Source organism: Kutzneria sp. 744 (assembly GCF_000568255.1).
GTDB lineage: Bacteria > Actinomycetota > Actinomycetes > Mycobacteriales > Pseudonocardiaceae > Kutzneria.
The window spans coordinates 8,873,506-8,956,739 of the sequence record NZ_KK037166.1 but is presented as its reverse complement, the minus strand read 5'-3'; the positions used below and the strand labels follow the sequence as shown (position 1 = coordinate 8,956,739).

Annotated in this window: 79 protein-coding genes; 38 read left to right on the top strand and 41 right to left on the bottom strand. The window is 69.0% G+C overall.

The window, feature by feature from the left end:
• The first annotated feature begins 91 nt into the window (after positions 1-91).
• The 3 genes from shc to hpnH are packed head-to-tail and all read left to right on the top strand — an operon-like array spanning position 92 to position 3,463.
• On the top strand, positions 92-1,927 hold the full coding sequence (shc, locus tag KUTG_RS41115) for a squalene--hopene cyclase (protein ID WP_232241229.1): 1,836 nt from the start codon (positions 92-94) through the stop codon (positions 1,925-1,927).
• On the top strand, positions 1,920-2,456 hold the full coding sequence (locus KUTG_RS41110; RefSeq protein WP_043724792.1) for a nucleoside phosphorylase-I family protein: 537 nt from the start codon (positions 1,920-1,922) through the stop codon (positions 2,454-2,456). Before shc ends, KUTG_RS41110 begins: the two co-directional genes overlap by 8 nt.
• Positions 2,453-3,463, top strand: a complete 1,011-nt coding sequence (gene hpnH, locus KUTG_RS41105) for an adenosyl-hopene transferase HpnH (RefSeq protein ID WP_043724790.1) — start codon at positions 2,453-2,455, stop codon at positions 3,461-3,463. Before KUTG_RS41110 ends, hpnH begins: the two co-directional genes overlap by 4 nt.
• 48 nt (positions 3,464-3,511) lie before the next feature.
• On the opposite strand, the gene KUTG_RS41100 is transcribed toward hpnH, so the two are convergent.
• From KUTG_RS41100 to KUTG_RS41035, 16 genes are all read right to left on the bottom strand, one after another.
• Complete coding sequence (locus KUTG_RS41100) at positions 3,512-3,928, bottom strand: type II toxin-antitoxin system VapC family toxin (RefSeq protein ID WP_232241228.1); 417 nt, start codon at positions 3,926-3,928, stop codon at positions 3,512-3,514.
• Positions 3,925-4,119 (bottom strand): hypothetical protein, encoded by a 195-nt coding sequence (locus tag KUTG_RS41095; protein WP_043724789.1) that lies wholly within the window; start codon positions 4,117-4,119, stop codon positions 3,925-3,927. Before KUTG_RS41095 ends, KUTG_RS41100 begins: the two co-directional genes overlap by 4 nt.
• A gap of 118 nt (positions 4,120-4,237) precedes the next feature.
• The gene (locus KUTG_RS54580; RefSeq protein ID WP_052396005.1) at positions 4,238-5,245 is read right to left on the bottom strand and encodes a tetratricopeptide repeat protein; all 1,008 of its coding nucleotides are present in this window, start codon (positions 5,243-5,245) and stop codon (positions 4,238-4,240) included.
• Positions 5,246-5,250: 5 nt separating this feature from the next.
• Positions 5,251-6,870 (bottom strand): tetratricopeptide repeat protein, encoded by a 1,620-nt coding sequence (locus KUTG_RS57185; RefSeq protein ID WP_043724788.1) that lies wholly within the window; start codon positions 6,868-6,870, stop codon positions 5,251-5,253.
• Positions 6,871-7,470: 600 nt separating this feature from the next.
• On the bottom strand, positions 7,471-7,959 hold the full coding sequence (locus tag KUTG_RS59595; protein WP_157495148.1) for a hypothetical protein: 489 nt from the start codon (positions 7,957-7,959) through the stop codon (positions 7,471-7,473).
• Between the two features lie 90 nt (positions 7,960-8,049).
• Positions 8,050-9,900: an RHS repeat-associated core domain-containing protein gene (locus KUTG_RS64520; RefSeq protein WP_084580393.1), complete on the bottom strand. Its 1,851-nt coding sequence runs from the start codon at positions 9,898-9,900 to the stop codon at positions 8,050-8,052.
• A 342-nt stretch (positions 9,901-10,242) separates the two neighbouring features.
• Complete coding sequence (locus KUTG_RS59590) at positions 10,243-10,770, bottom strand: hypothetical protein (RefSeq protein WP_157495146.1); 528 nt, start codon at positions 10,768-10,770, stop codon at positions 10,243-10,245.
• Positions 10,771-10,779: 9 nt separating this feature from the next.
• A complete protein-coding gene (locus KUTG_RS65750; protein WP_052396004.1) occupies positions 10,780-17,586 on the bottom strand; it encodes an RHS repeat-associated core domain-containing protein in 6,807 nt (2,268 codons plus the stop codon).
• Between the two features lie 84 nt (positions 17,587-17,670).
• The gene (locus KUTG_RS41070) at positions 17,671-20,352 is read right to left on the bottom strand and encodes a LamG domain-containing protein (RefSeq protein WP_052396003.1); all 2,682 of its coding nucleotides are present in this window, start codon (positions 20,350-20,352) and stop codon (positions 17,671-17,673) included.
• Between the two features lie 16 nt (positions 20,353-20,368).
• A complete protein-coding gene (locus tag KUTG_RS41065; RefSeq protein WP_043724064.1) occupies positions 20,369-21,376 on the bottom strand; it encodes a DDE-type integrase/transposase/recombinase in 1,008 nt (335 codons plus the stop codon).
• Positions 21,373-21,804 carry a transposase gene (locus tag KUTG_RS66670; RefSeq protein WP_043718767.1) on the bottom strand — a complete coding sequence of 144 codons (432 nt, stop codon included), beginning with the start codon at positions 21,802-21,804 and terminating at the stop codon, positions 21,373-21,375. Before KUTG_RS66670 ends, KUTG_RS41065 begins: the two co-directional genes overlap by 4 nt.
• A 61-nt stretch (positions 21,805-21,865) precedes the next feature.
• Positions 21,866-23,533, bottom strand: a complete 1,668-nt coding sequence (locus tag KUTG_RS41055) for a hypothetical protein (RefSeq protein WP_052396002.1) — start codon at positions 23,531-23,533, stop codon at positions 21,866-21,868.
• A 245-nt stretch (positions 23,534-23,778) separates the two neighbouring features.
• Positions 23,779-24,177 carry a hypothetical protein gene (locus KUTG_RS41050; RefSeq protein WP_043724784.1) on the bottom strand — a complete coding sequence of 133 codons (399 nt, stop codon included), beginning with the start codon at positions 24,175-24,177 and terminating at the stop codon, positions 23,779-23,781.
• Positions 24,178-24,305: 128 nt separating this feature from the next.
• Complete coding sequence (locus KUTG_RS41045) at positions 24,306-24,992, bottom strand: SDR family NAD(P)-dependent oxidoreductase (RefSeq protein ID WP_043724783.1); 687 nt, start codon at positions 24,990-24,992, stop codon at positions 24,306-24,308.
• A gap of 75 nt (positions 24,993-25,067) precedes the next feature.
• Entirely contained in the window at positions 25,068-25,931 is an 864-nt protein-coding gene (locus KUTG_RS41040) for a DMT family transporter (protein WP_043724780.1), read from the bottom strand.
• A complete protein-coding gene (locus KUTG_RS41035) occupies positions 25,928-28,243 on the bottom strand; it encodes a WS/DGAT domain-containing protein (RefSeq protein ID WP_052396001.1) in 2,316 nt (771 codons plus the stop codon). Before KUTG_RS41035 ends, KUTG_RS41040 begins: the two co-directional genes overlap by 4 nt.
• Before the next feature lie 79 nt (positions 28,244-28,322).
• Between KUTG_RS41035 and mdlC the strand changes: the two genes are divergently transcribed.
• The 5 genes from mdlC (at position 28,323) to KUTG_RS41010 (ending at position 32,232) form a co-directional block, all read left to right on the top strand.
• Positions 28,323-29,903 (top strand): benzoylformate decarboxylase, encoded by a 1,581-nt coding sequence (gene mdlC / locus KUTG_RS41030; protein WP_043724778.1) that lies wholly within the window; start codon positions 28,323-28,325, stop codon positions 29,901-29,903.
• A 79-nt stretch (positions 29,904-29,982) separates the two neighbouring features.
• Positions 29,983-31,323, top strand: coding sequence for a glycosyltransferase 87 family protein (locus tag KUTG_RS41025; RefSeq protein ID WP_052396000.1), 1,341 nt, complete (start codon positions 29,983-29,985; stop codon positions 31,321-31,323).
• Between the two features lie 122 nt (positions 31,324-31,445).
• On the top strand, positions 31,446-31,823 hold the full coding sequence (locus tag KUTG_RS41020) for a hypothetical protein (protein WP_043724777.1): 378 nt from the start codon (positions 31,446-31,448) through the stop codon (positions 31,821-31,823).
• Positions 31,814-32,017, top strand: coding sequence for a type II toxin-antitoxin system HicA family toxin (locus KUTG_RS41015; RefSeq protein ID WP_043724773.1), 204 nt, complete (start codon positions 31,814-31,816; stop codon positions 32,015-32,017). The genes KUTG_RS41020 and KUTG_RS41015 overlap by 10 nt, the downstream gene beginning before the upstream one ends.
• Positions 32,014-32,232 carry a type II toxin-antitoxin system HicB family antitoxin gene (locus KUTG_RS41010; RefSeq protein ID WP_043724772.1) on the top strand — a complete coding sequence of 73 codons (219 nt, stop codon included), beginning with the start codon at positions 32,014-32,016 and terminating at the stop codon, positions 32,230-32,232. Before KUTG_RS41015 ends, KUTG_RS41010 begins: the two co-directional genes overlap by 4 nt.
• A gap of 11 nt (positions 32,233-32,243) precedes the next feature.
• Here KUTG_RS41010 and KUTG_RS41005 read toward each other — a convergent pair whose 3' ends face one another.
• Positions 32,244-32,846 carry a hypothetical protein gene (locus KUTG_RS41005; RefSeq protein WP_043724769.1) on the bottom strand — a complete coding sequence of 201 codons (603 nt, stop codon included), beginning with the start codon at positions 32,844-32,846 and terminating at the stop codon, positions 32,244-32,246.
• A 105-nt stretch (positions 32,847-32,951) separates the two neighbouring features.
• On the opposite strand from KUTG_RS41005, the gene KUTG_RS41000 reads away from it, so the two are divergent.
• Both KUTG_RS41000 and KUTG_RS40995 read left to right on the top strand, forming a co-directional pair.
• On the top strand, positions 32,952-33,710 hold the full coding sequence (locus KUTG_RS41000; RefSeq protein WP_043724767.1) for an NYN domain-containing protein: 759 nt from the start codon (positions 32,952-32,954) through the stop codon (positions 33,708-33,710).
• Between the two features lie 80 nt (positions 33,711-33,790).
• Entirely contained in the window at positions 33,791-34,363 is a 573-nt protein-coding gene (locus KUTG_RS40995) for a dihydrofolate reductase family protein (RefSeq protein ID WP_043724765.1), read from the top strand.
• On the opposite strand, the gene KUTG_RS40990 is transcribed toward KUTG_RS40995, so the two are convergent.
• Positions 34,360-34,899: a dihydrofolate reductase family protein gene (locus KUTG_RS40990; protein WP_043724760.1), complete on the bottom strand. Its 540-nt coding sequence runs from the start codon at positions 34,897-34,899 to the stop codon at positions 34,360-34,362. The genes KUTG_RS40995 and KUTG_RS40990 overlap by 4 nt on opposite strands.
• 107 nt (positions 34,900-35,006) lie before the next feature.
• On the opposite strand from KUTG_RS40990, the gene KUTG_RS40985 reads away from it, so the two are divergent.
• From KUTG_RS40985 to KUTG_RS40965, 5 genes are all read left to right on the top strand, one after another.
• Positions 35,007-35,591: a TetR/AcrR family transcriptional regulator gene (locus KUTG_RS40985; protein WP_043724759.1), complete on the top strand. Its 585-nt coding sequence runs from the start codon at positions 35,007-35,009 to the stop codon at positions 35,589-35,591.
• 100 nt (positions 35,592-35,691) lie between these two features.
• Entirely contained in the window at positions 35,692-36,597 is a 906-nt protein-coding gene (locus KUTG_RS40980; RefSeq protein ID WP_052395999.1) for a GNAT family N-acetyltransferase, read from the top strand.
• Positions 36,576-36,851, top strand: coding sequence for a hypothetical protein (locus tag KUTG_RS40975; protein ID WP_043724758.1), 276 nt, complete (start codon positions 36,576-36,578; stop codon positions 36,849-36,851). Before KUTG_RS40980 ends, KUTG_RS40975 begins: the two co-directional genes overlap by 22 nt.
• A 60-nt stretch (positions 36,852-36,911) precedes the next feature.
• Positions 36,912-37,703 carry a hypothetical protein gene (locus KUTG_RS40970; RefSeq protein WP_043724756.1) on the top strand — a complete coding sequence of 264 codons (792 nt, stop codon included), beginning with the start codon at positions 36,912-36,914 and terminating at the stop codon, positions 37,701-37,703.
• Between the two features lie 655 nt (positions 37,704-38,358).
• A complete protein-coding gene (locus tag KUTG_RS40965; protein WP_043724751.1) occupies positions 38,359-38,784 on the top strand; it encodes a hypothetical protein in 426 nt (141 codons plus the stop codon).
• Positions 38,785-39,589: 805 nt separating this feature from the next.
• On the opposite strand, the gene KUTG_RS40960 is transcribed toward KUTG_RS40965, so the two are convergent.
• Complete coding sequence (locus KUTG_RS40960; RefSeq protein ID WP_043724750.1) at positions 39,590-40,702, bottom strand: Glu/Leu/Phe/Val family dehydrogenase; 1,113 nt, start codon at positions 40,700-40,702, stop codon at positions 39,590-39,592.
• A gap of 134 nt (positions 40,703-40,836) precedes the next feature.
• On the opposite strand from KUTG_RS40960, the gene KUTG_RS40955 reads away from it, so the two are divergent.
• The 7 genes from KUTG_RS40955 to KUTG_RS40930 all read left to right on the top strand — a co-directional run bounded on the left by KUTG_RS40955 (position 40,837) and on the right by KUTG_RS40930 (position 48,532).
• Complete coding sequence (locus tag KUTG_RS40955) at positions 40,837-42,405, top strand: aldehyde dehydrogenase family protein (RefSeq protein WP_043724749.1); 1,569 nt, start codon at positions 40,837-40,839, stop codon at positions 42,403-42,405.
• A 1-nt stretch (position 42,406) separates the two neighbouring features.
• Complete coding sequence (locus KUTG_RS40950) at positions 42,407-43,564, top strand: acyl-CoA dehydrogenase family protein (protein ID WP_043724748.1); 1,158 nt, start codon at positions 42,407-42,409, stop codon at positions 43,562-43,564.
• Positions 43,561-44,487: a thiamine pyrophosphate-dependent enzyme gene (locus KUTG_RS64505; RefSeq protein WP_232241227.1), complete on the top strand. Its 927-nt coding sequence runs from the start codon at positions 43,561-43,563 to the stop codon at positions 44,485-44,487. Before KUTG_RS40950 ends, KUTG_RS64505 begins: the two co-directional genes overlap by 4 nt.
• 29 nt (positions 44,488-44,516) lie before the next feature.
• A complete protein-coding gene (locus KUTG_RS64500) occupies positions 44,517-45,695 on the top strand; it encodes an alpha-ketoacid dehydrogenase subunit beta (RefSeq protein ID WP_232241226.1) in 1,179 nt (392 codons plus the stop codon).
• 275 nt (positions 45,696-45,970) lie between these two features.
• Positions 45,971-47,167 (top strand): type III PLP-dependent enzyme, encoded by a 1,197-nt coding sequence (locus tag KUTG_RS40940; protein ID WP_043732375.1) that lies wholly within the window; start codon positions 45,971-45,973, stop codon positions 47,165-47,167.
• A gap of 73 nt (positions 47,168-47,240) precedes the next feature.
• Positions 47,241-47,624 (top strand): adenosylmethionine decarboxylase, encoded by a 384-nt coding sequence (gene speD, locus KUTG_RS40935; protein WP_043724746.1) that lies wholly within the window; start codon positions 47,241-47,243, stop codon positions 47,622-47,624.
• A gap of 35 nt (positions 47,625-47,659) precedes the next feature.
• Complete coding sequence (locus KUTG_RS40930) at positions 47,660-48,532, top strand: spermidine synthase (RefSeq protein ID WP_043724744.1); 873 nt, start codon at positions 47,660-47,662, stop codon at positions 48,530-48,532.
• 194 nt (positions 48,533-48,726) lie between these two features.
• Here KUTG_RS40930 and KUTG_RS40925 read toward each other — a convergent pair whose 3' ends face one another.
• Positions 48,727-49,995, bottom strand: a complete 1,269-nt coding sequence (locus KUTG_RS40925; RefSeq protein ID WP_052395998.1) for an MFS transporter — start codon at positions 49,993-49,995, stop codon at positions 48,727-48,729.
• Positions 49,996-50,066: 71 nt separating this feature from the next.
• Between KUTG_RS40925 and KUTG_RS40920 the strand changes: the two genes are divergently transcribed.
• Positions 50,067-51,026 carry a GlxA family transcriptional regulator gene (locus tag KUTG_RS40920; RefSeq protein WP_232241225.1) on the top strand — a complete coding sequence of 320 codons (960 nt, stop codon included), beginning with the start codon at positions 50,067-50,069 and terminating at the stop codon, positions 51,024-51,026.
• Between the two features lies 1 nt (position 51,027).
• Here the strand turns inward: KUTG_RS40920 and KUTG_RS40915 are convergent, their stop codons facing one another.
• Entirely contained in the window at positions 51,028-51,735 is a 708-nt protein-coding gene (locus KUTG_RS40915) for an SDR family oxidoreductase (protein ID WP_043732371.1), read from the bottom strand.
• A gap of 22 nt (positions 51,736-51,757) precedes the next feature.
• A complete protein-coding gene (locus KUTG_RS40910) occupies positions 51,758-53,173 on the bottom strand; it encodes an NF041680 family putative transposase (RefSeq protein ID WP_043724738.1) in 1,416 nt (471 codons plus the stop codon).
• 160 nt (positions 53,174-53,333) lie between these two features.
• Here KUTG_RS40910 and KUTG_RS40905 point away from each other — a divergent pair, with 160 nt between their 5' ends.
• Entirely contained in the window at positions 53,334-54,485 is a 1,152-nt protein-coding gene (locus tag KUTG_RS40905; RefSeq protein ID WP_043724736.1) for a permease, read from the top strand.
• Here the strand turns inward: KUTG_RS40905 and KUTG_RS40900 are convergent.
• On the bottom strand, positions 54,482-55,738 hold the full coding sequence (locus KUTG_RS40900; RefSeq protein WP_043724734.1) for an erythromycin esterase family protein: 1,257 nt from the start codon (positions 55,736-55,738) through the stop codon (positions 54,482-54,484). The two genes, KUTG_RS40905 and KUTG_RS40900, sit on opposite strands and share 4 nt — an antisense overlap.
• Before the next feature lie 65 nt (positions 55,739-55,803).
• On the opposite strand from KUTG_RS40900, the gene KUTG_RS40895 reads away from it, so the two are divergent.
• Genes KUTG_RS40895 through KUTG_RS54575 form a run of 6 tightly spaced genes read left to right on the top strand, consistent with a single transcriptional unit; the run spans position 55,804 to position 61,379 of the window.
• Positions 55,804-56,340, top strand: a complete 537-nt coding sequence (locus tag KUTG_RS40895; RefSeq protein ID WP_043724731.1) for a helix-turn-helix domain-containing protein — start codon at positions 55,804-55,806, stop codon at positions 56,338-56,340.
• Between the two features lie 60 nt (positions 56,341-56,400).
• Positions 56,401-57,408 (top strand): LLM class flavin-dependent oxidoreductase, encoded by a 1,008-nt coding sequence (locus KUTG_RS40890; protein WP_043724729.1) that lies wholly within the window; start codon positions 56,401-56,403, stop codon positions 57,406-57,408.
• Between the two features lie 59 nt (positions 57,409-57,467).
• Positions 57,468-57,968 carry a DoxX family protein gene (locus tag KUTG_RS40885; RefSeq protein ID WP_232241224.1) on the top strand — a complete coding sequence of 167 codons (501 nt, stop codon included), beginning with the start codon at positions 57,468-57,470 and terminating at the stop codon, positions 57,966-57,968.
• A gap of 38 nt (positions 57,969-58,006) precedes the next feature.
• Positions 58,007-58,357 (top strand): Rv1678 family membrane protein, encoded by a 351-nt coding sequence (locus KUTG_RS40880; protein WP_043724727.1) that lies wholly within the window; start codon positions 58,007-58,009, stop codon positions 58,355-58,357.
• Complete coding sequence (locus tag KUTG_RS40875) at positions 58,357-60,003, top strand: NAD(P)/FAD-dependent oxidoreductase (RefSeq protein ID WP_052395997.1); 1,647 nt, start codon at positions 58,357-58,359, stop codon at positions 60,001-60,003. The genes KUTG_RS40880 and KUTG_RS40875 overlap by 1 nt, the downstream gene beginning before the upstream one ends.
• Entirely contained in the window at positions 60,000-61,379 is a 1,380-nt protein-coding gene (locus KUTG_RS54575) for a hypothetical protein (protein ID WP_052395996.1), read from the top strand. Before KUTG_RS40875 ends, KUTG_RS54575 begins: the two co-directional genes overlap by 4 nt.
• Positions 61,380-61,442: 63 nt before the next feature.
• On the opposite strand, the gene KUTG_RS40865 is transcribed toward KUTG_RS54575, so the two are convergent.
• From KUTG_RS40865 to KUTG_RS57170, 4 genes are read right to left on the bottom strand one after another with little or no spacing between them, the layout of a single operon-like run.
• Positions 61,443-63,584, bottom strand: a complete 2,142-nt coding sequence (locus tag KUTG_RS40865; RefSeq protein WP_052395995.1) for a serine/threonine-protein kinase — start codon at positions 63,582-63,584, stop codon at positions 61,443-61,445.
• A gap of 2 nt (positions 63,585-63,586) precedes the next feature.
• Entirely contained in the window at positions 63,587-64,564 is a 978-nt protein-coding gene (locus KUTG_RS40860) for a glutamate ABC transporter substrate-binding protein (RefSeq protein WP_232241223.1), read from the bottom strand.
• On the bottom strand, positions 64,561-65,271 hold the full coding sequence (locus KUTG_RS57175) for a hypothetical protein (protein WP_052395994.1): 711 nt from the start codon (positions 65,269-65,271) through the stop codon (positions 64,561-64,563). The genes KUTG_RS40860 and KUTG_RS57175 overlap by 4 nt, the downstream gene beginning before the upstream one ends.
• Positions 65,259-65,885: a hypothetical protein gene (locus KUTG_RS57170; protein WP_052395993.1), complete on the bottom strand. Its 627-nt coding sequence runs from the start codon at positions 65,883-65,885 to the stop codon at positions 65,259-65,261. Before KUTG_RS57170 ends, KUTG_RS57175 begins: the two co-directional genes overlap by 13 nt.
• Before the next feature lie 186 nt (positions 65,886-66,071).
• On the opposite strand from KUTG_RS57170, the gene KUTG_RS40850 reads away from it, so the two are divergent.
• Complete coding sequence (locus tag KUTG_RS40850; protein ID WP_198047484.1) at positions 66,072-66,932, top strand: PhzF family phenazine biosynthesis protein; 861 nt, start codon at positions 66,072-66,074, stop codon at positions 66,930-66,932.
• Positions 66,933-67,021: 89 nt separating this feature from the next.
• On the top strand, positions 67,022-67,183 hold the full coding sequence (locus KUTG_RS59575; RefSeq protein ID WP_157495141.1) for a hypothetical protein: 162 nt from the start codon (positions 67,022-67,024) through the stop codon (positions 67,181-67,183).
• Between the two features lies 1 nt (position 67,184).
• Here KUTG_RS59575 and KUTG_RS40845 read toward each other — a convergent pair whose 3' ends face one another.
• The 4 genes from KUTG_RS40845 to KUTG_RS40835 form a co-directional block, all read right to left on the bottom strand.
• Positions 67,185-68,843, bottom strand: coding sequence for an SIR2 family protein (locus KUTG_RS40845; RefSeq protein ID WP_198047483.1), 1,659 nt, complete (start codon positions 68,841-68,843; stop codon positions 67,185-67,187).
• A 213-nt stretch (positions 68,844-69,056) separates the two neighbouring features.
• Complete coding sequence (locus KUTG_RS40840; RefSeq protein ID WP_043724721.1) at positions 69,057-69,836, bottom strand: glucosamine-6-phosphate deaminase; 780 nt, start codon at positions 69,834-69,836, stop codon at positions 69,057-69,059.
• Between the two features lie 41 nt (positions 69,837-69,877).
• The gene (locus tag KUTG_RS59570; RefSeq protein ID WP_157495140.1) at positions 69,878-70,027 is read right to left on the bottom strand and encodes a hypothetical protein; all 150 of its coding nucleotides are present in this window, start codon (positions 70,025-70,027) and stop codon (positions 69,878-69,880) included.
• A gap of 54 nt (positions 70,028-70,081) precedes the next feature.
• Entirely contained in the window at positions 70,082-70,510 is a 429-nt protein-coding gene (locus KUTG_RS40835; RefSeq protein ID WP_052395992.1) for a DUF4386 domain-containing protein, read from the bottom strand.
• Positions 70,511-70,605: 95 nt separating this feature from the next.
• Between KUTG_RS40835 and KUTG_RS40830 the strand changes: the two genes are divergently transcribed.
• On the top strand, positions 70,606-71,268 hold the full coding sequence (locus KUTG_RS40830) for a TetR/AcrR family transcriptional regulator (RefSeq protein WP_043724719.1): 663 nt from the start codon (positions 70,606-70,608) through the stop codon (positions 71,266-71,268).
• A 44-nt stretch (positions 71,269-71,312) separates the two neighbouring features.
• Positions 71,313-72,446 (top strand): methyltransferase domain-containing protein, encoded by a 1,134-nt coding sequence (locus KUTG_RS54560; RefSeq protein WP_052395991.1) that lies wholly within the window; start codon positions 71,313-71,315, stop codon positions 72,444-72,446.
• Here KUTG_RS54560 and KUTG_RS40820 read toward each other — a convergent pair.
• Positions 72,443-72,865, bottom strand: coding sequence for a GNAT family N-acetyltransferase (locus KUTG_RS40820; RefSeq protein ID WP_043732354.1), 423 nt, complete (start codon positions 72,863-72,865; stop codon positions 72,443-72,445). The genes KUTG_RS54560 and KUTG_RS40820 overlap by 4 nt on opposite strands.
• Before the next feature lie 10 nt (positions 72,866-72,875).
• Positions 72,876-73,727, bottom strand: coding sequence for an LLM class flavin-dependent oxidoreductase (locus tag KUTG_RS40815; RefSeq protein WP_043724716.1), 852 nt, complete (start codon positions 73,725-73,727; stop codon positions 72,876-72,878).
• A gap of 87 nt (positions 73,728-73,814) precedes the next feature.
• On the opposite strand from KUTG_RS40815, the gene KUTG_RS40810 reads away from it, so the two are divergent.
• Positions 73,815-74,366, top strand: a complete 552-nt coding sequence (locus KUTG_RS40810) for a TetR/AcrR family transcriptional regulator (protein ID WP_043724714.1) — start codon at positions 73,815-73,817, stop codon at positions 74,364-74,366.
• Here the strand turns inward: KUTG_RS40810 and KUTG_RS40805 are convergent.
• From KUTG_RS40805 to KUTG_RS40790, 4 genes are all read right to left on the bottom strand, one after another.
• A complete protein-coding gene (locus tag KUTG_RS40805; protein WP_043724709.1) occupies positions 74,329-75,276 on the bottom strand; it encodes an ABC transporter substrate-binding protein in 948 nt (315 codons plus the stop codon). The genes KUTG_RS40810 and KUTG_RS40805 overlap by 38 nt on opposite strands.
• A gap of 3 nt (positions 75,277-75,279) precedes the next feature.
• Positions 75,280-75,990 (bottom strand): class I SAM-dependent methyltransferase, encoded by a 711-nt coding sequence (locus KUTG_RS40800; protein ID WP_043724707.1) that lies wholly within the window; start codon positions 75,988-75,990, stop codon positions 75,280-75,282.
• Positions 75,991-76,129: 139 nt separating this feature from the next.
• Positions 76,130-77,029 carry a homocysteine S-methyltransferase gene (gene mmuM, locus KUTG_RS40795; protein WP_043724705.1) on the bottom strand — a complete coding sequence of 300 codons (900 nt, stop codon included), beginning with the start codon at positions 77,027-77,029 and terminating at the stop codon, positions 76,130-76,132.
• A 2-nt stretch (positions 77,030-77,031) separates the two neighbouring features.
• A complete protein-coding gene (locus tag KUTG_RS40790; protein WP_198047482.1) occupies positions 77,032-78,258 on the bottom strand; it encodes a S1C family serine protease in 1,227 nt (408 codons plus the stop codon).
• A gap of 108 nt (positions 78,259-78,366) precedes the next feature.
• Here KUTG_RS40790 and KUTG_RS40785 point away from each other — a divergent pair, with 108 nt between their 5' ends.
• Together KUTG_RS40785 and KUTG_RS40780 are read left to right on the top strand one after the other, a co-directional pair.
• Entirely contained in the window at positions 78,367-78,591 is a 225-nt protein-coding gene (locus KUTG_RS40785) for a DUF2630 family protein (RefSeq protein WP_043732349.1), read from the top strand.
• Positions 78,592-79,116: 525 nt separating this feature from the next.
• Complete coding sequence (locus KUTG_RS40780; protein WP_157494705.1) at positions 79,117-80,340, top strand: integrase catalytic domain-containing protein; 1,224 nt, start codon at positions 79,117-79,119, stop codon at positions 80,338-80,340.
• Positions 80,341-80,494: 154 nt separating this feature from the next.
• Here the strand turns inward: KUTG_RS40780 and KUTG_RS59565 are convergent, their stop codons facing one another.
• On the bottom strand, positions 80,495-80,659 hold the full coding sequence (locus KUTG_RS59565) for a hypothetical protein (protein ID WP_157495138.1): 165 nt from the start codon (positions 80,657-80,659) through the stop codon (positions 80,495-80,497).
• A gap of 223 nt (positions 80,660-80,882) precedes the next feature.
• Between KUTG_RS59565 and KUTG_RS59560 the strand changes: the two genes are divergently transcribed.
• On the top strand, positions 80,883-81,059 hold the full coding sequence (locus KUTG_RS59560) for a hypothetical protein (RefSeq protein ID WP_157495136.1): 177 nt from the start codon (positions 80,883-80,885) through the stop codon (positions 81,057-81,059).
• A gap of 4 nt (positions 81,060-81,063) precedes the next feature.
• Here KUTG_RS59560 and KUTG_RS40775 read toward each other — a convergent pair whose 3' ends face one another.
• The 3 genes from KUTG_RS40775 to KUTG_RS40765 all read right to left on the bottom strand — a co-directional run.
• On the bottom strand, positions 81,064-81,900 hold the full coding sequence (locus tag KUTG_RS40775; protein WP_043724703.1) for an ABC transporter permease subunit: 837 nt from the start codon (positions 81,898-81,900) through the stop codon (positions 81,064-81,066).
• A complete protein-coding gene (locus KUTG_RS40770; protein ID WP_043724700.1) occupies positions 81,897-82,799 on the bottom strand; it encodes an ABC transporter ATP-binding protein in 903 nt (300 codons plus the stop codon). The genes KUTG_RS40775 and KUTG_RS40770 overlap by 4 nt, the downstream gene beginning before the upstream one ends.
• Positions 82,800-82,834: 35 nt before the next feature.
• A partial coding sequence (locus KUTG_RS40765) for a helix-turn-helix transcriptional regulator (RefSeq protein ID WP_198047481.1) occupies positions 82,835-83,234 on the bottom strand: 400 nt, incomplete at its 5' end.

Here is an 83,234-nt window from a genome sequence, read left to right as displayed (position 1 = left end):
CGGCCGGCGAGGATCTCGACGCCGTCGGCGCCCCTGCGGAGATTCGGGAGGCTCTGTGGCAGATCACGCACTTCGTGACGGAGCGCGATCGGTGAGCGATGTCGACCTGGCCCGGCGCAGGGCCATCGACCACCTTGTGTCGCTGCAGGACGGCGACGGCTGGTGGAAGGGCGAGCTGCAGACCAACGTCACGATGGACGCCGAGGACCTGCTCATGCGGCAGTTCCTCGGCATCCGGGAGCCCGCCGGCACCGCGGAGACCGCGGGCTGGATTCGTTCGCAGCAAAGGGCGGACGGCACCTGGGCCACCTTCTACGGCGGCCCCGGCGAGCTGTCCACCACCGTTGAGGCCTACACCGCGCTGAAGCTGGCCGGCGACCCGGCCGACGCCGACCACATGGTGCGGGCCCGGCAGTTCGTGCTGGACAACGGCGGCATCGAGAAGAGCCGGGTGTTCACCCGGATCTGGCTGGCGCTGTTCGGGGAATGGTCGTGGGACCGGCTGCCGGTGCTGCCGCCGGAGATGATCCTGCTGCCCAAGTGGTTCCCGCTCAACATCTACGACTGGGGCTGCTGGGCCCGGCAGACCGTGGTGCCGCTGACCATCGTCGGCTCGATGCGACCGGTGCGTCCGCTCGGGATCTCGGTGGCCGAGCTGAAGACCGGCCAGCCCGACGAGCCCTTCGAGCCCGCGCTGAGCTGGGGCGGGTTCTTCCAGCGTCTGGACAGGGTGCTGCACCTGCACGCCAAGTTGCCGGTGAAACCGTTGCGGGAGTTCGCCATCCGCAAGGGTCTCAAGTGGATCCTCGCACGCCAGGAGGCCGACGGCGGGTGGGGCGGGATCCAGCCGCCGTGGGTGTACTCCATCCTGGCCCTGCACCTGCGGGGCTATCCGCTGGACCACCCAGTGATCAAGAAGGCCCTCCACGGGCTCGACGAGTTCACCATCAAGGAGGACGGGATCCGTCGCCTGGAGGCGTGCCAGTCTCCGGTGTGGGACACCGCCCTGGCGGTCACGGCGCTGCTGGACGCCGGCATGCCGGCGGACGATCCCGTGTTGAAGAGCGCCGGAAACTGGTTGCTGGACGAGGAAGTCACCGTCCGCGGCGACTGGGCCGTGCGCCGGCCCTCGCTGCCGCCGGGCGGGTGGGCCTTCGAGTTCGAGAACGACAACTACCCCGACGTCGACGACACCGCCGAGATCGTGTTGGCGTTGCGGCGAATGCTGCCGGCCGACGAGCCCGCGGTGCGGCGGGCCGTCGAATGGACCATCGGCATGCAGTCCCGGGACGGCGGCTGGGGAGCCTTCGACGCCGACAACACCCGCCGGCTGGCCGAGAAGCTGCCGTTCTGCGACTTCGGCGCGGTGATCGACCCGCCGTCCGCCGACGTCACCGCGCACGTGCTGGAAATGCTGGCCCACGAAGGGCTTTCCGGCCTCCAGCCGGCCCGTCGTGGTCTGAAGTGGTTGCTGGACAACCAGGAGGCCGACGGCTCGTGGTTCGGCCGGTGGGGCGCGAACCACATCTACGGCACCGGCGCCGTCGTGCCGGCGTTGATCGCCGCCGGTGTGCCGACCGTGCACCCGTCGGTCCGGCGGGCCGTGAAGTGGCTGGAGCAGCACCAGAACGCCGACGGCGGCTGGGGCGAGGACCTTCGGTCCTATCGGGACAAATCGTGGGTCGGGCGGGGCGACTCGACCGCGTCGCAGACCGCGTGGGCGCTGCTCGCGCTGCTGTCGGCCGGCGAGCGCGGCACCGCGACCGAACGGGGCATCCGCTGGCTCGTCGCCACGCAGCGTTCCGACGGGACCTGGGACGAGCCGCAGTTCACCGGCACCGGCTTCCCCGGCGACTTCTACATCAACTACCACCTTTACCGCCTGGTCTTCCCGTTGACCGCGCTCGGACGGTACCTCGATGGCTGATCTCGTCGTCGCCACCGCGCTGCGGATCGAGCAGTTCGCGTTGCGACGCGGGCTGCGTGGCGTGCCGGTGATCGCCGTCGGGATGGGTGTACGGCACCCCTCCCGGCTCTCGCCCGCGCCCGGCGTGCCCTTGGTCGTCGCCGGGCTCGCCGGGGCCCTCGTCGACGGCATCACCCCCGGCGACCTCGTCGTCGACGACCTCTCGTTGGCGTTGTCGTTGCGTGGCAACGGCTTCGTCGTGCACCACGGGCCGATCGCCTTCAGCGACCACGTGGTGCACTCGTTCGAACGCTCCGAACTCGCTGGCAGCACCGGCGCGCTGGCCGTGGACATGGAGTCCGCCCGCGTGCTCACACTCGCCGGCGATCGCCCGCACGCCGTGGTGCGGGCCATCGTCGACACGCCGTCCCGGCCGCTACTGGGACCGGCAACCCTCGGCGGCGGCGTCGTGGCGCTGCGCCGCCTCGCCGCTATCGGCCCGGTGCTGCGGCACTGGGCGGAGTCGCAAGTGAAAGAGGTCCACCAGTGAACATGCCGTTGCACCAGAGCCTGCGGATCGCCGGCTATCTGCTCGGGCAGAAGCTGCGCCGGCGCGAGAAGTTCCCGCTCATCGTCGAGCTGGAGCCCCTGTTCGCCTGCAACCTCAAATGCGCGGGCTGCGGCAAGATCCAGCAGCCCCACGACCTGCTGCGCCAGCGCATGCCGGTCGAGCGCGCGATCAACGCCATCGAGGAGTGCGGCGCCCCGATGGTCTCCATCGCCGGCGGCGAGCCGCTCATGCACCCCCAGATCGACGAGATCGTCAACGAGCTGGTGCGGCGCAAGAAGTACGTGTTCCTGTGCACCAACGCCGTGCTGCTGCGCAAGCGCATCGACAAGTTCGACTTCAAGCCCTCCAAGTACTTCGCCTTCGCCGTGCACATCGACGGCCTGAAGGAGCGGCACGACCTGTCCGTGGACAAGGACGGCGTGTTCGACGAGGCCGTCGCCGCGGTGAAGGAGTTGCAGCAGCGCGGGTTCCGGGTCACCACCAACACCACGTTCTTCAACACCGACACCCCGCAGACCGTCATCGAGGTGCTCGACTACCTCAACGACGACCTCAAGGTCAGCGAGATGATGATCTCGCCCGCCTACGCCTACGAGAAGGCGCCCGACCAGGAGCACTTCCTGGGCGTGCAGGAGACGCGGGAGCTGTTCCGCAAGGCCTTCGCCGACGGCCGGCGCAAGCGGTGGCGTCTCAACCACTCCCCGCTGTTCCTGGACTTCCTCGAGGGCAAGGTCGACTTCTCCTGCACCGCGTGGGGCATTCCGTCGTATTCCCTGCTGGGGTGGCAGAAGCCGTGCTACCTGATGTCCGACGGCTACGCCAAGACCTACCGGGAGCTCATCGACGACACCGACTGGGACGCCTACGGCCGGGGCAAGGATCCCCGCTGCGCCAACTGCATGGCGCATTGCGGGTACGAGCCCACCGCCGTGTTGGCCACGCTCGGCTCGCTCAAGCAGTCCTTGCGCGCCGCAGTCGGTCGGTGACGAACGGGGCCGCGGCGCCAGCCTCGGCCCCACCAACACGGTGGTCGGTCAGTCGACACCGAGCAGGCGAAGGCCGTGGTACTCCTTGAAGTCCGCGTAGTCCTTGACATTCAACGTCGCCAGCGGCAGGTCATAGGTCAGCGCGCAAGCGGCGATCCACATGTCATTGACCGGGCGCGGACGGCCGCGCAACGTGCCAGCCGCCGAGAGTCGGCCCCAGGTGGCGGCTACGGGCTCGTCGCCCGGAAGAATCGGGATGCCGGAAAGCCAGTCCGCCAGTTCCTGCCGACTACGGGTGCCCCAATGCCTGATCTCGGTCCACTTGGTGAGTTCACCGAAGGTCACGAAGGTGATGAGCGGACGCCTGCCGATCAGGCGAGCGGCCAGCGGCCCGGTCAGCTTGCGCTTGTGGCTTAGGGAGGCGACGTCGGTGTCGAGGATGACCGGTTGCATCACCACACTCACGCGATGTCTCGATGACGTTCCGAGTAGTTGAAGGCGAGAAACTCGTCCAACTCCTCGTCCGATTCGAAAGTGTCGGCCGCCAGGTCGTCGAGGGACTGGATCGGCTGGGTGTGTTTCGCGGCCAGCAATTCCTCCACCGAGAGCAGCGGACGGGCGGGCAGCCTGGTGTAGTCCGCGTCAGACGTGCTCATGAGGCCTCCACCAGACCGGGTACGGACGGACAGGTCCCAGCATACCGAGGGGCCTCCACACCGAAACAGGCTACCCACTGTCACCACAAACTACGGTAAGCTATATTACGCGGCTCGCTCAAGCAGTCCTTGCGCGCCGCAGTCGGTCGGTGACGAAGTAGACGACGGTGGCCAGGATGCCGGCCGTCAGCACGGAGACCGGCATCCAGGCGGCCGCCAGCGCGGCCGCGATGAAGGCCACTGTGGACAGCACCGTCGGCGTGTGGCGGCGGTCGTTGCGTATCAACCGGCCCAGGTGGCTTCGCACCGGTTTGGCCAGGCGTCCCACCAGCTTGGCCACCATCACCAGCCACATGATCGCCAGCAGCGCCGCCACCACCGTCGGGAACAGCGGGCCGCCGTCGTACGTGATCGTCACGAAGCCCGTGCCGATGAACACCGTCTGCGCCGCCAGGCGGGCGCCCCTGAGGACCCTGCGACACACCAGGTCGATGTTGTCCCTCGCCACCTGGAGTCTCGGGTTCTCCGCCAGCGCCGCCGCGAAACCCGCCGTCGCCGCTTCGAGGTTGTTGCTCCTCAGCTCGATCGTCGCCAGGTTGTTCCGGGCCGCCGCGTTCTCCGGGTCCAGCCTCAGCGCCTCGCGGTAGTTCCGCTCCGCCTCCGGCAGATTCCCTTTGGCCCCGTTGAGGACGCCCCTCGTCAGGTGCGTCTCCGCTTGCAGCGGCGCCAGCTGCACCGCCTGGTCCGCCGCCTCCGTCGCTTCGACATAGTGCTTGTCCAGCAACGGGATCAGCGCCGTCACCAGCACCACGTACTGTTGCCACTGATGTGGGGCCAGCCTCGTCGCTTCCCTCGCCGCCGCGATCGCCTCTTCGTGCCTGCGCAGCTTGTGCAGGGCCAGCGACTGCAGCCGGTGCGCCCATTCACTGTCCGGGTTGGACGCCAGCGCCTGCCTCGCCGCGTGCAGCATCGCCTGCGGGTCGCCCGCCTTCTGTTCGCACTGGGCCATCAGGCACCAGGCTTCCGTCGAGGCCGGGTCGTCCGCCAGGGCCTTCGCCAGCTCCGCCCGGGCCTGCTCGTGGCGCCCCAGGTCGATCAGCGTTCTCGCCCGGCCGATGCTGTCCATTTCGCTCAGGCCAGCCGGTGCTTCTTCATATAGGCCAGCAGCTCGTCGTACTGTCCGCCTTCGTTGGCGAACATCGCCACGTTCCTCGCCGCCGCGAACCAGGGCCCCGTCGACGGCCGCACTTCCTTCAGCGCCTCTTCCAGGTCCTTCGCCCCGATCATCCTCGTCCGTCCACTCCGGACCGAGTCCAGCAGCGCCTTCTCCGCCGCCACATCACAGGCGTGCGCCAGATCCGCCCCCGAGTAGCCCTCCGTGCGCTTCGCCAGCTTCGCGATGTCGATCCCTTCCGCGTGCCTCCCTTTCAGGTGGTACCTCAGGATCGCCTGCCTCGCCTCTCCGTCCGGCGGCAGCACCAGCAGCGTCCGGTCGAACCGCCCTGGCCTCCTCAGCGCCGTGTCCACGTCCCAGGGATGGTTCGTCGCCGCCAGCACGAAGACACCTTCGTTGCTGTCCCTCACGTCGTCCAGCTCCACCAGCAGCTGGTTCACCGTGCCCCGCATCGCCGAGGACCTCAGTTGGCTCCTCTTCTGCCCCAGCGCGTCCACCTCGTCCAGGAACAGCACGCACGGCGCGTTCCTCCGGGCCGTCTCGAACATCTCGTGCAGGTTCCGCTCCGACTGGCCGATGTACATGTCCAGCACATCCGACAGCGTCACCGAGATGAACTTCGCCCCCAACTCCCCCGCCACCGCCCGGGCCATGAACGTCTTCCCACACCCCGGCGGGCCGTACAACATCAGGCCGCCCCTCGTGTTCTTCCCGTACAGCCTGCGGAGCTCCGGGTTCCTCATCGGCGCCAGAAAGGCCGCTTCCAGCCTCTCCTTCACCGCCTTCAGGCCTCCCACGTCGTTCAGCGTGATCCGGCCTTCTTCGACGTCCAGGAATCCCAGCTCTTCTTCGGCGGCCGCCCAGTCGAACACCACTTCCCCCACCGGCACAGGCTCTTGGGCTTCCGGCTCTTGGGGTTCTCGGGGTTCTTGGGCGTCTTTGGGTTCCGCCTTCGCCCGCGCTCGCTCCGCCGGCTTCGCCTCTTGCTCCGCTCCCGCGTGCTTCGGCTCTCGGGGCTTCGCCTTTTCTTGCTCCGGCTCCACCTTCGCCAGTTCAGGCTCTGTCGGCTTCGCCTTTTGCTCCGCTTTCGCTGGTTCCGGCTCCGCCTTCACCTGCTCTTGCTCCGCAGGTTCCGCCTCCGCGCGCTCCAGCTCCGCCGGCTTCGCCTCCCGCTCCGCTTCCGCGTGCTCCGGCTTCACCGTCCATTCAGGCTCCGGCCGTCGCTGCGCTTCCGCTCGCTCCGGCTCCGCCAGCTGCTCCTCCGGCTCCGCCGTCGTCCGCAGCCGCTCCGCGTTCGCTTCAGACTCCCCTAAGTCCGCTTCCGGCTCCGCTACGGCCCGCGCCACTTCCGCCGGCCTGCCCCCGCGCTCCCCTGGGATCCCCAGCGCCCTCCCGAGCACAGCCCTCGCCGCCCCCGACATCGGATCATGTTGCAGCGCCGTCGCCGCCTGCTCCGCCGCCCCTTCGCCGTCCCCCACCGCCAGCAGCTGCTCCGCCAGGTGCAGCCTCAGCGTCACGTCCCCCGGCACCGCCTCCACCGCCGCGCGCAGACTCCGGATCAACGGCGTATCCGACACTCGGGCCCTCCCCTACACCAGGTCCGGCCAGTCTATCCCGCCGAACACCGCAAGGGTCTGCTCCGATCACAACCGCCCGAACCCCCCATTTCGCCGTTTCCTCTCTATACCGCCCACCTTCATCAACGCGATTGCGAGCGGCAAGAGTCCGGCTTTCGACAGGCGCCTATATCAAAGGAAACCGGCCAGCCCTCCGATTTACACTCTTCAAATAATCGGTCATCAATAGAATCAATCCGGCATTCCGAAATCTTAAAATCATTGGACAAGTGTGAACTCGGGTTGGACTATCACCCAATCGGACAGCCAACCTTCTTACCCTCAACCAAAGTTGCAGCAAGATCGAAACTTCCCACTCAACCTGAGTGTGAAATTTCCCCAAGCCTAACTTTCCGCCCGAAATCCACCGGCCGATCGGCGCCTAAAGATGTGGACATCCAACAGCTCGCAGTGTACAGAAATCCTATGTCAACCCAACCATCAACTCCTTCGAGAATCAGCCGAACTGCAGCCTCGACGCATTCATTCGGGATCATCCGCCAGGATCGACCATGACCTCCCAAGCCAAGACTCTTCCATAAGCAGAACGGGCTCGGCGAGTTAAAACAACGAGCCCTGGTCAGGATCCATCACGCGGACATCACCAACAACCGGTGCCGCCAATTCCCCAGAAGGCCAGACTGAGCGCTCGTATCGATCCCCATAGCCAGGCCTAGCCATCAGCAGGGATTCAAAATATCGCCCGTTATCGTCCAACCCGTCAGCCAAAGTGTCTCGAACAAAGGACATATACAAATCGGGCGCGACAACGAAGAGCCCATCGTCTTCAATATCAAGCCGTCCCTCCGCAGCCAGAATTCGCATTAGATCGTCAGCGGGCGTCTCAAACAGGGACACGCCTCTATACAGAACACGCACGCCTTCAGATGGTCTATAAATCTGGACAGAACGCAGCCTACCGATGTCATCAGGTTCAACTTGAATAGACATGCCGGACAGAAAGTGAACAAATCCAGGGTTGCGACGGCCATCAGATCCGGGAGTTACAGCACCCTCGATACGGTAGAGCATCTGCTCCGCTTCAAGCACGGGCATACCGAGAGTAAGCGGTCCTACACTTACCGAGGGCTCCACAGTTAGATCCATTTTAACCTCTAATCGAAAGGGCTCCCAATCACCTTACCACAATGCTAGCTGAACCGAAACTTCACTCCGAATTCCCCGCAACGCCTGATATGCGCTATTACTTGAAAGTGAGCCGATCAACTCGCCGATAGCGTTGTTGTACTTGCCGGGAAATCTCGAAACGACATCATTAATGTCGTTCATCAGCGCGCGGTCGATCCGACCTGAGCCGACCAAGTCCTTCTGCATGGCAAGCCAGGCTCGAGATTGCATATAGCCGCCCGTAGAGTAAAGCGCTCGATGGTCTTCACGTAGCATTCGAATCGCAGGGCCACTGTACTGGGAAATCGGAGTAGAAGCGTTCTGCGGCATATGATTAATCTCATTGCCCGACCCGGCTGGCTGCACCTGACCATACTTTCCCCTGTCAGGACAGTTATGCACCAGCACCGAACTAAGGCCAACAATTACATAGTAGTCATGGACTGCATCAACGGTCAGATTGAAAGTCCGACGCCCCCCTTGGTGCGGTCGAACTTCACCAACCGTAGCCGTGTATCCGCCAGGCGTATCCAGTCGGTCGCCGAGCCTCAGGCTATCCGCGGCCACCCACTGTTGTGTCGTCACGTTCCAGAACAAATGATGGGCCGTGACGGTGATGCCGCTGGTACCAGATGGTGTCTGTACGGTCAGGTCGACAAAGTCGGTGTCGTCGTCGGTGAGATGCGTGGCCATTACAGCGTGGATCTGAACCTGACCGGTGTCGGGATCCTTATTGGCGATTTGGTCACCGACGTGAACGTCCTGAATGGGCTTGCTGGAGCCATCAGCCATCAGGACCGCGGTGCCGGCAACGAAGCTGTCGCAGGTCTCTGACGGCCTCGCTGCGGGATCGCTCTCGGCCGCTGGCTTGGATACGGGAGGCTCAGTGGCTCCAGGCTTCGTCGTGGGAGGCTTCAGGACCGGGGGCTCTTCGCCAGGGGGTTTGAGGGCAGGACTACCGCCACCCTTCGCAAGGGCGCCGTCCAGGGCGCCTTGGTCGTCTGCGACGTCCTCGGCGATCTTCACGGCGACAGCACCGGCACCTGCCGTGAGGGCAACTGCGGTACCGACGGCCCCCACCGCTTCCACAGTGGCAGCCACAGCCCCGGAGATAAGCATCGCGGAGCCGCCGAACATCGAACCCTCAAGCGCAGCAACGCCGATGGGAACCAGACAAGCACCTGCTGTCAGGATGGCACAGGTGATCGTGGCGGCTACGGCGACCACGGTTACGACGGCCACGAAAAACGTCGCCTGTTGGGCGATCTCGCAGACGAGGGACCACCAGCTGCAGCTGGAACGTGCGGGCTGGGGTGGGGCCGGCGCGGGCTGGTTCTGCTTCGGGGCCGGCTGGGGGTCGGGCTGGTTGCCGTGGCCGGGGATGCCGGGGCCGTTGATGCCGCAGGCCGGGCGAGCACCGGCGGTGTTGGGGCACGGGGCCGGGGCCATGCCGGAGGGGTCGGCGGAGCTGATCGGCGATCCGTTGGCGTAGGAATAGCCGTTCATCTGCTGCGGATCGCCGGTGTCGACGACGGGATCGGCCTGGGCGAAGCGGCCAGTGGCGGAGTCGTAGCCACGGGCGCCGAGCTGGGTGAGACCGGTGGAGTCCTGAAGACCGCCGACGAAGCCGTGGCGGTCAGGCCACAAGGTGGCGGGGCCACGGGAATTGCCGAACGGATCCTGACGCCGCTGAGTGACGGCCAAGGTGTCCGCGTTCACGGACGCGTACGCGGTGCCCTGATGATCGCTGAGCGTCCAGGAGAGCCCGGTGACCGAGCCGCGCTGGGCAACCTTCTGCCCGTTGAAGTCGTAGTAGCGGTTGCCGGTCGGGAAGCGGGAGCCAGGGGCGAGGTACACCTCCATGTCGCCGATGGACAGGGTGGTGCCGGAGGAGTCGCGCGTGATGAGGCGGTTGCCGCTGGCGTCGTTGATGTAGGTGCTGGTGGCGCCGGAAGAGTCCTGCGCGGTCGCCAGGCTGCCCTCGTCGTCGTAGGTGAGGGTCTGAGTCGAGCCGGCAAGGTTGCGGGTCTTGGTGCTGCCCAGCTAAATAGTTACATCTGAAGAACTGGAAGATCTTCGCCACCGGGTATCTCGGTCGCCTCGCAGAGCTCCCGACTACCCTCCGGTAGTTGTGATGCTTGGATTCTATCGACTCGGCCGATAACTACTCGTAAATAACACTAAGAGTTTCAGCGAGGAGGAAAATTAGTCAAGATGGTATACAATCCAGTCCGTAGCCCCCATTAGAATCACCCCGGATTCGGCGAGCCGCCTCGCCTCGCCGGTGTAGTAATGATTAGCCACACGCGAACGCGCGCCGGACATCACATTCTCCACCCACACACCTTTGCCCATCGACTTTGTCGCCAGACTTCGAACTTTTTTCCACTCATTTGCGATCTTCAAATCATCAGCCACGCCGGCGAGAAATGACTCCCTCAAAACCTCATCGGACTGCTTGCCAAGGTCGATCGACAACGAGTTTGGATTCAGCTTTATGTAGTCGAGAGGCGAAGAGGCGTCTACATCGACAGGTGCCGGACTTAAGGAGATTCGATTAATACTCCCATCACATCTCGCCAACCCGATTAGTTCATCTCGACCCACAAGTCTCGCCTCATAGGCAGGAAAAAAACGCTCCACGACCAGGCTCGTCTTCAATTCATTAGCCCACCACCAGGCCAATTCGCACACCTCTTGCCGGTCACCGTGGAACCGAAGTGTCAACTTCATCGAAACTCGCTAATTGTAGGCAACGAAGTACATAGGAAGTCCGATCGATTCAAGATCCTGCAGCGCTTCAGCCTCTCGCTTAATAGGTGCACCAGATCGTAGCGACTGTTTTCCAACATTGATGCCATACATACTACCATCAGGCCTTTCAACAAGGATGTCGGGGCGGCGTGAACTACGAAACCCTCCAGGCGTGGCAAACTCCCTTTCAGGAACCAATCCACCTCCACGCACCACTGCGCCATCCGTCACCTGATCGGCAACCTCAGAGATCTTCAGGTTGTGCGGGCCGGTACCTGCAGGCTTAGGGCCGCGCTTCAGCGCCGGCTTACCGTCATTAGCGCAATCGCATGTAGAACTATGAGCCGGGTCGGATCCGCCACAGTTATGAACGAGGACAGGAGTTCCACGCGCCAGCACATAGTACGAATGCACGCCGTCAACCGTGATGTTATATGTGCGCATGGAGCCGACATAGCGGTGAACAGTCGCAACGAAGGCGACCCTTGATCCCTCGGCATCAAGTTGGTCCCCGACGTGCAGATCGGCAGCTTCAACCCATGTATGGGTGGTGACGTCCCAGAACAGGTGGTGGGCGGTAACCGTGATGCTACTGGTACCAGTCGCCGTCTGCACGGTCAGGTCGATAAAGTCGGTGTCGTCGTCGGTGATGTGCGTGGCCATCACAGTGTGGGTCTGGACCTGACCGGTGGCGGGATCCTTGTTGGCGATCTGGTCACCGACGTGAACGTCCTGAATGGGCTCGGAAGTACCATCAGCCATCAGGACGGTGGTGCCTGCGACGAAGCTGTCACAGGTGTCCGACAACCTGGACGGGGACGCCGCCGGTGGGGGCTCCTCGTCAGCAACCTGCCTGGCAGCGGAACCGGCCTCCGCAGCGACGGTATCGGTTTCCGCGGCTAAGCCACCGGCGGCGGCGTCGGTTTCCGCGGTCACCGAACCGACACCCTCCAGGGACTTGGCCTCGCCGCTGGCCGCATCCGCTATTTCGGTCGCGGCGACCCCGGCACCACCTGCTAGTGCGAGGCCGCCGAGCAGCTCGGCGCTGGAGGAGACGGCGGCACCGATCAACATGCCGGTGCCGCCCCACATCGCGCCCTCAGTCGCGCCGGCGGCGACGAATATGAGGCAAGTGCCGAACGTCGAAAGGGTGCAAGCGATCGTGGCAGCGACGGCTACGACGGCCACCACCGCGATAAACAAGTTCGCATGCGCCTCTACCTGGCAACCGAGGTTCCACCGGCTGCAGCTGGACCGCGAAGGCTGGGGCGGGGCCGGCGCGGGCTGGTTCTGCTTCGGGGCCGGCTGGGGGTCGGGCTGGTTGCCGTGGCCGGGGATGCCGGGGCCGTTGATGCCGCAGGCCGGGCGAGCACCGGCGGTGTTGGGGCACGGGGCCGGGGCCATGCCGGAGGGGTCGGCGGAGCTGATCGGCGATCCGTTGGCGTAGGAATAGCCGTTCATCTGCTGCGGATCGCCGGTGTCGACGACGGGATCGGCCTGGGCGAAGCGGCCAGTGGCGGAGTCGTAGCCACGGGCGCCGAGCTGGGTGAGACCGGTGGAGTCCTGAAGACCGCCGACGAAGCCGTGGCGGTCAGGCCACAAGGTGGCGGGGCCACGGGAATTGCCGAACGGATCCTGACGCCGCTGAGTGACGGCCAAGGTGTCCGCGTTCACGGACGCGTACGCGGTGCCCTGATGATCGCTGAGCGTCCAGGAGAGCCCGGTGACCGAGCCGCGCTGGGCAACCTTCTGCCCGTTGAAGTCGTAGTAGCGGTTGCCGGTCGGGAAGCGGGAGCCAGGGGCGAGGTACACCTCCATGTCGCCGATGGACAGGGTGGTGCCGGAGGAGTCGCGCGTGATGAGGCGGTTGCCGCTGGCGTCGTTGATGTAGGTGCTGGTGGCGCCGGAAGAGTCCTGCGCGGTCGCCAGGCTGCCCTCGTCGTCGTAGGTGAGGGTCTGAGTCGAGCCGGCAAGGTTGCGGGTCTTGGTGCTGCCGGCGGAGTCGTAGGTGTAGGTGTTCTGGCTGCTCCCGGCGGGCCCGCTGGTCTGGACGTTGAGCAGCGTGTGCGGTTGCGGCGAGCCGGCGGCGGGATAGGTGTAGTTGCTGACGGTGTCGCCGGTGACGGCGTGCTGGGTCTGCTGAAGGCGGTTGCCGGTCTGGTCGTAGGTCCACGACAGCCAGTACGGCGCAGCGCCGCCGATCGCGGACGATGACGGGGTGTCGGCGCATTTGCCGGAGGTGGGTGTCCACGCCTGGGTCAGGCGCTGGAGGTAGTCGGTGGTGAAGCACTGGACGTCGGCGGCCGAGCCCTGGGGGGTGTCCGCGATGGACGTGATGTGGCCGGCGTTGTCGTAGCCGTACGCCCGGTTGGTGATCATGTAGTTCGACGCGGCCGACCGCTCGGCGAGGGTGCTCTGCAGGCGTCCGGTGCCGGCGTCGAAGACATTGGTGACGGCGACCTGGTTGGGCTGGTTCGGATCGGCGAACAAGGTGCGCAACACCTGGCCGTACGCGCTGTAGTCGGTCTCCGACACCAGCGGCGTGTCCGCGTCGTTGGACACCTCGTCCAGGGTCGTGGGATCGCCGAACGAGTCGTAGTGGCGCTCGATGCTCACGCCGTCCAGACCGCCGGCGGCGGGGCTGGACTGGCTGGTGACCGCGCCCGTGTACTTGTCGTAGAAGACCTGGAACAGGTAGTTCCCGGCGAGCAGGCCCTCGGAGCTCGGGATGGTGTATTTCACGCCGAGCGGCCGGCCAGCGTCGTCGTATTTGTACACCGAGGTGGTGTAGGCGTTGCCGTTGTAGTACCGGGTTGAACTCGACGGCAGGCCCTTGAGGAGGGTGTCGTAGGCCCAGCCGGCCAGCTGCGGCCCGGACGTCGATCCCGCGAACTCCCCGGTCTTACGGCCGATGCCGTCGTAGGCATACGCGAGGGTCTTGCCACGGCTGTCGGTGGTGGTGAGCACCTGCCCCATCGCGTCGTAGGTGGTCGACGACGTCCCGGCATCCGGGTCCGTGGAGCTCGTCTTGCGGCCGTGCAGGTCGTACGTGGTCGTCCAGGTGTTCTTGCCGGTGGGATCCGTGACCGTGGCGGGAAGTCCGGCCGCGGTGTAGGTGTAGCTGGTCACGTCGGCGGCGTCGCTCGGACCGGTCCTGGTCGGATCCTTGTACTGCAACAGCTTCGTCTTCTGCCCGAGGCCGTTGGAGATGACGGTCGAAGCAGTGCCGCCGTTGGGCGGCACGGTGGTCACGCGGTCACCGTCGTAGCTGGACGTCGTTCGCCACTGCTCGGTGCCGTTGAGCTCGAAGATCGAGGCGACGGACCGGCCGGCACTGTCGAAATTGGACACAGTGGTGCTGGCGACCGAACTGTCCTGCACGACAAGCAGATCACCGCCGGGCGCCGCCGCGTTGTTCCAGTACGCGGCGTGCGACTTCCAGGCCCGGTCCTGTGAGTCGAAGTACGTGTCGGACACCAGCCGACCGCCCAGGGGAGTCGGGGACTGGGTCTGCACGGTGTTGCCGAGCCCGTCGACCAGCGCGTAGGACGTCGCGTACTGGCCGTTGGACAGCAAGGAGTTGGTGACCACGGTGCTTGGTTTGCCGACGTTGTCGTTATAGCTGTAGGTGACGTTCGCGGGCTGGCTCGCGGCCTTGCTCTCCCCCGGCTTCCACACCGCGGTCAGTCGGCCCAACGCGTCGTAGGCCCCGTCGGTGCGCAGACCGCTGCCGTCGATCGCGGTGAGGAGCACGCTGGACACGGGGTCGAAGATCCTCGTCGTGACCATGCCGGGCGTTGACCCGTTGACGGGCGGCGATGTGGTGGCGATCTGGGTGACCGGCCCGCCGCTGTCCGGCGTGAACTTGATCGTTGTCCTGCGCCCCAACGCATCGGTTGTCGCGGTTGCCCGGCCGTAGACGTCGTAGGCGCTGGTGGAGGTGGGAGCCTGGAACGTCTCCGCCCCGCCGGACGGCCAGGTGTCGAGGCCGTCGACCTCGGTCACCTCGCCCTTGGCCGGGCTGGCGCCGAAGCCCTGCCCGTCGAAGCGGGTGCGCACGTCGGTGATGATGTTGCCGCTGCCGGCCGGGTTGTCCGCCGAGCACTTGCCCGAGATCTTCTGCGTCTCCTGCGGGTAGCTCATCATCCACGCGCCCGAGTTCTGCGCATAGGTGAACCTCGTGCACGTCGCCTGGCTCGGATCGCTGACGTCGCCGTCGTTCTCGCTCGACGTGACCTGGCCGAGGCTGTCGAACGTGCTCGACGTCCTGCTGGTGCGCCAGGCATTGCTCGCCGCCAACCAGGTCAGCCCGCTCGCGGTCGCGGTGCCGATGATGAACGACTGGGTGCCGTCGTTGTCGTCGGTGCCGGTGGCGGGAGAGCTCCACGGGTCGCTGATGGTCGCGCTGATCGCTTTGCCGTTGTAGTAGCCGACGGTCTCGCGTGGGTAGCCGGCGAACTGCTTGCTGTCGACGATCGACGGCCCGGGGATGTCGCCTTGCGTCGCCGGCACTGCGAAGCCGTCCATGCCGCGCATGTAGACGGCCTTGGTCACCGTCTGTGGGCCGGCCGGATCGTTGGCCTGGCCCTTGGTGGTGGTCACCTGGTCGTAGCCGCGCCACTCCGAGAACGTGCGGTACTTGTTGTCGCTCAACACGTTCTCGTCGAAGTGCCAGGCGCCGCTGTCCGGCCCCTCGCCGTAGTCGTACCTGGTCAGCATCGGCTGCGACAGCGCGGTGGCGCCATCATCGGTGATGGACGTGACGACGTACTTGTTGAACCAGTCCATCACCGGTTCGGTCGCGCCGCCCGGCGTCCAGTAGATCGGGTAACAGCGTCGGCCGTTGCTCGACGGTGTCGGCAGGTTCGTCGGTGAGCAGTCCGGGTCCGAGTAGGTGACGGTCGTCTTGCCGCCCAACTCGTTGACGATGGTCTCGATACGGCTGTGGTTGAACGCCGTGTAGTTGTGGGTCAGGTCGACCCGGTTGGCCATCAGCTTGTGGCCGAAGGTGGTCGGCGGCATGGTGATGTCACGGCCGCCGGCCTTGCCGGTGTGGATGACGCTGTCCAACCAGAGCGCCGGACTGTTGCCGTCGTCCGTGAAGGGCAGGGACTGGCTCAGCGCCCACTGGTTGATCGGGGTCTCGCCGCCCTTGCCGTCGCTGACCTGAGTGGTGATGGTCGTCAGCTTCTTGGTGCTGAAGAACGCAGGTGAAATGCCTTCACAGTGCGCGTTCTGGGCGCATATGAGGTCGTTGGGGATATCGCAGTTGCCCGTCGCGTCCGACGCGCACCGCTGCGCGGTGTCGAACTTGACCCGAGCAGGCGGAGCACTGGTGAACAGGCTGCCGACGTTGGTGTTCAGGCCGTAGTCGATGTGGTCGAGGTAGCCGTCGCGGTCGTAGCGGACGCCGGCCGTGCCGAGGTTCTTGTTGTAGTAGTTGGTTTCCTTGTCATAGAAGTACACGATCGCGTTGCCGTGGGGGTCGACGACGTAGTCGAGGTTCCAGCGCCAGGCCTGGTCGCACGCTGAGTCCGCGAAGGCGGTCTGGTGACAGGGCTCCAGGTTGTTGTTGCCGAAGACCGGCTCGGTCAGCGTCGAGTTGGTCTCCGGGTTGCCGCCCTGCCAGCCGGGCAGGTGGTTGAGGCCGAAGAACGCCTGCGTGCCGTCCTTGGTCGTGACCTTCCAGTACTCGCCGTTGTTGTCGCCGTTGGACGCGCCCGTCAGCCGCTCGACCTTGGACCCGTCGTCGTCCCTCGGATGCCACGTGTCGCCGGCCTTGACCAGTTGGCCGCTGATCGAGCCGAAGGAGATCGTCGCGTTGTCCGTGGCCCAGCAGGCGTCGCCGGTCTTGCGCTGTCCGTTGTTGCCGCCGAGATCCTGAGCGCACGGCTTGTAGCTGCGCGCCACGAATCCACCGGCAGCCAGGTTCCAACCCTCGCCGACGAACGAAGCCTGGTCGTTGCTGGCCGCGGTGAGGCCGTCCACGCTGCCCGACGAATAGGACAGCGCGACGCTCGGGGCCTGCCCGCCGATGGCTGCCGGCGCACCGATGGGATAGGTGTACGCGAAGTCGCCGCCGGCGCCGCCCGATGTCCAGGAGCCCGAGGACGACAGGCTCGCCGCGGCGAAGTCGCCGCTGTCCGAGCTCGTGCCGGCGACCGCCGCGACGACAACGCCTTCTGTCGCCGACGGCATCGTCACGTCGGTGGAGACCGCCTTGTGGGCAAGGTCGTTGGACGAGTCCAGGGACGTGGCCTGATGGCACTGGTCCTGGTCCGGCGTGGTCAGAATGCAGGCCGGATACTGCACGAACCCCAGGCGGCGGCCGTAGTCCGCGCCGTATGCCCCGTCTGCGCCCGAGTAGTCGAGGCGCAGCGTCAGCGGGCCGCCCGTGTCTCCGGACACCGGCTTCACCTGGATCAGCGATCCCGGCACAGAGGCAGCGGCCGCGACCGTGTGGTCGACGGCGACGACGTCGAACTGCCCGGTGGAGTGCGGGGTGGCGCTCACGGCTCGCGCGACGGACATGCTGCCGGCAGGCTGCGCGGCGCCGACTTCAGAGGGCACGCCGAGGTGATAGGTGGCCGCGACCGGCCACGCGACCTGTGGCGCCGGGGCCGAAGACGGCGGCGGCACCTGGATCGGTCGGTTGGGGACGGCCTGGCCGGCAACCGCGCCGACCTGTTGCAACGTAGGAAGATCCCAGCCGAGGCCGTGCCAACCGCTGCCGTTCGGCGCGGCCACGGCCTGGGCCGTGGTGGCCACCAGCGCGATCGCCACACCGGCGGCCACTGTTCTCGTCAAAAGGATTCTGCGACGCACGCCTGACACGACTTCCACCCCTCGTGTGCCGGAAAAGCCGATGATCGGCATGGTTCAGTGCCTGATGCCGTAGAGCAGGCCGGGATCGTCGACCCGCTTGTCCGCCAGCGTTTCCGCGGTGGTCAGGATGCCCGAGTAGATCCGCGCGCCGGCGATGCCGCCGTACCACTGGTCCGACGCCTGGCCGCCCCAGTTGTCCTGACCGAGCAGGATCCCGCCGGATCCGTTCCACCCGCTGACGGTGTCGGTCGAGCTTCCGGCCCGCACGACTGCCGCGGTCTGTTTGACGCCGTTGACGTACAGAACCGCGGTGTTGGTGGAGAAGTCGTACACACCCTCGATGTGCGTCCAGGTGTTGTCGGAAACGTCCTGGTCGCTGACCGCGATCCAACCGGCGCCCTGGTTGGGCGAGGCGTTGATCGTGAAGCTCCACTTGCCGTGGCCGGCGCCATTGGCGTCATTGACGGCTCGGTAGCCCAAGGCGAACGGCAGATAGGGGCCGTCACTCGTCGAGACCGCGCTGCGCGGATGTGGGTCGATCGGACCCTGCGCAGCGGCGTCGGCCGCCGTCCAGGTGTGCTTCACCCACGCCTCAACGGTGTAGGAGCGATCTGTGCGGAGGTTGGCCGGGCGCGCGGCCTGCACCTTGCCGGTGGTGGTGTTGTCGACCTGGGCCGAACAGCCGTCGCCGTCGCGGACCAGCGAGACGCCGCCGGATGCCGAGGCCTGCGACTTCGAGGCGGTGTCGTAGTAGCCGAGGTTGGCCAGCGCGGCGATCTGGTCGTCGGTCAGAGCCTGGTTCCACATCTGGACCTGGCCGACAGCACCCTTGAAGAAGTCGGACCGGCCGCCCGCCGATCCGATGTACAGGCCGCCCGTCGCCTGCCACACCGACGAAACCGCGTGCTGGGACTGGAACTTCCCGTCCAGATAGAGCCTGATCTGCATGGCCGTGCGGTCGAAGACACCGGTGACCAGGGTCCATTTGCCAGCCTGGGGAACCTGGTCCTTGAACGTCCACTGGTAGTTGTCGGTGGCAGCGTTGTCGGACGTGGTCATGCCGAAGATCCACCGGTTGACGTCCGGCGAGTACCGGATCTGGAAGGCGTCCTGACTGCTGCCATGCTGGGTCACCACGGCGTAGTAACCGTTCAGGTCATCAGGTTTTGCCCACGCCGACACGGTGAACGACCGTGACGTGTCCACCACCGAGTACTGCGTCGCGGCCGATCCCGATGTGCCATCGAAGTGGACGGCCTTGCCACCCGAGGGCCCATCGGTCCAGCCATAACCTCCGGTCAGCGTGGCTTTGTCGCCGTACGGACCGGTGTCGTTGGCCATCGCGCCACTGCCTTCGTCCAGTGGCCAGTAGGCAGCCCGTGACGTGACGTTCGACATCTTGGCGTTCAGGTCCGGGCCGCAACCCTCGCCCAGGTTGTACTGGGCCAGCGGGGCGGCGGTGTTGGCAAGGTCGTGGACCTCCTTGTCGGACAACACTCTTTGCCAGACCTGCGGGCTGTCGATCTCCCCCGGGAAGAAGTTGTCGGCGCCGCCACCGGCCGCACCGATAATCAAGGGGCCGCTCGCGTGCCATGCCTTGCCCGCCGCCGGTTGCTGCCTGACCCCGTTGACGTAGAGCTCGATCGTCCCCGTCGAGGCGTCGTACGTGCCGACCAGATGCGTCCAAGCGTTGAGCTGCACCGGGTTCCCCGGTTTCGCGGTCGCCCGGTAGAAGGACGAGGGGCTGGACGAATCGTCGCTAGGCAGCGTGAAGGCCCAATTGTCGATGTCCCTGGCGTACTGGAGGTAGAAGGAGCTGGCCGTGCTTCCAGTCGCCGAGATCGCGGTCCGGTATGTCGCCGTCTGCTTGAGGTTCACCCAGGTTGACACAGTGAAGGACGCGCTCGTGTCGACGACCGGAGCGCCGGTCGTCACGTATCCGGTGGCGCCGTCGAACGTAAGCGAGCCGGCCGTGCCCTGGGCGTAGCCGTTGGTGTCCGCATGCGTCCACGGCGTGCCGTGATCGTGACCGGGCCGCCAGTCACCGCCGCCGACCAGCGTTCCTGGATGGGCGAGTGCGCTGGCGTTGGTCGGCGTCGAGGTCACCGAGTCACCGACTACTCGGTCGCCCATCTCGTCGAAGCCCCACGCCCCGACCAGTCCGGTCGACGGGATCAGCGCGTTGGGCACGTTGTACGAGCACGACGGGGCGTCCAACGTCAGGCTGGCTACACAGGTGGCGTCCTGGTCGCTCGGCTTCCCGGCACGGTTGACCGCTCGCACGTGGATGTAGTTCTGGAGGCTGTTGAGCGCGGTCACGGTCAGCCGCGCGGTCGCGCCGCTGCTGTCGGTGTTCCGCGCGGCGACGGTTGTCGGCGAGGTCTGCACCTCCGGCTCGGTGCCGTCGGTGGTGTAGATGAAGTGATCGATGTCGTACAGGTCGGGCGTGGCCAGTCCGACGGATACGTCGAAGGTCGCGATGTCGCCCTGTGTCGACGGTGGCGACCCGGTCATCGTCACCGTCGGCCGCGGGGGCGCGATGGCGTCCTCGGTGAACTCACACCGGCTGGTCTCGCCGGAGGACAGTTCTCCGTCGGACGCCGACATGAGCCACGAGTAGTTGCCCGATTTCGCCAGCACCCCACCGGGAACGGTGACCTGCGCGGTTCCACCCGAGCCGACGACCGCCGCGTTGGGGAAGTTGGTCCAGTGCGTGTCGGTAGTTGTCAAGTCCAATTGAGACTGTTGTGGCCTACGAGGCTGGTTGCGACTGTTGGTGGACGGGCTGGTTGATCCAGGCCACCTCCGGCAGCACGGGCGGGCGGGGCCGGCGGGCGAAGCGCTCAGGGTGCGCGGCGTAGGCCCGGTTGAGCGTGGCCTGCCGCTGGACACGGATCTGCTGCGCGGTCCCGAAGTGGACCGAGGCCGGGGTGTGCATCCCGATTCCGGAATGCCGGTGCTCATGGTTGTAGGCCAGGAAGAAACCCTCGCAGAACGCGCGGGCGTCGGCCAGTGACCCGAACCGGTCGGGAAAGTCCGGCACGTACTTCATCGTCTTGAACTGCGCTTCGGAGTACGGGTTGTCGTTCGAGGTGCGCGGCCGGGAGTGAGACCGCAGGACACCCAGGTCCACCAGGAGTTCGGACACCGGCTTGGACACCATCGCCCCGCCGCGGTCGGCGTGGATCGTGTGTGGCTCGCAGCCGTTACGGCGCACCGCGTCGGCGAGGAAGTCCTTGGCCACGACCGCGTCCTCGGCCGCGGCGACCAGCCAACCGGTGACGTACCGGGAGAAGATGTCCAGGATGACGTAGCACTTGTACCAGATCCCCTTCGCGGGCCCTTTCAGCGCGGTGATGTCCCAGGACCACACCTCGCTGGGGCCGCGGGCGACCAGCTCCGGGCGGACCCGGGGCGGGTGGGTGGCGTGCCGGCGGCGTTCGGACACCTGCCTGGCGGCGCGGGCGATCCGGTACATGGTGGAGATCGAGCAGTGGTAGCGGCCTTCGTCCAGCTCGCGGGCCCAGACCTGGGGGATGGCCAGGTCCCGGTAGGCGGGGCTGGTCAGCAGGGCGAGCACGGCCGCCCGCTCGGCGTCGGCCAAGGCCGCCGGCGGTGGGGTGCGGGGCAGCCATGGGCCGTGCATCGGGCCTGTCGGGCTGGCGCGTCGATAGTGGGTGGCGCGGGGAATGCCGGTCAGCGCGCAGGCTTTCTGCACCGAGGTATGGGCGTCGCGCAGCTCGGTGAACGCGGTCGTCATGATGTCGTCGGCGGCTCGTCGGTGTCCGCACTCTCGGAGAGTTCTTCCAAGAGTGCGTGTGCTTTTCCCATGATGTCCAGCGCGAGTCGGGTCTTGGTGAGGTCGGCTTCCAGTTGTGCGTTGCGGCGGCGGAGTTTGTCCAGCTCGATCTGCTCGGCTGTCTTCTTGGGGCGCCGGGCAGGGGCGGCGGGGTCTGTGGGTCCGGTGGTCAGGGCGCCGGCGTCGCGGGCTCGTGTCCATTCGATGACGTGGGAGGAGTACAGGCCTTCCCTGCGGAGGATCGCGCCTTTCTCGCCGTTGGGGGCGTTCTCGTACTCGGTGACGATCGCCAGCTTGTACTCGGGGGTGAACGCCCGCCGTGTGGGTCGCGGTGCGGGGTCGGCCGGCGGGGTCGAGCGGGTGGGCTGGTCGTCAGCGGGGGTGGACACGGGCACAAGGATCTCCGATCCCGCCCTTGGTCAGGAACCCCTCGTGCTCACACGGGGTGTCTCACACGATCCTGGCAAAGAGGGTGTTCGGCACGACGTTGCCGGCGGTCCCCTGGTCCAAACCGAAGAAGCCCTGCACGTTGCCGCCGTCGGGGTCGGTCAGCACGCCCTGGAGTTCGGGGGTGGGATTGGCGATCCACGGCCTCCCGGCGCCCTGGACGCAGGGCACCACGCCGCCCTCCATCGCCAGGTTGGTCGGCGTGTTCGGCGGCTTGTCGTAGCTCACCTGGAGGATGGGATTCAGCGCGAACCGCCGCCAGCTGGCAGCATCCTGTTGCCCATGATCCACGTCCGCGGTCGACCCCAGCATGAAGGTCGACGTCGTGACGCCGTGCGACACCGCATAGTTCGCGGCGGCCTTCGCGTCGAACGGCATCGGAACGTTCGGTGCATTGTGGCAGTTCGTCACGTTGCTGGTGGAAATGCCCAGCACCAGTCCCGGTTGCCCGGCCGAGGTGGCCGTAGGTGCCCAGGAGGTTTCCGGCGAGATGGCTCCGGACAGCCAGAGTCCCGTCGCGTCGTTGTCCGTGACCGAGCACACCGCGCTGTGCAGCAACGTCGTGTTCACCACCGCGCTGTGGATGACGGCGCCGGCCAACTGGCTGGTGTTCACCTCGAAGTACGACCTCGAGACCGCCGCTATGTCATCGCTTTCAAAGCCGGCTTTGAGGTTCGACAGATCCTGGGCGGTCTGGTTGTAGTTCTTCTGTCCCGGGTAGCCGGACTGCACGACGACATGTGCCTGCGCGACGCAGCTGTCGCAGGAGGTTTCCGGGTCGAGTACCACCGGGAACCTCGTGCTGGGGTTGGCCAGAAAAGCCCGGTCCGGCACGACGGTCACCGCGTTCGCCGTAGCGGTCACAGCCATCTTCGCGTGCCGGTTGCCACCGCCGAGCCCCAGATTCTTCTCGGCCTCGGTGCCTGCGCCGCTGGAGTCCCACATGCTCGACGCGTCGCCGCTGAACAGCACGTTGCCGACGTTGTCCTTCACCGTCAGGCCACCGTCGTTCACGGACACCGTTGTGTTCCTCGTGAACAGCCCGAAGGTGACGCCGGCCAAGGCGGACGACTGTGCGGCTGCGGCGGTCTTGACTACGAGGTTCTCGTTGTAGCCACGAGTTGTGACCTGCACTCGCAGGTCGACGCCGGGATACACGTCGGCGTAGGTGGCGGTGTCCCCGGACACCTGCGGTGTGGGGAGGTCCGCGGGCCATGTCAGGCCCGCCTGCTTGTCACCGAGGCCGACTCGCACGATCGGCTTGCTCGCCGATCCAGCGCCGCCCGGGTTGAGCACGACGTCGAGTGGGAGCGCCTTCGGCGCGATGGCGCCGTCGGGCCGCTGCACCAGTGTGGCGTCGAGCGGGACCCAGGCGCCGTTCTGTTGCATCCGAACCGGTTCGGAGTGGGCGGTGAGGGTCCACGAGCCATCGGGATTCGCCACGGTCTCGGACGCGTCGGTGGTCTGCGACGTCACAAGGATCTGCTTGTTGGCCTGGTGGGCCAGTTTCAGGGCGGTGGCCGGATCGGCGACGGCGTCCGGCACAGCGGGAGCGGCGGCCGCGGCCGGCGCCGTGATCATCAGACTCGTCAGCGACAAGCCGATCGCCAGGACGCCGAGCGCGGCGCCAAGTCTGGAACGACGGGCGCGCGACAACACAAAGCTGCTCACAGGTTCCCCCCTGCGCATCAGGACGGCCGACCCATGACCGTCGCGTAAAGCCTCCGTGAGCCTGCCGCAAGACCGTGACCACAGAAAGGGGCCGAACAGGGCAATGCCACATCACGCTGTGTCACATAAGACAAATCGGACGGCGGCTGGCTAGCCGCCGTCCGAAAACGGATATCCAGGGACTGCCGTGAGCGACCGTTCACGATGACGCCGCGTGGATGTGCCGTGATGCGGGTGACCGCGGTCTACTCCGCTTCGATGCCCAGGCCCAGGCAAACCAGGGGGAGGTCGAGCTCCGGCACGCCCAGCTCGTAATTGTTCTCCCTGGTGGACAACAGGCATTTGATGAAGCCACCACTGAAGGGGATTCTGCCGCCGCTCGGATCGAGGGTGAAGGGGCCGGTCAACGGGGTGACGCCGGTGCGGCTCTTCCAGGTGATCGGCTGGCCCGGGACCAGGTTCAGCAGTCCACGCGAGAGCACCAGGGAATTGCTGACGTCCTCGACGCGCTTCAGCATTGTGATCACCTTGAAGCCGGCGCCGTTGCGGTAATTCTCGAGGTCGAGTTCCGGCTTCGTCTTCCGCAACACCAATCTGGCGACGGACGTGTAGGTGCCGGTCGAACGGCGGACGCGCGCGGGCATGTGCCTCACTCCAAACGTCGAAGGTCCCCCCTGCGCACGGAATCGGCGCAAGTCAGAGGAGAGGGTGCCGGAGGGGCGTGACCTTCGGGAAGGGGCCGAACAGCGCAATCGGCGGCGAATTCGGACAATCAGCCGAAACGGCGTTGGAAGACGCGGACGAGGGCGGGGAGGGCGCCGTTGATGCGGGCGGGGAAGCGGAGCCAGGAGGGGACGAAGATCTCGGCGCGGTGGTGTTCGACGGCGGCGACGAGGGCCTCGGCGACGGAGACGGCGGGGATGGGGCGGGGGCGGCGGCGGGTGTAGGGAGTGCCGCGGCGGTCGAAGAAAGGGGTGTCGATGACGCCGGGGTGGACGACGGTGACGCCGATGGCGGGGACTTCGAGGCGGAGGGCGTCGGCGAAGGCGCGGAGGGCGGCCTTGGTGGCGGAGTAGACGGCCTCGTCGGCGACGCCCATGGCGCCGGCGATGGAGGACACGAGCACGAGGTGTCCACGGCCGCGGGCGATCATGCCGGGGAGCAGGGCGCGGGCCAACTCCAGCTGTGCCACCACGTTCACGGCGAAGAGTTCGGCGATCTTGCCGGGCTCCATCTCGGCGAAGGGGCCGGCGTGGCCGATGCCGGCGTTGAGGACGAGCAGGTCGATGTCGCCGGCCCAGGAGGCCAGGTCGGAGACGCCGGTGGCCAGGTCGCAGGCGAAGGAGGAGGGGCCGGTGATGGTGCGGCCGGTGCGCAACACGGTGGCGCCCTTGGCGGCGAGCACGTCGGCGGTGACGGCGCCGATGCCGGAGGACGCGCCGGTGACGAGGGCCCGCATGCCGGTCACGGAAGGCAAACTACCTCCAAAGCGAAGCGGGTCAGGGGAGGCACGCGGCCGCCAACACGTAGTGAGTCAACGCTGGTGTTCGGCTTCCTTGGCGGCGGCCTGGGGGGCGCGGCGGCTGAGGACGAAGACGCCGCCGGAGAGGACGGCGAGGGCGAGGATCTGGCCGATGATGGGGCCGGCGCCGGTGCGGAGGGACTCGTCGAGCCACATGATGCCGATGCCGATGCCGACCAGGGGGTCGAGGATGGTGATCACGGCGAGGGCCGGGGCGAGGGCCCGTTCGGCCTGGAAAGCGTTCTGGCTCAACAGGAAGCCGATGGGGCCACAGACGGCGACGGCGTAGATGGGCCAGTGGGTGAGCATGACCAGGATGCCCTGGGAAAGCTCCTCGGCGGCGAGCTTGGCCAGGCCGGCGCTGACGCCGTAGAGCACGCCGGCGGCGACGGCGAGGGCGATGGCGCGGGTGTTGCCGGGGCGGCGGGCGGCGACGGCGAGGCAGATGGCCAGCAGGACGGCCAGGCCGATGGCCAACGGCAGCACGGCGCCGAGGGTCATCTCCTGGCTGTCGCCGGTGGGCTGGGCGACCAGAAGGAACGCGGCGAGGCCGGCGACGCAGAGGCCGGCGCCGAGCAGGACGATGCGGTCGAAGGAGCCGGAGAACAGCACGCCGAACAACAGGCCGGTGACCAGCAGGGGCTGGACCAGCACCAGGGGGCCGGTGGTCAGGGCGACCCACTGGAGGATCACACCGAAGGCGTTGGCCACCAAGGAAAGCAACCACACCCGCTGCTGGGCGAGGTCGACGAGGAGGCCGGGCTGCAGCGCGTCGCGCCGGCGCACCTGCTGGGTGGCCCGGTGCTGCAACGCGCTGGTGAGGCCGAAGAAGGCGGCGCCGGCCACGGCGGCGGGCACGGCGATGAGCAGATTCATGGTGTCCTGCCTGAGAACTCCCTCAGCGCGTCGACCATCCGGGCGGCCAGTGGCGTGCCGTCGGTCGACCCGCCACCGGTGACGCAGACAGTCACATATCGTCCCCAGGTCAACGCGCCCCACGCGATGGGGACGCCCTCGGCGAGCGGGAGCACCGCGTAGGCGGCCTCGATCTCCGCACCGCCCAACGAAACCTTCCACCGCGGCCCGGGTATCACTGAGGCGATGGCGCCGAACCACCGCGACTGGTACACGAGCCGAGCCAACAGGCGGTGCGCGGGGGCCGGCAGCAGACCGATGAGGCGCACGACGAAGTTCGCGGCCTCGGGCGCGCCGGACTCGACCCCGGCCCGCAAGGCGTCACGAACCAATTCCAGGCACCGCAAGGGATCCGTCTCCTGCACGGGCAGGTCGACGGACACGGCACCGGTCCAGTTGCCGGCGGCGCGCAGGGTGTCGGTCCCGCGCAGCGACCACGGCACCATCACCCGGAGCCGATCGCCTTGGTACGCAAGGGCGAACATGGCGATCAACAGCTCCGTCGGCGTCGCGCCGAGGGCACGGGCGGTGGCGCGAACCTCGGGCCCGGGCAGCTTGGCCAGGCCGTGCCGACGGGTGGCCCCGAACTTCTGACCGGGAGGCACGGATCCGGCCCGTGCCAACGCCTTCAGGCCGCTGAACCGCAGCCGTGGCAGCTTGTGGCTGACCTGATGCCCGACCGGATTGGTCCAGGCCCGGCCCTTGCCGTCGGTGCCGGTCAGCAGACCACGCAGCACGGCGACGCCGTCACCGAGGGCGTGATGCAGCTTGAACAACACAGCCGGCGAAGGTCCACGCACGATCAGCGCCGCGGCGGTCGCCCCGCGCGGCAACGGCTGGGCGTAGAAGTAGTCGACGGCCTCCGGCAACGGAACGTCCACTTCGGACACCAAGGCCTTGGTGTCCACGGACTCGTCCTGCTCCCACCGCGGCCGCCGCAGCCACGAGCCGGGGTCGACGTGCCCGCGCACGCCGTGCATCGCGTCCAACATGCCGGCCACGTCGGCCACCGTGACCTCGGCCGACATCTCCAGCACCGCACCGACATGCTGCGGCACACGCGGCGACGCGATGTGCACGAACAACGAGTCCTCGGCCGACAGCACCCGCCCGAGCCGCTCCGGCCGCGCCGAGTTCAGGGCCAGCAGCCCCTCTTCCACCAGCCGCTCGTCGGCCTGTTTGAGCGCCAATCGCTCCATCTGCGCCAATCGCGGAAGATCACGCACGGCCGCGGCCAGCTCGCCGTCCCGCTCGCACACCACGGCGATCCCGGCGTCCTCCATCAACTTCGCGTTGGCCCGCCCGTGGGCCGCGATCGGACGGTGCATCAGCACCGGGCGGCCGACCGCGAGCGCCTCCAGCGAGGTGGCGCCGCCGGCATTGGTCACCACGACATCGGACGCCACCATCAGCGTCGCCATCCGGTCGGTCCAGCCGAGCACCCGCACCCGGGGGTCGTCGCCGATGGCAGCGCGAATTCTGGCGCGCAGCCGCTCGTTGCGACCGCAGACCACCACCACCATGCCGTCCGGGGTGCCCTCAAGCAGTTCCTTCACGGTGTCCTCGGACCGTCCGAAGCCGAGCGAGCCGCAGGCCACCAGCGACACGAAGCGGTCCTGGGGCAGCTCCAGCTCGGCCCGCGCGGCACTGCGGTCACCAGGGTGGAAGACCTCGTCGGCGGTCGGCGCGGAGATCGCCACCGTCGCGCCGGGCGCGCTGCGCGCGGCCACCGGCACGGCCACCTCGTGCATCACCAGGTTGAGGTCGATGCCCTGGTAGACCCAGAACGGGTGCGGCGCGAAGTCGGACACCCACGCGCCGATCGGCGTCTCCAGCCCGCGGTGCCGGCGCAGCCAGTCCAGGCCGGCCGTGCCCAGCGGATACGTGGACAGGATGAGATCGGGCTGGATCTGGTCGATCTTGGCGGCCAGCCGCCGTCCGGCCCATTCGCCGACGAAGCGCTTGGACGCCCGCGCGAACCACCGGTAGCGCCACACCGAGTCGTAGAAGAACTCGTACAGCCAGGGCGTTCGCTCCACGTTGGTGACGTAGATCCGCCGGAAGGCGGGCCCGACGCCGCGGCCCATCACATCCAGCGTGTCCAGCCAGTGCGTGGCCGCATCGGGCCACAGCCGACCCGCGGCCGCGCGCAGCGCACGGCCGGTGGCGTTGTGGCCCTCGCCCATGTCGGCGGACAGGATCAGGATCCGTCGCGGCGTCGCCGAGTCCAGCACGGTGATCAGCTTGGCCCACCGCGGCCGACCGCGCCACACGACTTTTGCCGATGAGCTCGATCCGCCCAACGCTCATCGTGGTGACGGAAGGTAGTTGTCCGAGGTTAGACTCACGATCATGGCGTCTGTCCGGGATGTGACGCGGAATCTGCTGCGAAGCTGGGGCTGCACAACGGTGTTCGGCAACCCCGGCTCGACCGAGCTGCCGTTCCTGGCCGACTGGCCGGACGACTTCAGATACGTGCTGGGCCTGCACGAGTCGTCGGTGGTGGCGATGGCCGACGGTTACGCGCAGTTCAGCGGCCGTCCGGCGGTGGTCAACCTGCACTCCTCCGGCGGCGTCGGCCACGGTTTGGGCAGCCTGGTCACGGCGTTCCGCAACCGGTCGCCACTGCTGGTGATCGCCGGTCAGCAGGCACGGTCGCTGCTCAACGGCGAGCCGTTCCTGGGTGCGGTCGACGCGCCGGAATTTCCCCGTCCCTACGTGAAGTGGAGCGCGCAGCCGGCTCGGGCCGCGGACGTGCCGGCGGCGTTGGCCCGAGGGCTGCACCTGGCGACCCAACCGCCGTACGGGCCGGTTTTCGTGTCGGTGCCGGTGGACGACTGGGATCAGCCCGGAGTTGACGTTCCGTCACGTCCGCCGGTCGCCGGCTTCGGGCCGGACGCGGCGGCCATTCGAGTGATCGCGTCGGCCCTGGACGTCGCCGAGCGGCCGGCGATCGTCGTCGGGGCCTCGGTGGACGCGGACGACGCCGTCGAGGACGCCGTGGCGCTGGCCGAGCGCACCAAGGCGGCGGTGTGGGCGTCGCCGATGTCGTCGCGCTGCTCGTTTCCCGAGGACCACCCGTTGTTCGCGGGTTTCCTGCCGCCGGCCGACCGGCAACTGCGGCAGACGTTGCAGGCGTACGACTGCGTGGTGGTGATCGGGGCGCCCGCGTTCGTCTATCACGTCCAGACGCCGGCCGACGGCCCGGAGCTGCCGCCGCTGCACCTCGTGCACGACGATCCGACGGTCCTGTCCTGGGCGCCGGCCGGGGCCGGACTGCTGTCGACGCCCAAGCGGGCGATCCGGGCCCTGACCGAGCTGGTCGAGCCGTCGTCACGACCGGCGCCGGCCGTGCGGGAACGGGCTGTGGAACCGGTACCGACCATCCCGATGACCGGGGCATTCGTGCTGGCGGCGATCCGGCGGGCGCTGCCGGCCGACGGCGTTGTCGTCGAGGAGATCCCGAGTCACCGCAACGACCTGCGTGAACACCTGCCGATCACGGCTCGCGGCCGTGGCTTCTTCACCATCGCCAGCGGCGTGCTCGGCTACGGCCTGCCCGGCGCGGTCGGGGTGTCGCTGGCCGCCCCGGAACGGCCGGTGATCGCGGTCGTCGGCGACGGCTCGGCGATGTACGGCATCCAGGCGCTGTGGACCGCGGCCAAAGAACACGCCTCGGTCACGTTTGTCGTGCTGGACAACGCCCAGTACGCGGCGCTGCGGTCGATGGCCGACAGCGCGGGCGTGGCCAAGGCGCCCGGGATCGAGCTCGGCGGCCTCGACTTCTGCGCGCTGGCGGCCGGCATGGGCTGCCGATCGCGCCTGGTGGAACGGCCCGAGGAGCTGGAGGAGGCGCTGGCCACGGCCGTGCGGGCGAGCGGGCCCACCGTGCTGCATGTCCGGGTCGATCCGGGGTACTCGGCCCTGTATTAGCGACCCGTGTTACCTTGGACAGCAATCCCCGAACTGGCTGGTCAAGCGCCCGATCGTGGGCATTTCACGAAGGAGCGCAGTGTCGGACGTGCAGACCACCCGTGGATTCTGGGCCCGGGTCGCCGACTCTTTCCTGCCCAGGCCGACCGAGGACAGGCAGGGTCATCGAACCGCGGCGCTGAACGTCCCCGTGTGGCTGCGGCGGGCGACGCCGTGGCTGATCGCCGCCGTGCTGCTGTGGTTCGTGGTGTGCTCGATCATCTGGCCGGTCGGCATGTGGATGACCATCGACCTGGAGGTGTACCGGGCCGGCGGCGTGGCCGTGCTGGACGGGCGGCCGCTGTACGACCACCCGCTGGTGGCCAGCCTGATGTTCACCTACACGCCGTTCGCCGCGATCATCTTCGCCCCGCTGGCGCTGCTGCCGCTGCTGGGCACCGAGATCGTGTACACCGCCGTGACCGTGCTCCTGCTGCTGTTCTCGGTGGCGCGGTGCTGGCGCTGGATGGGGTATCGGCGGGACCGCGCGGCGGTTGGCATCGTGGTGCTGGGCACCGTGCTGGCGTTGATGTTCGAGCCGGTGCGGACCACCTTCTACCTGGGGCAGATCAACGTCCTGCTGCTGGCCATCGTGGTCGCCGACCTGCTGCGCACCCGCAAGTCCAACTGGATGGGCGTCGGCGTCGGCATCGCCGCCGGCATCAAGCTGACGCCGCTCGTGTTCATCCCGTACCTGCTGCTGACCAGGCAGTTCAAGGCGGCCGGGGTGGCCATGGCCAGCTTCGTCGGCACCATCGCGCTCGGTTTCGTCCTCAAGCCCCACGACGCGTACGCCTACTGGGTCGGGCAGAAGTTCAGCGAGGTCGCCCGAGTGGGTGACGTCTGGTCGACCGGCAACCAGACGCTGCGGGGCTTCCTGGCCCGGCTGGTGTCGCCGCCCGAGGCCACCCAGAACATCTGGGTCGTGCTGGCGCTGCTCATCGGCGCCCTCGGCTTCTGGGCCGCCGTCGTCGCGCACCGTCGCGGCGAGGAGCTGCTGGCCGTCAGCGTCATCGGGCTCTGCTCCACCGCCGTGTCGCCCTACTCGTGGTCGCACCACTGGGTGTGGTTCGTGCCGCTGGCCGTGTTCGCCCTGCACCGGGCCCTGACCACGCGGCGGCCGTCCATGTGGGTGCTCACCGCCTACGTCTACATCACCGCCTTCGCCTGGCCCGTCAGCTTCCCCGTGCACGACCCCGGTGCCCGGGCCGCCACCGGCATCTGGGCCATCAACTGGCCCGGCGACGTCGTGACCCGCAACGAGTACCTCATCGCCTACCTCGTCACCGCCGTCTTCACCCTCGTGCACCTACGCCGTTCGAAGGCCGTCGCGTCAACCGACGGGGTGATCGACAACCTCGATCCCGTGCCCAGCCGCTAAGGTAGGTCCCAAGCCCGGTCACACGGGCCGCGAGGCGTTGTCCCGCGAAGGGTTCGGTAGCCCATGGCTTACGAACCCTTTGAGGCACACCAATGTTCGCACCCAAGTCCGTTCGTTGTCGTTTGACCGACGGCTCCCCCACCGTCACCACCGTCCGGCACGACCGGCGGTCCCGTCTCGTCACCATCCGCCTCACCGAGGCCCCCGCGTTCACCATCACCGTGCGCGGCCAGCACATCGACGAGCTCGTCGAGGCCCTCCGCGAGGGCGACAGCCTCGGCGTCCCCTGCCGCCACGCCTCGTACGGCGACTGGCTGCTCGGCGTGCACCCCCACCAGTGGTGGGTCAACCCCCGCGCCCCGCGCCTGCCGATGGAGCTCTACCTGCTCCTGCCCGAGGACCAGCAGGCGGTCGTGGTGTTCACCGCCGACGAGGTGGAGGAGCTGTTGGCCACGCTTGTGGGTGCGGAACTGGTCGGGGCGGCGGACCAGTGCCGTTGAAGGTAAGCGAGATCATCAAGCTGATCGAGGCGGACGGATGGCGGCTACATCGAACGACCGGGAGCCATCGACACTACGTGCACCCGACCAGGCCAGGTGTCGTGACCGTGGCGGGCAAGCCGAGCAAGGACTTGCCAGTCGGCACGGAGCGCAGCATCCTGAAACAGGCCGGACTTGGCAGGAGGTCACAGTGAGCACGTTCGCGATCATCGTCGAACGGGCCGAGGACGGCGGCTACGGCGCGTGGTCTCCCGACCTGCCCGGGTGCGTGGCCCTCGGCGACACCCCCGAGGAGACCTTGCAGGAGATGCGGCAGGCCATCCAGGGCCACCTCGACGTCATGCGCGAACGCGGGGAGCCGCTGCCCAGCCCGAGGACGGTCATCGCGACCACCGTCGACGCCGCCTGAGCCTTCGGGGGTCACTGGTCCGGGTCGGGGCCGACGAGGTCGATCAGCGGTAGCGCGGCCAGGTCCTTGGCGGGCAGGGCGCGGGCGGCGGTGAGGACGCGCTGCTGCTGCTCGTTGATGCGCTTGTCGAGCAGGCGGGTCAGCTCGTAGGCGAGGGCGCCGGTCTGGCGGACGGTGACGTCGTCGAGGACGGCCTGGTCGACGGAGGTGATGGCGATGCCGCCGACCTGGCCGTCGGGGGTTTCGGCGGCGCCGACCTCGAAGCGGGCGCGGGGGTTGAGGGCCTCGGAGGCGTAGTGCTCGCGCAGTTGGCGGAGCAGCTTGTGCCATTCGAGGACCTCGCCTTTCAGCGGCAGGCCACTGACGTCATCGTCGGTGAGCCTGCCGCCGCCCGCGTCGGCGAAGCAGCGGGCGTACGAGAGCGTGGCCGTGGTCCAGACGCCCTCGATCACGATCGAGTCGGCGTCGTCGTCGGCCAGTTCGGCTACCAAACGCTCGCAGCAGCGCAGCACGGTCTGGAGGTCGTCGAACACGGCGACCATGTCCGCCAGGGCCAACGCCTCCGGGCCGGCGATCCGGCGCACGGTGCTCGGGTGGCTCGACTCGGTGCTCATGCGGCGCTCCTGTCCCCGTGCGAGCCTCTAGCCTAGGTCGGTGCACAACGGCCGGACGTCTCATGTTGAGACACCGTCCACCTGGGACTGAACGGGGAGCGCGAGATGGCCGTGACCAGCGAGAACACCGCGAAGTTGGCGGTGCTCATCGACGCGGACAACGCGCAGTCCTCGATCATCGAGGCCCTGCTGGCCGAGGTGGCCAAGTACGGCACCGCGCACGTCAAACGGGCCTACGGCGACTGGACGGGCACCAACCTGAAGGGCTGGAAGGACCACCTGCTGGCCCAGTCGATCCAGCCGATTCAGCAGTTCGCGTACACGACCGGCAAGAACGCCACCGACGCCGCCATGGTCATCGACGCCATGGATCTGCTGTACTCCGACCGTTTCGACGGATTCTGCATCGTCTCCAGCGACTCCGACTTCACCCGCCTCGCCGCCCGGCTGCGCGAGTCCGGCCTGACCGTCTACGGCTTCGGCGAGCGCAAGACGCCCAAGCCTTTCGTCGCCGCCTGCGACAAGTTCATCTACGTCGAGAACCTCGCCTACGCCGAGAGCACCGCCGCCCCCGCCGAGACGACCGCCCCGCGCAAGACCGCTCCCCAGCTCAAGGGCGACGCCGCCCTCGTCACCCTGCTCCGCGGCGCCGTCGAGGCCGCCTCCGACGACGACGGCTGGGCCTCCCTGTCCGGCGTCGGCAACATCGTCACCAAGCAGCGCCCCGACTTCGACTCCCGCACCTACGGCTACTCCAAGCTCAGCGACCTCGTCACCGCCACCACCCTGTTCGAGGTCACCCGCCGCAGCTCCGGCGAGGGCAAGCCGGCCACCGTGTACGTGCGGGACCGCCGCCGCGGCTGAACTTGGCTCGAAGTGTCGATCGCGGCTGCTCTTGTTCGACGCAGTGATGACCGCACTTCAGAACAGCCAGGGAGCACCCCATGAGTAGGACACCGCTGCGGCTCTACATGTCCATGTCGGTCGACGGGTACATCACCGGGCCGGACGACCGCCCGGGCCAGGAGCTCGGCCGCGGCGGCGGGCGGCTGTTCAACTGGCTTGACGACCGGATGTCCGAGGGGGTCAACGGGCAGGTGTACGCCGAGGCCGCGTCGACCGGCGCCGTGATATCCGGCCGCCGCACGTTCGAGCTGGCCAAGCGCTGGAACGGCGACCATCACGACGGCGTGCCGATCAACGTCCTGACCCACACCATCGACCCCGCCGACACGCCCCCCGGCAGCGCGAAGTTCTACACCGACGTCAACGCCTGCGCCGACGAGGCCCGCGAAGCGGCGGGTGACCGAGCCGTGCTGGTCCATGGCGCGGGTGCGGCCCAGGCCCTACTGGCCGCGGGCCAGCTCGACGAACTCGAACTGCACCTCGTCCCCGTGCTGCTGGGTGGCGGGCGGCGGCTGTTCGAGCCGACCGGCCTCGGCCACGTCGAGCTGGAGCCCGTCCGACGCCTCGAAGGCCGCAACGCCACGCATCTGCGTTACCGCATAGCGGTTTAACCACCTTGCGGCTGGGCGCGCAGCGAGTAGACGATCTCCACCGAGCCACCGGGCAGGCCGCGCGAGCTCTCGTAGGACAGCGTCGTGGCGGGATCCAGCGACTCCGTCAGCCGCATCCCCGCGCCGACCATGAACGGCAGCACCACCAGTTCCAGCCTGTCCACCGCGCCGAGCGCGCGGAAGGTCTCGATGGTGCTCGGGCCGCCGACGAGGTGGACGTCGCGGCCGGTGTTGTCGGCGCGCAGCCGCTCCAGCAGCCGGCCGGGGTCGCTGTCGAAGACCACGTCGTCGGGCGCGCCGGGCGTGCGGTGGGAGCCGAGCACATACACCTTCAGGTCCGGCCACGGCCAGCGGTCGGCGGTCAGCGCGGGCTCGAAGGTGGTGCGCCCCATCAGCACGGCTTCGCAGCCGGCGATGAAGTCCCGGATGCCGTGGCTGCCGGGACCGTGGGCGGGATCGATCACCTGCGGCGGCCACCCGTCCGGCGTGGTCACGTAGCCGTCGGCGGTCACGCACTGGCGGGCCAGGATCTGCATCGCGAACTCCTCACGAGACGGTTCGTATCGTCTCGCAAGAGAGTGCTCTCTGGCGAGCCCGGTGTCAAGACGAGACGTCTCTTCTCGTCTCGGAGTAGGATCGCTGCATGAAGTCGCCGAACGCCGCGCGCCGCAGCCAGCGGGCACACCGGGCGATCCTCGAAGCCGCCTACGAGCTGGCGCTGGATCGTGGGCCGGCGAAGGTGACCATCGACGCCATCGCGGCCCGGGCCGGTGTCGGCAAGCAGACCATCTACCGGTGGTGGCCTTCCAAGGGTGCGCTGCTGCTCGACGTGCTCGCCGACGCGGTGGGCGCGGTCAGCGAGATGCCCGACACCGGCGACGTGGTCGCTGACCTCACGACGCAGATGACCGCGGTCACCGACCTGTTCCGTTCGGATTTCGCCCGCTTCTACACGGGCCTCATCGCTGAGGCGCAAGCGGATGACGCGGTGGCTCGTGGTCTGGCCGAACAGCTCGTTGACCGCGCTGAGGGACCGCGGCGTCAGCGCCTGGAAAAGGCCCAGCGGGACGGACAGATCCGCGCCGATGTCGACATCGCCGCCGCGGTGGAGGCCCTCTACGCGCCGCTGTACTACCGGTTGCTGCTGCGCACCGCTCCGCTGAGCGTCGACCACGTGCACGCGGTGATCGACGCGGCTCTCAGAGGGGCACGGCCCAGCCCTGCGTGACCCCCCAAGGCGCCGGCACTGAATGTTCGTGCGCAGAACTCGCGGCAGCAGAGCGCATTCACGGTTGTTCGACGCTCCCGCCGGATGCCAGTGTGCCGGGGTGATCCTGCGGCCTGCGACCAACGACGACGCCCACGCACTGCTCGCCCTCTACCGCGCCGCCGACACGGCCGAGGTCGGCCGACCGGAAACCTCGGCCGCCGACATCACCGACCTGCTGCACGCCCCCGGCTTGACCCTAGGCACACGAAGCCTCGTCAGCGTCGACGACACCGGGATCACCGGCGTGGTCCTGTGCCACCCAGCGCCGCAACCAGGACAACTACGCGCCCAACTGCGCGTAGCGCCCGGCGACACGGCCACCGCCCTCGCCCGCACACTCCTGGACGCAGTCCACCACTGGACCCTCACCGACCGCGCCGCACCGAACAGCCCCGTGACGCTGTTCCAACTGCCCCGCTCCCCCGCCATCCCAGCGTTGCGCTCCGCGGGCTGGACCAAGATCCACAGCTACACCAGGATGATCGCCGACCTGATCGACCACACCGCCCCACCAACGCCGGCCGACGTACGCGTGCGCCCCGCGACCTCTCGCGCCGACATGGCGACCATCCACCACGTCCTCGAAACCGCCATCGCCGGCCACTGGAACCATCACCGACGCGATTTCCAAGACTTCCTGACCGATCAACAACAACGCGACGGCCACGACACATCGTTGTGGCTACTGGCCGAATCAGCCGGCAACCCCGTCGGCGCCGTCATCGCCCGCGCACCGGCCGACCGCGCCTGGATCGCCTGGCTGGGAGTACTTCCCGAGGCACGCGGGCGCGGCATCGCCACCGCCCTGCTCAGCTCCGCCTTCGCCAGATTGCGCGACCGCGGACACACCACAGCCGGCGTCGACGTGGACACCCACAACAACACCCACGCCATCGCCGTCTACAACCACGCCGGAATGCGACCCATCGGCACAGCCGACCAATGGCGCGCCAGCCACCCCTGACATCCGATGGTGACCGGCCCGCCGTGCGCTTCGATGGCGCGGTGCAGGTGATCAAGCCCTGGTTACCCGACCACGCCGGCGACGAGCCGGCCCCAACGCCGTTGTGGTCGCACCGGTCCGGGTGGCACGAACTGGCCCGGACCAGCACCAACCTCGACCAAGCGCTCGACGAACTCGTCGGTCACGTCGGCGGCGACCTCCAGGGTGCGGAGGAAGGCTCGCAGGCGCCGTTCTCTGCAGCTGGCAGGATGTGATGCAGGGGAGTCGTGCTTGTCGGACACGCGTTCCCTTTCCCGACCCGAGGATTGGACGCAATGGGACGCTCGTCGGTGTTCACCTTCCAGTACATCGCCATCGACACGGAGGCGGGTGTCACGCCGGAGGAGTTCGAGACCTTCGTGCGTGGTGAAGGCGTTCACCTGCCCTTGTACCCGGGGTGGCGGTGGACTCTGCTGCGCGGGTTGCGCGGCGAGCGGACCGGGCAGTACCTGATGTTGTACGAGATCGAGAGCGCTGAGCAACGCGACCGCTACGTCACGGCCCGGGGTGAGCAGACCGAGCTGGCCCGGCTGTTCTGGGCGCAGTATCCCGAGGCGGAGGCTGTGCTGGCACGATGGCGGCAGCTGGGCACGTTCGGCGAGCTGCCTACGTTGTTCACCGACTACCGGCTGCTGGCCGACAATCCGCGGAGCACGGTCACGCCCGGCCCCCGCTACCGCGACCGCCCGGGGGAGGAGCCCGTCGCCCGGGTCGTCGGGATCCACAACCTGGCGTTGCGCGCCGGTGTGACCGAGGAGATGTTCGACCGCTTCATCGCCGAGAACCACCACCGGATCGACGACTACCCGGACTGGCGGTTCCACGTGCTCAAGGGCGAGCGGGGCAACCGCCTCGACCAGTATGTGATGATGATGGAGATCGCGAGCCTGGACGCGCTGGACGTCTTCTACCCCGAGCCCGACATCGCCACCGGCGAGGCCGCGGAGTTCGCGGCCGCCCACCGCGACACCAAGCAGATGTACGAGGAGTGGAAGCAGCTGGCCTCGTTCTCGGGCTCGCCGCAGATCTACACGGACTACCTCGCCGTCGCGGAGAACCCGGCGTAGCCCCGCACGACCGGGACGGGCCCTGGATCAGGTGGTGGTGAGGTGGCGGGTCCGAGGATCGAGAGATCTACCGCTGGAGCGACCAGTGGTGCCACCCAAACCGATATGCCCAGTCGAGGCACGCGCCAAGACGCCGGCGGCTCGATGAACTTGTCACCGTGCACCTCCGCTGGCCAGCGGAGTGACAGGTGCGTTGAGGCCGAGGTCGCCGGTTTCTCACTGACACTTCTGGTGGGAGCGAGCCATGCCCGACGAGCTACCGGTCAGCGGCTGCTTGTTGAATGGCGGTACGACCGATGCCATGCTCGAACCGTCGTCGTCCGCGCTGGCGGCGTCACCTGCGCGTTCAGGACGGCGAGCTCGTCAAGGGTCCTGATCGGCCGGCAGATCGGCGCCAAGGTCGCCAGGGGCGAGATGAGCCAGGGATGAGCGCAACGGCGTGATTCCCCTGAGGTGGCGGCGATTTCCCGCCGCCACCTCAGGTCACATCGCCACCACCGCGAAGACGAGCACTGCTGTGGTCACGCTGCCCACGGCCCCTCGGACGTGTCGCGCGCCAACAGGTTGCTGGGATCAACCAGCGTGACCCTTCGGCAACTGTCTTGCCTTGTTGGTCGTCATGCCTGGTGATCGACAACCACGAGGAAGGACTCCCATGACGATCGTCCGGATCACCGCCGCCCTCGGCCTGGTGTTCGCGATGCTGCTGGGAGGGGTGGCCACCGCGACCGCGGCCACCCCGGCCGCCGCCGCGACCGCCCCGGCCAGAGCCGCGGCCGGCAAGGCAGCACCGCATGGCACCGTGGAATACACGAAGGTGCTGGCCTGGCACGACGACGAAGAACGCGAGAAGTGCCCGTCCACCGCCTGCCGGCTCGCCGGCGTGCTGAAGCCCGGCATTCTCGTCAACGGCTACTGCTGGACGGTCGGCGACAGCGTCACGGTGAACGGCGTCATCAATTACATCTGGGTGCGGATCAGCCCGGATGACAGCAAGCCCCTGTGGGTCAGCGCCGCGTACCTGGTCGGCGGCAAGTACGGCAACCTGCCGGCCGACGACGAGTGCCCGAACGTCAGCTGATCGGCTGAACGGCCGTTTCCCACACGGGTGGGAAACGGCCACTTCCCGTCGTCCCGGCGATTGTCGGTGGGTGTGGCTACGGTCGTGTGATGCGAGTGGCGACGTGGAACGTGAACTTGGTGACGCAGCGTCTGCCGAGGTTGCTGCCATGGCTGGACGAGCGGCGGCCGGACGTGGTGTGACTGCAGCGGGCGATTCCCTTGTTCGAAGCCGGCCTTGCGGACCTACCGCCTGCACTTGGCGGCGACTACCCCATGAACAAGACCATTCGCACCAACTTGCGCCAAGCGCGGCAGGAACTCTGAACGGTAGGTCAACAGGACGGGCCTGTCGTAACAGGGCTTGCATCCGCCCATCGGCTACTGAGAGCGCGTCGCTGCGGACCGTGGGCCATCCTGGCGTGCCATGAGAAGCCTGACCGGCCAGCTTCGCCGCCATTGCCACCGCGGCTGTGGGGGGGCAGATGGCGTGCTGACGTTGCGGCCTCGGGAGCTGTTCTTCGACCGGGCCGCCGCATGGCACCCGGCGTTCCAGGTGTGGGCATCGGCGTGCAGCGGTAGACCTTACGCGAAGAGCTGCCGGCATAGGCCGATCGGCGCTGGCGAGCGTCCACAATGGAGCTAATTGGGCGGATGACGATCGGGCTGTCGCCGATCGATGGCTGGCGCTGCACAGGCTGCGGGAAGAGTGCCAAGCCAACCGTGCCCGCGACCTGACGCGACGGCGCCAGGTCGCACCGAGCTATGCGCAGCCTGCGCCCTGCCCGAAACCGTATTTCGGTGGCCGGAGAGCGGGACTCGCGGGGTTAGGACGGGAGTTGGCCGCGGAGGTGCATGGCGGTGTGGACGCGGGATTGGGCGAGGGTGCGGGCGGCGGTGTGGGGGGTGGCGCCGGAGGTGGCGGCGGCGTCGAGGACGGTGACGGCGTTGGCGCGAAGCTTGGTGGAGATGGTGGCGTAGATGGCGGCGGGGTCGGGGCGGAAGGGGGAAAGGCGGGCGTCCATGGCGTAGGCGGCGGCGACGACACCGCCGGCGTTGGCGATGAAGTCGGGGAGGACGGTGATGCCGCGAGCGGCGAGAACCTGCTGCGCCTCAACGGAAGTGGGCATGTTGGCGCCCTCGACGACGAAGGAGCAGGAGAGGCGGGCGGCGAGGGAGGCGTCGATGACGTCCTGGAGGGCGCAAGGGGCCAGGACGTCGGTGGGGATCAACAGCTCGGAGCCGAGAGGAAGGTGCGTGCCGCCGGAGTACTCCAGCACGGCGGAGTCGTCCGAGACAGCCAACAACCGGTCGAGGTCCAGGCCGGCAGGATCGTGCACGGCGCCGAGGGCGCTCGACACCGCGACGACAACCGCGCCGAGCTCGGAGAAGCGGCGGGCGGCGGCGCGACCGACGGCGCCGAGGCCCTGGATGACGACGCGGCGGCCGGAGAGGGGGAAGACGGCGTCGGTAGCCTCGGCGACGCCGAAGCCCGTGACGCCGAGCTGGTCGTAGGGCACACCGCCGAGCTCGAAAGGGGTGCCGACAGCAGCGCCACGGGTGCGGAGCTCGTCCTGGACGATGGCGGCGTCCCGCTCGGTGAGGCCCATGTCGAGGCCGACGACGTACTCGCTGGGGATCTCGTTGGACAGCAGGCGGACGAAGGCCCGCAGCGCGTCCTCCTTACGAGCCGAGGACGGGTCGAAGCGGATGCCGGCCTTGGCGCCGCCGAAGAACAGGTCGACGCCGGCCCACTTCCAGGTCATGACCCGGGCCAGCCGGGCGACCTCGGTGACCGACAGGTCGGGGCTCATCCGGGTCCCGCCCTTGCCCATGCCCCGCGCGGTGTTGTCGATGACCAACACCCCGCGCATGCCGGTCCGCGAATCGGACACGCAGACGACCTTCTCGGGACCCCACTCGTCCATCAGCTCGAACATGGGTCCCACGCTAGCGACGTGCAGGAGGAACAGGGCTCTGGGATCCGAGCTACAGCTACACTGAACCTCAATCCCACCAGCCCGAGTCCTCGCGAAGTTGGCGAAGCGACGGCCGGTTGGCCAAGGTAGAGGCCATGCAGCACAAGTGCGCCTCCGTCGTCGCCGGCCACCCGCGGGCCGACGGCACCGTCCTGTTGTCCCGCAACCCCGCGAACCTCGACGACGTGGTGGCGGAGGTGACGCTGGGCGGCCCCGAGACCTTCGTCGACGCCGCGAGGGCCGCCCGCAGCGCCCAGCCGGAGTGGGCGAAAATCCCGGCCCCGGTGCGCGGCCAGGTTATCGCCCGGCTGGGACGGCTGGTCGAGGCGAACAAGGCGGCGCTGGCCCGGCTGATCACCCGGGAGATCGGCAAGCCGTACGCGGAGTCGCTGGGCGAGGTCCAGGAGATCGTCGACACCTGCGATTTCTTCCTCGGCGAGGGCCGACGACTCTACGGCCAGACGGTGCCGAGCGAGATGCCGGACAAGCAGCTGTTCACCTTCCGCGTCCCGGTCGGCGTCACGGCGATCATCACGGCGGCCAACTTCCCGGCGGCGGTGCCGTCCTGGTACCTGGTGCCGGCCCTGCTCTGCGGCAACACGGTGGTGTGGAAGCCGGCGGAGCTGTCGGCGGCGGTGGGCCAGGCGCTGGCCGAGCTGGCCTGGCGCGCGGGACTGCCCCAGGGTGTCCTCAACCTCGTCCAGGCGGACGGCAAGGCGACGTTCGAGGGCCTCGACCTGGCCCTCCAGAACGGACTGGTCGACAAGGTCGGCTTCACGGGCTCGACGGAGGTCGGCCGGGCGATCAGCGAGCTGTGCGGGCGTCACCTCCAGTCGCCGTGCCTGGAGCTGGGTGGCAAGAACCCGCTGGTGGTCATGGCCGACGCGAACCTGGACCTGGCGGTGGAAGGCGCGCTGTTCAGCGGCTTCGGCTCGGCCGGCCAGCGCTGCACGTCGCTGGGCACGGTGTTCGTGCAGCGGGAAGTGCACGACGAGTTCCTGAGCCGCTTCAGCAAGGCGGTGGAGGACGCGGTCATCGGCGACCCGAGCCAGGGTGTGCTCTACGGCCCGCTGATCGACACCCGCTACGCGGAGCGGTTCGAGGAGTACCTGAAGCTGGTGCAACCGCACCACACGATGCACGGGTCGACGGGCACCGGCCGGATCACGGATGCCAACCCCCGTAAGGGTTTCATCGGCCACGCCGAGCAGGGCATCTTCGTGCACCCGACCATTGTGGACGGCATCACCCAGGACGATGACCTGTACCGCAACGAAACCTTCGGCCCGCTGGTCGGCGTCGGCATCTTCGACACGTTCGACGAGGCCGTGGAACTGGCCAACGGCCACGGTTATGGCCTGTCGGCGGCGATCTACACCTCCGATGCCAGCAACGCATTCCGGTTCCGCGAGCGCTGCCGGGCCGGCATGGTCAGCGTGAACAACTCGACCTCGGGCGCGGAGGCGCACCTGCCGTTCGGCGGCAACGGCCTGTCGGGCAACGGAAGCCGGCAGTCCGGGGTGTGGGTGCTCGACCAGTTCACCCGCTGGCAGTCGATGAACTGGGACTACGCGGGCAAGCTGCAGAAGGCGCAGATGGACATGGTCGAGCTGCCCGAGGCCGACCTCGCGTTCCGTTTGGCAGTGCTGGATTTGGAGGGCTGACATGGACCCGCTCGACCTGCTCGGCGTCGCGGACGGCTTCTCCGACGAGGAGAAGCTGATCCGGGACACGGTGAGGCAGTTCGTGGACGCGAAGGTGCGGCCGAACGTGGGCCGCTGGTTCGCCGACGGCACGTTCCCCCGGGAGCTGGCGCCGGAACTGGGCGAGCTGGGCCTGTTCGGCATGCACCTGCAGGGCTACGGCTGCGCCGGCGCGAGCGCGACGGCGTACGGCATCGCCTGCATGGAGCTGGAAGCGGTCGACAGTGGACTGCGCAGTTTCGTGAGCGTGCAGGGATCCCTGGCCATGACGGCGATCCACAAGTTCGGCTCGGAGGAGCAGAAGCAGGCCTGGCTGCCGAAGATGGCCAAGGGCGAGCTGATCGGCTGCTTCGGCCTGACCGAGTCGGACTTCGGCAGCAACCCGGCCGGCATGCGCACCACCGCCCGGAAGACCAACGGCGAGTGGATCCTCAACGGCGGCAAGCTGTGGATCACCAACGGCGGCATCGCGGACGTCGCCGTGGTCTGGGCGCGGGCCGAGGACGGCATCCGGGGCTTCATCGTTCCCCGGGGCACCAAGGGTTTCACCACCCGGGACATCAAGGACAAGCTGTCGCTGCGGGCATCGGTCACCTCGGAGCTCGTCCTGGACGACGTGGTGCTGCCGGAAGACGCCGTGCTGCCGGAAAGTCGCGGGCTGAGGGCCCCGCTGTCCTGCCTGAACGAAGCGAGGTTCGGCATTCTCTGGGGCGCCGTCGGCGCGGCTCGCGACTGCTACGCCACGGCCCTGGACTACGCCAAGACCCGCGTGCAGTTCGACCGCCCGATCGCCGGTTTCCAGCTGACGCAACAGAAGCTGGTGGAGATGGCGCTGGAGCTGGAGAAGGCGTTCCTCACGGCAGTCCACATCGGACGGTTGAAGGACGCGCACAGGGCGGAGACCGCGCACGTCAGCTTCGGCAAGCTGAACAACGTGCGGGCGGCGCTGGAGATCGCCCGGCAGGCCCGCACCATCCTGGCGGCCAGCGGGATCACCACCGAGTACTCGGTGCTGCGGCACGCCAACAACCTCGAGTCGGTGCTGACCTACGAGGGCACGAGCGAGATCCACACGCTGGTGCTGGGCGAGGCCATCACCGGGATCGGCGCATACCGTTGACGGAACAGGTCGACGAGCACTTCGTCGAGGCGCTCAGGGCGTTGTCGCCGGGTCGACGCCCGGCGACGACGCTCGGCCCGCAACTGCTGGAGATGTTCGACGCCCAACTGGGCAGCCGGCACGTGGACCTGGCCGCCCGGGAGTTCCGGGCCCGCGGCCTGGGCTACTACACGATCGGCTCGTCCGGACACGAGGGCAACGCGGCGGTGGCGGCGGCGCTGCGGCCGACGGATCCGGCGCTGCTGCACTACCGTTCGGGTGCGTTCTATCTCCAGCGGATGGCCCAGCTCGGCCGCAACGGCCTGCTGGATGTGTTGCTGGGCATGATGGCCGCGACCGATGAGCCCATCGCCGGCGGCCGGCACAAGGTGTTCGGCCACCACGACGCGGCAATCATCCCGCAGACGTCGACGATCGCCTCGCACCTGCCCCGCGCGCTGGGTGTGGCGTTCGCCATCGAGCGGGCCCGCAAGCTCGGGGTGCCCTCGGCGTGGCCGGACGACGCGATCACGGTGTGCAGTTTCGGTGATGCCTCGGCCAACCACTCGACCGCCGCCGGCGCGATCAACGCGGCCGTCTACACGGCGTATCAGGGCCTGCCGGTGCCGCTGCTGTTCGTCTGCGAGGACAACGGGATCGGCATCAGCGTGCCGACGCCACGGGGTTGGATCGCCACCGCCTACGGCTCGCGCGAGGGCCTCCGCTACTTCCAGGCCAGCGGGTTCGACCTGGTGCAGACGCGTGAGATCGCCATGGAGGCGGCGGAACACGTGCGGCGGCACCGGAAGCCGGCGTTCCTGCACCTGTCGACCGTCCGGCTGATGGGGCACGCCGGCTCGGACGCCGAGGTGGCCTACCGCAGCACCTCCGACATCGCCGCCGGGCTGGCCCGGGATCCGTTGCTGGGCACCGCCGAACCCTGATCGCGGCCGGGGTCCTGACGCCGGCCGAGGTGCTCGACCGGTACGAGGCCAAGCGGGCCGAGGTCCAGAGGCTCGCGACGGAAGCGTCCGAACGGCCGCAGCTGGACAGCGCCAAAGCGGTCATGGCGCCGCTGGCGCCGCGACGGCCGGCCCAGGTCGAAGCACGCATCGACAAGCTCACGTGGACCGAGCCGCAAACGTTCGCGCAGTCGGTCAACCGGACCCTGGCCCAGTTGCTCGACCAGTACCCGAGCCTGTGCGTGTTCGGGGAGGACGTGGCGCGCAAGGGCGGCGTCTACGGCGTGACGCGGGGCTTGCAGAAACGGGCCGGCGCCGGGCGTGTGTTCGACACGCTGCTCGACGAGCAGTCGATCCTGGGGCTGGGCCTCGGGCTCGGCGTCTCCGGCCTGCTGCCGATCCCGGAGATCCAGTACCTGGCGTATCTGCACAACGCCGCCGACCAGCTCCGCGGCGAGGGCGCGTCGCTGCCGTTCTTCTCCAACGGCCAGTACCGCAACCCGATGGTCGTGCGCATCGCCGGCTACGGCTACCAGAAGGGCTTCGGCGGCCACTTCCACAACGACAACGCGATCGCCGCGCTGCGGGACATCCCCGGCCTGGTGATCGCCTCGCCGTCCCGGCCGGACGACGCCGCGGCCATGCTGCGTACCTGCGTCGCCGCCGCCGACGTCGACGGCACGCTGTCGGTCTTCCTGGAACCCATTGCCCTGTACCACACCCGGGACCTGCACGACGACGGCGACGGCGGCTGGCTCGCCCCCGCGCCGTCGGAGCATGTGCCGATCGGCCGCGGCCGGACCTACGGCGACGGCACGGATCTGACGCTGGTCACCTTCGGCAACGGCGTCCGGATGAGCCTGCGGGTGGCCCGACGGCTCGCGGCCGAGGGCGTCGCGGCCCGGGTCCTCGACCTGCGCTGGCTCGCTCCCCTGCCGCTCGACGACCTGCTCCGCGAGGCCGCCGCCACCGGCCGCGTGCTCGTCGTGGACGAAACCCGCCGCACCGGCGGCGTCTCCGAGGGCGTGATCGCCGCGCTGAGCGACGGCGGTTTCACCGGGATAGTCCAACGGGTGGCGAGCGAGGACAGTTTCATCCCGCTCGGCGAGGCCGCGCGCACCGTCCTGCTGTCCGAGGAGTCCATCCACGACGCCGCGATTTCCCTTGCGGCACAACAGCTGCACATCTGACGTTCATCGATCGGCGATGCAGGGAAGGACGCCTTACCCGCGTTGAACGAGGGTAAGGCGTCCTTCCCTGCATGCGGGGCGGCGGTGTGAGGGGTGCCACGTGGGGCGGATTGACCCAACAGGGGGTGATGGTCGCCAACAGGGGCATTGAGGCCTTACCATGACTCGCCGCGATGCGCAGCGCATCGTGACCACCCAAGCGGCGAGCGGGTCGACGCACACACTGACCCGAGATTTGGTAGGTACGTAGCGGAATGGGACAGAGCCTCGCCGTCATGGCGCCGCAGCCGACAGCAACGGTCGACACGGCGACACCTCCGCCGACAGCGGTGGAGCTGACCGGGGCGATAGCCCGTATCCGTGAGTACCTCGAGCGGGAGAAGCCCGCGACCCCGTGCCTGGTCATCGATCTGGCGACCGTCCGCGAGCGCTACGTCGAGCTGTCCGCGGCCATGCCGGGGGCGAAGCTCTACTACGCCGTCAAGGCGAATCCGGCGCGGGAAGTGGTGCGCCTGTTGGCGGAACTGGGCGCCTGCTTCGACGTGGCCAGCCCGCCGGAGATCGACCTGTGTCTGGCCGAGGGCGCCCGTCCGGAGCAGATCTCGTACGGCAACACGATCAAGAAGCGAGCCGACATCGGCTACGCCTTCGCCCGCGGCGTGCGGCTGTTCACGACGGACAGCGACGCCGACCTGGAGGCCATCGCCGAGATGGCCCCTGGCGCGGCGGTGTTCTGCCGGATAGTGCTGGCCGACACCGGTTCTCTGACGCCGTTCGGCCACAAGTTCGGCTGTGCCCCGGACATGGCCGCCCACCTGCTGGCCCGGGCCCCGGAGCTCGGGCTGACGCCGGCCGGGGTGTCCTTCCACGTGGGCTCGCAGCAGCTGGATCCGCGGGCCTGGGACGCGGCGATCGAGCAGGCCGGGGAGATCGCCGCCAAGCTGGCGGCCGACGGCGTCGAGCTGCCGATGCTCAACATCGGCGGCGGCCTGCCGGGCCGCTACAGCCGCCCCGCGCCGCCGCTGGCCGACTTCGCCGCGGCCATCTCGGCCTCCGTGAGCACGCATTTCCCGACGCCGCCGCAGCTCGTGCTGGAGCCGGGCCGGTTCCTGGTCTCCGACGCCGGCCTGCTGCGCTCCGAGGTGGTGCTGGTCTCCCGTAAGTCCACTGTGGACGACAAGCGCTGGGTGTACCTGGACGTGGGCCGGTACAACGGCCTGGCCGAGACCGAGAACGAGTACATCACCTACTTGCTCTCCACACCCGACCGTGACGGGAAAACGGGGCCGGTCTACCTCGCGGGGCCCACGTGCGACGGGGATGACGTGCTGTACCAGCACAACATCTACCGGCTGCCGATGGAGCTGCGGGCCGGCGACCACCTGGACTTCCTCAATACCGGCGCCTACACGGCGAGCTACTCCTCCATAGCGTTCAACGGTTTCGCGCCGCTGCCGACGCACTGCGTCTGAGCGGGCCCACCCCGATTTTGCGTGCAGACCTCGCCGGAGGTCTGCCTTCACCTGGAACAGTAGGGAGTGATAGATGACCGGAGTACTGGGCTCGGTGCAGACCGTCGGGTCGTTCACCGGACAGCATGTCCTCGCGGAGATGGAGGGCATCGACGCCGATCTGCTCAATGACGAGGCGTTGTTGCGGGACATCCTGACGAGTGCGCTGGATCAGGCCGGGGCGACCGTGTTGGACGTGACCTCCAAGCGGTTCGAGCCGCAGGGGGTCACCGTGTTGGCGCTGCTGTCGGAGTCGCACGCCTCGCTGCACACCTACCCAGAGATCGGGTCGGTCTTCGTCGACGTCTTCACCTGCGGCCACCGGGCCAAACCCGAGGTCGCCGTGCAGCTGCTCGCCGAGGCGCTGCGCACGCCCGTCGTGCACGCGAAGACCATCCGCCGCGGCAAGGACGACTGACTTCCCTTGCCTGACAAGAAGATTGCGAGTACCTAGTGACCACGTTGGAACGAACCACCCAGATCCACGAGCCGGTCGGCCACGGGCTGACCCGCGTGTGGGACCTGCACGACGTGCTGTGGGAGGGTGACACCGCCTTCCAACACGTGGTGATCGCCCGCACCGAGCAGGGCGTGTCGCTGTTCTGCGACAACGACCGGCAGAGCACCGAGTTCAGCCAGCTGACCTATCACGAGGCGCTGATGGTGCCGGCGCTGCTGCTGGCCGACAAGATCTCCTCCGTGCTCGTCGTCGGCTCCAGCGAGGGCGTCGTGTGCCAGATGGCCGTGGCCGCCGGCGCGACCCGCGTCGACCACGTCGACATCGACACCCAGGCCGTGAAGCTCTGCGCCGAGCACCTGCCGTACGGCTACACCCCCGAGGAGCTGGCCCGCGCCGAGCGCGGCGAGGGTCCCGTGACGGTGCACTACGCCGACGGCTGGCAGTACCTGGTCGACGCGGCCGACGGGGACCAGCGCTACGACATCGTGCTGGTCGACCTGCCCGACGAGCGTGAGGAGGAGGCCCAGCACAACCGGCTCTACGGCACCGAGTTCCTCACCATGTGCAAGGCCGTCCTCGCGCCCGGTGGCGTGGTCGTCACCCAGGCCGGCTGCCAGACCATGTGGCGCAACCAGACTCTGCTCACCTCGTGGCGGCGGTTCACCGAGGTCTTCGGCACCACCGCGTACTACGGCTCGGACGAGCACGAGTGGGCGTACCTGTTCGGCCGCGCCGACGAGGTCGCGGACCCGACGGCCCTGATGCAGTCCCGGCTGCCCGGCCTCGGCTACCGCCCGGTGTCCATCGACGCCGAGGCCCTCGCCGGCAACTCCGTGCCCCCGTACCGAGTCCGCCACCAGGGCTGAGGTTATGCAGGGAAGAGAGGCGCGAAGTGCACCGACGCCCTCGCCACTATCGGTAGTGGCTGTCATGGAATTCCAGCCGGATAGGACCGTTGCGTCCCTCCGATAACCCTTCTTACTCTGAGACATGCACGGTGCTGGCTGAACAAGTCCCCTCGTAAACCGTCAAAGGCCAGGCGGAGGCGTCCTTCCCTGCATCAGGTGGCCATCGAGGGTTCGGGGGTGGCGGGCACACGGCGGCGGGTGGCCAGGAGCAAGAGGGACAGGACGGCGGCGAGGCAGCTGAGGAGGCCGGCGATGTACCAGGCCAGGTCGTAGTTGCCGAGCTGGTCGCGGACGATGCCGGCGGCCACAGCGGCGAAGGCGGCGCCGACCTGGTGCGAGGCGAAGACCCAGCCGAACACGATGGAGCCGGCGGTGCCGTAGTAGCGCCGGCACAGGGCGACGGTCGGCGGCACGGTGGCGACCCAGTCCAGGCCGTAGAACACGATGAACACAAGCATGCTGGGCTGGGTGCTGCCGGCGAACAAGCTGGGCAGCGCGAACAGGGACAGCCCGCGCAGGCCGTAGTAGGCGCCGAGCAGCACCCGGGAGTCGACGCGGTCGGTGAGCCAGCCGGAGAAGATGGTGCCGGCGATGTCGAACACGCCGACCAGCGCGAGCAGCGAAGCGGCGGCGGTCTCCCCCATGCCGTGGTCCATGGCGGCGGGGATGAAGTGCGTGCCGACGAGGCCGTTGGTGGTGGCCCCGCAGATGGCGAACCCGGCGGCCAGGAGCCAGAAGTTGCGGGTCCTGGCCGCGCCGGCCAGCACCTGGACGGCCCGGCGGCCGGCTCCGACCGTGATCACCGGCTTGGGCTGGGGCTTGGTCGCCCCGTACGCCAACAGGCCGATGTCCTCGGGGCGGTCCCGCAGCAGCCAGGCCACCAGCGGCACCACGATGAGCGCCGCGGCGGCGACCGTCAGCGCGGCGACGCGCCAGCCGGCGGAGTCGGCGATGGAGGCCAGCACCGGCAGGAAGACCAGCTGCCCGGCGGCCCCGCCGGCGGTGAGCACGCCGGTGACGACGCCCCGGTGCTTGACGAACCAGGCGTTGGTCACGGTGGCGACGAAGGCCAGCGCCATCGACCCCGTGCCGAGGCCGACCAACACGCCCCAGCAGAGGACGAGTTCCCAGCTCGCGGTCATGAACACCGTCAGCCCGCTGCCGGCGGCGACCACCAGCAGGGCGATGGACACGACCCGGCGGATGCCGAAGCGTTCCATCAGCGCGGCGGCGAACGGCGAGGTCAGGCCGTACAGCGCGAGGTTGACGGAGACGGCGGCCGAGATCGTGCCCATCGACCAGCCGAACTCGGCGTGCAGGGGGTTCATCAGGACGCCGGGGGTGGCCCGGAATCCGGCCGCGCCGACGAGCGCGACGAAGGTGACGGCGGCTACCCACCAGGCGCGATGCAGCTTGAACACGGTGGAGATCCTGACAAGTCCGCCCGGATCGAACGAGTGGCCCGCAAGCCACTATGTGCAAGAATCGGGCCATGACCCATCGTGTGGTGGTGCTGGCCCTCGACGACGTGGTGGCGTTCGACCTGAGCATCGCCTCCAGGGTGTTCACCTCGGCGTCGCTGTCCGCCGGCCAGCCGCTGTACGAGACGCTGACCTGCACCCTTGACGGTGGCCCGGTGCGGACGACCGCCGGCTTCCGGCTGATGCCCGACCACGGCCCGGAGATCCTGGCCACGGCCGACACCGTCGTCATCCCCGGTCCGTACGAAGGTCCGCTGATGACCAGCACGGAGCTGCCGCCGGAACTAGCCGCCGCCTTGGACACCGTGCCGGCGACGGCGAGGTGGGTGTCGATCTGCACCGGGGCGTTCGTGCTGGCCGCGGCGGGCAAGCTCGACGGCCGCGAGGCGACCACCCACTGGTGTCACGCCGGCGCGATGGCGGAGATGTTTCCGCAGGTCAAGGTGACCCCGGACGTGCTGTTCGTGGACGACGGCACGGTGCTGACCTCGGCCGGCGCGGCGGCCGGCATCGACCTGTGCCTGCACATCGTGCGCACCGACCACGGCAGCGAGGTCGCCAACCACACCGCCCGTCGCGTCGTCGTGCCGGCCTGGCGGGAGGGTGGCCAGCGGCAGTTCATCGAACGGCCGGTGCCCGAGGTCACCGACGCCGGCACGTCGGCGACCCGGCAGTGGATGAGCGAGCACCTCGACCAGCCCCTCGACCTGCGGCGGCTGGCCGAGCACGCCCGGATGAGCGTGCGCACCTTCACCCGGCGCTTCCGCGAGGAGACCGGCCTCAGCCCCGGGCAGTGGCTGCTGCGCGAACGGGTGGAGCGGGCCCGGCACCTGCTGGAGTCCACGGAGCTGACGGTGGAGCGGATCGCCCGTGACGCCGGCTTCGGCACCACGGCCGGGCTGCGCCAACATCTCAATGCCGCGGTCGGCGTTGCCCCGCTGGCCTACCGCCGCAGCTTCACGTGCCGGTGACCTACTTGTAGGCGTCCTGCCCCACCGGCCGGATCACGATCTCGTTCACGTCCACAGTGGACGGCTGGTCCAGCGCGTACAGCACGGCCCGGGCCACGTCGGCCGGCTCCAGCTTGGGATCGGCCTTGCGGTCGGCCGGGATGGCCTCGGTGTCCACCAGTCCCGGTTGGATGATCGTCACCCGCACGCCCGTGCCGACGCATTCGGCCCGGATGGCCTGGGCCATGCCGGTGACGGCCCATTTCGTGGCCGAGTACAGGCTGCCGGGGCGCACCCCGCGGCCGGAGGCGGAGCCGGTGAGCACGAGGTGGCCGCCCGAGCGCACGAGCGCCGGGAGGGCGGCGCGGGCGGTGTAGGCCGGGCCGCACACGTTGGTGACGACCATTTCCCGCCACAGCTCGGGATCCTCGCCGGAGCGGCCGAGGAACGAGGTGCCGACGCTGCTGCCGGCGTTGGCGAACACGGCGTCCAGGCGGCCGAACGTCTCCTCGACCCGGTCCACGACCCCGCTGATCTGCCCCCAGTCGCCGACGTCACAGGGCAGCGTGAGCACCCGGTCGGCCGGGCCGAGGTCGGCGGCGAACGCCTGGAGCCGGTCGGCGCGGCGGGCGGTGAGGACGAGGCGGTAGCCCGCCCGCGCGGCGGCGACCGCGGTGGCGGCGCCGAGTCCGCTGGAGCCGCCGGTGATCAGCAGCACTGGATCGTTCATGAACGCCACCTTAGCTTGAGATTTAACCCTCAATGTCTGTTTTTTTGGGCTTGCCGGGGTCGTGTACCGGGGCTTGGCGGGAGTTTCGTGACCCTGTCGGACGTCCAGGACCGGGCCGGGAGAATTTCGGTGCGCTGGCAGGCAAAGCGGCCGTCGGGCGAACCGCGCGAAAACCTCGCCGGACCCGGGTCGGGGACAACCGGGCAGGTGTTGCCGACTTTCGCTCCCAGGGACGCCGTCGATCTTCCACGAGGTGACGGGCCAGCCGAAGCTGGGTGTAGACCGCGATCATCAGCCAGGTCCATCGATCCGCGGCTCCGGGCGTACGGACGCGAGGCGTGGTCCAGCCCAGAGTTTGTTTGAGGAAACGGAAAGTGTGCTCCAGGTCGAAGCGCCGCAGGAACATCTGCCACAGCCGATCCACCTGCCCTGCGGTTGCCGCGGTCGTGGAGTGCCACAGCCACAACGGTTTCGGGGTGCCGGTGCCGGGTAGCCGGTCGACCTGGAGCCGGATCACCGTGCCTTCCATGATCGGCAGGTGGCCGGCGTGGTCGGCCCAGGCGCCCGTGCGGGTCAGCTTGGGGTGCAACCGGTCCCAGGAGCGAGCGTGGGCGGCGCCGTAGCGGGTGGTGTCGGTCGTCGTGGTGTGCACGGGGACCGGCCAGGTCGCCGGATCAGCGAACACGAACCGGGCTCCGTGCCGGGTGCCGCGGCCTCGGGCGCCGGGCTGCCGTGGCGGCGCGGGGAAGGCGAGCACCCGGTCGGACCGTAGCCGCACCAGCACCTGGACCGGGAGGTCGGCCAGCAGGAATGCCAGGCGGGGACCGTCATAGCCGCTGTCGCCGGTGATCCAGATCTCCGGATCGCCGGCGTGCCAGTGTCCGGCGGTGACCAGCGCGTCCACCACGGCGCGGAGTTGGGTGGCGGCCAGGTCGGTGTGGTCATCGTCGGGACGCACGCGCGTCACGTCGAGCATCGCCGTCCACGAGGTGCGGCCGGGTTCCAGGGCGGCGACGAAGGAGTAGGGCCAGCCGGGGATGATCTGGGCTTGGCCGCGACCGCGTGCGTAGGTGTGGCAGAACAGCCGCTCCGGGCTGGTGTTCGCATCCGGGCGTAGCCAGTGGCTCACGTCGATGGCCAACACGATCCGGCCGTCGTCGCAGCGGGGGATCGACTGGCGGGCGACAACGTTGCGGAATCGGGTGATGTCGATCTTGCCCTGGCGCAGGCCGTCGTACAGGGTGCCGTGGCCCCGTCGGTGTTCGGTGGCCAGTGATAACTCGACCAGCGAGGTGACCGGTCCCTCGGCGCACAGTGCCGCGTCGGCCAACTCGAACAACGCGTCCGCCCGTGCGGTCAGACACTGGTAGAACGCCTTACGGAACCCGGACAGGTCCCCCAGCACAGCGGTGGCGCTGGTGTGGTGCACACTGATCATCGAAGCCCTTGGTGTGATCTTCCGACTGTCGCAGGAAGGAATGATCAACCAAGGGCTTCATCCATGATCAACCGGGTGCCGTCGTGGGCACGCCAACCTTAAATCTCAAGCTTAGGGTCACACCTCTGGCGAAATTACCCCCAGGGGGTATGCTCCCCCCATGTTCATCGTGGATGCGTTGGCCATGGCCGGATCGATGACGTGGGAGATCCTCTGGGCGCTGATCCTGGGTTTCGCCCTGTCGGCCGTGGTGCAGGCGGTGGTGCGACGGTCCACAGTGGTCAGACTGATCGGCACCGACTCGCCCCGGTCGCTGACCATCGCCGCCGGCCTCGGCGCCGCGTCCTCCTCGTGTTCGTACGCGGCGGTCGCGCTGGCCCGGGCCCTGTTCCGCAAGGGCGCGAACTTCACCGCGGCGATGGCCTTCGAGATCGCCTCCACCAACCTGGTGGTCGAACTGGGCGTAATCCTCGCGCTGCTGCTGGGCTGGCAGTTCACCGTGGCCGAGTTCGTCGGCGGGCCCATCATGATCGTGCTGGTCGCCCTGCTGTTCCGGCTGTTCCTGCGCTCGCAGCTGGTCACCGCGGCGCGCGCTCAGGCCGACAAGGGCATCGCCGGCTCGATGGAGGGCCACGCCGCCATGGACATGTCCCTCAACGGCCAGAAGTTGTTGTCCCGTGCGGGTTTCACCGCCGTGTCGCACGTGTTCGTGATGGAGTGGGCGGCCATCCTCCGGGACCTGGTCATCGGCCTGCTGATCGCCGGCGCGGTCGCCGCCTGGGTGCCCGACGCGTTCTGGCAGGGCTTCTTCCTGGCCGACCATCCCGTGCTGAGCGCGATCTGGGGGCCGATCGTCGGCCCGGTCGTGGCCATCCTCAGCTTCGTCTGCTCCATCGGCAACGTGCCGCTGGCCGCCGTGCTGTGGTCCGGCGGCATCAGCTTCGGCGGCGTCGTCGCCTTCGTCTTCGCCGACCTGATGATCCTGCCGATCCTCAACATCTACCGGAAGTACTACGGCACGCGGATGGCCCTGCTCGTCTTCGGCACGTTCTACGCCGCCGCCGTCGGCGCCGGCTACCTGGTCGAGCTCCTGTTCGGCGTCACCGGCCTCACCCCCACCGACCGCGCCACCCGCATCGTCGAGGCCGGCATCTCGTGGAACTACACGACCTGGCTCAACATCGTGTTCATCCTGCTCGGCCTGGCCCTGGTGGTCCGCTTCTTCCGCTCCGGCGGACGGGACATGCTCAAGATGATGGGCGGCTCACCCGACGCCGACGGGCACGCCGACCACCATCACCACATGGGCTAGCGGTCACACTTGAGCAGCCGGTCCCGGACATCGGGCACGGCGTGGCCGACGGTGTCGCGATCGAGGGTGGCGCCGGTGACGTGCGGAAGGTGCACCAGGACGTCGTACGCGCCCATGGCGTCGACCTCGGTGTAGGCCACGCCGTAGCGCTGCTCCTTCGCGCCGCGGATCACGGCCTCGTCGGCCGGCGAGAGGCGGCGCAGGTCAACGGCGAAGGGCTCGTCGCCGGCCCGGCTCGCGGCCATCACCCCGTCGAGGCTGTCCGGCCTCGGCTCGTCGAGGTCGGCGAACATCACGCCCTCGAAGAAGCCGGCCGTGTAGTTGAGGGACTGCCCGCCGCCGGTGGTGGTCCCGACGACGCGGTACTCCGCGCCGAGCCGGTCGGCCAGGTGCACGCCCATCGTGGTCATCGGACGGGTGCCGGGCAGCGCCGCGGGCAACCGCTGCACGTGGGCGTTGTGCTCCACCAACAGGATCCGCTCCTCGCGCCGCAGGATCCACTCGACGATGCCGGCGATGGTCGCCTCCCGGACCTCCATGCCGCCGGCCTGGTCGCCCCGCGCAATGCCCCGTGCGGTGCCGTCGAGCCCGATGGTGACGTCGAGGGTCCGCAGCGCGCGCTCGTAAGCCTCGGCGGAAGTCCTTCGCACGTAAGCGATCCGGCCGGCGATCAGCCGTGCGCGCAGGTCGGCGAGGCCGGCGCTGAGGCTGTCCTTGTCGGCGCTCTGCGTGTACGCGGCGAGGGAGACGAGCTGCGAGAACGCCGACGGCCCGGACAGCGCGACCGCGATCTCCCGGACGCGGGGGTCGGCCTCGAACTGCGGGTCGGCCTCGGCCAGGTAGGCAAGGACGGGGTCGAGGCCGGGCAGCGTGTACGCGTTCGAGCCGGGCAGGTCGGTGCCGTAGAAGCCGATCCGGTTCTCGCGCATCCACGTCAGGTGGTCGCGCATCTCGGTCCACAGGCCCATCAGCCCGGTGATGCCGTTGGCCAGCACGTCGCCGAGCGGTCGAGAGTCGTCGCCGCGCACCCAGTCGGCGACGCCCCAGCCCTCCACGAAGCCGCTTTCCATGGCGTACACGCGAAAGCCGTGCCGCTCGGCCAGGTGCCGGAGCAGCCGGCCGCGCAGCAGGTACTGCTCGCGGTTGTAGTGCGAGCTCTCGCCGACCGCGACCACCCGCGCGCCGCCGAGCGCTTGGTCCAGGCGGTCGAGGTCGTCAAGCTCGAACACCGCCGCGTCACTGAGCGAGGTCATCGAGGATCCCCCTGAGGTTGCTTTCCCAAGTTTGAGAACGGTACCAGATATGGGAACGTAGAGCCGTGGACCAGTTGGACCTGCTGCTGCACCCGATCCGGCTGCGCATCGTGCACGCCATGTCCGGCGACCGGGTGCGCACCACCGGCGACCTGTGCCGGCGGCTGCCCGACGTGCCCAAGACCAGCGTCTACCGGCACGTGGGGCTGCTGGCCGACGGCGGCATCCTGGAGGTCGTCGAGGAGCAGCGGGTGCACGGGGCCGTGGAGCGACACTACCGGCTACGGCACGGCGGCGCGGTGATCGACCGCGAGACCGCCGCGGCCATGACCCTGGAGGACCACCGCCGTGGCTTCATCGGCGCCATGGCGTCCCTGCTGGCCGAGTTCAACGCCTACCTCGACCGGGACGACGCCGACCCGCCGTCCGACTCCGTCGGCTACAAGCAGGGCGTGGTCTGGCTGGACGCGGCCGAGATGGAAGAGCTGGCGGTCGAGGTGGTCGGCCTGCTCCGCCGCCGCGCCGGCAACGGGCCCGGCGGCGGTCGCCGGCCGTACCTGACGAGCATGATCATGTTTCCCACGGAGCCGAGCAGCTCGTGACAGCGTGGGCCGTGCCACGCGCGGGAATGCGGCGAAGTCGCCGGTGCGTTGCATCTAGGCGTGACCGACGCCAGTGAAGTGCCCCTGTCCGTGCTCGACCTCGCCCCGGTTTCGCAGGGCTCGACCAGCGCGCAGGCGCTGCAGAACACCCTGGACCTCGCGCGGCACGCGGAGCGGCTGGGCTATCACCGGTACTGGCTGGCCGAGCACCACAACATGCCGGGCATCGCGAGCTCGGCGCCGGCGGTGCTGATCGGGCACGTGGCGGCGGCGACCGAGCGGATCCGCGTGGGCTCGGGCGGCGTGATGCTGCCGAACCACCCGCCGCTGGTGGTGGCCGAGCAGTTCGGCACGCTGGAGGCGTTCCACCCGGGCCGCATCGACCTGGGCATCGGGCGCGCGCCGGGCACGGACGGCGTGACGGCGCAGGCGCTGCGCCGGAGCACGGCCCCGCTGTCGGCGGACGACTTCCCGCAGCAGCTGGCCGAGTTGCTGCGGTACTTCGAGGAGCCGGCGCTGGACCAGAAGGTCATCGCCGTGAACGCGCCGGGCAACAAGCCGCCGCTGTGGCTGCTGGGGTCGTCGGGCTACAGCGCCCAGGTGGCCGGGCTGATGGGCATTCCGTTCGCCTTCGCGCACCACTTCAGCGCCGAGAACACGCTGCCGGCGCTGGCCCTGTACCGCGAGTCGTTCCGGCCGTCGGCGGTGCTGGACAAGCCTTACGCGATGGTGGCGGCGGCGGTTGTGGCGGCCGATGACGACGAATACGCCCGCTACATCGCCGGGCCGAGCGGGCTGTCGTTCCTGCGGCTGCGCAGCGGCCGGCCGGGACTGTTCCCGTCGTCCGAGGAGGCCGCCGCGTATCCGTACACCGACCTGGAGCGGCTGTTCATCGAGGACCGGGCCCGGTCGATGATCATCGGCGGGCCGGAGACGGTGGCCAGGGGCGTCGCGGAGCTGCTGGAGAAGACCGAGGCCGACGAGCTGATGGTCACCACCATGGTGCACGACCACAACGACCGGCTCCGTTCTTACGAATTGCTGACCAAGGCCGTTCGCGGTTCGTAAGCACCGATTGTCTTGTGAGGGCCGCCGATCCGCTGTGGAATTTCTCCATGGCGATATCGGTGGCACATGAGGTTCAGTCCTCGACACGGCTCTCCCGCGGGCTCATCACCGCCGTGCGGGTGATCACCGGAATGCTGTGGGTGCAGAACGTCTCGTGGAAGTCCCCGCAGCCGCCCAACTACGGCGGTTTGCGGATGTGGACCCAGGACGCCGTCGACCACCCGGTGTTCCCGCCGTTCTCCTGGCTGGTCCAGCACGTCGTGCTGCCCGGTTTTCCGTTGTTCGGGGCGCTCGCGCTGGCCGTGGAGATCCTGCTCGGGGCCTTTCTCGTCGTCGGGCTCGCCACCCGGTTCTGGGCCGTCGTCGGCATCGGCCAGACGCTGGTCATCACATTGTCGGCTTTGTACGTGCCCGGCGAATGGTTCTGGTCCTATGCGCTGATGTTCGTCGCGCATTTCGCCGTGCTGGCCACCGCCGCCGGACGATTCGGCGGTGTGGACGCCGTGCTGCGTCCCCGCTGGGCCGCCCGGAACGCCCGGTTCCTGCTGCTCGCGTCCTGAACTGACCGACCCTCTTCGGCGTAACTCAAGGAGTGCCCATGAAACTCGCCGTCGGAATCGGCGTCGGCCTCGCCCTGGCCACGCTGCTGGCGATCCCCCAGGGCCTGCCGTGGCACATGATCGGCCTCGGTGTCCCCGGTTATCTCGTGGTGCTCGCGCTGGCCGCGGCCGCGATCACCGGCGGCTGGCACGAGCGTCGGTCGCTGGTGCTGATCGCCGGCTTCGGACTGCTGGCCGCGGCCGTGTTCCAGCTGCTGGAGCTGGTCATCGGCGGCCAGAACACCCTGGGCGGCGACCTGTCCACCGTGTCGCTGCTGCTGGGCGGGGCCATCGGGCTGGTGGCCATCGGCTCTCCCAGGACGGCTCCGCAGACGGTTCCGCAGACCTGATGGAGCAGCTGGGGTGGGGCGCCGTCGCCGGGCTGGCGGCGGCGCTGCCGGTCGGGGTGCTGATGGCGACCCAGCACATGGTCACCGCGTTCCCTGGCTGGCTCGCGTTCGCGGCGTATGCGCTGGTCATCGGCGTGGCGCTGGGGGCGGTGGCCCGTGGCACGCGGCAGGGCCTGGCCATGACGGCGTCGGCCGGCGTGCTGCTGGGCGCGCTGGGGTGGCTGGCGTTCTCGCTGACGCTGGAGCCGCTGCTGCACGGCGTGCTGCCGACCTGGTCGGCGGTGGCCGCGGCGAAGACGTATCCGGAACTGGTCGGGAATGTGTTGCACGGCGCGATAACCGGGCTGCTGCTGCATTTTGTCGTCGGTGTCTGGACGATGAAGGAACGGGTCAGGCGGGCGCCGTCGGAACGGACCAAGATTGTCGTGGTGGGCGGCGGATTCGCCGGAGTCGCCGCCGCGCAACGGTTCGAGCGGCTGGTGCTGCGTGGGGCCAAGCTCGACGTCACGCTGGTCAGCGACTCCAACTTCCTGCTGTTCACGCCGATGCTGGCCGAGGTCGCCTCCGGGGCCCTGGAACCGGCGCACATCAGCGCCCCGATCCGTTCCGCCGCCGCGCACACCACGTTTCTCTACGGCCGCGTCGATCGTGTCGATTCGGTCGTTCGGGAAGTCGTGCTGGAATCGGGGGAAGTCCTTGGGTACGACCATCTTGTGCTGGCCGTCGGCTCGGTGCCGCACACCTTCGGGCTGCCGGGCATCGCCGAGCACTCGTTCCCGTTGAAGAATCTGGCCGACGCCGTCGCCCTGCGCAACCACGTGCTGCGGCTGCTGGAGGCCGCCGACCGGGAGACCGATCCGCGCACCCGGCGTGAGCTGCTGACCTTTGTCGTGGCCGGGGCCGGTTTCGCCGGCACCGAGACGATCGCCGAGCTGTTCGACCTCGTGCACGGCGTTTCCCACTACTACCCGGGCATCGCGCCCGAGGAGCCCCGGTTCGTGCTGGTGCACGCCGGCGACCGCATCCTGCCCGAGCTGGGCCCGGAGCTCGCCGCGTACTCGATGGAACGCCTTGCGGCGCGCGGGATCGAGCACCGGCTGAAGCTGCGGGTCACCGAGGCCGCCGAGGACCTGGTCCGGCTGGAGAACGACGAGCTCATCGCCACCCGGACGTTCGTGTGGACCGCCGGCAACAAGCCGGCGTCGTTGGTCGGCGCCCTCACCACCGACACCGCGCTTCGGGCCGAGGGCATGGACAACGTCTGGGCCGTCGGCGACTGCGCGCGAATCCCCGTGGTGGACGGCGGTTTCCACCCGCCCACCGCCCAGCACGCGCTGCGTCAGGGCAAGGCCGTCGCCGACAACATCGCGGCCGTGGTGGCCGGGCGAACGCCGGTGGAGTTCCGCTTCCACACCATCGGCGTGCTGGTCGCCCTGGGCCACCGGACCGCCGCCGCCGAGATCCGCGGCCGCCGCTTCGCCGGGCTGGTGGCGTGGTTGCTGTGGCGGGGGATCTACCTGTCCAAGCTGCCCGGCGTCGAGAAGCGGCTCCGGGTCCTGTTCGACTGGACCCTGGACCTGGTGTTCCCGCGGGACATCGTGGTCACGTCGGCGACGCCGCGCAAGTCGAAGGTGAGGGCCCGGTGACCGACGTGATGAAGGCCCGCGACGCCGCCATTTCCGGCGCGCTGGCCGGCCTGGCCGGCGGCGCCGCTTTCGGCGCCACCATGGCGATCCAGGGGCAGCTCGCCACCGTGGCCTCGATCGTGCACACCGACAACGTGGTCGCCGGTCTGGCCGTGCACATGGTGATCGCCACCGTTCTCGGCGCGGGCTTCGGGCTGCTGGTCTCACGACAGCGGGCCCGGGCCGGCGAAACCGTGTTCTGGGGCCTGATCTACGGGGCCTTCTGGTGGTTCCTCGGGCCGCAGACCCTGCTGCCGCTGTTCCTGGGCCAGCCCGTGGCCTGGGATCTGACCAGCGCGCAGACGTTGCTGCCGAGTCTGATGGGACACCTGCTGTACGGGGCCGTCACCGGCATCGCGTTCGTTGTGCTGCAACAGGACACAGATCCGTTGTGGCAGCGCCCTTCCCGGTCGTCCATCCTTCGTGGACTGATCGCCGGTCTGGTTCTGGGGCTCCTGCTGGGGTTGCCGTGGGAGGGGCTGCTGGCCGGCGCGGGCTACGCGCTCATCGCCTCACCGGAAAGCACCGGTCCAGCGCTCGTACGGGGCACGGTATATGGCTTCGCCTGGTGGGTGTTCGCCGCGCTGACCGTGGAACCGTTGCTGTTCAACGTGACCCTGGACTGGTCGCAGAAGGCCGCGGCAGCGGACGCGCACCTGATGCCGGCGTATGTGTTGCTGGGGGCCGGAATCGCCGTGCTGTACACGTGGCTCGGGCTGCTGTCCACGGTCCTGTTCACCGACGACATTCGGCTAGTGCGCACCGAGGCCGCCGGCAAGCGGGGCCTGCGAGCCCTCGGCTACGGCGCGCTGGCCGGCATCGCCGGCGGGCTCGTGTTCACCGTCGTCATGGCCGCCGTCGGGGAATTCCCTCTGGTGGCGCAGATGATCGGCTCGCACTCGGCCGTCGCCGGCTTCGTCGTGCACATGGTCATCGCCCAGATCCTCGGCATCTCCTACGCCGTGCTGTTCCGCCGCCGCAGCTTCGACCTGACCTCCGGCATCGGCTGGGGCCTCTCGTACGGCTTCTTCTGGTGGACCCTGGGCGATCTCACCCTGCTGCCCCTGTTCACCGGCACCCCCGTCGACTGGAGCGCCGCCGGCATCGCCGCCGGATTCCCTTCCCTGGTCGGGCATCTGGCCTACGGCGCCGCGCTCGGGGCCGTCTACCACCGCCTCGAACGCCGCGCCAACCCCTGGTGGCAGACCCGCAGCAAGGCCGTCGCCGAACGCACCGTCGCCCGCCGCGACCAGATCCGCGGCGCCGCCCCCGCCATGTGGGTCTTCACCGTGCTGATCGCCCTGATCATCCCCATGCTCGTCGCCGGCGCCCCCTGATCTCGCCACATGCGCTTCCTATGTGACACCTGAGCGCAAGTGGGAAGCGCATGTGGCGTTTGGTCAGCGCAGGGTGCGGGGGCGGACGGCGTTGGCGCGGTCGACCAGGGCCACCCGTTCCGTGACGGTGCTGGCCAGGCGGGCCAAGGTGCGGTAGCAGTCCTCCAGCCCGAAGCGCAGGCCCCGCTCGGTCAGCTCCGCCCCTAACACCGTGGTGACGCCGTTGTCGCCGCCGGGCTTGCCGGCCAGGACCCAGTCGAAGGCGGCGCCGAGGACGTCGGCGGTGAGCTTGACCCGCTTCTGCACGTCCAGCAGGAGATGGTCGAGGCGGTTGCCGGACTCCAGGAGGTCGGCGACGGTGAGCTCGGCGGGACGGCGGTCCCGGATGCGGACCTTCAGGGCGCCGATCTGCGCGGAGAGGTACTGGCTGGAGCTGTCGGGCACGGTGTCGAGGATCTCCACGGCCCACGACCGATGCCCCTGGGCCAGCCGGGTCCGGGCCAGACCGAAGGCGGCGCTGACGTAGCCGTGGTCGGTGCGCCACACCAGCTCGTAATACCGCGCGGCAGCGCCATGATCACCACAGAGCTCGGCGCTGACGGCCAGGGCCAGCTTGGCGGCGGGCTCGCCGGGCAGCCGGTCGTACACGGCGTTGAAGGCGACCTTGGCCTCCTTCGGCTTGGACTGGGCGATCGCCACCAGGCCCCGGTACCAGCTGACCCGCCAGTCCCCCGGCACGTCCTCGGCCGCCTCGTCAAGGGCGGCAGCGGCCGACGGCAGGTCCTCCAGGTCGATGTACGCGCGGGCCCGCCGCAACAGGACTTCGGGCGTGACCATGGGGGCGTTGTCCAGGCTCTGCAACATGGCCTTCGGATCGACGCCGGTCACGGTGGCGAGGAAACCGGCGGCCGGGTCGCCGGCGTTGACCTGCGGCACGGGCAGCGCGACGGCGACCTCGTGCGGCTCAGGCGCCAACAGCTCGTCCCGTGGCCCGAAAGGACGGCGCTCGGGGCTGAACATGTGCGACAGCCGGGGCGGCGGCTGCTCGCCGCCGATGGCCACGACCTCCCGCAGCACGCCGACCAGCTGCTCGGCCATGTCCTCGGCCGAATGGAACCGCTGCTCGGGCTTCTCGTGCGTGGCACGGGCCAGAAACCGGTGGTACGACTCGTAGATCTCGAACAGCGGCACCTCCTCCGGCCCGGGCAGGCTGTGCTTGCGGGTGCTGCGGTACTCCGGGAACTCGAAGCTGAGCACGGCCATCATCCGCCCGACCGTGTACAGGTCGGACGCGATCGACGGCCCGCGCCGGCCCAGCTCCGGCGCGCTGTAGCCGGCGGTGAAGAACAGCGGGCTCTCGTAGTCGTCCATCCGCCGCACGGCGCCCAGATCCAGCAGCTTGAGCTGCTCGTCGGTCTGGATCACGTTGTCCGGCTTGAGATCGCAGTACAGCAGGCCGACACCGTGCAGATAACCCAGCGCGGGCAGGATCTCCAGCCCGTACGCGATGACCTGGGGCAGCGGCATCGGCTCGATCCGCCGGTCCGGCCGGCGGCGCTTGTAGGCCAGCTCCCGCAGCGAGTCGCCGCCGACGTACTCCATCACGATGTAGCCGACCATCGTGCCGGTGTCGGGGTCCGGGTGCTGCACGAAGTTGTAGATCTTGACGATGTTCGGGTGCTCGACCTCGGCCAGGAACCGCCGCTCGGCCACGGCGGCGGCCATCGCGGCCGGGTCGCCGGTGTCGATCAGGCCCTTGAGCACCACCCAGCGGTCGTTCACGTTGTGGTCGCGGGCCAGGTAGATCCAGCCCAGCCCGCCGTACGCGAGGCAGCCCAGCACCTCGTACTGCCCGCCGAGCACCTCGCCCGGCGTCAGCTTCGGCACGAACGAGAACGGCGTGCCGCAACGCGGGCACACGCCGACGGTCTCCCCCGCCGCCCCGTTGTCGCCGCGGCCGACGCGGGACGCGCAGTGCGAGCAGAACCGCTTGTTCTCGGCCACCATCGGGTCGTCCAGCACGGCGGTCGACGGGTCCCGGTAGGGCACGCGCGGCACCTCGACCAGGCCGGCGCCCAGGCCGCCGCGGCCGAGCGACGGCCCGGTCAGCGGTCTGGAGCCCTGGCTGGACGGCCGCCAGTGCGAGTCGGTGTGCCCGGTCGGCGCGAGGCCGGTGGCGGCGGGTTCCCACTGCTCGGTTGCCATCGTCAGTCCTGGTATCGCGGGGTCGGCGGCGCGGGCACGGGGCCGAGCCGATCGCCCAGCCAGTGCTTGTAGTCGTTGGTCCAGGTGCCGTCCGCGCGGATCTTCTCCAGCACCGCGTTGATGAAGCGGACGAAGTCGGTGTCGGTCTTGGGCACGGCCAGCCCGTACGGCTCGTCGGCGAACCGCGGCCCGACCACCTTGGTGTACGGGTCCTGCGCGGCCAGCCCGGCCAGGATCGTGTCGTCGGTGGACGTCGCGTCGACCTGGCCCTGTTGCATGAGGACCAAACAGTCCGTCCAGTTGTCCACGGACACCAGCTGCGGCTTGGAGGCCACCTTGGTCAACGCGTCCAGCGAGGTGGATCCCTTGGTGGCGCACACTTTCTTGCCGGCCATGCCGCCGATGTCCCGCACGGTCGAGTTCGCGTCGACCAGAACCCGTTGCCCGGCCGAGAAGTACACCGACGAGAAGCCGACCTGCGCGGCCCGCGCGCAGTCGATGGTGAAGGTGCGGGCCACGATGTCCACCTGTCCCTGTTGCAGCACCGGAATCCGGTCGGCGGACGTGATCGCCTTGAACTGGATCCGGTCCGGGTCCCCGAACAGGGCCTCCGATACCGCATGCAGCATGTCCACGTCGAAGCCCTCGACCTGGCCGGTGATCGGGTCGCGGAAGCCCATCGGGAACGTGTTCTGGTCCACGCCGGCGATCAGCCGCCCACGCTGCACGATGCGGGCCATGGTCGAGCCGTCCGGCATCTGCCCGGGCGGCGGCAGCGGGCCGCTGGGCCGGAGGCTGGCCGTGGCGTCGCATGTGGTGTCCGGGCCGTTGGCGCCGGTGGTCGGCGCGGGCGAGCCGGCGACGCCCGGCGGCTCGGGCATGGTGACCGAGGAGGAGCTGTCCACGGGCTGCGCGGGCACGACCGAGCCGCACCCCGCCAGCACCATCGCCAGCGCGGTCACCGCAACCGCCGCCCTCACCAGTACTCCCTGAACCGCTGCCAGATTCCCCACCCCGAGGCTACGCCGATCAGCACCGCGATGACGATCAGTCCGGGCCGCAGCAGGATCAGCGCCGAATCGGCGGCCGAGGCCTGCCGGTTGAACGCCGTGCGCGCGGTGTCCAATGCGGACACGAGGTTGTGGTCGAGGTCGGCGAACAGGGTGCCGCTGCTGCTCGCGCTGGCGCCGATGCTGGCCTGCACGGCCTGGTTGTACTGGCCGGCGTCGTCGGCGTCGCGGATCCGTCGGTGCACCGTCATCCAGGCCTGCTGGGCGCGGATCGCATTGTCCAGTGCCGTCTGGACGGACGGGTCGGTGGCCATCGCCCTGGCCTGCCCGAGCAGGCCCTGCGAGCCGTCACGGCCGCCGAGCCGGTTGGCGGCCGTGAGGTAGTCGGTCTGGTAGCTCTGGCCGTTGCCGCGGACGACCAGCGTCAGCGTCTCGTCGGCCCGGGCCTGCACCGCCGCGAACCGGGCCTGCACCAGCACGGCGACCTGGTCGGAACCGTCCTTTCTGGCACTGTCCAGGTGCAACGTCACGGCCGTCATCGCCGCGGCTGTCCACAGCAGCCCGATCACCGCGGCGGTGCTGGCCACCACCAGGCCCGTGTTGACCAGGCGGTTGGTCGCGCCGACCAGATACCACTGGGCCGCGAACAGCAGGCCGACGGTGATCAGCAGCAGCACGATCTGCCGATCGGGAACGACGTCGCCGCGTCCTGCTCCTGGGTCAGGCGGGCGTTCTCGGCCCGGTACAGCTGCTCGGCGGCCGGCAGCAGCTTGGCCCGCATCAGGCCGGACGCCTCACGCAGGTAGGCCGCGCCGACCGGGAAACCCTGGCGGTTGTTGGCCCGCGCCGTCTCCACCAGCCCCGCGTAGATCGGCAGCTGGCTGGACAGCGTCTCCAGCGCGCCCGGGGCAGCCTGGGTGCCGGCCTCCAGCGTCAGCGCCGACGTGGCCTGGGCGATGTCGGCCAGGTACTGCTGGCGGGTCGCCGCCGGCTCGATGCCGCCGGCGAGGAAGGCGCTCGACGCCGTGGCGTCGGCGTCCTGGAGGGCGCGGTAGATGTCCTGCGCGGCCACGCTGAGCGGCTCGGCGCTGGTGGCCAGGTCCTGCACGTCGTCGCCCTTGGCCTGCACGCCGGACGAGGTCACCACGCCGACGATGATCGCCAGCACGACCAGGCCGGCGGCCATGCCGACCAGCCGTCCGGGCGTGGAGCGGACCAGCTTGCGGGCCAGCCGCCACAGCCGGATCGGCGCGCGCGGCAGGGCCGCGGCCCGGGTGATCACACCGGCCACCGGCGATCACCCCTTCCCCGCTCGTCCTCCCATGTCGACTATCGATCGTGAGGTCGCGCGGCGCTACCCGAATCGATGAGCGGGCACCACATGTCTGCCCCTCGGTGTGGTTGCCCTCACCTGGTTGGCGCAGGCCGGGGACCCATTGACGAACCCGATTGGTCTAGGTGAGGAACAATGGCCGGCATGACCACCGACGTGCTGCGTTACGCGGCGTTCACCACCACGCCCGCCGGCGGCAACCCCGCCGGCGTCGTGCTGGACGCCACCGGGCTGGACGAGGCCGACCAGCAGAAGATCGCCGCCGAAGTGGGCTACTCCGAGACCGCCTTCGTCACCAGGGCCGAGGACGGCTACCGGGTGCGCTACTTCAGCCCGCTGGCCGAGGTCGCCTTCTGCGGGCACGCCACTATCGCCACCGCCGTCGCCCTGGCCGAACGCGACGGTCACGGGCCGCTGCTGTTCCACACCCAGGCCGGTGAGATCCCCGTCACCACCACGCTCGGCGACGACGGCCTCACGCGGGCCAGCCTGACCAGCGTGCCCACCTCGTCCCGCGAGGCCACCCCCGAGGAGATCGCCGACGCCCTCGTCGCGCTGCGCTGGTCCACCGCCGACCTGTCCAGCCAGCACGTGCCCCATGTCGCCTTCTCCGGCAACCACCACCTGATCCTGGTGCTCGCCTCGCGGGCGCGGCTGGCGTCGCTCAGCTACGACTTCGACCGCCTGACCACGATCATGACCCGCTTCGACTGGACCACCGTGCAGCTGCTGTGGCCCGAGAGCGACACCGTCTGGCACTCCCGCAACCCGTTCCCCGTCGGCGGCGTCGTCGAGGACCCCGCCACCGGCTCCGCCGCCGCGGCCTTCGGCGGCTACCTGCTGGCCACCGGCCGGGTCACGGAACCGGTGCGGCTGACCCTGCGCCAGGGCGAGGACATGGGCCGCCCCAGCCTGCTCACCGTCGACCTCGACCCCGCCGACCCCCGGGTGACCGTAAGTGGCAACGCGACCCGGCTAACGACGGGCGGCGCCGGAGCGAATTAGCCCTGGACAACCCCACATTCGGCCTCTGCACGGCCGGGTCTTCGGCGCGTACCCTGGACAGTCCAGGGGCGTAGTAGGAGTGTGACGCCATGGCTCCCGAGAAGAGCCCCAAGAAGGGCGCGACCAAGAGCCGCAAGCAGGGCGCGCCGATCATCGCCCAGTCACCCTCGGTGGTGGCCGGCGGCCGGGAGTTCGTCATCCTGCCCAGCTCCGTGGCCACCGTCCCGGCCCGCAAGTCCAAGCAGGACTGAGTCACAGCACCTTCCGCACGGCCCGCTCCAGGCTCTTGAACAGCTTGTTCAGCTGGTGCGAGTCCAGCTCGGAGATGATCGACGAGGGCTGGTTCGTCTCCGTGTCCCGCACGAACCTGGTCGTGTGCAGGCTGATGGCGCCGATGGTGAGCTGGTCCACCGGGTATTTGCGGAGCCTCTTGGCCGACCCCGTCGACTCGGCCACGATCGGCGTCGCGACGATGCCCCGCCACGCCGGCGCGCCCGGCGTCGGATGGGAATTCGCGGCGATCGGGGACCCCAGGAACACCGCTTGGGCGGCAGTGACGGCAGAGCCGCGGCAGATCGGCACACCGATCTGGGCCGCTGAGTCATCCCTCGGCACGTAGGCGGACGTGCCGATCAGGTTCAGCGCGTAGTGGGCGCGCCCGTGGGAGCGGGGCCTCGCGCGCAGCCAGAGGAACAGCGCGAAACGCTCGCCGTCAGGCCCGCCGACGGTGCCCGTGTGCGCGCAGGCAAAACCGCGCAGCACAGCGATCGGGCCGTCCGGCGCGTGCAACGCACGGTGGAGCCGCTTGTTGAGCCGCGCCGCCTCGTTCCGCACCGGCATCGCCGCCCGGCGGCCGCAGCCGAGGTCGCGGTAGCAGCTGTCGAGCTTGCGCTTGAGCCGACGGTCGTACACCAGGGACCGCGCGCCGCCTTTCGGACGACCCTTGTAGCGCTTCGGCTCGACGACGGCCAGGCTCAGCTCGGCCAGCACCTGGTTGAGCTGGGAGTAGGACTTCAGGAAAATCGTCCGCAGACGCAGTTTGCGTTTCATGAACCGGCTGGATTCGATGGCGTAGTGCGCCGCCTCGGCCGCGTCGTCCTTCTCGGACGGCGGCTCCGGCACGACCAGGGCGAATCGGGCTCGACCCTTGCCCTTGATCGTCGACTGGTACAGCGGGCCGACCAGGTTCGGGTCGGTCATGCTGAGGCCGACGAACAGCGTGCATGACTTTTTCAGCGACCGGTAAACCAATTCACGCGCATCAGCGCCGTGACGAAGGAACTGCGACTCCGTCAGCACGATCGGCAGCTTGTCCTCCTTCGGCTCCCGCTCGACGATACCGTGCATGTGCAGGACGCAGATCTTGTCGGCCTTGACCGCCTTTCTCCACTCCTTCGCGTCATTGAGGCCGTACGACCGAATCTTCTCGTGAGGAAAGTACCGTTGCAGCGCGAGCTCGACCACCTTGTCGAAGTTCGTGGTGATCAGCCGGACCTCGCCCTTCCCGCCGGTCGCCTTCCGCCGGGCCGCGACCAGGCGGGCGATCGACAGCGCGAGCTGGCCGACGCCGTTCTCGAGGTCGTCCGGATAGAGTGCCCTGCGGATGATGTTCGACAGTTCCGCCTTCGGCTTCGCCGGATTTATCAGCGTCAGCACGATCTCGGCCTTGCGCATCAGATCGGACTTGTCGTGCTCCGCCATGGCCTGCAGGCCCTTGTCACCGATCTGCGGAATCATGTTCTCGATCAGCGCCGGCCATGAACGCAGGCCGGAGTTCATCGAGACCCCGGCGCCGATCACGATCGTCAGCGGTTTTCGCAGGTTACCGACACGTATGCGCAGGTCACGAAGATAGGGCTGGTGACGGAACGAGAGCATCCGCTTCTCGACAAAATCCCTGTGCGTGACCATACTGAGCTCCACACGTGCGAAATCCGAACCGTTCGACTTCTCGGTCGACCCGGTGGACATCGCGAGCCTGTGGCGGTCCGTTAGCGTGCGGCGGATAGGAACACCCGGGCGGAGCAGCTCAGGAATCGAGCGTCTTGGACAGGAAAGTCCGGCTCACGCCGTTGTCGCCGCCGACCTCGCCGCGGCTCGGCCCCTTTTAGGCCGACGCCTCGCTCAGATCCCCTGCCAGGCGGGCTTCGTCGCGTAGGTGGAGCGGTAGTAGTCGGCCAGTTTGAGCTGGCCGGCGGCGGCCTCGTCGAGGATGACGGTGGCGTGCGGGTGCAGCTGGAGCACCGAGGCCGGCACGACGGCGGCCAGCGGGCCCTCGACGGCGAGGGCGACGGCCTCGGCCTTGGACTCGCCGGTGGCCAGCAGGATGAGGTGCCGGGCCTCCATGATCGTGCCGATGCCCTGGGTGAGCACGTGCTGCGGGACCTCGTCGAGGCCGGCGAAGAAGCGGGCGTTGTCGACCCGGGTCTGCTTGGTCAGGGTCTTGACCCGGGTCCGCGAGCCGAAGGACGAGATGGGCTCGTTGAAGCCGATGTGGCCGTCGGTGCCGATGCCGAGCAGCTGGAGGTCGACGCCGCCGGCCGCGGCGAGGGTCCGCTCGTAGTCGGCGCAGGCCTTGACCACGTCGGCGGCCGAGCCGTCCGGTCCCATGAACCGGTCGTCGGAAATGCCGAGGCGGTCGAGGACCTCGCGGCGGACGACCTCGCGGTAGGACTCGGGGTGGCCGGCGGGCAGGCCGACGTACTCGTCGAGCTGGCAGATCCGGGCGCGGTCGAGGTTCAGGCCCTGCTCACGGCGGCGCTGGAGGGCCTCGTAGACGGGCAGCGGGGTGGAGCCGGTGGCGACGCCGATCAGCGCGTCGGGCTTGCGGCCGACCAGGTCGGCAATGGCGCCCGCGGCCAGGTCACCCTGCGCTGGCGCGTCCGGCACGATCACGATCTCCATTTTGAGGCCCCCGACGACTCGGTCCAGTGGCCAGACCAATCTTAGCCGTGCGTTTGTGTTTTCGGGAGAACGTGCGCGGCGACACGTTCACGGGAGTTTCCCCGAACGATCAGCGAGATGGCCAGGCCGAGCTCCCAGGCGAGGACCGGGATCGCCGGGACGGCGGCGACGACGGAGAACTGGGCGACCACGCCGAGCAGCTGGGCGGCGCTGACCAGGAACAGCAGCGGGCCGCCGACCAGGCCTCAGGATCGGCACGATCTTCGGCGCCAGACCGGCCTTGAGCACGAGGATGCGGCGAGCACGGTGTTTCGTTGCCGCAGACGAAGCCTTGGGCCGAGCAGAACGTCCCGTTGTTGCAGCGTGAACAGCGTCGTGGCCTCGACGGACGGCAGGGCCAGCAGCGGGAGCACGCCCACGGCGATGACCGCCGCCTCCAGCGTGCGCAGGCCGATGTAGCCGAGGGCGACGGCCTCGCCGTGCCGTTTGACGAACGGGTACAGCGCGACGGCGGTGCCGATGACGGCCAGCGCCAGGATGATCTCCAGCAACGCCCCGACCTGCACGTTCGGGTTCGTTCCGCTGGACGGATCGGTCAGCAGCCGGTCGTACAGGATCACCGCGGCTATGGACGTCACGTGCGTGACCAGGTACAGCGCGCCGGCGGATCTCATGCGTCTCCCCTCCTGGGTGTACGGCGTACACCTCGCTGTCCGGAACAGTAGGTGTACGCTGTACACCTGTCAAGCCGTCCGTTCGGGAGGAGCGCATGCCGGCTCGCCGGGAACAGCTCAATCGGGACCGGGTGCTCGCCGCGGCAGTGGCGCTGGCCGACGCCGAGGGGGCCGACGCCGTCAGCATGCGGGGCCTGGCCCAGCGGCTCGGCGTGGTGCCGATGGCGCTGTACAAGCACGTGGCCAACAAGGACGAGCTGCTCGACGGCATGATCGACGCCGTCGTGCTGGAGATCGAGGCGCCCGTCGACGGCCTCGACTGGCGATCGGCCGTGCGACGGCGGATCCTGTCGGCGCGGACCGTCCTGTTGCGACACCCGTGGGCCCGGCGGGCCATGGAGTCCAAGACCACGCCGACGCCGATCGTGTTGGCCTACATGGATTCCACCATCGGGATCTTCCTCGGCGGAGGCTTGTCCGTCGACCTCACCCACCACGTCATGCACGCGCTGGGCAGCCGCATCTACGGCTTCACGCAGGAGCTCTACGACACGACGCCCGCGATCGAGATCCCGCCCGAGGTCGCCCAGTTCATGGCCATGCAGTTCCCCAACATCGTCGCCGTCGTCACCAGCAGCCCGCACGACCCGGGATCGGTCGTCGGACCCGGCTGCGACGACCAGTTCGAGTTCGAGTTCACCCTCGACCTGTTCCTGGACGGCGTCGAACGCCTGCACCACAAGGGATGGCACTCCTAGGCCCCGGCGCGATGCCTCGGACGAGGCGAAATACCATCAGCGGCATGGCACTGGACAGGCTGAAGTCGACGTGGGAGAAGCTCGGGCGGGTCGACCCGCGGTGGGCGGTGCTCACCGACCCCGACCGCCGGCGCGGCGGCTGGGACACCGACGAGTTCCTGGCCACCGCCGCCGCGCCCATCGCGCACGTCCGCGAGCTCACCGCGGCCGCCGGGCTCTCCCTCGGCGCGCGGGCCCTCGACTTCGGCTGCGGCGCCGGCCGGCTCAGCAACGGGCTGGCCGCCCACGTCGACACCGTCGTCGGCGTGGACATCGCGCAGTCCATGGTCGACGAGGCCAACAAGATCAACCGTTTCCCGGACCGGGTCTCGTTCACGTCCTACGACGGGCACCGGCTGCCGTTCGAGGACGAGTCCTTCGACTCCGTGGTCAGCCTCATCTCCATCCAGCACTCGCCGCCGGCCGTGCAGCTCGCGTGCCTGGTCGAGATGCACCGGGTGACCAAGCCCGGCGGTGTGCTGGTGCTCCAGATGCCGGCCCAGCCGGCCAAGCCCACGTCATTGGCGCTCGACGCGATGCGTGCCGCCATCGAGCCGCTCGACGTGCCCGCCTCCCTCGGCGCCGGGCAGACCGCCGTCGTGCGGGCCCGGGTCACCAACCTGAGCTCCGTCGTCTGGCCGGCCGGGCAGCTCATCCGCCTCGGCAACCACTGGCGGCGGGGCGAGGAGGCCGTGCGGTGGAACGACGGCCGCACCGACATCCCGTCCGACATCGCTCCCGGTGACTCCGTGGAGATGCACGTCCCCGTCGCCGCCCCCGACGAGCCTGGTTCGTACGAACTGGAGCTGGATCTCGTGCAGGAGGCCGTTTCCTGGTTCGCCGAGGCAGGCGGCACCTCCGTCCGGGTTCCCGTTTCCGTTGCCGGCGCCCCGGTTCCGGTTGCCGCCTCCCCCGTCGCCGCTACCCCGGATTCCGACTCCGCGCCGCTTTCCGATGCCGCTCCGGTCGTCGAGGGTCGTGAGGACGGCGGCATGGAGATGTTCGGCGTGGACCCCACCTTGGTGCGCTTGTTGTTCGCCCACTGCGGTTCCGACGTCGTCGCCGCCGTTCCCGACGACATGTCCGGCTCCGAGTGGGAGAGCTTCACCTACGTCATCCGCCGCGGCGCCACCCTCTAGTCGAACCTGACGAAGGCGCGCAGCGTGCCCTCCCCGAAGTCCCGGATCTCCTTGTATCCCAGGGCTTCGTAGAAGGCTCGCTGCGCTTTTTCGTCGTCCGTCAGCAGCACCTTCTGCCGCACCGACCGGTACCGCTCCAGCACCGCCTCCACCAGCTTTCGGCCTGTGCCTTCACGTTGCGCCTCCGGGTGCACAAGCACGTCTTGCAGGTAGCAGACGGTCGCATCGTCCGACACCGCCCTGGCCAGCCCCACCAGCCGGTCCCCCATCCTCGCCGTCACCACGTACGACGACCCCTCTATGGCCTTCCGCAGCACCTCCGGATGGCCCGTGTACGCCGTCCAGCCCACCGCGCCGTAGAGGTCCAGCAGTTCCTCCAGCGGCACCTCGGATTCCGGGCCGATCACCGGTTCGTCCATGGCCCGCACCCTAGGCGATGAGCTCCTCGGCGACCCAGTGGGCGACGCCGTCGGGGTAGGGGGCGGGGAGGCCGAGGACGAGGTGGGAGAAGCCGGCGTCGACGGCTTCCTTGATGGCGGCACGGGTGGTGGCGGGGTCGTCGTAGGAGACGGCGAGGTGGATGGAGCGGGTGATGGTGGCGGGGTCGCGGTCGATCTCGGCGCAGTAACGGTCGAGCAGCGCGCTGCGGCTGACGGCGTCGGGGAGGTCGCCGCCGGGGATGTTCCACAGGTCGGCGTGCTTGGCGACGAGGCGCAGGGTGGCCGACGAGCGGCCTCCGATGAGCAGCGGCGGATGAGGGCGCTGGAGAGGCTTGGGGTTGCCGAAGGCGCCGGTGAGGGAGACATGCTCGCCCGGGAAGTCGAAAGGCGCGTCCTCTGTCCACAAGCGACGGATGACGGTGCAGGCCTCGTCCAGGGCGGCGACGGCGTGGGCGGAGTCGTGGAAGGGCAGGCCGTGGGCGGCGTATTCGCGGCGGGCCAGGGGGTGGTCGGGGCGTGAGCCGACGCCGATGCCGAAGTCGAGGCGTCCGCCGGAGACGTGGTCGACGGTGGTGGCGATCTTGGCCAGCACGGCCGGCGGGCGGAAGCGGTTGCTGGTGACCATGACGCCGAGGCGCAGCCGGCTGGTCTGGGCGGCGAGGGCGGACAGCAGGGTCCAGCCCTCGAAGATGGGGCCGTCGGGGTCGCCGCCGATGGGCATGAGGTGGTCGAACAGCCAGGCGTGCTCGATGGCGGGCACGTCGTCGGCCTCACGCCAGACGCGTCGCAGGTCGGCGTAGTCGGCCTGCATGGGAGCGGTCATGATTCCGAACCGAGGCATGACTGGCCTCCAGGTGGCACACTAGGGGAAACGGAACATTGCTCCGTTAACGATACGGAGCAATGTTCCGTTTAGCAAGGAGGCACGGTGACCCAGCGCGCGGATGCCCGGCGCAACCAGCAGGCGCTGCTCGACGCGGCGGCGGAGGTGTTCGTCCGCTCGGGGGTGGACGCGCCGGTGCGCGACATCGCGGCGACGGCCGGCGTCGGCATGGGCACGATCTACCGGCACTTCCCCACCCGTGCGGAGCTGATCATCGCCGTCTACCGGCACCAGGTCGAGGCCTGCGCCGAGGCGGGCCCGCGCCTGCTGGCCGCCGACCCGCCGCTCGTCGCGCTGGGCCGGTGGATCGACCTGTTCGCCGACTTCCTGGTCACCAAGCACGGTCTGGCCGGCCTGATGCAGTCCGACGACTTCCGGCCGCTGCACGAGTACTTCCTCGATCGGCTCGTGCCCGTGTGCACCTCGCTGCTCGACGCGGCCGCCGCGGCCGGCGAGATCCAGGGCGATCTCACGGCGTACGAGCTGATGCGCGGGGTCGGCAACCTGTGCATCGGATCGGACGACCGCTACGACGCACGCCGCCTGGTCCGGCTGCTGGTCAGCGGACTAGCCGCGCCACGTCCAGCTTCTCCTTGAGCTGGCCGTAGGTCAGCATCAGGTCGGCGACCCGCTGCAAGCGCTCCCGTGACACCGAGGTCGGAAACACCGGGATCGCGACCTCCTTGGCGATGGCGGGCGTCACTCCCCCGACGAAGGTCGGCAGGATCCGTTGCACGGCAACGACATCGCGCGCGTCGGCGGCCCCGCGTTCGATTGCGCGCCGGAAGGCGGCGACGGCGTTGGGCTTCTGCTGCGTGAACTTGTCGAGCGCGAAGTAGCCGGCGATGGGGAGATCGTGGGCGGGACCGGGGCCGTAGAGGTCGACGACCGGGACCGTGCCGACCTGTCGGCGGGCGATCGTGATGAACGGCTCCAGCTGCAACGCGGCGTCGACTTCCTTGCCGGCCAAGGCCGCCGGGGTGTCGGCGTGGTGCACGATGGGCGTCTTGACCGTGTTCGGATCGACGCCGTCGGCCTGGAGGATGGCCTTGAGCGCGAGCAGCGGGATGTCATTGGGGGCATTGCTGCTGACGGTCTTCCCGGCCAGATCCCGCGCGGTGTGGATACCGGAATCGGGGCGAGTGGCCACGATCTGCACGTGCGGGGCGCCCTGCGAGCCGTCGGCCAGAACCCGGTAGTCGCCGGTGCCGTTGGCCTGCGCCTGGAACAGCGTCGCCCAGTTGCCGAAGCCGATGTCGATGTGGTCGCCCGCGAGCAGTGGCAGGCTGTCCGTGCCGCTCTTCGTCGGCGTGATCTTGATGGTCAGCCCCTCGTCGCGGAAGTATCCCTTGCTCAGGGCCAGATAGAACGGGGCCGTGTCGATCACCTGCATCACGCCGACACGGATCGCCGTCTCCCCGTTGCCGTGCTGTTCCTGCGTCCCGTTGAGCACGCTGCACCCCGTGACGACTACGAGCATTGTCAGCAGTAGCGCGATGCGACGCATGACTCATGCTCCCTTGTGGACTGTTCGCCAGCAGACCGTGGCGAACCGGACGTCGACCGTGCCGTCCGGTTCCGCGGGCACTGTTGATCGTTGGCGGTCGAGGAATTCCTTGCGTTCCACCGGATCCAGCGTGAGGACGCGACTGTAGGTGCCGAGCAGGGCGACCAGGTCGTCGATGTGGCGACGCCAGGTCCAGTGCAGCACACGGTATTGGGGCGTCGCGAACGGCGCTTTTGTCGCCAGGATCAGGCGACCTGGCCGGCGGTTCTCGTCGTGGGCCGACGTGACCGGCCACCAGAACCTCTCGGTCCAGTCGCTGTCGATCTGCGGCAGATTCCAAGCTGCGGCAAGGGTTCCTCCGGGGCGGAGAACCCTCGCCGCCTCGCGCGTGGCTTGCGGCTGAGCGAACCAGTGCCACGACTCGAAGGCCACCACCAGATCCGCGGCGGCGGCGTCGACCGGGATGTTCTCGGCCGTGCCGGCGAGCAGCTTCGCGTTGTCGACGGCGAAGGCCGCTCGCATGTTCGGGTCGGGCTCCACGGCCAGCGTCTCGTCAGCGAAGACAGCGAGGCGGCGCGTCTGAATACCCGTGCCCGCACCGAGTTCCACTGCCCGTCGACACGGCTGCGGCACCAGCCAGTCGAAGGCGGCGAGCGGGATCTCGGACCGGCGCCGGTGATACGCCTCGGCGATGGCTCCGAACGCGTGGGACACGGTCGCAGTGTGGCGACGACGCCGAGGGTGTGGTGACGATTCGTTGGCGTGTCACCGAAATGGTGCAGTCGGCCGGCAAGATGGTGTCGTCTGAAACTCGACACATGGTTGCCCGAGAGCGGGACTCGCGGCTTGAAACCTACATTCGGTGTGCCGCAGAGCGTGACTCGCCGGGGTTGACGTGGGTGGATATGGCGGTGATGTCGGCGGGGCCCAGTTGGCAGCAGCCGCCGACCAGGAGGGCGCCGTCACGGATCCACGTGGGGACGAGCGAGGGGTCGAACGTGGGGTTGCCGTCCCAGGAGCGGGCGACGGGATCCCAGCCCTCGCCGCTGTTGGGGTACACGACGACGGGCTTGCCGCTGACGGCGGCGGCCAGCGGAACGGCGGCCGCGGCGTCGAGCGGGTCGCAGCAGTTGACGCCGACGGCCAGAACCGAGGGCACGTCACGGACCAGGGCGAAGGCCTCGGCCAGGGGCTGGCCGGCGCGGGTGACGGAGCCGTCGATGCTGAAGGAGAGCCAGACCGGGATGTCGATGTCGGCGATGACGGTCAGCAGGGCCTCGGCCTCGTCGACATCGGGAATGGTCTCCAGGGCCAGGACATCGGGCGAGGCGGAGGCCAGCACCTCGATGCGCGGCCGGTGGAAGTCGACGAGTTCCCGGTGGGAAAGCCCGTAGCGGCCACGGTATTCGGAGCCGTCGGCGAGGACCGCGCCGTAAGGGCCGACCGAGGCGGCCACCCACAGCCGGCGATCGACGTTGGCCTGGAACGAGGCCTGTCGGGCCAGCCGGACGCTGAGGCGCAGCAGCTCGGGGGCGTCGTCGCCGAAACCGGCGTAGGAGGCCTGATAGCTGGCCGTGGTGGCGATGTCCGCGCCGGCTTCGAAATACGCCCGGTGCGCGGCGACGATGGCCGCCGGATCGTCGCGAAGCAGCCGTGCCGACCACAGCCGATCGGACAGGTCGTGGCCGGCGGCGGCGAGCTGGTTGGACAACCCGCCGTCGAGGACCAGCGGCGTGTCCAGGCGGAAAGCCATGGCTACTGGGCCGGACCCTTCGCGAGTTGCACGGTCACAGTCTGCTGGCCCTCGGCCGACAACACGCCGACCGACACCCGGTCGCCGGGGTGGAACTGGGTCAGCAGCGTCGTCAGGGTGTTCGGGGAATCGACGGCCTGGCCGTTGACGGACGTGACGACATCACCCTCGGAGATGCCGGCGGCCTGGGCCGGCGAGTTGGCGAGCAGCCCGGAGACCACCGCGCCGTTCACCGCCTGGGCCCGGCGCCCGCGGCCGGTCGCGGCCGGCGAGACCTGCACGCCGAGCAGGGCGGAGTCGCCGATGTGCACGGTCGCGCTGGACTGGTGGGCGGCGATCTGCTTCTCGATGGCCATGGCCTGGTCGATGGGGATGGCGAAGCCCTGCCCGCCCCCGGTCGGCTGCCCGCCACGGTCCATCTGGAAGCCCTGCGACGCCGCGGTGTCGACGCCGATGACCTGTCCGCCGGAGTTCACCAGCGGCCCGCCCGAGTCGCCCGGCTGCACGTTGGCGGCGACCTGGATCAGGCCCGTGAGCTGCTCCGACGTGCCGTCCTCGCTGGAGGCCGTGATCGACTGCTCCAGGCTCGTCACGGTGCCGGCAGCCACACTGGGTGCGCCGCCGACGCCGCCCGCGTTGCCGATGGCCAGGATCTGGTCGCCCTGGGCGACGCCGGCCGACGAGCCGATGGGCGCCGCGGCCAGGCCCGACGCGTTCTGGAGCTGGATGACCGCGATGTCGTGCGACCGGTCGTAGCCGACGACCGAGGCCTGGTACGTCTTGCCGTTGCCGATGTCCACCGCGCTGATGCTGGTCGCGCCGTTGATCACGTGGTTGTTGGTCAGCACCAGGCCGTTGGACGACAGCACGATGCCCGTGCCGGCCGCCTGCGCCTGCTGGAAGCCCAGCGTGGTGTTGATGTCGACCAGCGTCGGATCGATCTTGGCGGCGATCCCCTGGCCGTCCGCCGGCGTCTGCTGCTCGGTCCGGCCCGGCTGCCCCGGCAGCGTGTACTGCTCCAACGGCGAGCCCTGTGACTGTCCGTGCAACAAAGTCGGGATGTAGTTGCCGGCCGCCGCGCCCAGCGCGACCCCAGCCGCCACCGCCAGCACCACCGTCAGCGCCGTTCGCCCCGTCCGGCGCGGGGGCGGCGGGGGTGGGGGCGGGGGCGGGTAGCCGAAGTAACCGCCCTGGTCCGGCATCTGCGGGTAGCCGTACGGCTGGGTCATCGCCCTCTCCTCGACGCCGTGGCGCTTTTGCTGCTCCTCACCACTACACCTCGCGTACCTGAGGAGAGCCTGAGTGCAGGCTGTCAAGGGAGGGGTAAGAATATGCTCATGGACGACGGCGATGTGCTGGGACGGGTCAAGGCGCTGGTCGACGAGGAGCACACGCTCCGCGGCCACCACGAGCCGGACACCGCACGGTTGGCGCAGGTAGAGGCCGAGCTGGACCGCTGCTGGGACCTCCTGCGCCAGCGGCGGGCCAAGGAGGAGTTCGGCCGCAACCCCGACGAGGCCGCGGCCCGCTCGACGCGCGAGGTCGAGAACTACCGCCAGTAGCGCGGGCGTTCTCTGGACAGGCCCCGCCCCATCCGGGCGGGGTTCGTACTGGTCAGGCCGCGCCCGGGCCGGGATGCTTCGGCGATGTGCCCAGCCACGCGCGAGGTTTGGCCATCTCCCGTGTTTGCTGTGCCGGCTGCCCGCGGTCGGCAGGTGGATGCCGGTGCGCCCGTACGGGTCCAGGTCGACCAGCAAGGTCAAGGCCCAGTGCCGCAGCACCCGCCACCTCTCAGCAGCCCGGGTCAACCCGCGAAGTCGAACTACCCGCGAGCAGCCACCAGCCCCGTAGACAGACAACGTTGCCCCACCTACGACTAAGACAGCCCCCGCCCTATCCCGGGGTGGCCGCCCCAAGCCCAGCCTACCCACGCCGGCCCGAAGTAGATCTCGGACGAGGGGTGGCGCGTTGACTCATTGAAAATGCCCGGGAGGATGAGTCGTTGCCTCACGAAGGAATGCCCGCGGGCGGCGTGGCATCTCACCTTGACCAGCAGCGGTGACTCATCGTGATCGATGGGGTTGACGATGAGCGAACGCGAGGCCGTGACCAGGCAGCTGGCCCGGCGCTACCGATCAGCGTCCAAGACCGACAAAGCCAGGATCTTGGACGAATTGTGCGTGTTGACCGGCTGGCACCGCGACCACGCCCGCAAAGCCCTGCGCACCACACCCAGACCGAAACCCAGTGTTCCGCAACGAAAAACCCGCGAGCCCGTGTACAGCCCCGAGGTGATCACGGCACTACGCAAGGTCTGGGCGATCCTGGACGCGCCCTGCGGCAAACGCCTGGCCCCGTTCCTCCCCGACATCGTCGACCGCCTCCTGGCCTGCGGCGAGCTGTCGATCAGCGACGAGATCCGCTACCAGCTGGCGCGCATGTCCGCGGCCACCATCGACCGCCGCCTAGCCCCCGACCGCGCCCGCTGGCAACCCCACGGCCGCGCCCGAACCAAACCCGGCAGCCTGCTCAAATCCCAGATTCCCATCCGCACCTGGGCCGACTGGGACGAGGACCACCCCGGCTTCGTGGAGATCGACCTGGTCAGCCACGACGGCGGCAACGCCACCGGCGAACACGCCTGGACCCTGACCGTCACCGACATCGCCACCGGCTGGACCGAAAACCGCGCCGTGCGCAACAAGGCCGAGGTCTGGGTCCTAGCCGCCCTCGACCAGATCGTGGCCGGGTTCCCGTTCCCCGTGCTGGGCATCGACTCCGACAACGGCAGCGAGTTCATCAACGCCCACCTACTGACCTACTGCCGCGACCACGAGATCACCTTCACCCGAGCCCGCCCCGGCCACAAAAACGACGGCGCCCACGTCGAACAGAAGAACTGGTCAGTCGTGCGCCAGACCGTCGGCTACCACCGCCACACCGGCGAGACCCAACTCGACCTACTCAACGGCGTCTACGCCCTACTCCGCGACCAGATCAACTTCTTCACCCCGCAACAGAAACTGATCTCCAAAACCCGCCACGGCGCCACCGTCCACAAGAAACACGACACCGCCCAAACCCCCTACCAACGCACCCTGACCCACACCACCGTCGACATCGTCGACACCGACGCCCTGCGCGAGCACTACCAGCGCCTCAACCCCGCCGCCCTCCGCCGCGAGATCGTCGCACTGTGTGACGCCCTGGCCCACGAAGTCCTCGCCCCCGACCTCACCCACCTCGCCACCGCCCTCGCCCACGCGGGCATTCTTCGTGAGGCAACGACTACCCCCAAGCGGGCATCTTGACATGAGGCAACAGGGTGGCTGTGGATAAGTCGGTGCCTGTGGATGGGCGGGAAACGGCAGGTCAAAGGCGTAGAACGTCGCCAGTAGCGCCCCTATGGGGGCCGGCGCTGCGGATCCGTGCGCGTCGGCCCCCATCAGGGCGCACTGCCGGGCCTCAGGAGCGGGCGTCGCGGCCGGTGCAGGTGTAGCGGCGGTGCAGGATGCGCCGGCCGAGGGAGTCGGTGACGCGGGAGCAGCGGCAGGCGCCGATGTCGAGGCCGTCCTCGACGGGGCGGGTGCGGTAGGTGGGTCGACGGACACGCTGGTGCAGGGTGGTCATGGGCTCGGCTCCGCTCTTCCGGGGGGATGCGTATCGCGTACCCGGTGACGACCGGCGGCCAAACGCGAGGTGAACTGCGCCACCGGAACGGCGGTGCGGGCCTCACGGACGGTGCCGGTACCTGCGCCGAGCGTGGGAATGCGGTGCGGCTGCGCGTCCTCAGGAAGACATCACTACTCTCTCGGTGTGATCGTCACTCATCGCACCGCCTCCGGAGCGGTCCATGGCCGGTAACCGGTTCGGGCCGCTGGACCCGTTCTGCTTCCTGGCGGTCGTGCCGCTGGTGATCGTGGCGGTCGTGCTCGTCATCAGCGACCTGGTGGTGTTCGCGCTGGTGCCGGTGGCCATCGCCGGGCTGATCCTGCTCGGCGACTCGTGGGCCAACCGGCGACCGTCCTAGGACCTCACGCGTCGCGTCGTCGCAGCAGGTAACCGCCGACGAGCAGGGCGAGCAGCGCATACCCGCAGAACACCGCGAAACCGGCCCACGGGCCGAGGGTGGCGGCGGCGTCGGGATGGACGACCAACACCTGCTGCCCGGCGTTGCTGGGCAGGTACGGGTTGATCTTGTCGCCCCAGTCGGACGGCAGCGCCTCGCCCAACACGGGCAGGACGAGCAGCAGCCCGAACAGGGTGGCGACGGCCCCGGCGGTGCTGCGCAGCACGAAGCCGATGCCGGTGCCGACCAGCCCGACGACGGTCAGGTACAGCCCGGTCCCGACGACGCCCCGCAACACGCCGTCGGCACCGAGGCCGACGTCGAGGTGCTGGCTGGCCAGGAAGGCCTGACCGACGAAGAACGCGGCGAACGAGGCGATCTCGGTCACGACCAGGGTGATGCCGGCGAAGATGACGGCCTTGCCGACCAGCACGGGCCAGCGGCGTGGCGCGGCGGCGATGCTGGAGCGGATCATGCCGGTGGCGTACTCGCCGGTCACGACCAGCACGCCGAGCACGCCGATGACCAGCTGGGCGATGGCGTATCCCCGCAGGCTGACCTGCGCCGGGTCGATCGCCGCCTGCCGCGCGGGCGGCATGGTGGGGTACTGGTTGGCGGTCACGAGGGCGAACAGCCCGCCGAAGACGATCATGGCCAGCACCATGCCGCCGAGCGCGAAGTAGGACGAGCGCAGCGACCAGAACTTGGACCATTCCGCGCGCAGCACGCGCGGGAGGGTCACGCGCACGCTGTCGGGCAGTGCGGTGCGCGCAGCAACGGGCTTCGAGGCCACGGCGGTCATGACGCCTCCCGGTATTCGACCGCGTCCTTGGTCATGTCCATGAACGCGTCCTCAAGCGACGCGGTGACGGGCGTGAGCTCGTCGAGGGCGATGGCGTGCCGACAGGCGACCAGGCCGATGGCCGAGCTGTCCATGCCGTGCACCTGCAACACATCGGGCGCGATGAGCTCCACGGTCACACCCGGGCCGACGAGCCGCTCCCGCAGCTCCTCCGCCTCACGGGCGCGGACCCGGACGCTCGCGTCCATCATGGCGGTGAACTCGGCCATCGAGGCATTGGCGATCAACTTGCCCCGGCCGACGACGATCAGGTGGTCGGCGGTCAGCGCCATCTCGCTCATCAGGTGCGAGGAGACGAAAACCGTCCGCCCCTCGGACGCCAGCGACCGCAGCAGGTTCCGGATCCAGCGCACGCCTTCTGGATCGAGCCCGTTGACGGGTTCGTCCAGGATCAACGTCGCCGGATCGCCCAGCAGCGCGGCGGCGACGCCCAGCCGCTGCCCCATGCCCAGCGAGAAGCCGCCGACCCGCTTGCGGGCCACCTCGCGCAGACCGACCAGGTCGATGACCTCCTCGACCCGACGGCGCGGAATGCCGTGGGTCAGGGCCATCGCCAGCAGGTGGTGGTACGCGGACCGTCCGGTGTGGACGGCCTTGGCCTCCAGCAGCGCGCCGACCTCCCGCAGCGGCGCGGCGTGCTCGGCGTAGTGCCGGCCGTTCACCAGCACGTCGCCGGAGGTTGGCCGGTCCAGCCCCAGAATCATGCGCATGGTGGTGGATTTCCCGGCCCCGTTGGGGCCGAGGAAGCCGGTCACCGCGCCCGGTCGCACAGTGAACGACAGGTCGTCGACAGCGACCTTCGCCCCGTACCGTTTGGTCACACCGTTGACTTCAATCACGACCGTAGAGTGCTACGACCGTCCTGACAGCACTCTCAGAAACCCTGGCTCCACGCCGCGGCGACGGCGGCCCGCGTCTTCACGCCGAGCTTGGTGAAGATCCGGGACAGGTGCGCCTCGACGGTCTTCGGGCTCATGAACAGCTGCTCGGCGATCAGCCGGTTGGTGTGGCCGGCGGCCACGAGCTCGGCGATCTGGCGCTCACGGTCGCTCAGCTGCACCGGACCGTCCTGGCTGGGCTTGCGGGTGCGGCCGCCGACCCGGCGCTGGTGGATCTCCGCCTGCCGGAACAGCGGTTCCGCCCCGCAGGCGCCGAACAAAGCCTTGGCCCGGCCGAATTCGGCCATGGCGGCGGTGCGGTCCTCCAGCACGGAGCCGGCGAACATGTGGGCCTGGGCCTGATAGAGCCGCATGCCGGCGCCCTCGAACGCGGCG

Coding starts and splice junctions, on each gene's coding strand:
- KUTG_RS40840 (WP_043724721.1), bottom strand. CDS start 69,836: ATGGAGATCGTGATCGTGCCGGACGCGCCAGCGCAGGGTGACCTGGCC.
- KUTG_RS40805 (WP_043724709.1), bottom strand. CDS start 75,276: ATGCGTCGCATCGCGCTACTGCTGACAATGCTCGTAGTCGTCACGGGG.
- KUTG_RS40880 (WP_043724727.1), top strand. CDS start 58,007: ATGAAACTCGCCGTCGGAATCGGCGTCGGCCTCGCCCTGGCCACGCTG.
- KUTG_RS41040 (WP_043724780.1), bottom strand. CDS start 25,931: ATGAATCTGCTCATCGCCGTGCCCGCCGCCGTGGCCGGCGCCGCCTTC.
- KUTG_RS40775 (WP_043724703.1), bottom strand. CDS start 81,900: ATGACCGCCGTGGCCTCGAAGCCCGTTGCTGCGCGCACCGCACTGCCC.
- KUTG_RS40780 (WP_157494705.1), top strand. CDS start 79,117: ATGAGCGAACGCGAGGCCGTGACCAGGCAGCTGGCCCGGCGCTACCGA.
- KUTG_RS40915 (WP_043732371.1), bottom strand. CDS start 51,735: ATGAACGATCCAGTGCTGCTGATCACCGGCGGCTCCAGCGGACTCGGC.
- KUTG_RS59560 (WP_157495136.1), top strand. CDS start 80,883: ATGGCCGGTAACCGGTTCGGGCCGCTGGACCCGTTCTGCTTCCTGGCG.
- KUTG_RS59590 (WP_157495146.1), bottom strand. CDS start 10,770: ATGAAGTTGACACTTCGGTTCCACGGTGACCGGCAAGAGGTGTGCGAA.
- KUTG_RS40865 (WP_052395995.1), bottom strand. CDS start 63,584: ATGGCAACCGAGCAGTGGGAACCCGCCGCCACCGGCCTCGCGCCGACC.
- KUTG_RS41095 (WP_043724789.1), bottom strand. CDS start 4,119: ATGAGCACGTCTGACGCGGACTACACCAGGCTGCCCGCCCGTCCGCTG.
- KUTG_RS40950 (WP_043724748.1), top strand. CDS start 42,407: ATGGACCCGCTCGACCTGCTCGGCGTCGCGGACGGCTTCTCCGACGAG.
- KUTG_RS59575 (WP_157495141.1), top strand. CDS start 67,022: ATGGCTCCCGAGAAGAGCCCCAAGAAGGGCGCGACCAAGAGCCGCAAG.
- KUTG_RS54560 (WP_052395991.1), top strand. CDS start 71,313: ATGGCACTGGACAGGCTGAAGTCGACGTGGGAGAAGCTCGGGCGGGTC.
- KUTG_RS40910 (WP_043724738.1), bottom strand. CDS start 53,173: ATGATCAGTGTGCACCACACCAGCGCCACCGCTGTGCTGGGGGACCTG.
- KUTG_RS40940 (WP_043732375.1), top strand. CDS start 45,971: ATGGCGCCGCAGCCGACAGCAACGGTCGACACGGCGACACCTCCGCCG.
- KUTG_RS54580 (WP_052396005.1), bottom strand. CDS start 5,245: ATGGACAGCATCGGCCGGGCGAGAACGCTGATCGACCTGGGGCGCCAC.
- KUTG_RS41065 (WP_043724064.1), bottom strand. CDS start 21,376: ATGACGACCGCGTTCACCGAGCTGCGCGACGCCCATACCTCGGTGCAG.
- KUTG_RS41045 (WP_043724783.1), bottom strand. CDS start 24,992: ATGCGGGCCCTCGTCACCGGCGCGTCCTCCGGCATCGGCGCCGTCACC.
- KUTG_RS40975 (WP_043724758.1), top strand. CDS start 36,576: ATGGCGCGCCAGCCACCCCTGACATCCGATGGTGACCGGCCCGCCGTG.
- speD (WP_043724746.1), top strand. CDS start 47,241: ATGACCGGAGTACTGGGCTCGGTGCAGACCGTCGGGTCGTTCACCGGA.
- KUTG_RS40995 (WP_043724765.1), top strand. CDS start 33,791: ATGAGTAGGACACCGCTGCGGCTCTACATGTCCATGTCGGTCGACGGG.
- KUTG_RS40920 (WP_232241225.1), top strand. CDS start 50,067: ATGACCCATCGTGTGGTGGTGCTGGCCCTCGACGACGTGGTGGCGTTC.
- KUTG_RS41005 (WP_043724769.1), bottom strand. CDS start 32,846: ATGAGCACCGAGTCGAGCCACCCGAGCACCGTGCGCCGGATCGCCGGC.
- KUTG_RS40990 (WP_043724760.1), bottom strand. CDS start 34,899: ATGCAGATCCTGGCCCGCCAGTGCGTGACCGCCGACGGCTACGTGACC.
- KUTG_RS41000 (WP_043724767.1), top strand. CDS start 32,952: ATGGCCGTGACCAGCGAGAACACCGCGAAGTTGGCGGTGCTCATCGAC.
- KUTG_RS40905 (WP_043724736.1), top strand. CDS start 53,334: ATGTTCATCGTGGATGCGTTGGCCATGGCCGGATCGATGACGTGGGAG.
- KUTG_RS41110 (WP_043724792.1), top strand. CDS start 1,920: ATGGCTGATCTCGTCGTCGCCACCGCGCTGCGGATCGAGCAGTTCGCG.
- KUTG_RS40845 (WP_198047483.1), bottom strand. CDS start 68,843: ATGGTCACGCACAGGGATTTTGTCGAGAAGCGGATGCTCTCGTTCCGT.
- KUTG_RS40985 (WP_043724759.1), top strand. CDS start 35,007: ATGAAGTCGCCGAACGCCGCGCGCCGCAGCCAGCGGGCACACCGGGCG.
- KUTG_RS40970 (WP_043724756.1), top strand. CDS start 36,912: ATGGGACGCTCGTCGGTGTTCACCTTCCAGTACATCGCCATCGACACG.
- KUTG_RS40965 (WP_043724751.1), top strand. CDS start 38,359: ATGACGATCGTCCGGATCACCGCCGCCCTCGGCCTGGTGTTCGCGATG.
- KUTG_RS40835 (WP_052395992.1), bottom strand. CDS start 70,510: ATGAGATCCGCCGGCGCGCTGTACCTGGTCACGCACGTGACGTCCATA.
- KUTG_RS40820 (WP_043732354.1), bottom strand. CDS start 72,865: ATGGACGAACCGGTGATCGGCCCGGAATCCGAGGTGCCGCTGGAGGAA.
- KUTG_RS40850 (WP_198047484.1), top strand. CDS start 66,072: ATGACCACCGACGTGCTGCGTTACGCGGCGTTCACCACCACGCCCGCC.
- KUTG_RS40875 (WP_052395997.1), top strand. CDS start 58,357: ATGGAGCAGCTGGGGTGGGGCGCCGTCGCCGGGCTGGCGGCGGCGCTG.
- KUTG_RS40815 (WP_043724716.1), bottom strand. CDS start 73,727: ATGCCTCGGTTCGGAATCATGACCGCTCCCATGCAGGCCGACTACGCC.
- KUTG_RS40830 (WP_043724719.1), top strand. CDS start 70,606: ATGCCGGCTCGCCGGGAACAGCTCAATCGGGACCGGGTGCTCGCCGCG.
- KUTG_RS41050 (WP_043724784.1), bottom strand. CDS start 24,177: ATGCCCGCGCGCGTCCGCCGTTCGACCGGCACCTACACGTCCGTCGCC.
- KUTG_RS59565 (WP_157495138.1), bottom strand. CDS start 80,659: ATGACCACCCTGCACCAGCGTGTCCGTCGACCCACCTACCGCACCCGC.
- KUTG_RS40960 (WP_043724750.1), bottom strand. CDS start 40,702: ATGTTCGAGCTGATGGACGAGTGGGGTCCCGAGAAGGTCGTCTGCGTG.
- mdlC (WP_043724778.1), top strand. CDS start 28,323: ATGGCGTCTGTCCGGGATGTGACGCGGAATCTGCTGCGAAGCTGGGGC.
- KUTG_RS40955 (WP_043724749.1), top strand. CDS start 40,837: ATGCAGCACAAGTGCGCCTCCGTCGTCGCCGGCCACCCGCGGGCCGAC.
- KUTG_RS64520 (WP_084580393.1), bottom strand. CDS start 9,900: ATGGAGGTGTACCTCGCCCCTGGCTCCCGCTTCCCGACCGGCAACCGC.
- mmuM (WP_043724705.1), bottom strand. CDS start 77,029: ATGGCTTTCCGCCTGGACACGCCGCTGGTCCTCGACGGCGGGTTGTCC.
- KUTG_RS40785 (WP_043732349.1), top strand. CDS start 78,367: ATGGACGACGGCGATGTGCTGGGACGGGTCAAGGCGCTGGTCGACGAG.
- KUTG_RS40790 (WP_198047482.1), bottom strand. CDS start 78,258: ATGACCCAGCCGTACGGCTACCCGCAGATGCCGGACCAGGGCGGTTAC.
- KUTG_RS40900 (WP_043724734.1), bottom strand. CDS start 55,738: ATGACCTCGCTCAGTGACGCGGCGGTGTTCGAGCTTGACGACCTCGAC.